The organism is Pseudomonas sp. P65(2024), from assembly GCF_057480955.1.
Genome location: NZ_JBLIYX010000006.1, coordinates 1 through 110,593, shown reverse-complemented (window position 1 = coordinate 110,593; position 110,593 = coordinate 1). Strand labels below are relative to the sequence as shown.

Annotated in this window: 106 protein-coding genes, 1 tRNA gene and 2 pseudogenes (1 of these 109 cut by a window edge); 60 read left to right on the top strand and 49 right to left on the bottom strand. The window is 64.6% G+C overall.

Features of this window, described 5'->3' with window-relative positions; genetic code table 11:
- The 6 genes and pseudogenes from AC25MA_RS11180 to AC25MA_RS11155 form a co-directional block, all read right to left on the bottom strand.
- Nucleotides 1-1,343 carry the 5' portion of an amino acid permease gene (locus tag AC25MA_RS11180; RefSeq protein ID WP_486972026.1) on the bottom strand. 211 nt of this gene lie to the left of the window's left edge, so only the first 1,343 of its 1,554 coding nucleotides appear in the window; the start codon lies at nt 1,341-1,343; the stop codon falls past the left edge of the window.
- A complete protein-coding gene (locus AC25MA_RS11175; protein ID WP_139121060.1) occupies nt 1,340-1,612 on the bottom strand; it encodes a hypothetical protein in 273 nt (90 codons plus the stop codon). Before AC25MA_RS11175 ends, AC25MA_RS11180 begins: the two co-directional genes overlap by 4 nt.
- 215 nt (nt 1,613-1,827) lie before the next feature.
- Nucleotides 1,828-3,597, bottom strand: a complete 1,770-nt coding sequence (locus AC25MA_RS11170) for a phosphoethanolamine transferase CptA (protein WP_486972025.1) — start codon at nt 3,595-3,597, stop codon at nt 1,828-1,830.
- A 1,001-nt stretch (nt 3,598-4,598) separates the two neighbouring features.
- A pseudogene (locus AC25MA_RS11165) lies at nt 4,599-5,108 on the bottom strand (methyl-accepting chemotaxis protein); the annotation flags it as partial.
- A 348-nt stretch (nt 5,109-5,456) separates the two neighbouring features.
- Nucleotides 5,457-6,506, bottom strand: a pseudogene (locus AC25MA_RS11160) (methyl-accepting chemotaxis protein); the annotation flags it as partial.
- Nucleotides 6,507-6,781: 275 nt separating this feature from the next.
- Complete coding sequence (locus AC25MA_RS11155; RefSeq protein WP_028692987.1) at nt 6,782-8,134, bottom strand: APC family permease; 1,353 nt, start codon at nt 8,132-8,134, stop codon at nt 6,782-6,784.
- Nucleotides 8,135-8,563: 429 nt separating this feature from the next.
- Here AC25MA_RS11155 and AC25MA_RS11150 point away from each other — a divergent pair, with 429 nt between their 5' ends.
- Both AC25MA_RS11150 and nadA read left to right on the top strand, forming a co-directional pair.
- On the top strand, nt 8,564-10,075 hold the full coding sequence (locus AC25MA_RS11150) for a YdgA family protein (protein ID WP_028692988.1): 1,512 nt from the start codon (nt 8,564-8,566) through the stop codon (nt 10,073-10,075).
- 235 nt (nt 10,076-10,310) lie between these two features.
- The gene (nadA, locus tag AC25MA_RS11145; protein ID WP_028692989.1) at nt 10,311-11,369 is read left to right on the top strand and encodes a quinolinate synthase NadA; all 1,059 of its coding nucleotides are present in this window, start codon (nt 10,311-10,313) and stop codon (nt 11,367-11,369) included.
- Nucleotides 11,370-11,521: 152 nt separating this feature from the next.
- On the opposite strand, the gene AC25MA_RS11140 is transcribed toward nadA, so the two are convergent.
- Nucleotides 11,522-12,958 carry a M48 family metalloprotease gene (locus AC25MA_RS11140; RefSeq protein ID WP_028692990.1) on the bottom strand — a complete coding sequence of 479 codons (1,437 nt, stop codon included), beginning with the start codon at nt 12,956-12,958 and terminating at the stop codon, nt 11,522-11,524.
- A 107-nt stretch (nt 12,959-13,065) separates the two neighbouring features.
- Here AC25MA_RS11140 and AC25MA_RS11135 point away from each other — a divergent pair, with 107 nt between their 5' ends.
- Both AC25MA_RS11135 and AC25MA_RS11130 read left to right on the top strand, forming a co-directional pair.
- Nucleotides 13,066-13,305, top strand: a complete 240-nt coding sequence (locus AC25MA_RS11135) for a sulfurtransferase TusA family protein (RefSeq protein ID WP_028692991.1) — start codon at nt 13,066-13,068, stop codon at nt 13,303-13,305.
- A gap of 20 nt (nt 13,306-13,325) precedes the next feature.
- Nucleotides 13,326-14,396 (top strand): AI-2E family transporter, encoded by a 1,071-nt coding sequence (locus tag AC25MA_RS11130; protein WP_028692992.1) that lies wholly within the window; start codon nt 13,326-13,328, stop codon nt 14,394-14,396.
- Between the two features lie 30 nt (nt 14,397-14,426).
- Here AC25MA_RS11130 and AC25MA_RS11125 read toward each other — a convergent pair whose 3' ends face one another.
- Complete coding sequence (locus AC25MA_RS11125; RefSeq protein WP_028692993.1) at nt 14,427-14,900, bottom strand: peroxiredoxin; 474 nt, start codon at nt 14,898-14,900, stop codon at nt 14,427-14,429.
- Between the two features lie 10 nt (nt 14,901-14,910).
- Entirely contained in the window at nt 14,911-15,471 is a 561-nt protein-coding gene (locus AC25MA_RS11120; protein ID WP_028692994.1) for a glycine cleavage system transcriptional repressor, read from the bottom strand.
- A 260-nt stretch (nt 15,472-15,731) separates the two neighbouring features.
- On the opposite strand from AC25MA_RS11120, the gene dapA reads away from it, so the two are divergent.
- The 7 genes from dapA to AC25MA_RS11085 all read left to right on the top strand — a co-directional run bounded on the left by dapA (nt 15,732) and on the right by AC25MA_RS11085 (nt 20,394).
- Nucleotides 15,732-16,619 carry a 4-hydroxy-tetrahydrodipicolinate synthase gene (dapA, locus tag AC25MA_RS11115; protein ID WP_028692995.1) on the top strand — a complete coding sequence of 296 codons (888 nt, stop codon included), beginning with the start codon at nt 15,732-15,734 and terminating at the stop codon, nt 16,617-16,619.
- A gap of 17 nt (nt 16,620-16,636) precedes the next feature.
- A complete protein-coding gene (gene bamC, locus AC25MA_RS11110; protein WP_028692996.1) occupies nt 16,637-17,752 on the top strand; it encodes an NlpB/DapX family lipoprotein in 1,116 nt (371 codons plus the stop codon).
- Nucleotides 17,753-18,511 (top strand): MBL fold metallo-hydrolase, encoded by a 759-nt coding sequence (locus AC25MA_RS11105; protein WP_028692997.1) that lies wholly within the window; start codon nt 17,753-17,755, stop codon nt 18,509-18,511.
- A gap of 29 nt (nt 18,512-18,540) precedes the next feature.
- Nucleotides 18,541-19,251: a phosphoribosylaminoimidazolesuccinocarboxamide synthase gene (gene purC, locus AC25MA_RS11100; RefSeq protein WP_004375217.1), complete on the top strand. Its 711-nt coding sequence runs from the start codon at nt 18,541-18,543 to the stop codon at nt 19,249-19,251.
- 91 nt (nt 19,252-19,342) lie between these two features.
- Nucleotides 19,343-19,432: transfer RNA gene (locus AC25MA_RS11095), tRNA-Ser, on the top strand.
- A gap of 228 nt (nt 19,433-19,660) precedes the next feature.
- The gene (locus tag AC25MA_RS11090; RefSeq protein ID WP_069016385.1) at nt 19,661-20,140 is read left to right on the top strand and encodes a hypothetical protein; all 480 of its coding nucleotides are present in this window, start codon (nt 19,661-19,663) and stop codon (nt 20,138-20,140) included.
- An 11-nt stretch (nt 20,141-20,151) separates the two neighbouring features.
- Nucleotides 20,152-20,394 carry a hypothetical protein gene (locus AC25MA_RS11085; RefSeq protein ID WP_028692999.1) on the top strand — a complete coding sequence of 81 codons (243 nt, stop codon included), beginning with the start codon at nt 20,152-20,154 and terminating at the stop codon, nt 20,392-20,394.
- Nucleotides 20,395-20,461: 67 nt separating this feature from the next.
- On the opposite strand, the gene AC25MA_RS11080 is transcribed toward AC25MA_RS11085, so the two are convergent.
- Both AC25MA_RS11080 and AC25MA_RS11075 read right to left on the bottom strand, forming a co-directional pair.
- Nucleotides 20,462-20,752 (bottom strand): DUF3077 domain-containing protein, encoded by a 291-nt coding sequence (locus AC25MA_RS11080; protein WP_186597185.1) that lies wholly within the window; start codon nt 20,750-20,752, stop codon nt 20,462-20,464.
- Between the two features lie 28 nt (nt 20,753-20,780).
- Entirely contained in the window at nt 20,781-21,017 is a 237-nt protein-coding gene (locus AC25MA_RS11075; protein WP_069016387.1) for a hypothetical protein, read from the bottom strand.
- 491 nt (nt 21,018-21,508) lie between these two features.
- Between AC25MA_RS11075 and AC25MA_RS11070 the strand changes: the two genes are divergently transcribed.
- A complete protein-coding gene (locus AC25MA_RS11070; RefSeq protein ID WP_023630554.1) occupies nt 21,509-21,700 on the top strand; it encodes a DUF4223 family protein in 192 nt (63 codons plus the stop codon).
- A 327-nt stretch (nt 21,701-22,027) separates the two neighbouring features.
- Nucleotides 22,028-23,665, top strand: coding sequence for a malate dehydrogenase (quinone) (mqo, locus tag AC25MA_RS11065; RefSeq protein ID WP_062360541.1), 1,638 nt, complete (start codon nt 22,028-22,030; stop codon nt 23,663-23,665).
- A 127-nt stretch (nt 23,666-23,792) separates the two neighbouring features.
- On the opposite strand, the gene AC25MA_RS11060 is transcribed toward mqo, so the two are convergent.
- Entirely contained in the window at nt 23,793-24,128 is a 336-nt protein-coding gene (locus AC25MA_RS11060; protein WP_028693003.1) for an ArsR/SmtB family transcription factor, read from the bottom strand.
- 53 nt (nt 24,129-24,181) lie between these two features.
- Here AC25MA_RS11060 and AC25MA_RS11055 point away from each other — a divergent pair, with 53 nt between their 5' ends.
- A complete protein-coding gene (locus AC25MA_RS11055) occupies nt 24,182-25,273 on the top strand; it encodes an NADH:flavin oxidoreductase/NADH oxidase (protein WP_028693004.1) in 1,092 nt (363 codons plus the stop codon).
- A gap of 102 nt (nt 25,274-25,375) precedes the next feature.
- Here AC25MA_RS11055 and AC25MA_RS11050 read toward each other — a convergent pair whose 3' ends face one another.
- The 5 genes from AC25MA_RS11050 to AC25MA_RS11030 form a co-directional block, all read right to left on the bottom strand.
- Entirely contained in the window at nt 25,376-26,614 is a 1,239-nt protein-coding gene (locus AC25MA_RS11050) for an NAD(P)/FAD-dependent oxidoreductase (RefSeq protein ID WP_028693005.1), read from the bottom strand.
- Nucleotides 26,615-26,617: 3 nt separating this feature from the next.
- On the bottom strand, nt 26,618-28,195 hold the full coding sequence (locus AC25MA_RS11045) for an aldehyde dehydrogenase (NADP(+)) (RefSeq protein ID WP_486972024.1): 1,578 nt from the start codon (nt 28,193-28,195) through the stop codon (nt 26,618-26,620).
- Nucleotides 28,196-28,291: 96 nt separating this feature from the next.
- Nucleotides 28,292-29,239: a dihydrodipicolinate synthase family protein gene (locus AC25MA_RS11040; RefSeq protein ID WP_486972023.1), complete on the bottom strand. Its 948-nt coding sequence runs from the start codon at nt 29,237-29,239 to the stop codon at nt 28,292-28,294.
- 41 nt (nt 29,240-29,280) lie between these two features.
- Nucleotides 29,281-30,207 (bottom strand): 4-hydroxyproline epimerase, encoded by a 927-nt coding sequence (locus AC25MA_RS11035; RefSeq protein ID WP_069016392.1) that lies wholly within the window; start codon nt 30,205-30,207, stop codon nt 29,281-29,283.
- A gap of 23 nt (nt 30,208-30,230) precedes the next feature.
- Entirely contained in the window at nt 30,231-31,847 is a 1,617-nt protein-coding gene (locus tag AC25MA_RS11030) for an APC family permease (protein ID WP_028693009.1), read from the bottom strand.
- A gap of 245 nt (nt 31,848-32,092) precedes the next feature.
- Between AC25MA_RS11030 and AC25MA_RS11025 the strand changes: the two genes are divergently transcribed.
- Entirely contained in the window at nt 32,093-32,872 is a 780-nt protein-coding gene (locus AC25MA_RS11025; protein ID WP_028693010.1) for an AraC family transcriptional regulator, read from the top strand.
- Here the strand turns inward: AC25MA_RS11025 and AC25MA_RS11020 are convergent.
- A complete protein-coding gene (locus tag AC25MA_RS11020) occupies nt 32,860-33,747 on the bottom strand; it encodes a LysR family transcriptional regulator (RefSeq protein ID WP_062574862.1) in 888 nt (295 codons plus the stop codon). The genes AC25MA_RS11025 and AC25MA_RS11020 overlap by 13 nt on opposite strands.
- A 189-nt stretch (nt 33,748-33,936) precedes the next feature.
- Between AC25MA_RS11020 and moaB the strand changes: the two genes are divergently transcribed.
- Complete coding sequence (gene moaB / locus AC25MA_RS11015) at nt 33,937-34,476, top strand: molybdenum cofactor biosynthesis protein B (protein WP_062574861.1); 540 nt, start codon at nt 33,937-33,939, stop codon at nt 34,474-34,476.
- Nucleotides 34,477-34,496: 20 nt separating this feature from the next.
- Here the strand turns inward: moaB and AC25MA_RS11010 are convergent, their stop codons facing one another.
- Nucleotides 34,497-35,396: a bestrophin family protein gene (locus tag AC25MA_RS11010; protein ID WP_486972022.1), complete on the bottom strand. Its 900-nt coding sequence runs from the start codon at nt 35,394-35,396 to the stop codon at nt 34,497-34,499.
- Nucleotides 35,397-35,417: 21 nt separating this feature from the next.
- Nucleotides 35,418-36,422, bottom strand: a complete 1,005-nt coding sequence (moaA, locus tag AC25MA_RS11005) for a GTP 3',8-cyclase MoaA (protein ID WP_486972021.1) — start codon at nt 36,420-36,422, stop codon at nt 35,418-35,420.
- Nucleotides 36,423-36,677: 255 nt separating this feature from the next.
- Between moaA and AC25MA_RS11000 the strand changes: the two genes are divergently transcribed.
- Entirely contained in the window at nt 36,678-39,008 is a 2,331-nt protein-coding gene (locus AC25MA_RS11000; RefSeq protein WP_486972020.1) for an FdhF/YdeP family oxidoreductase, read from the top strand.
- A 120-nt stretch (nt 39,009-39,128) separates the two neighbouring features.
- Here AC25MA_RS11000 and AC25MA_RS10995 read toward each other — a convergent pair whose 3' ends face one another.
- Nucleotides 39,129-39,587, bottom strand: a complete 459-nt coding sequence (locus AC25MA_RS10995; RefSeq protein WP_046856697.1) for an Lrp/AsnC family transcriptional regulator — start codon at nt 39,585-39,587, stop codon at nt 39,129-39,131.
- A 151-nt stretch (nt 39,588-39,738) separates the two neighbouring features.
- On the opposite strand from AC25MA_RS10995, the gene AC25MA_RS10990 reads away from it, so the two are divergent.
- A complete protein-coding gene (locus AC25MA_RS10990) occupies nt 39,739-40,914 on the top strand; it encodes a trans-sulfuration enzyme family protein (protein WP_280060323.1) in 1,176 nt (391 codons plus the stop codon).
- A 52-nt stretch (nt 40,915-40,966) separates the two neighbouring features.
- On the opposite strand, the gene AC25MA_RS10985 is transcribed toward AC25MA_RS10990, so the two are convergent.
- A complete protein-coding gene (locus AC25MA_RS10985) occupies nt 40,967-41,203 on the bottom strand; it encodes a DUF465 domain-containing protein (protein WP_028693018.1) in 237 nt (78 codons plus the stop codon).
- 116 nt (nt 41,204-41,319) lie between these two features.
- Here AC25MA_RS10985 and AC25MA_RS10980 point away from each other — a divergent pair, with 116 nt between their 5' ends.
- The 5 genes from AC25MA_RS10980 to AC25MA_RS10960 all read left to right on the top strand — a co-directional run bounded on the left by AC25MA_RS10980 (nt 41,320) and on the right by AC25MA_RS10960 (nt 46,016).
- Nucleotides 41,320-41,685, top strand: a complete 366-nt coding sequence (locus tag AC25MA_RS10980) for a 5-carboxymethyl-2-hydroxymuconate Delta-isomerase (RefSeq protein ID WP_069016395.1) — start codon at nt 41,320-41,322, stop codon at nt 41,683-41,685.
- A 164-nt stretch (nt 41,686-41,849) separates the two neighbouring features.
- Nucleotides 41,850-43,487: a phosphoethanolamine transferase gene (locus AC25MA_RS10975; protein WP_069016396.1), complete on the top strand. Its 1,638-nt coding sequence runs from the start codon at nt 41,850-41,852 to the stop codon at nt 43,485-43,487.
- A gap of 93 nt (nt 43,488-43,580) precedes the next feature.
- On the top strand, nt 43,581-44,714 hold the full coding sequence (rnd, locus tag AC25MA_RS10970) for a ribonuclease D (RefSeq protein WP_182323158.1): 1,134 nt from the start codon (nt 43,581-43,583) through the stop codon (nt 44,712-44,714).
- Complete coding sequence (locus AC25MA_RS10965) at nt 44,711-45,004, top strand: YcgL domain-containing protein (RefSeq protein ID WP_028693022.1); 294 nt, start codon at nt 44,711-44,713, stop codon at nt 45,002-45,004. Before rnd ends, AC25MA_RS10965 begins: the two co-directional genes overlap by 4 nt.
- Nucleotides 45,005-45,083: 79 nt before the next feature.
- Nucleotides 45,084-46,016: a D-2-hydroxyacid dehydrogenase gene (locus tag AC25MA_RS10960; protein WP_028693023.1), complete on the top strand. Its 933-nt coding sequence runs from the start codon at nt 45,084-45,086 to the stop codon at nt 46,014-46,016.
- 81 nt (nt 46,017-46,097) lie between these two features.
- Here AC25MA_RS10960 and AC25MA_RS10955 read toward each other — a convergent pair whose 3' ends face one another.
- Entirely contained in the window at nt 46,098-46,691 is a 594-nt protein-coding gene (locus tag AC25MA_RS10955) for a nitroreductase family protein (RefSeq protein ID WP_028693024.1), read from the bottom strand.
- A 145-nt stretch (nt 46,692-46,836) separates the two neighbouring features.
- On the opposite strand from AC25MA_RS10955, the gene AC25MA_RS10950 reads away from it, so the two are divergent.
- A complete protein-coding gene (locus tag AC25MA_RS10950) occupies nt 46,837-47,286 on the top strand; it encodes a YcgN family cysteine cluster protein (protein WP_088852719.1) in 450 nt (149 codons plus the stop codon).
- 24 nt (nt 47,287-47,310) lie between these two features.
- On the top strand, nt 47,311-48,519 hold the full coding sequence (locus tag AC25MA_RS10945; protein WP_028693026.1) for a M61 metallopeptidase family protein: 1,209 nt from the start codon (nt 47,311-47,313) through the stop codon (nt 48,517-48,519).
- A gap of 90 nt (nt 48,520-48,609) precedes the next feature.
- On the opposite strand, the gene AC25MA_RS10940 is transcribed toward AC25MA_RS10945, so the two are convergent.
- The 3 genes from AC25MA_RS10940 to AC25MA_RS10930 all read right to left on the bottom strand — a co-directional run bounded on the left by AC25MA_RS10940 (nt 48,610) and on the right by AC25MA_RS10930 (nt 50,938).
- On the bottom strand, nt 48,610-48,933 hold the full coding sequence (locus AC25MA_RS10940) for a YgaP-like transmembrane domain (protein WP_028693027.1): 324 nt from the start codon (nt 48,931-48,933) through the stop codon (nt 48,610-48,612).
- Nucleotides 48,934-50,028: 1,095 nt separating this feature from the next.
- A complete protein-coding gene (locus AC25MA_RS10935; protein WP_028693028.1) occupies nt 50,029-50,499 on the bottom strand; it encodes an RNA methyltransferase in 471 nt (156 codons plus the stop codon).
- Between the two features lie 73 nt (nt 50,500-50,572).
- Nucleotides 50,573-50,938 carry a YajD family HNH nuclease gene (locus tag AC25MA_RS10930; protein WP_023632486.1) on the bottom strand — a complete coding sequence of 122 codons (366 nt, stop codon included), beginning with the start codon at nt 50,936-50,938 and terminating at the stop codon, nt 50,573-50,575.
- A gap of 132 nt (nt 50,939-51,070) precedes the next feature.
- Here AC25MA_RS10930 and AC25MA_RS10925 point away from each other — a divergent pair, with 132 nt between their 5' ends.
- Nucleotides 51,071-51,346, top strand: a complete 276-nt coding sequence (locus AC25MA_RS10925) for a hypothetical protein (RefSeq protein ID WP_028693029.1) — start codon at nt 51,071-51,073, stop codon at nt 51,344-51,346.
- Here the strand turns inward: AC25MA_RS10925 and AC25MA_RS10920 are convergent.
- Together AC25MA_RS10920 and AC25MA_RS10915 are read right to left on the bottom strand one after the other, a co-directional pair.
- The gene (locus tag AC25MA_RS10920) at nt 51,343-51,816 is read right to left on the bottom strand and encodes a cyclic nucleotide-binding domain-containing protein (protein ID WP_028693030.1); all 474 of its coding nucleotides are present in this window, start codon (nt 51,814-51,816) and stop codon (nt 51,343-51,345) included. The genes AC25MA_RS10925 and AC25MA_RS10920 overlap by 4 nt on opposite strands.
- Nucleotides 51,817-51,999: 183 nt before the next feature.
- A complete protein-coding gene (locus tag AC25MA_RS10915; RefSeq protein ID WP_263156139.1) occupies nt 52,000-54,042 on the bottom strand; it encodes a S9 family peptidase in 2,043 nt (680 codons plus the stop codon).
- A 124-nt stretch (nt 54,043-54,166) separates the two neighbouring features.
- Between AC25MA_RS10915 and AC25MA_RS10910 the strand changes: the two genes are divergently transcribed.
- From AC25MA_RS10910 to AC25MA_RS10900, 3 genes are read left to right on the top strand one after another with little or no spacing between them, the layout of a single operon-like run.
- Nucleotides 54,167-54,676, top strand: coding sequence for a hypothetical protein (locus AC25MA_RS10910; RefSeq protein WP_062360569.1), 510 nt, complete (start codon nt 54,167-54,169; stop codon nt 54,674-54,676).
- 15 nt (nt 54,677-54,691) lie between these two features.
- Complete coding sequence (locus AC25MA_RS10905) at nt 54,692-55,465, top strand: class II glutamine amidotransferase (protein ID WP_028693033.1); 774 nt, start codon at nt 54,692-54,694, stop codon at nt 55,463-55,465.
- Nucleotides 55,466-55,474: 9 nt separating this feature from the next.
- A complete protein-coding gene (locus AC25MA_RS10900) occupies nt 55,475-55,996 on the top strand; it encodes a DUF2937 family protein (RefSeq protein WP_028693034.1) in 522 nt (173 codons plus the stop codon).
- Nucleotides 55,997-56,017: 21 nt separating this feature from the next.
- Here AC25MA_RS10900 and AC25MA_RS10895 read toward each other — a convergent pair whose 3' ends face one another.
- A complete protein-coding gene (locus AC25MA_RS10895; RefSeq protein WP_050706836.1) occupies nt 56,018-56,929 on the bottom strand; it encodes a LysR family transcriptional regulator in 912 nt (303 codons plus the stop codon).
- Between the two features lie 129 nt (nt 56,930-57,058).
- On the opposite strand from AC25MA_RS10895, the gene AC25MA_RS10890 reads away from it, so the two are divergent.
- From AC25MA_RS10890 to AC25MA_RS10875, 4 genes are read left to right on the top strand one after another with little or no spacing between them, the layout of a single operon-like run.
- Nucleotides 57,059-58,345, top strand: a complete 1,287-nt coding sequence (locus AC25MA_RS10890; RefSeq protein WP_062360573.1) for an MFS transporter — start codon at nt 57,059-57,061, stop codon at nt 58,343-58,345.
- 10 nt (nt 58,346-58,355) lie between these two features.
- Nucleotides 58,356-59,135, top strand: a complete 780-nt coding sequence (locus AC25MA_RS10885; RefSeq protein WP_213883092.1) for a 5-oxoprolinase subunit PxpA — start codon at nt 58,356-58,358, stop codon at nt 59,133-59,135.
- Nucleotides 59,132-59,827, top strand: coding sequence for a 5-oxoprolinase subunit PxpB (gene pxpB / locus AC25MA_RS10880; protein ID WP_069017004.1), 696 nt, complete (start codon nt 59,132-59,134; stop codon nt 59,825-59,827). The genes AC25MA_RS10885 and pxpB overlap by 4 nt, the downstream gene beginning before the upstream one ends.
- The gene (locus AC25MA_RS10875; protein ID WP_062360577.1) at nt 59,824-60,762 is read left to right on the top strand and encodes a 5-oxoprolinase subunit C family protein; all 939 of its coding nucleotides are present in this window, start codon (nt 59,824-59,826) and stop codon (nt 60,760-60,762) included. Before pxpB ends, AC25MA_RS10875 begins: the two co-directional genes overlap by 4 nt.
- A gap of 37 nt (nt 60,763-60,799) precedes the next feature.
- Here AC25MA_RS10875 and AC25MA_RS10870 read toward each other — a convergent pair whose 3' ends face one another.
- The 3 genes from AC25MA_RS10870 to AC25MA_RS10860 form a co-directional block, all read right to left on the bottom strand.
- Complete coding sequence (locus tag AC25MA_RS10870) at nt 60,800-61,978, bottom strand: vWA domain-containing protein (RefSeq protein ID WP_186597245.1); 1,179 nt, start codon at nt 61,976-61,978, stop codon at nt 60,800-60,802.
- 13 nt (nt 61,979-61,991) lie between these two features.
- Nucleotides 61,992-62,837, bottom strand: coding sequence for an AAA family ATPase (locus AC25MA_RS10865; RefSeq protein WP_011535085.1), 846 nt, complete (start codon nt 62,835-62,837; stop codon nt 61,992-61,994).
- A gap of 145 nt (nt 62,838-62,982) precedes the next feature.
- A complete protein-coding gene (locus tag AC25MA_RS10860; protein ID WP_486972019.1) occupies nt 62,983-64,056 on the bottom strand; it encodes an AsmA family protein in 1,074 nt (357 codons plus the stop codon).
- A 131-nt stretch (nt 64,057-64,187) separates the two neighbouring features.
- Between AC25MA_RS10860 and cysK the strand changes: the two genes are divergently transcribed.
- The 3 genes from cysK to AC25MA_RS10845 all read left to right on the top strand — a co-directional run bounded on the left by cysK (nt 64,188) and on the right by AC25MA_RS10845 (nt 67,623).
- Entirely contained in the window at nt 64,188-65,162 is a 975-nt protein-coding gene (cysK, locus tag AC25MA_RS10855) for a cysteine synthase A (RefSeq protein ID WP_028693042.1), read from the top strand.
- 268 nt (nt 65,163-65,430) lie between these two features.
- Nucleotides 65,431-66,366 carry an aspartyl/asparaginyl beta-hydroxylase domain-containing protein gene (locus tag AC25MA_RS10850; protein ID WP_028693043.1) on the top strand — a complete coding sequence of 312 codons (936 nt, stop codon included), beginning with the start codon at nt 65,431-65,433 and terminating at the stop codon, nt 66,364-66,366.
- A 375-nt stretch (nt 66,367-66,741) separates the two neighbouring features.
- Nucleotides 66,742-67,623, top strand: coding sequence for a DMT family transporter (locus AC25MA_RS10845; RefSeq protein ID WP_062574840.1), 882 nt, complete (start codon nt 66,742-66,744; stop codon nt 67,621-67,623).
- Nucleotides 67,624-67,638: 15 nt separating this feature from the next.
- Here AC25MA_RS10845 and AC25MA_RS10840 read toward each other — a convergent pair whose 3' ends face one another.
- Complete coding sequence (locus AC25MA_RS10840) at nt 67,639-68,538, bottom strand: DMT family transporter (protein ID WP_062360583.1); 900 nt, start codon at nt 68,536-68,538, stop codon at nt 67,639-67,641.
- Between the two features lie 133 nt (nt 68,539-68,671).
- Between AC25MA_RS10840 and aceK the strand changes: the two genes are divergently transcribed.
- Nucleotides 68,672-70,387 (top strand): bifunctional isocitrate dehydrogenase kinase/phosphatase, encoded by a 1,716-nt coding sequence (aceK, locus tag AC25MA_RS10835; RefSeq protein WP_062360585.1) that lies wholly within the window; start codon nt 68,672-68,674, stop codon nt 70,385-70,387.
- Between the two features lie 50 nt (nt 70,388-70,437).
- Here aceK and AC25MA_RS10830 read toward each other — a convergent pair whose 3' ends face one another.
- Nucleotides 70,438-71,298, bottom strand: a complete 861-nt coding sequence (locus tag AC25MA_RS10830; RefSeq protein ID WP_062360587.1) for a DUF6279 family lipoprotein — start codon at nt 71,296-71,298, stop codon at nt 70,438-70,440.
- A gap of 130 nt (nt 71,299-71,428) precedes the next feature.
- Between AC25MA_RS10830 and AC25MA_RS10825 the strand changes: the two genes are divergently transcribed.
- A complete protein-coding gene (locus tag AC25MA_RS10825; protein ID WP_028693048.1) occupies nt 71,429-72,265 on the top strand; it encodes a CvfB family protein in 837 nt (278 codons plus the stop codon).
- On the opposite strand, the gene AC25MA_RS10820 is transcribed toward AC25MA_RS10825, so the two are convergent.
- Nucleotides 72,266-72,646, bottom strand: a complete 381-nt coding sequence (locus AC25MA_RS10820) for a hypothetical protein (protein WP_028693049.1) — start codon at nt 72,644-72,646, stop codon at nt 72,266-72,268. It abuts the gene before it with no gap.
- 212 nt (nt 72,647-72,858) lie between these two features.
- On the opposite strand from AC25MA_RS10820, the gene AC25MA_RS10815 reads away from it, so the two are divergent.
- The 3 genes from AC25MA_RS10815 to def all read left to right on the top strand — a co-directional run bounded on the left by AC25MA_RS10815 (nt 72,859) and on the right by def (nt 74,696).
- A complete protein-coding gene (locus AC25MA_RS10815; protein WP_023629533.1) occupies nt 72,859-73,038 on the top strand; it encodes a CsbD family protein in 180 nt (59 codons plus the stop codon).
- 165 nt (nt 73,039-73,203) lie between these two features.
- Nucleotides 73,204-74,160, top strand: a complete 957-nt coding sequence (locus AC25MA_RS10810; RefSeq protein WP_028693050.1) for a YihY/virulence factor BrkB family protein — start codon at nt 73,204-73,206, stop codon at nt 74,158-74,160.
- Entirely contained in the window at nt 74,160-74,696 is a 537-nt protein-coding gene (gene def / locus AC25MA_RS10805) for a peptide deformylase (RefSeq protein WP_028693051.1), read from the top strand. Before AC25MA_RS10810 ends, def begins: the two co-directional genes overlap by 1 nt.
- Here the strand turns inward: def and AC25MA_RS10800 are convergent.
- Nucleotides 74,651-75,100 (bottom strand): GNAT family N-acetyltransferase, encoded by a 450-nt coding sequence (locus AC25MA_RS10800; RefSeq protein ID WP_028693052.1) that lies wholly within the window; start codon nt 75,098-75,100, stop codon nt 74,651-74,653. The genes def and AC25MA_RS10800 overlap by 46 nt on opposite strands.
- A 261-nt stretch (nt 75,101-75,361) precedes the next feature.
- Between AC25MA_RS10800 and AC25MA_RS10795 the strand changes: the two genes are divergently transcribed.
- Nucleotides 75,362-75,619, top strand: a complete 258-nt coding sequence (locus AC25MA_RS10795) for a DUF2790 domain-containing protein (protein WP_028693053.1) — start codon at nt 75,362-75,364, stop codon at nt 75,617-75,619.
- Between the two features lie 52 nt (nt 75,620-75,671).
- Here the strand turns inward: AC25MA_RS10795 and AC25MA_RS10790 are convergent, their stop codons facing one another.
- Entirely contained in the window at nt 75,672-77,039 is a 1,368-nt protein-coding gene (locus AC25MA_RS10790) for an aminotransferase-like domain-containing protein (protein WP_486972018.1), read from the bottom strand.
- A gap of 75 nt (nt 77,040-77,114) precedes the next feature.
- On the opposite strand from AC25MA_RS10790, the gene AC25MA_RS10785 reads away from it, so the two are divergent.
- The 6 genes from AC25MA_RS10785 (at nt 77,115) to AC25MA_RS10760 (ending at nt 81,457) form a co-directional block, all read left to right on the top strand.
- Nucleotides 77,115-78,074 (top strand): threonine dehydratase, encoded by a 960-nt coding sequence (locus AC25MA_RS10785; RefSeq protein WP_486972017.1) that lies wholly within the window; start codon nt 77,115-77,117, stop codon nt 78,072-78,074.
- Between the two features lie 77 nt (nt 78,075-78,151).
- Nucleotides 78,152-78,793, top strand: a complete 642-nt coding sequence (locus tag AC25MA_RS10780) for a LysE family translocator (RefSeq protein ID WP_028693056.1) — start codon at nt 78,152-78,154, stop codon at nt 78,791-78,793.
- Between the two features lie 24 nt (nt 78,794-78,817).
- Nucleotides 78,818-79,270 carry an aminoglycoside 6'-N-acetyltransferase gene (gene aac(6') / locus AC25MA_RS10775; RefSeq protein WP_486972041.1) on the top strand — a complete coding sequence of 151 codons (453 nt, stop codon included), beginning with the start codon at nt 78,818-78,820 and terminating at the stop codon, nt 79,268-79,270.
- Nucleotides 79,271-79,364: 94 nt separating this feature from the next.
- Nucleotides 79,365-79,790: a YybH family protein gene (locus AC25MA_RS10770; RefSeq protein ID WP_028693058.1), complete on the top strand. Its 426-nt coding sequence runs from the start codon at nt 79,365-79,367 to the stop codon at nt 79,788-79,790.
- A gap of 42 nt (nt 79,791-79,832) precedes the next feature.
- On the top strand, nt 79,833-80,219 hold the full coding sequence (locus AC25MA_RS10765; protein WP_486972016.1) for a YciI family protein: 387 nt from the start codon (nt 79,833-79,835) through the stop codon (nt 80,217-80,219).
- Complete coding sequence (locus AC25MA_RS10760) at nt 80,219-81,457, top strand: RNA polymerase sigma factor (protein ID WP_028693060.1); 1,239 nt, start codon at nt 80,219-80,221, stop codon at nt 81,455-81,457. Before AC25MA_RS10765 ends, AC25MA_RS10760 begins: the two co-directional genes overlap by 1 nt.
- Nucleotides 81,458-81,499: 42 nt before the next feature.
- On the opposite strand, the gene AC25MA_RS10755 is transcribed toward AC25MA_RS10760, so the two are convergent.
- Nucleotides 81,500-81,970, bottom strand: a complete 471-nt coding sequence (locus AC25MA_RS10755; RefSeq protein ID WP_028693061.1) for a MaoC family dehydratase — start codon at nt 81,968-81,970, stop codon at nt 81,500-81,502.
- Between the two features lie 33 nt (nt 81,971-82,003).
- Nucleotides 82,004-82,948, bottom strand: coding sequence for an alpha/beta hydrolase (locus AC25MA_RS10750; RefSeq protein ID WP_028693062.1), 945 nt, complete (start codon nt 82,946-82,948; stop codon nt 82,004-82,006).
- 201 nt (nt 82,949-83,149) lie between these two features.
- Here AC25MA_RS10750 and fadD2 point away from each other — a divergent pair, with 201 nt between their 5' ends.
- Together fadD2 and fadD1 are read left to right on the top strand one after the other, a co-directional pair.
- Nucleotides 83,150-84,838: a long-chain-fatty-acid--CoA ligase FadD2 gene (fadD2, locus tag AC25MA_RS10745; RefSeq protein ID WP_028693063.1), complete on the top strand. Its 1,689-nt coding sequence runs from the start codon at nt 83,150-83,152 to the stop codon at nt 84,836-84,838.
- A gap of 311 nt (nt 84,839-85,149) precedes the next feature.
- Nucleotides 85,150-86,847: a long-chain-fatty-acid--CoA ligase FadD1 gene (gene fadD1 / locus AC25MA_RS10740; RefSeq protein WP_028693064.1), complete on the top strand. Its 1,698-nt coding sequence runs from the start codon at nt 85,150-85,152 to the stop codon at nt 86,845-86,847.
- A gap of 121 nt (nt 86,848-86,968) precedes the next feature.
- On the opposite strand, the gene AC25MA_RS10735 is transcribed toward fadD1, so the two are convergent.
- Nucleotides 86,969-88,276 (bottom strand): NAD(P)/FAD-dependent oxidoreductase, encoded by a 1,308-nt coding sequence (locus AC25MA_RS10735; RefSeq protein ID WP_069016969.1) that lies wholly within the window; start codon nt 88,274-88,276, stop codon nt 86,969-86,971.
- Between the two features lie 29 nt (nt 88,277-88,305).
- Nucleotides 88,306-89,670 carry a glutamine synthetase family protein gene (locus tag AC25MA_RS10730; RefSeq protein ID WP_062360602.1) on the bottom strand — a complete coding sequence of 455 codons (1,365 nt, stop codon included), beginning with the start codon at nt 89,668-89,670 and terminating at the stop codon, nt 88,306-88,308.
- 579 nt (nt 89,671-90,249) lie between these two features.
- Here AC25MA_RS10730 and hrpA point away from each other — a divergent pair.
- Together hrpA and AC25MA_RS10720 are read left to right on the top strand one after the other, a co-directional pair.
- On the top strand, nt 90,250-94,155 hold the full coding sequence (gene hrpA, locus AC25MA_RS10725; protein WP_486972015.1) for an ATP-dependent RNA helicase HrpA: 3,906 nt from the start codon (nt 90,250-90,252) through the stop codon (nt 94,153-94,155).
- Nucleotides 94,156-94,374: 219 nt separating this feature from the next.
- Nucleotides 94,375-95,496, top strand: a complete 1,122-nt coding sequence (locus AC25MA_RS10720) for a beta-ketoacyl-ACP synthase III (protein ID WP_028693068.1) — start codon at nt 94,375-94,377, stop codon at nt 95,494-95,496.
- 125 nt (nt 95,497-95,621) lie between these two features.
- Here AC25MA_RS10720 and AC25MA_RS10715 read toward each other — a convergent pair whose 3' ends face one another.
- Nucleotides 95,622-96,866, bottom strand: coding sequence for a putative porin (locus tag AC25MA_RS10715; protein ID WP_028693069.1), 1,245 nt, complete (start codon nt 96,864-96,866; stop codon nt 95,622-95,624).
- A gap of 239 nt (nt 96,867-97,105) precedes the next feature.
- Between AC25MA_RS10715 and AC25MA_RS10710 the strand changes: the two genes are divergently transcribed.
- Nucleotides 97,106-98,233, top strand: a complete 1,128-nt coding sequence (locus tag AC25MA_RS10710; protein WP_247283447.1) for a GNAT family N-acetyltransferase — start codon at nt 97,106-97,108, stop codon at nt 98,231-98,233.
- Nucleotides 98,234-98,388: 155 nt separating this feature from the next.
- Here AC25MA_RS10710 and AC25MA_RS10705 read toward each other — a convergent pair whose 3' ends face one another.
- From AC25MA_RS10705 to AC25MA_RS10690, 4 genes are read right to left on the bottom strand one after another with little or no spacing between them, the layout of a single operon-like run.
- On the bottom strand, nt 98,389-100,221 hold the full coding sequence (locus AC25MA_RS10705; protein ID WP_028693071.1) for an ABC transporter ATP-binding protein: 1,833 nt from the start codon (nt 100,219-100,221) through the stop codon (nt 98,389-98,391).
- 51 nt (nt 100,222-100,272) lie between these two features.
- Nucleotides 100,273-100,830 (bottom strand): peptidylprolyl isomerase, encoded by a 558-nt coding sequence (locus AC25MA_RS10700; RefSeq protein ID WP_050706800.1) that lies wholly within the window; start codon nt 100,828-100,830, stop codon nt 100,273-100,275.
- Nucleotides 100,824-101,636 carry an alpha/beta fold hydrolase gene (locus tag AC25MA_RS10695; RefSeq protein WP_207852285.1) on the bottom strand — a complete coding sequence of 271 codons (813 nt, stop codon included), beginning with the start codon at nt 101,634-101,636 and terminating at the stop codon, nt 100,824-100,826. The genes AC25MA_RS10700 and AC25MA_RS10695 overlap by 7 nt, the downstream gene beginning before the upstream one ends.
- A gap of 13 nt (nt 101,637-101,649) precedes the next feature.
- Nucleotides 101,650-102,573, bottom strand: coding sequence for a LysR family transcriptional regulator (locus tag AC25MA_RS10690; RefSeq protein WP_028693074.1), 924 nt, complete (start codon nt 102,571-102,573; stop codon nt 101,650-101,652).
- A 50-nt stretch (nt 102,574-102,623) separates the two neighbouring features.
- Here AC25MA_RS10690 and AC25MA_RS10685 point away from each other — a divergent pair, with 50 nt between their 5' ends.
- The 3 genes from AC25MA_RS10685 to AC25MA_RS10675 all read left to right on the top strand — a co-directional run bounded on the left by AC25MA_RS10685 (nt 102,624) and on the right by AC25MA_RS10675 (nt 104,812).
- The gene (locus AC25MA_RS10685) at nt 102,624-102,938 is read left to right on the top strand and encodes a hypothetical protein (protein ID WP_028693075.1); all 315 of its coding nucleotides are present in this window, start codon (nt 102,624-102,626) and stop codon (nt 102,936-102,938) included.
- Nucleotides 102,939-103,048: 110 nt separating this feature from the next.
- Nucleotides 103,049-103,648, top strand: coding sequence for an FMN-dependent NADH-azoreductase (locus tag AC25MA_RS10680; RefSeq protein WP_028693076.1), 600 nt, complete (start codon nt 103,049-103,051; stop codon nt 103,646-103,648).
- A gap of 291 nt (nt 103,649-103,939) precedes the next feature.
- Nucleotides 103,940-104,812, top strand: coding sequence for a carboxylate/amino acid/amine transporter (locus AC25MA_RS10675; protein ID WP_486972014.1), 873 nt, complete (start codon nt 103,940-103,942; stop codon nt 104,810-104,812).
- Between the two features lie 3 nt (nt 104,813-104,815).
- Here the strand turns inward: AC25MA_RS10675 and AC25MA_RS10670 are convergent, their stop codons facing one another.
- Nucleotides 104,816-106,018, bottom strand: coding sequence for an MFS transporter (locus AC25MA_RS10670; protein ID WP_288520791.1), 1,203 nt, complete (start codon nt 106,016-106,018; stop codon nt 104,816-104,818).
- A 165-nt stretch (nt 106,019-106,183) separates the two neighbouring features.
- A complete protein-coding gene (locus tag AC25MA_RS10665; protein WP_062360613.1) occupies nt 106,184-107,485 on the bottom strand; it encodes a mechanosensitive ion channel family protein in 1,302 nt (433 codons plus the stop codon).
- Nucleotides 107,486-107,627: 142 nt separating this feature from the next.
- Between AC25MA_RS10665 and AC25MA_RS10660 the strand changes: the two genes are divergently transcribed.
- From AC25MA_RS10660 to AC25MA_RS10650, 3 genes are all read left to right on the top strand, one after another.
- Nucleotides 107,628-108,953 carry a DEAD/DEAH box helicase gene (locus AC25MA_RS10660; protein ID WP_028693084.1) on the top strand — a complete coding sequence of 442 codons (1,326 nt, stop codon included), beginning with the start codon at nt 107,628-107,630 and terminating at the stop codon, nt 108,951-108,953.
- 158 nt (nt 108,954-109,111) lie between these two features.
- Nucleotides 109,112-109,420 carry a BrnT family toxin gene (locus tag AC25MA_RS10655; RefSeq protein ID WP_486972013.1) on the top strand — a complete coding sequence of 103 codons (309 nt, stop codon included), beginning with the start codon at nt 109,112-109,114 and terminating at the stop codon, nt 109,418-109,420.
- Nucleotides 109,395-109,631, top strand: a complete 237-nt coding sequence (locus AC25MA_RS10650) for a BrnA antitoxin family protein (protein ID WP_069016961.1) — start codon at nt 109,395-109,397, stop codon at nt 109,629-109,631. The genes AC25MA_RS10655 and AC25MA_RS10650 overlap by 26 nt, the downstream gene beginning before the upstream one ends.
- 11 nt (nt 109,632-109,642) lie before the next feature.
- Here AC25MA_RS10650 and AC25MA_RS10645 read toward each other — a convergent pair whose 3' ends face one another.
- Nucleotides 109,643-109,912 carry a hypothetical protein gene (locus AC25MA_RS10645; protein ID WP_028693087.1) on the bottom strand — a complete coding sequence of 90 codons (270 nt, stop codon included), beginning with the start codon at nt 109,910-109,912 and terminating at the stop codon, nt 109,643-109,645.
- A 249-nt stretch (nt 109,913-110,161) separates the two neighbouring features.
- Between AC25MA_RS10645 and AC25MA_RS10640 the strand changes: the two genes are divergently transcribed.
- Nucleotides 110,162-110,593 (top strand): POTRA domain-containing protein (locus tag AC25MA_RS10640; protein ID WP_486972012.1); only part of this gene is annotated, 432 nt, incomplete at its 3' end.

The following is a 110,593-nucleotide window of genomic DNA, read 5'->3' as shown; positions in this document are numbered from 1 at the left end:
ATGAACGCCTGGTAGTTCTGCCCGAGCATCACCACCATGCACAGGCCGAAGGCGAACAGCGGGCCGAACGGGAAGTACTTCGAGACATACGGCAGTTTCGCCAGGTCGTGGCCATGGAACAGGTAGCCGCGGCGGAAACGGTAGTGGCTGATCGCGATGCCCAGCCAGGCGATGAAGCCGAGCATGCCGGAGGTGTTGAGCAGCCACAGGTAGAGCTTGCCAGGGCTGAACAGGAAGCTCAGCAGGCACAGGCCGGCGACTGCGGCGGTGGCCAGCAGCGCCCAGACCGGCGTGCCGCTGCGGGTTACCCGGGCGAAGATGGCCGGCGCCTTGCGCTCCAGCGCCAGGCTGTAGAGCATGCGTGAGGAGGCATACATGCCCGAGTTGCCGGCGGACAGCACCGAGGTCAGGATCACTGCGTTCATCACGGCGGCGGCGGCGAGCATGTCGGCCTTGGCGAAGATCAGGGTGAACGGGCTGATGGTGACGTCCGACAGGCCGTCCTTGAGCAGCCGTGGGTCGGTGTAGGGGATCAGCAGGCTGATCACGACGATGGTGAGCACGTAGAACAGCAGGATGCGCCAGAAGATCTGACGCACGGCCTTGGGAATATTGCGCCCCGGATTTTCCGTTTCGCCGGCGGCGATGCCTACGAATTCGGTGCCCTGGAACGAGAAGCCGACGATCATCGCCACGCCGATCAGCGCTGGCAGGCCGCCGGCAACGGGCGCGTCGCCGATCTGCCAGAGGTGGGCGCCGCCGTCCTGGCCGCCTTCGAGGATGCCCAGCAGCATCAGCACGCCCACGGCGATGAAGATGATGATGGTGATGACCTTGATCAGGGCGAACCAGAACTCCGCCTCGCCGAAAAAGCGCACCGAGGCGACGTTGAGGGCGAACAGCAGCACCAGGAAGGCCGCGCTCCAGATCACCCCGGGGGTGTCCGGGAACCAGTAGAGCATGATGATCTGCACGGCCACCAGGTCCACGGCGATGGTCACGGCCCAGGAGTACCAGTAGTTCCAGCCCAGGGCGAAACCGAAGCTTTCTTCCACGTAGCGCGAGGCATAGGTGGAGAACGAGCCGCTGACCGGCATGCACGCGGCCATTTCACCGAGGCTGGTCATCAGGAAGTAGACCATCAGGCCGATTACCGCGAAGGCCAGCAGCGCGCCGCCGGGGCCTGATTGGGCGATGGTGGCACCGGAGGAGACGAACAGGCCGGTGCCGATGGAGCCGCCGATGGCGATCATGTTCAGGTGGCGGCTGGTGAGGGTGCGTTTGAGGTGTCCGGAAGGCGGGGTTGCGGCAGTTAAGTTTGCATTGTTGTTCGAATGGGTCATGGGCAACCTATTGGATCTGCATTCGGGTGAGTTGTTGTTTTTGTTGTGATCTGACCACTTCCAGTTGCAGGTGACGGGCGCGGGCTGGGCGCCGGTCGGCTGACGGCTTCTCCAATGCCGTGGCAGTTGCGATTGCTTTGATTGAAATCAGTATTGGCGTTGAAAGGCGTTCTCAACAAACGACAATTAGTTGCTACATCATTCCCTTTTGGAATGTTTAATTTCGTCGTTTTGATCCTATGCGAAAGGTGATGTTTGTCCGTATTCATCTGAGTTTCCCATGATTACTGAGGCACGAGTCCGTCATTCTGGAGCGCGATATTGTCATTTTGTAATTCTCAGGAAATGTACGAAACAATATGGCGGAAAATTATTCATCATCGATGCAACAAAAAACCGATACCTGGGGGACCAGATATCGGTTTTCGAAAGGTATCCCTTCAAGTGAAGGGGTGGGGATGAATGGTAGGCCGTGCCCGAGTCGTCAGCCTTCGTCAGGGCGAACCGTGTCGCTGCTGGCGGTCCGCTGCTCCTGTTTCGTTCGGGCGCCGGGCAGTTTGTCGAATTCATGCAGCCCGTTTTTCGCATACGGGTCGCCGATCCAGCGTGGGCTGGCGGTGAACGCTTCGTTGACCAGGCTCTTGGCCGGCTCGTAGCGGTCGTAGCTCAGGCCCGCCAGGTCGGACAGGGTGTGGATCAAGTGTGCGCTGCTGTAAGGGCGGTTGGCCATCGACTGCAGGTCGCGCGGGTGCGCCGCCTGCCAGCTGGGTGAGGTCCAGAGCAGGAAGGGGATGGTGTACATCGGCCGGGTTGGGTCGGCTTCGTTGCGGCCAAGGCGATCATGATTGCCTGAGCTGTAGACATCCTCGCCATGGTCGGAGAGGTACAGCAGGAAGCCGTTCGGTGTGCTGGCCGAATAGCGCTTGATCAGGTCGGACACGACGAAGTCGTTGTAGCGTACGGCGTTGTCATAGAAGTTGTAGGTCTGTAGCTGGTCGGGGGACAGCGCCGCCGGCGCGCCGGTGTGGTCCTTGAAGTGGTCGAAGCCGGCCGGATAGCGGTAGCGGTAATCCATGTGCGTGCCGAGCAGGTGGACGATGATCAGCTTCTTGCCGGCCGGGTCCTGCAGGGCCTTTTCGAAAGGCGCCAGGACCACGCTGTCGTATTGGCTGGCGTTCTGGTTGCGCTGGTTGTTCAGGTAGACCGGCATGTCCGTCTGCTGGGAGAAGGTGGTGAGCATGGTGTTGCGCTTGGTCATCGTCTGCTGGTTGGTGATCCAGAAGGTCTTGTAGCCGGCCTGTTTCATCAAATTGATCAGCGACGGGTCGGTGAGGAAGCGATCAGGATGCTGTTCGTCGCCGAACGTCAGGATTTGCTGCATCACTTCGATGGTGTACGGGCGTGGCGAAACGACGTTGCGGAACACGGTGAGGCCCTTGTCGCTGGCGGCCAGGGCGTCGAGGTTCGGTGTGGTGTCGCGGTTGTAGCCGTACAGGTGCATGTGCTCGCGAGTGGTGGACTCACCCAGTACCAGCACCAGGGTGCGTGGCGCGTCGCCGCTGGCATCCTTGAGGTTCTGCAGTGGCGGCAGGGCGGCGTTCTGCTCCAGCAGGGCCTGCATGTTGTCCAGTTGCTGGCGGTATTGCCGGTAGCCGACCACCAGTTGCCAAGGTACCGCGGCCGCCATGCGCTGTTCGACCTTTTCCTGGGCGTCGGCGAAGCTGCGTTGTTGGGAGACCATCTGCTTGTAGAACGGGTAACCCAGGGTTGCTGTCAGTAACACGGCGACCACCGGCAGGCGGCTGTAAAGCGGCAGGGTGACCGGGCGGATGCGCCGCCACAGCAGCACGGCGATCGCGCTGTAGAGCAGCAGCCCCAGGCATAGCCAGACGCTGAAGTATTGGCTGAAGTATTCCCCGGCCTCGGCGGTGTTGGACTCGAACATCACGAAGATGACGCTTTGCGAGAACTCCTGGCGGTAGATGGCGAAATAGCTCAGGCCGACCAGCGAGCTGGCCCACAACACCAGCCCGATCAGGGCGGCAAGGGGGCGGGTCAGGCGGGGTAGCAGCAGGACCGGTGCCAGCCACAGGCTGCTGAGGAACAGGGCGTCACGGAAGCCGGCGAAGCCGGTGGTGCCGCTGAACAACAGCAGAGCCTGGGTGATGCCGGAGAAGTACCAAAAGAACAGCAGGAGCCAGCCGAGGCCGGGCCAGTCGATGGATTTTCTAGCGGGGGGAGTTGTACGGGACACGTGTGCCTCAGAGCGCGGTTGCCTGCCGGATCGGTTGGCAGGCGACGCTAAAGGGGACCGTGTGAAAAGATCGTCAACAATTCATGAAAGTCCTGGAGAGGCTGACGAGTGAGATACGAGTAACTTGCTCTTGTTGTTCGCTCTTGTTGTTCGCTCTTGTTGTTGCTGTTTGCTGTTTGCTTTTAAGCGCGCGGTAGATCAGGCAACACCAATTGCGACTTCAGGAGGCCGAGTGGAGTTCTTGCGTAGGGAGGTGACGGGCATGGATGCCCGTCAAGCGCTGCGCCCCAGGATGGGGCGTTCAGCGCGGTCCTCCCGGGAGCAAGAACGGAGCGAGGGAACCCCGGAGCGAAGCGTAGGGGCCGGATGAATGGAGCGAGGATTTTTTGGTTCCTTTTTGATCCTTCAAAAAGGGACCCGCCGTAAGGGCGGAAAGGTGACTTTGCGTCACCATCGTAAATGAATGCGCGTATAACTTTTAAAACAAACTATTTAAAAGTCAAAGTCAAAATCAAAATCAAAATCAAAATCAAAATCAAAATCAAAATCAAAATCAAAGTCAAAGTCAAAGTCAAAGTAAAAGTCAAAGTCAAAGTCAAAGTCAAAGACGGTCGGTGTCGGTATTTATTGTTGTAAGCGCATTCATTTGCGATGGTGACGCAGAGTCACCTTTTCGCCCTTACGGCGAGTCACTTTTTGTCAAACGCGACAAAAAGTAACCAAAAAACGCTGCGCTCCGTTCATCCGGCCCCTACGCTTCGCTCCGGGGTTCCCTCACTCCGGCCTTGCTCCCGGGAGGACCGCGCTGCAGGGCCCATCCTGGGCCCCAGCGCTTGACGGGCATCCATGCCCGTCACCTCCCTGCGCAAGGCCTGCGTTCGGCCTCCTGAAGTCGCGAAGGTACGGGCGGCGCCTGGGCTGACGCAGCTGTCGCTAGTGGGGAAGGGGTTAACCTTGCGATCAAGATCAAGATCAAGATCAAGATCAAGATCAAACAACGGCTATACCCGGAACTGCTCCATCAACACCTGCTGCTGGTTGGCCAGACGGTTCAGCGCCTGGCTGATCCGCGCCGACTCGTCGGCCTGTCCGGCCAGCGACTCTGTCACATCACGTATCCCCGCCACGTTGCGGTTGACCTCCTCGGCCACGGCGCTCTGTTCCTCGGCCGCCGAGGCGATCTGCAGGTTCATGTCGGTGATCACCGCCACCGCCTCGCCGATCCGCTGCAGCGCTGGCAGCGTCTGTTCCATCTGCGCGGCGCTGTCCTGGGCCTGACGCTGGCCGGCGTGCATCGCGCCGACCACGTCCTGGGTGCCTTGCTGCAGCCCCTCGATCACCTGGCGGATCTCCTCCACCGAGACCTGCGTACGCTGGGCCAGGTTGCGCACTTCGTCGGCGACCACCGCGAAACCACGTCCTGCCTCGCCGGCGCGGGCGGCCTCGATGGCGGCGTTGAGCGCCAGCAGGTTGGTCTGCTCGGCGATGGCGCGAATCACCTCCAGTACCGAGCCGATCTGCTCGCCACGGCTTTCCAGGGCGCGCGCCTCTTCCATGGCCGCGTCCATGCCGCCGGCCAGTGCGCCAATCGCTTCACGGGTGGCGGACACCCGCGCCAGGCCGTCGCGGGTCGCCTGATCGGCGCCGCGCGCCGCTTGCGCTGCCTGGGCCGCATTGTGGGCGACGTCGTGTGCAGTGGCGCTCATCTCGTTGGCGGCGGTGGCCACCTGCTCGATCTCGCGGTGCTGTTGCTGCATGCCGTCACTGGTCTGGCTGGCGATCAGCGCCGACTGGTCGGCCGTACCACGGGCCTCTTGCAGGGAGCCCTTGAGCTGGGCGATCACCGGCTGGAGCTTGTCGAGGAAACGGTTGAACCAGCCGGTCAGTTGGCCCAGTTCGTCGTCGCGGGCGTAGTCCAGGCGACGGGTCAGGTCGCCTTCGCCACTGGCGATATCCTTCAGGCGGGCAGCCACGGCCAGGATCGGCCGGGTCACGCCGCGGGCAGTCAGCCACACCAGCAGCAGCCCCAGCAAGGCGGCGCCCAGGCCGATCAGCAGGCTGACCAGGTTGGCGCTCTGGTTATGGCTGTCCAGGCGCTGATTGAGGGCGGCAGCGGGGGCTTGCAGCACTTGTTCAGGCAGCTCGAGCAGGACCTGCCATGGCGCCGCGCCGGGGATCGGGGTGAAAGGCCGGGAAATGCGCATGGTGCCGTCGTCCAGGCGCTCGACCGCCTGGCCGGCGCGCAGCGGGCCGAGCAGCGCGGTGGCGCTGGCGCCGAAGGCCTGCTGCAAGGTCTTGCTCAGTTGGCTGGCGTCCTGGCTGTGGCCGGCGAGCAGGCCCGAAGGGCTGACAATACTGGCCTGGCCCTGTCCATCGAACAGCTCCTGGCGACCGGCCAGGCTCAGTTGCTGCAGGTTGTCCAGGCCGATGTCCAGGCCGACCACGCCCACCACCTTGCCGTTTTCCAGCAGCGGCAGGGCGATGCTGGTCATCAGCACCTGGTGGCCGTTGACCTCGTCGAAGTACGGGTCGAGCACGCAGGCCTTGGCGGTCTCCAGCGGGCAGGTCAGCCAGCGGTTGTAGGGCGAGCCGTTGGCACCGATGCTGGTGTCGGCGAGCATCGACTCCGGCATTGCCTCCACCTCGAGGGTACCGGTGCCGGGCTGCGACCAGTACAGGGAGAAGCGGCCGCTGTCGTTGCTGCCGTTGTCGGCCTGGCCGACGAAGCGAGCATCCTGATGATCCAGGGCGTTGGGCTGGAACACGAGATAGAGGCCGATCAGGTCGGCGTTGCCAGCCAGGGCGGCGCGCGCCTCGCGGCTGAGGTCGGCGCGCAGGTCACTGCCGCCACGGGCCTTGAGCGCCTGCACCAGGCGGGCGAAGCCGTTGCCGTACTGGTAGGCGTCCATGAAGTAGCGCTGGATACGCAGGGCCTGGGTCTCGCCGTGGGCCTGCAGGCGCAGGCGGGCGCTGTGGTCGAGCAGCTCGGTGTTGGCCAGGAACACCTGCTCGGCGCTGCGCCGGGCCTGGGTGAGCGAAGTGGCCACCAGCAGGGCGACGATGGCCAGCAGGCACAGACCGGCGAGCAGGGTGATCTTCCACTGGATGGAGAGACGGCGCAGCAACATGGGCTTTTCCTTCTCGGGCAAACAGGACGCCCGCGGTCAGGCGGGCGTCGGCGGGGTCAGTCGGCGATGCAGTTCGGTGGCGCTACCCTGAAGGCCTTGGTCAGCCAGGCCAGGTAGAGCACGCCAAGCAGGGCCCAGACACCGCCGAACAACAGCGAGTGTTCGTTCAGGTCCAGCCACAGCGAGACAATGATGCAGAAGCCTATCGTCGGCGCCACCAGATACTTGAGGTTGTTCGTCAGGCCCTTGTTCTGGCCCTCGCGGATGTAGCAGTGGTTGATCACCGACAGGTTGACGAAGCTGAACGCCACCAGCGCGCCGAAGTTGATCACCGAGGTGGCGGTGACCAGGTCGAAGAAGATTGCCGACAGCGAGATCAGGCCGACCACGGCGATGTTCAGCACTGGGGTCTTGTAGCGCGGGTGCAGGCGGGCGAACACACCGGCCGGGATCACGTTGTCACGACCCATCACGTACAGCAGGCGCGACACGCTGGTCTGCGAGGCCAGGCCCGAGGCGATGGTGTTGATCACCGTGCAGGCGATGAAGATCGACTGGAACAACTTGCCGCCGACGTACAGGGCGATTTCCGGCAGGGCCGCCTCCTGGTCGTGGAAGCGTGCCATGGTCGGGAAGTAGGCCTGGATGAAGTAGGACACGCCGATGAACACCACGCCGCCGATCAGCGCGGTGAGGAAGATCGCCCGTGGGATGGTCTTGCCCGGGTCGCGAGTCTCTTCCGACAGGCAGGTCACCGCGTCGAAGCCCAGGAACGAGAAGCACAGGATGGTCGCACCGGCGGCGAGGGCGGCGAACTGGGTCTGGTCGTCGGCGAACGGCACCAGGCTCCAGGCGGTGCCCAGCCCCTCGCCGTGGCCCAGTCCACGCCAGCACAGGTAGATGAACACGCCGATGATCGCCACCTGCACGGCGACGAACAGCAGGTTGAAGTGCGCCACCAGGTTGACGCTGCGCATGTTGATCAGGCTGATCAGGGTGACGAACCCGGCCACCCATACCCAGGCCGGTACCTCGGGGAACATTGCCGATAGGTAGAGCTTGGCCAGCAGCGCGTTGACCATGGGCAGCAGCAGGTAGTCCAGCAGCGACGACCAGCCCACCAGGAAGCCCACGTGCGGGTTGATGGCGCGTTGGGTGTAGGTATAGGCCGAGCCCGACTGTGGGAAGCGCCGCACCAGGGTGCCGTAGCTCACGGCGGTGAACAGGATACCGGCCAGGGCCAGGAGGTAGGCGCTGGGTACATGTCCGGCGGTGATGCCGGAGACGATGCCGAAGGTGTCGAACACGGTCATCGGGGTGAGGTAGGCCAGGCCGATGATCACCACATGCCAGAGGCGCAGGGACTTGCGGAACTGGGTGTTGCCGGGGGCGCTGTGGTCAGGCTGCATGCGGGCGCTGCTCCTTGATCGAAACAACGGGCACGGCAGATGACGGGCACGACAAGGTCGAGCGGATGGGCTCCATGTTGTTCACCTTTTATGTTGGAGCTGCGGGGTGCGCGAAATAAACAACGATGGTCGTTTGAGTGTCAAGTTAAACATGACAGAGTGCCAAGCGGATGGGAAGTTAATCGGTTTATTTGGCCGTTATGCAGTGCTTTTGGCCGATTGAGCAGATCGTAAGTCGATTTTGATGTTCGTAAAAATTTACAAGCCTTGTTCCGGTGAACTCCGTGCCCGGCTGTGTGGCGACAGACAAAATGCCTCACGCATTACCGCGTGAGCCGGGTGCCAGTGGTATTCTTGCCATCTCCAGCGCGGCCTCGTTTCCGTGGACCGCTCCAACGATCTCCCTATGGACAGCAATCGGTTCTATTCATGAAGAAATCAGTAGGCATCCTTTCCGGTCTGGCCGTGGCCATCGCCGTCGCAACCACCGCTGGCGCCTGGTACACCGGCAAGCAGCTGCCCGCGGAGCTGGAACGCTCCGTCGCCCGCGGCAACGAAGAGCTGAAGAAAGCCCTGGCCGGCAACGGCGGCAGCATGACCATCGAACTGGTCTCGCTGGACCAGCACTTCTTTACCAGTACCGCGCACTACCGCCTGAAGGCCGAGAACGTCCAGCTCGGCGAAGCCGAGGCATTGAACTTCCAGGTGGGCGTGACCGACCAGATCGAGCACGGCCCGTTCCCCTGGTCGCGGGTCAAGGCCTTCAAGCTGATGCCGGTCATGGCCACCAGCAACAGCGCGCTGGACAAGGATGACTTCACCAGCGGCTGGTTCACCGCCGCCGGCGACAAGTCGCCGGTCACCGCCCAGGTCAGCCTCGGTTACGGCGGCAGCGTCGACAGCGACATTCGCCTGGCGCCGGTCACGCTCAAGGAAGACGGCGGCAATGTCCTGGACTTCTCCGGCCTGCAGCTCAAGCTGCGCGGCGACCGTGAAGGCAAGGCGGTGGAGATCCACAGCAGCGCCGAGCACCTCGAGCTGAACTTCGTCGACGAGCAGCAGGCGCCAGTGAAGATCCTGCTCAACGGTTTCAAGGCCGGTGGCAAGCTCAGCGAGACCGCCCATGACATGGTCTATGTCGGCAACTTCGATCTGGCCCTGGCCGACACCCAGGTGACCTTCGGGCCGAAGCAGGAAGTGCTGGTACTCAAGGGCCTGCAGCAGAACAACCTGTACAACGCCGAGGGCGAGGCCAAGGACAAGCTGGCCGGGCGCCTGGAATACAAGGTCGATGAGATCAGCTACGCCGGTCGCAAGGTGGGCAGCGCGGAAATGGTCCTGACCATGAAATCCATCGACATCCCGGCCATGCAGGCGTTGATGGAGTGGTACCAGACCCAGCTGCCGCAGATGCAGCAGGCCGCCGCCGATGGCGAGGCGCCGTCGCTGGAAATGACCCCCGAGGAGCAGGCCAAGGTTCAGGGTGACCTGCAGAAGCTGCTGGTGGCCAAGCCGCAGGTGGCGGTGGAGAAGCTGGCGTTCAAGACCGCCAATGGCGAGAGCCGCTTCAACCTGGCGATGGACTTTGCCAGCCCGAGCTCGTTCGACCTGCCGCCTGATCAGTTGGGCAAGCAGTTGCTGACGCAACTGAAGGCCAAGCTCAGCGTTTCCAAGCCGATGGTCGCCGACCTGGCCACCTTGCAGGCGCTGCTTGAGGGTGAGACCGATGCCCAGGCCATCGCCCAGCAGTCCAGCCAGGCCGGTGAAATGGTCGGCATGATGGCGCTGCAGAGCGGCATGGCCACGGTGCAGGGCAGCGACGTGGTGTCGAGCCTGCAATACGCCGACGGCATGGTCGACTTCAACGGCAAGAAGATGACTGTCGAAGAGTTCGCCATGCTGATCAGCGGCCACCTGGCCGCGCTCCAGCCGCAGGGCTGATCCCTCAGGCAGACCCGCTCCCGTCGTCTTCGTGGGAGCGGGCTTGCCCCGCGATGGGCCCTCCCCGCAAAAACCCCTTTTGCATCCCTCCGATTGCCTGTAGCCTTCGCGTCCGATAAGAATCCGCGCCCGCAGAGGGGCCGAGACGCTGGCCGTCCGGCACCATTAGCCGATCTGCCAGGGCCGGGTGATACACTCGACTGACGCGCTCAAGCGCCCCGCAGGTCCAGCGATCATGACCCAGATTTCCGAACGCCTGTTGGTCCAGGCCCACCTCGATGCCAAGCAGCCCAACCCGCTGACGCCCGCGCAGGAGGCCGAATACCGTGCGGCCATCGCCTCCGAGCTGAAAAAGCAGAATGCCGTGCTGGTGGCCCACTACTATTGCGACCCGGTGATCCAGGCCCTGGCCGAGGAAACCGGCGGCTGTGTGTCCGACTCGCTGGAGATGGCGCGCTTCGGCAAGAACCACCCGGCCGAGACCGTGGTGGTGGCGGGTGTGCGTTTCATGGGCGAAACCGCGAAGATCCTCACCCCGGAAAAACGCGTGCTGATGCCTACCCTGGAGGCGACCTGCTCCCTCGACCTCGGTTGCCCGGTCGAGGCGTTTTCGGCGTTTTGCGACCAGCATCCCGAGCGTACCGTGGTGGTCTATGCCAACACCTCCGCTGCGGTGAAGGCCCGTGCCGACTGGGTGGTGACCTCCAGTTGCGCGTTGGAGATCGTCGAAAGCCTGATGGACAACGGCGAGACCATCATCTGGGGCCCTGACCAGCACCTGGGCCGCTACATCCAGAAGCAGACCGGTGCCGACATGCTGCTGTGGGACGGTGCCTGCATCGTTCACGAAGAGTTCAAGTCGCGCCAGCTGGCCGACATGAAGGCGCTGTACCCGGACGCGGCGATCCTGGTCCATCCGGAGTCCCCGGAAGCGGTGATCGAGCTGGCCGACGCGGTGGGCTCCACCAGCCAGCTGATCAAGGCGGCGCAGACCCTGCCGAACAAGACCTTCATCGTCGCCACCGACCGCGGCATCTTCTACAAGATGCAGCAGCTGTGCCCGGACAAGGAGTTCGTCGAGGCGCCGACCGCCGGCAATGGCGCGGCCTGTCGCAGCTGCGCGCATTGCCCGTGGATGGCGATGAACACCCTGGAGCGCACGTTGGACTGCCTGCGCAAGGGCAGCAACGAGATCTTCGTCGAGCCTGCGCTGATTCCCAAGGCGATCAAGCCGCTGAACCGCATGCTCGATTTCACCCAGGCGGCGCGGTTGAAGTTGTCGGGCAACGCCTGAAGCAAGGTGAGCATCATCCTGTGGGAGCGGCCTTGTGTCGCGAAAGGGCCGCACAGCGGCCACAAGATGTTCAGGTTCACGCAGGAAACACGGGCCGCTTCGCGGCCCTTTCGCGACACAAGACCGCTCCTACAGCGTGATCAGTGCCAGGCCTAGCGCCCCATCATCTCCTTGACCATTCGCTGCTGCTCCATGATCTCGCGCTGGCGCTGGTCGATCTGCGAGGCCAGCGGGAAGTTGCTGCCCGAGCGGCGCTTGGCGTAGTCGAGCTGCTGGATCGCCTGGTCGAAATCGCCGACCAGGGTGAAGTACTCGGCGCGGGCACGGTGCAGGCCGATGGTGTTGCCCGACAACCCGCGCACTTCGGCAACGTCGTACCACACGTCCGGGTCGTCGGGTCGATTCTTGACCAGGTCGTCCAGCACCTTTTCCGCTTCGGCCGGCTTGTTCTGCTTGATCAGCAGGTCGGCGCGCACCTGTTTCAACGGATAGTTGGCTGGGTACAGCGCCTGCATGCGCTGGGCGCGTTGCTGGGCATCGGCCAGGCGGTTGTTGGTGATGTCCAGGTCGATCTGCGCGAGGTTGTAGGTAATGTCGTTGGGCGCCTTGGCCAGCAGCGGCTTGAGGTTCTCCCGCGCTTCGTTGAGCTGGCCACCCTTGATCTGCGCCAGCGCCAGGCCATAGCGCGCGGCGTCCATCTGTGGATTCTCGTCGAGCTGGGCGCGGAAGCGCTTGGCGGCCAGGCCCGGGGTGCCTTCGTAGGTGAGCTGTACCCGCGCACGGATCAGCTGGTAGCGCAGGCTATCCTCGACGCCACCTTTGGGCGCCTGCTCGGCGCGGTTGCGGGTGTCGGCAATACGTGATTCGGTGACCGGGTGAGTCAGCAGGAACTCCGGCGGCTTGGCATCGTAGCGGTACTGGCGGGCCAGGCGTTCGAACATGCTGGGCATGTTGCGCGGATCGTAGCCGGCCTTCTCCAGGTTGAGGATGCCGATGCGGTCGGCCTCCTGCTCGTTTTGCCGTGAGAAGCGCCGCTGCTCCTGGATCGCGGCGGCCTGGGTGCCAGCGATCACGCCGATGCCGGCATCGCCACCACCACCCGCGGCCAGGACGATACCGGCCAGCAGGGCCGCCATCATCGGCAACTGCATGCGCTGCTGGGCCTCGACGCCGCGGGCGAAGTGGCGTTGCGACAAGTGCGCCAGTTCGTGAGCCAGTACCGAGGCGTACTCACCCTCCGATTGCGCATTGAGGAACAATCCGCCGTTGACGCCGACGATACCGCCCGGGGCAGCGAAGGCGTTGAGCTCCTTGCTGTCGATGAGGATGAACTCCAGGCGCCTGTCCTGCAGCTGGCTGGTCTCGGCCAGCTTGTACACGGTGGTCTCGACGTAGTCCTTGAGCTGCGGGTCGTTCAGCTGGTTGACCTGGCCGCGCAACAGGCTCAGCCAGGCGCGGCCGAGCTGGTGTTCCTGTTGCGGCGAGACGATCGCGGAGCTGGCGTCGCCCAGTGACGGCAGGTCGTCGGCGTGGCCGGGAAGGGCCATCAGGCAGGCCAGCGTCAACAGGGTGGGGCGCAGTAGATTCATGCAGAAGCTCGCGTCGGTCAAAAGCCTTACTGTAGCCGGGTCGCGCGATGCCGACCAGTGGCGGTATCCTACCGGACCTTTCTGTCCATACCCCGGAGACGCGCCCGATGAGTGATACCCCGACCAGCGACGCCGAGCTTGACGCCAGCGGGCTGAACTGCCCGTTGCCGCTGCTCAAGGCCAAGATGGAACTCAATCGCCTGGCCAGTGGCGCGGTGCTCAAGGTGATCGCCACCGACGGCGGCTCCCAGCGCGACTTCCGCACTTTCGCCCAACTGGCCGGCCATACGCTGCTGCATGAAACGGCCGAGGCCGGCGTTTACACCTACTGGCTGCGCAAGGCCTGAGTCTTTTCCAAGGATCGTCAATGTTCAAAGTGCTTCGCGACTGGATGCAGCGCTACTTCTCCGACGAGGAGGCTGTGGTGCTGGCGGTCCTGCTGTTCCTGGCCTTCACCGTGGTGCTGACCCTGGGCGGCATGCTCGCGCCGGTGCTGGCGGGCATGGTCCTGGCGTTTCTCATGCAGGGCCTGGTCAATGCCCTGGAGCGCTTGAAGGTGCCGTCCAGGCTGGCGGTCTGGCTGGTGTTCGCCCTGTTCATGGGTGCGCTGGCAGTGTTCATGCTGGTGCTGGTGCCGCTGCTCTGGCATCAGCTGATCACCTTGTTCAACGAGTTGCCGGGGATGCTCGGCAAGTGGCAGTCGTTGTTGCTGCTGTTGCCCGAGCGCTATCCGCACCTGGTGTCGGATGAGCAGGTGCTGCGTGCCATCGAATCGGTGCGCGGCGAGATCGGCAAGTTCGGCCAGTGGGCGCTGACCTTCTCGCTGTCGAGCCTGCCGTTGCTGGTCAATGCGATGATCTACCTGGTGCTGGTGCCGATCCTGGTGTTCTTCTTCCTCAAGGACCGCGAGCTGATCGGGCGCTGGGTCAGCGGCTACCTGCCGCGCGAGCGTACGCTGCTAAACCGGGTGGGCGACGAGATGAACCGGCAGATCGCCAACTACATTCGCGGCAAGGGCATCGAGATCCTGATCTGCGGGATTGCCACCTATATCGCCTTCATCAGCCTTGGCCTCAACTATGCCGCCTTGCTGGCGCTGCTGGTGGGCCTGTCGGTGGTGGTGCCGTATGTCGGCGCGGTGGTGGTAACGGTGCCGGTGACGCTGATCGCGCTGTTCCAGTGGGGTTGGGGCGATCAGTTCATCTACCTGATGGCGGTGTACGCGATCATCCAGGCACTCGATGGCAACGTGCTGGTGCCGCTGCTGTTCTCCGAGGCAGTGAGCCTGCACCCGGTGGCGATCATCTGCGCGGTGCTGCTGTTCGGCGGGCTGTGGGGGTTCTGGGGGATCTTCTTCGCGATCCCGCTGGCGACGCTGTTCAAGGCGGTGCTGGATGCCTGGCCGCGGCAGGACAGGTCTGTGGCGCCGATGCTGTAGGTCTGGGGCTGCTTTGCAGCCCCAACGATCTCAAGCCTTGTTGAGGTTCTGCGCCGCCACCAATACGGCATCCACATGCCCCGGCACCTTCACTGCGCGCCATTCCTGGCGCAGCACACCGTCCTTGTCGATCAGGAAGGTGCTGCGGTCCACGCCCAGATACTCCTTGCCGTACAGCTTCTTCAGCTTGATCACGTCGAACAGCTGGCACAGTGCTTCGTCCTTGTCGCTGATCAGCTCGAAGGGAAACGCCTGCTTGGCCTTGAAGTTCTCGTGCGACTTGATGCCATCGCGCGACACGCCGAACACCACGGTGTTGGCCGCCTGGAACGCCGCGTATTGGTCGCGGAAGCCCTGGCCTTCGGTGGTGCAGCCCGGGGTGCTGTCCTTGGGATAGAAGTACAACACCACCTGCTGGCCCTTCAGGTCGGCAAGGCTGACGGTCTGGCCGCTGGTGGCCTGGACCTGGAAATCGGCGACGGGTTGGTCGAGTGCTACGGCCATGGGAGCTTCCTTACATGGGGTTCTGTGGGCGCCACGGTTCGATCAGCGCGTCCAGGTTCAGGGCGTCGGCGAAGTCGAGGAACTGATCGCGCAGCCAGCTGATCTGGGTGCCGGCCGGCAGGATTACGGTGAACTGGGCGTTGAGCATGCTGCTGCCGGTCTGCGGCGCGAGGTAGGTGTCGCAGGTCATCGCTTCGAGCTCGACGCGGTGGTCGAGGAAGAACTGGCACAGCTCGTTGATGATGTCCGGGCGATAGGCGGCGCTGACGTAGGCCACATAAGGCAGGGCCTGCGGGCGTACTTCCTGGTCGGCGCTGCGCACCACGTCCAGGGTCAGGCCGTGCTTCTTGCCCAGGCCCGGCAGGGTGGCTTCGAGGCGGGCCAGGGCATCCCAGCTGCCGCCGACCTGCAGCACCAGGGCGCTGGTCTCGCCGTGGCGCGACAGACGCGAGGTGACTACCGCGCAGCGGTTGTCGAAGGCCGCGCGGCTGAGAACGTTGGCCAGCTCCATGGGGTTGGGGCCCAAGGCGCTGATGACGAGAAATTGTTCGCGAACGGTGGGGGTGGACATGCAGCATTCCTAAAGCGATGAGCGGTCGGTGCAGGACGGGGGCAAGCCTCCTGCATCAGCAGGGCCCGGGCCGGTTTTGGCGGCTGTGGACGCAGGCCGGTAGCACTGTCGACGGCCCGGCGGGCCGTGCTGCACCGATCAAAGGATCAAGGGTAGCGAAAAGCGGCGCGAAGGGGAATGCTCCGCCCGCCTGCTTCGCTTGTGCAAGGCCGATGGCGCCAGTACCATTACCGCTCTCTTTTTCCGGCAGGAGCAGTTACATGATTGCGGGCAGTATGGTGGCATTGGTCACTCCCATGGATGCACAAGGGCGTCTGGACTGGGACAGCCTCGACAAGCTTGTAGACTTCCACCTGGAAAACGGCACCCACGCGATCGTAGCTGTCGGCACCACCGGCGAGTCCGCCACGCTGGATGTCGAAGAGCACATCCTGGTCATCAAGCACGTGGTCGAGCGGGTCAAGCACAGCAACAAGCGGATCCCGGTAATCGCCGGTACCGGTGCCAACTCCACTGCCGAAGCCGTGCACCTGACCAAGAACGCCAAGAATGCCGGCGCCGACGCCTGCCTGCTGGTGGTCCCGTACTACAACAAGCCGACCCAGGAAGGCCTGTACCAGCACTTCAAGCACATCGCCGAAGCCGTCGACATCCCGCAGATCCTCTACAACGTCCCCGGTCGCACCTCCTGCGACATGCAGGCCGACACCGTGATCCGCCTGTCGAAGGTCAAGAACATCATCGGCATCAAGGAAGCCACCGGCGACCTGGTCCGTGCCAAGGCCATCCTGGACGGCGTCGACAAGGACTTCATCGTCCTGTCCGGCGACGATCCGACCGCCGTCGAGCTGATCCTGATGGGCGGCAAGGGCAACATCTCCGTCACCGCCAACGTCGCCCCGCGCGAAATGGCCGATCTGTGCGAGGCCGCCCTTGAGGGCAATGCCGAGAAGGCCCGCGCGATCAACGAAAAACTCATGCCGCTGCACAAAGACCTGTTCTGCGAAGCCAACCCGATTCCGGTGAAATGGGCGCTGGTGGAAATGGGCCTGATGCAGCAGGGCATCCGCCTGCCACTGACCTGGCTGAGCGAAGGCTGTCACGAAAAAGTCCGTACTGCCTTGCGCCAGTCCGGCGTACTGGTTTAATCGAGGAAGTACACCGCATGAAGCGACTGGCTGGTCTTTCCGCTCTCGCCCTGATCATCTCCAGCACCAGCGGGTGCGGCTGGCTGTGGGGCGAGGATGGCTATTTCCGCGACCGTGGCAGCGACTACCTGCAGGCGCAACCGACCGCGCCGATGCAGCTGCCGCCGGACGCCAGCAACGTCAAGCGCCTGGATCCGCTGCTGCCGATCCCGCGCAACGTGGCCGACGATCGCGCCACCGGCGAGTTCGAGGTACCCCGTCCACAGCCGCTGTCGGCCACCGCCGACATCAGCGATTTCAGCCTGCAGCGCAGCGGCAACAGCCGTTGGGTGCTGGCCCAGCGCTCGCCCGCCGAAGTCTGGCCGGTGACCCGCCAGTTCTTCGAGGACAACGGTTTCCGCATCGCTGAAGAGCGCCCGCAGACCGGTGAATTCAACACCACCTGGCAGCGCTTCGACGAGCTGTCGGCCTCCCTCGGCCAGCGCTTGGCCAGTACCTCCAGCAGCCCGGACAGCGAAGTCCGCGTGCGGGTGCGCATGGAGCCCGGCGTGCAGCGCAACACCTCCGAGGTGTATGTGGTCAGCGTCGAGCGTCCGGCCGGCAGCACTGCCGAGCCTGATTTTCCGTCCGCCTCCAGTAACACCGGCACCGACGCGCTGCTGGTCGACGAAATGCTCGCCAGCATGAACCGCAGCGCCGAGAAGGGCGGTTCGGTCTCGCTGCTGGCCGCGCGCGACTTCGATGCCCCGAGCCAGGTCAGCCTGAGCGAGGACGGCAGCGGCAACCCGGTGCTGTTCCTGGGTTCCGACCTGGACCGCGCCTGGTCTGGCGTCGGCCGCGCCCTGGAGCAGGGCGAGTGGCGTGTCGAGGACATCAACCGCAGCCTGGGCCTGTACTACATCAACCTGTCCGAGAAGCCCGACGACAAGCAGAAGGAGCCTGGCTTCTTCAGCCGCCTGTTCGGCAGCGAGCCGAGCAAGGAAGAGCGTGAAGCCCGTGCCGAGCGCTACCAGGTGCGCCTGAGCAAGGTCGGCGAAAACGTCCAGGTGACCGTCGAGAAGAACATCAACACCGTGGCCCCGGCCGATGTCGCCCGCCGCGTGCTGAGCGCGATCCAGGACCACCTGGGCTAAGTGCGCTTCGCGGTTCTAGGAAGCGGTAGCCAGGGAAACGGCACGCTCGTCGCCAGTGGTGATACCTTCATCCTGGTCGATTGCGGCTTTTCCCTTCGCGAGACCGAGCGGCGCCTGGCGCTGCTCGGGGTGGCGGCCACGCAGTTGAGCGCGGTGCTGGTGACCCACGAACATGCCGACCACGTGCATGGGGTGGGGTTGCTCTCGCGCCGCTACAATGTACCGGTCTACCTCAGCCAGGGCACATTGCGCGGCATGCGCAAGCCGGTCGAGGTCTCCGGTTTTCTCGGTTGTGGCGATGTGCTGCAGATCGGCGATCTGCAGGTCAGCGCGGCACGGGTCGAGCATGATGCCTACGAGCCGCTGCAGTACGTGATCAGCGATGGTCGTCGGCGCTTTGGCATGCTCACCGACCTGGGTAGTTACGACGCGCGGCTGTTGGAGCGCTATCAGGGGCTCGATGCCCTGCTGATCGAGGCCAACCACTGCCGCGACCTGCTGGCCCGTGGGCACTACCCGCACTTTCTCAAGCTGCGGGTCGGCGGCAGCCAGGGACATTTGAACAACCACCAGGCCGCGAGCCTGGTGGCCGAGTTGGGCTGGCAGAACCTGCAGCACCTGGTGCTGGCCCACCTCAGCAGCAAGAACAACCTGCCACATCTGGCCCGCCAGTGCTTCGTCGACGCCCTCGGGTGCGACCCGGACTGGCTCCAGGTGGCGAATCAGGATCATGGGCTCGACTGGCGTCAAATCGCCTAGCCCACCCACTCAAGCAAGCGGAGCCCATCATGGAAAAACGCGACGAACTCTACCGCGGCAAGGCCAAATCGGTTTACAAGACCGACGACGCCGACCGCTTGATCCTGCTGTTCCGTAACGACACCTCGGCGTTCGACGGCAAGCGCATCGAACAACTGGATCGTAAGGGCATGGTGAACAACAAGTTCAATGCCTTCATCATGCAGAAGCTCGAAGAAGCCGGCGTGCCGACCCAGTTCGACAAGCTGCTGGGCGACAACGAGTGCCTGGTGAAGAAGCTCGACATGATCCCGGTCGAGTGCGTGGTGCGCAACTACGCCGCCGGCAGCCTGGTCAAGCGCCTGGGCGTGGAGGAGGGCATCAAGCTGGAGCCGTCCACCTTCGAGCTGTTCCTGAAGAACGACGAAAAGGGCGACCCCTTCATCAACGAATCCCACGTTGTCGCTTTCGGCTGGGGCACCGCCGAGCAGCTGGCCGAGATGAAGAAGCTGTCGCTGAAGGTCAACGAAGTGCTGAGCAAGCTGTTCGACGACGCAGGCCTGCTGCTGGTCGACTTCAAGCTGGAGTTTGGCGTGTTCCACGGCCAGATCGTCCTGGGCGACGAATTCAGCCCGGACGGCTGCCGCCTGTGGGACAAAGAGACCCGCAAGAAGATGGACAAGGACCGCTTCCGTCAGGGCCTGGGCGACGTGATCGAAGCCTACGAAGAAGTTGCCAAACGCCTGGGCGTGCCGCTGTAAGCGGCGCGTTCACGCAAGCGCCTGATACCACGCGAATTTTTTTCAAAAAAGGTTTGCCAGAAACGAAATCGCTGGTATGATGCGCGCCATTGGAGAGATGCCGGAGTGGTCGAACGGGACGGATTCGAAATCCGTTGTACTGGCAACAGTACCTAGGGTTCAAATCCCTATCTCTCCGCCATACATGGAAAAGCCCCGAGATTAATGTCTCGGGGCTTTTTTCATTGCCCGTGTTTTTTATGGCAACTTGCTGATAGCGTGCGTCAGCATCGGGTCCGCGGTCCTGAAAAAAGGAATACCGGCAGCAGGAAAACCGCGGGCCTTCGGCGCTTGCTGGCAACCTGCCATGATTTGCAGCGGCGCTGCTCTCGTAGAGAATCGCGACCTTTGTTTCGTAAGGACGCGTGCAATGAAGTTCGAGGGTACTTTTCAATACATGGGTAATCACGGGATCGTCTTCAACGTCTCGCAGATCACCCTGACCGACAGCGAGCGCGGGCGATTGCGCGAGCTGCATTTTGGCGAAGCGAAGAGTGCCCACTACGAGGTCAACAGCAAGGTCGTCGAGGTGTACGACAAGATGCTGGCCAAAGGGCTGCCGTGCGTGATGAAGATCGGTATCTCCAAGCCGTTGACCCGCCAGCAGGGCGATACCCTCAATGCCCAGCGCACCAAGGTTGCCAACCTTGCCGCCTCGGCGTTCGCCGCCGCCGCCAGCTCTGTAGCCTCTCCTTACGTTGGCGTGCCGGTGGGCGCGGGGGTGCGTGCCTATGCCAATGACGTCTTGCCTACCTACCATGCTGGCGATGTGCTGGTCAGCATCGAGGCGCAGGTCAATGGCGGCATCGGTCCGCAGCACTCCACTTCGACCCTGATCATCAAGACCTGAGGGAGGCGCCTGTGTCCGAAATTACCTATGCGGTCATCGGCCTGTTGCTTTATGGCCTGCTGGATCGGTTTCTCAGGCCCTACCCGCTGCGCAAGTGGCTGGGGGTGGCGCTGGTGGTGATTGGTGTCGTCGGTTGCATCATTGTTAGCCAAGCCCGTTTGTTCGGGTTGGACCTGGGATTGCTGTCGGTCCTTGCCACGGGGTTGGGCGTGGGCCTGTTCGTCAGGCGGCGGCGATTCGAACAGCTTGGTTGATGCGATAAAGGTCTTTACCGATATCTTTGCTGAAAGCCCCGTAGTTCGCGCTACGGGGCTTTTTGCATCAAACAGCGGGGCAGTTCGTCACTGCGTGAGAGACATCTTGCGACAGTGCTTTGGCCATGCCGGTGAGGTAGTGGGCGGCGGCTAACAAAGTAGGCGCGTTCTTCAGATCCTGAGTCAGTGCGATATCGCTCAGGGTGTAGGCGCAGGTTATCAAGTGGGTGGATTGTTCCAGGGCATAGTCCATGGGGTGGCCAGCAACGACCTGGAACAGTGGAGTTTCGTTGTCGACTTCACCGCTTTCGCCAAAGCTGCCGATGCCCACGGTGGTGATGCGCTTGTCTTGAGTCATGCCGGTTCTCCTTGTTCTCAGGGCGCGATCAATGCCTTGCCTGTACACGGCTCAGGGCCATTTCGACCAAGCTGCGTGCGCTGTCGATTTCGTGCACGGCGGTCAGGGCCATGACCTGGCCCGGCGGCTTGGTGTGGATCATGGCGGCGTGCTGGGCGGCGGTGAGGGCGCAGACGAGATACTCGGCGATCTGGACGAGCAGGTCCTCGAGGGTATGAGGGGAGTCGGATGCTTGTAGCGGAGGGTCGGGGACAATTTTTATCATGGTAGTAACCTGAGCAATTTGGGGCGTCCACCACAAGCTGTCAAACCAATGGAGGCAGCTGTACGTAGGTTGACAGACCGAGGCTCAGGTTCCCGGCGCACACGAATGTGCCCCACGCACAACTGCCATAAAGCAGCCATTGCGTTCTGAGCTACGGCCTGTCAAAGCCGGTCGTTGAGTTGGTAACGACGGGTCGAGACTAAGTCGCAGATCGAGCAGCTGCAACGGCTTGAATGGGGAAAAAGTGTGCTTGGGAAATGGACTACAGGGAATCAGGAAAGTCTGATGAAAATCTGTAGGAAGCTGAAAGGAATTACCCGCCTGTAACGTTTTAGCAAATAGTTCAACCCGCTAGTTGCCGTGCCAACAACTTGTTAGTTGACCCCTGTCAACTAGTGCACCTGTACTAACGCCTTTCATTCTCACCGCCCTTTCCCGTATGATCCGCGCGCCATCCGTTTGATGGTGGATCATGGACTTAAAGGATTTTTATGAAAAAGCTGATCAAAGCTACTGTCGCTGTTGCTGTCGTTTCGGGCGTTGCCCTGCTGTCCGGTTGCACTGGCCAAGTCTACAACCAGCCTAAGAACTGCTCGTACGACTACCTGTTCCACCCATCGGTTTCCATCTCCAAGATCATCGGCGGCTGCGGCCCGATCGATAAACTGCCTCAGCAGCAGTAACCTTGGAAATACCCTGATCGGGTCGTTCACGGCCTGATCCAAGACCCCCGACCATGGATGTGGCCGGGGGTTTTTGTTTGGGGGGGCGCGGTGGCTTGTCGCGTGGCAACCTGTCGTCTTGACGCCCCGACCCGCGTTTGTTTGTGCTGGCAATTCGGTTACAATCCGTAAATCGTTTCAGCCTTGTCGGTCAATCCGACCAAAGGCTGGCGCGTCCAATGTCTCTCTGGCTGCTGAACAATGATCACAACAAGCCTGCGCTGAAGAACATGGAATACCTGGGCCAGCCACAGGCCCACCCTCCGTTCTACTGACTGGAATCGATCAATGTTCAAGAAAGCTGGCAAGACCTTGCTGGGTCTGGCAGTCGCGGCGAGCTTCATGCAAGCGCACGCCGAAGACACCAAGAAAGTCGACGTGCTGCTGGTTGGCGGCGGCATCATGAGTTCCACCCTGGCGGTCTGGCTCAACGAGCTGGAGCCGAGCTGGTCGATGGAAATGGTCGAGCGCCTGGACGGCGTCGCCGAAGAAAGCTCCAACGGCTGGAACAACGCCGGTACTGGCCACTCCGCGCTGGCCGAGCTGAATTACACCCCGGAAGACAAAGACGGCAAGGTCAACATCACCAAGGCCATCGAGATCAACGAGTCGTTCCAGATCTCCCGTCAGTTCTGGGCCTGGCAGGTACGCCAGGGCGTGCTGAAGAACCCGCACTCGTTCATCAACACCACCCCGCACATGAGCTTCGTCTGGGGCGATGACAACATCAAGTTCCTGAAGAAGCGCTACGACGCCCTGCAGGCCAGCCCGCTGTTCCGTCCGATGCAGTACTCGGAAGACCACGCGCAGATCGCCAAGTGGGTCCCGCTGATGATGGAAGGCCGTGACCCGAACCAGAAGCTGGCCGTGACCTGGACGCCGATCGGCACCGACGTCAACTTCGGTGAGATCACCCGTCAGTTCGTCGGTCACCTGAAGACCAAGGAAAACTTCGACCTGAAGCTGTCCAGCGAAGTGCAGGACATCACCCGCAACGAAGACGGCTCCTGGCACGTCGAGTACAAGAACCTGAAGGATGGCACCGAGCACGCCACCGACGCCAAGTTCCTGTTCATCGGTGCTGGCGGCGGCGCGCTGAAGCTGCTGCAGAAGTCGGGCATCCCGGAAGCCAAGGAGTACGCAGGCTTCCCGGTGGGCGGCTCGTTCCTGGTGACCGAGAACCCGACCGTTGCCATGCAGCACATGGCCAAGGCCTACGGCATCGCCTCGACTGGCGCGCCACCCATGTCGGTTCCGCACCTGGACACCCGCGTGCTGGACGGCAAGCGCGTGATCCTGTTCGGGCCATTCGCCACCTTCTCGACCAAGTTCCTGAAGAACGGTTCGTACCTGGACCTGCTGAGCAGCACCACCACCCACAACGTCTGGCCGATGGCCCGCGTCGGCATCGATCAGTACCCGCTGGTCGAGTACCTCGCCGGCCAGCTGATGCAGTCCGACGACGACCGTTTCGCCGCCCTGCAGACCTACTTCCCGAACGCCAAGAAGGAAGACTGGAAACTGTGGCAGGCCGGTCAGCGCGTGCAGATCATCAAGCGTGATGCCGACAAGGGCGGCGTGCTGAAGCTGGGCACCGAGGTCGTGGCTTCCGAAGACCGCACCATCGCCGGCCTGCTGGGCGCCTCGCCAGGCGCCTCGACCGCCGCGCCGATCATGCTCAACGTGCTGGAAACCGTGTTCAAGGAGAAGGTCGCCACCCCTGAGTGGCAGGCCAAGATCAAGGAGATCGTCCCGAGCTACGGTACCAAGCTGAACGATTCGGCCGCCGCCACCCAGAAAGAGTGGGACTACACCGCCGAAGTCCTGCAACTGGAGAAGCCGCCGGTGATCGACCAGAGCGTCAAGACCAGCGTGGCGCCAGCCGCACCGGTCGAGAGCAAGCCTGCGAACGACATGGCGCTGTAAGGCCCCTGCTTGCCGGGCTCGCCCGGCAACACCCACCACGAGGATCGCCCCTGGCGGCCTCGTGGTTTTTTTGTGCCTGAGTTTTGCCCGAGCCAGGGCAAGCTAAGCCGCCGCGTTGCCTAGAAGCTCAACGCTGCTCGAGGATACTGCCCAGCAACCCCGGAAAGCGGCTTTCGAGTTCTTCGCTGCGCAGCGAATTCATGTGCGTGGTACCAACGTTGCGAGTGTGCACCAGCCCTGAATCGCGCAAGACGCGAAAGTGATGGGACATGCTCGACTTGGGCCGGCCGCCGTCCAGCTCACCGCAGCTGGCTTCGGCAACACCGGCCAGATGGCGGACGATTTCCATGCGCACAGGGTCGCTCAGGGCGTAGAGCAGGCGCTCCAGTGTCAGGTCTTCGGGATTGGGGTGGGTATAGGCTCGCATGGACGACATGATAACGGGGGTTTCACAAATTGCCATAGTTCGAATATGATCGAACAATCGTATCCAACCCCCGTCCCTGGAGTGACCTCATGGCCGCCTTGTTCGAACCCTACACCCTCAAAGACGTCACCCTGCGCAACCGCATTGCCATTCCGCCGATGTGCCAGTACATGGCTGAGGATGGCCTGATCAATGACTGGCACCAGGTGCATTACGCGGGCCTGGCCCGTGGCGGCGCCGGCCTGGTGGTGGTCGAGGCCACTGCGGTGTCGCCGGAAGGGCGCATCACCCCCGGCTGCGCCGGCATCTGGAACGACGCCCAGGCCCAGGCCTTCGTGCCTGTGGTCAAGGCGATCAAGGCCGCCGGTTCCGTGCCGGGCATCCAGATCGCCCACGCCGGTCGCAAGGCCAGTGCCAACCGCCCCTGGGAAGGTGATGACCATATCGCCGCCGACGATGCCCGTGGTTGGGACACCATTGCCCCGTCTGCCATCGCCTTTGGCGGCCACCTGCCGAAAGTGCCCAAGGCCATGACCCTGGACGATATCGCCCGGGTCAAGCAGGACTTCGTCGATGCCGCGCGCCGTGCCCGCGATGCCGGCTTCGAGTGGATCGAGCTGCACTTCGCCCACGGCTACCTGGGCCAGAGCTTCTTCTCCGAGCACTCCAACCAGCGTACCGACGCCTATGGCGGCAGCTTCGACAACCGCACGCGCTTCCTCCTGGAAACCCTGGCCGCGGTACGTGAGGTGTGGCCGGAGCACCTGCCGCTGACCGCTCGCTTTGGCGTGGTGGAGTACGATGGGCGTGACGAGCAGACCCTGCTGGAGTCCATTGAACTGGCCCGTCGCTTCAAGGCTGGCGGCCTCGATCTGCTGAGCGTCAGCGTCGGCTTCACCATTCCCCAGACCAACATCCCGTGGGGCCCGGCATTCCTGGGGCCGATCGCCGAGCGGGTGCGCCGCGAGGCGAAGCTGCCGGTGACCTCGGCCTGGGGCTTTGGCACGCCGGAGCTGGCCGAGGGCGCGTTGCAGGCCAATCAGCTCGACCTGGTGTCGGTGGGGCGTGCGCACCTGGCTGATCCGCACTGGCCGTATGCCGCCGCCAAGGCCCTGGGCGTGGACAAGGCGGCGTGGACGCTGCCGGCGCCTTATGCGCATTGGCTTGAGCGGTATCGCTGAGTGAGGCTGGGGCCGCTTTGCGGCCCTTTCGCGACCCAAGGCCGCTCCCACAGGGAACGCGCAGGCCTTGCACCGCGAAAGAGGCGCAAGGCCCCGGCAATCTCAGAACCGATCCAACTGGTATGCTTGTTCCACTTCGGCCCCCGCAGCCAACCGCCCCACCCACTCCGCCGTCACCGCCGCCTGGGTCAACCCCAGGTGCTGATGCCCGAACGCTAGCAGCACCTTGCCATCGGCCACTCGGTCGATCACCGGCAGCGAATCCGGCAACGAAGGCCGGAACCCCATCCACGGCGTCGCCCCCTCGGCATCCAGCTCGCGCCGGAACAAGCCTTTGCTCAACCGATGCAGTTGCCACGCCCGCTGCATGCTCGGCGGCGCCTCGAGTCCGGCGAATTCCACCGTGCCGGCCAGGCGCAGGCCGTCGGCCATGGGCGTCATGATGAACTTGCGCTCCAGCGAGGTGACGGCGAACGGCAGGCGCTGGTGCTCCGCCGGCAGCATCAGGTGGTAGCCGCGCTCGGTATCCAGCGGTACCCGCCGACCGGTCAGGGCGGCCGTGAGTCTCGCCGAATGTGCCCCGGCACTGATCAACACCTGGCGGGCCTCGAGGGTGCCCTGGTCGCTGGCGAGGCTGATGCCCTGGCCATGCACCTGGCCGCCATCGACCTCGGCGCGCAGGAAGCGTACGCCACTGGCCCTGGCGGCGCTGAACAGTTCGCAGACCACCTGGTAGGGGTCGAGGAAGTGACCGGTGCGCGGGAAGAACAGGCCACCCAGGATCGACGGACTCAACTGCGGTGCCGCTTCGCTTACCGCCTCAGCCGACCACAGGTCCACGGGCACGGCCTGTGCCTGCAGGCGGGCGCGCAACGCCGCGAGCGCCTGGCGCGATGCGTGGCGTTCGAACACCAGCAGTGAACCGTCCTCCTTGAGCAGGTGGCTGCGCTCGATGGAGGCGAGCAGCCGTTGCCAGGCGCCGAGGCTGCTTTCGTTCAGCGCACGAAGGCCCGCGACGCTGCGCTGGAACGGCGCCGGTCGCAGGTTGAGCAGCAGGCGGGTGAACCAGGGCAGGGCCCGTGGCAGGTACTTCCAGTCCAGGCGCAGCGGGCCCATCGGGTCCAGCAGCATGGCCGGCAGGCGCTTGAGAATCGACAGGTCGGCGATGGGAAACACCTGCTCGGTGGCCAGGTGCCCGGCATTGCCAAAAGACGCACCGTGGCCCGGTGCCTGGCGATCGATCAGCAGCACCCGGTGGCCCTGGCGGGCCAGCTGCAGGGCGCAGGCGACGCCGACAATGCCGGCGCCGACCACGGCGATGTCCGTGTCAGTGGCGGTCATGGTTCAGCCTTCCCGCCGGCCATCGAGCAAGCGGCGCAGGTGCAGCGGGTTGCCCTGTTGCAGCGCAGTGGGCAGCAGAGCATCGGGGAAGTCCTGGTAGCACACCGGGCGCAGGAAACGCAGGATCGCCGCGGTGCCCACCGAGGTGCCGCGGGTGTCGGAGGTGGCCGGGAACGGGCCGCCGTGGACCATCGCGTCGCACACCTCGACGCCGGTCGGCCAACCGTTGATCAGGATCCGCCCGGCCTTGCGTTCGAGGGTAGGTAGCAGTTGGCGGGCGCAGTCGAGGTCGGCGGCGTCCAGGTGCAGGGTGGCGGTCAGTTGCCCTTCCAGATGCTCGGCAACCTGACGGACTTGCTCGTCGCTGTCGCAGGCGACCACCAGCGAGGCGGCGCCGAACACTTCGGCCTGCAGCGCCGGATCGGCGAGAAACGCCTGGGCCGAGGTGACGAACAGGTGCGCTTGGCACTGGTTCGGGCCGTGATGGGGCTGGCCGCTGGCGATCTGGCGGGCATTGCCGTTCTCACCCAGCGCGGCGACGCCATTGGCATAGGCGCTGGCAATGCCCGGGGTGAGCATGGTCTGCGCCGCGGCTTGCCGGACATGCTCGGCGGCGGTGCTGATGAAACGTTCGAGTGCTGGACCCTGGCGGGCGATCAACAGCCCGGGGTTGGTACAGAACTGGCCGGCACCCTGGGTCAGCGAAGCGACGAAGGTTTGGGCCAGAGATTCCGCTCGGTCCTGCAGGGCGGCGTCGAAGAGGAACACCGGGTTGATCGAGCTCATTTCGGCATAGACGGGGATTGGCTCGGGACGTGCCTGGGCGGCCTGGCACAGCGCGAGGCCGCCACTGCGCGAGCCGGTGAAGCCGACGGCCTTGATGCGCGGGTCGCTGACCAGACCGATACCGACCTCGCGGCCGGCGCCGTACAGCAGCGAGAACACGCCTTCGGGCAGCTCGCACTTCGCGACTGCCCGGGCCACGGCCTGGCCGACCAGCTCGCTGGTGCCGGGGTGGGCGCCATGGGCCTTGACCACCACCGGGCAACCGGCGGCCAGTGCCGAGGCGGTGTCGCCGCCGGCCACCGAGAAGGCCAGCGGGAAATTGCTGGCGCCGAACACCGCCACCGGGCCCAGGGCAACCTGTCGTTGGCGCAGGTCGGGACGTGGCAGTGGCTGGCGGTCGGGCAGGGCGTTGTCCACCCGTACATCCAGCCATTCACCGGCCCGCACCACGCGAGCGAAGGTGCGCAGTTGCGCGCAGGTGCGGCCGCGCTCGCCCAGCAGACGCGCCTTGGGCAGGCCGGTCTCGGCGTTGGCGCGGTCGATCAGGGCATCGCCCAGGGCTTCGATCTGCTCGGCGATAGTGTCGAGAAAGTGGGCGCGTTGTTCGGAGGTGGTTTCGCGGTAGGCATCGAATGCCGCCCAGGCCAGGTCGCAGGCCTGGGTTAGCTGTTCGGCGCTGGCGCCGGCGTAGGGTGGGGCGAGCGGGGTGTCGGTGGCCGGGTCGATGGCATGGATCGCGGCCTGGGTGCCTGTGACGGCGCGCTGGCCGATCAGTAGATTGCCGGTGAGGGTCATGGGGCGTCCTGGAGAATCTGGATAAGGTCTGGACCTGTTGGGGGCGCCATGCGCCCCTTTCGCGACACAAGGCCGCTCCCACAGGAGTTGCGGTGATCAGGCGATGTTCTGCTCGGCCGACCAGTTGGCGTACCAGGTGCGGAACAGCGCGTACTGCTGTTCGGCGTAGTGTCGCTGGGCGTCGGTGAGGGCGTCGGTTTCGTTGAAGTGCAGGCGGTACTCGCTGTCGCCGTTGAGCACCATCAGGTGCTTGTAGTACAGCACCAGGTCGCAGCCTTCATCGAACGAGGACAGTACCGCCAGCGCCGACTCCAGCTCCCGAGCCTGGCGCCGGGCCTTGGCATCGCCCTTGGCGGCGCGCTTGCTCAAGCTGACCAGTTGCAGCACTTCACGGGGCAGCGCGTTGCCGATGCCGGTGATGGCGCCGGTGGCGTTGCAGTTGACGAAACCGTGCACCACTTGGGTGTCGACGCCGACCATCAGGGTCACATCATCGTCCTGGGAGGTGATGTGCTCGGCGGCGTAGCGCAGGTCGGCGGCACCGCCGAACTCCTTGAAGCCGATCAGGTTGGGGTACTCGCGACGCAGGGCGAAGAACAGGTCGGCGCGGGTGGCGAAACCGTAGTAGGGGCTGTTGTAGATCACCGCTGGCAGCTTCGGCGCGGCGGCGAGGATCGCCGAGAAGTGGTGTTGCTGGGCGGTCAGCGATGCGCCACGGGACAGCACCCGGGGGATGACCATCAGGCCGGCGGCGCCGACCCTGGCGGCGTGGGATGCGTGGGACACAGCCTCGCGGGTGTTCACCGCACCGGTGCCGACGATGGTCGGGATGCCGGCGGCGACCAGGCGCGCCACGCCCTCCTGGCGTTCGGCCTCGGTCAGCAGCGGCCAGTCGCCCATCGAGCCGCAGTACACCACGGCGCTCATGCCGGCGTCGATCAGTTCGCGGCCCTTGCGCACCAGGGCGTCGAACTCCGGTTTGCGTTCGGCGGTGCAGGGGGTCATCAGGGCGGGCATGGTGCCGGTGAAGATGTTGTTGGTCATGGTTGTCACTCCTGGCGGTATTCAGTGGGAAATGAACGGGGTCAGATGCCCCAGGCGAACGGGTCCTGCTCGTCGATCAGCAGGGTGCTGTCGGCGGTCATGTGGGCGCGACCGGTGATGAACGGGCGAATGCGTTCGCCGTCGCGCTCGTAGCGGCCATGGAACTGGCTGCCGGTGATGCTGGCCTGGACCCAGGTCTGGCCTTCGGCGAGCTTGCCGTCGGCGGCCAGGCACGCCAGCTTGGCGCTGGTGCCGGTGCCGCAGGGCGAGCGGTCGTAGGCCTTGCCGGGGCACATGACGAAGTTGCGGCTGTCGGCGTTGGCGTCGTCGGCGAACAGTTCGACATGGTCGATCGGGGCGCCGTGTTCGCCGGTGATGCCTTGGGCCTCGAGGGTCTTGAGCAGGGTCCAGGCGTAGTCGGTGAGGGTTTCGCGGTTGTCCAGCGCGATGCGCTGGCCGTGGTCGGAAACCAGGAAGAACCAGTTGCCGCCCCAGGCGATGTCGCCGCGCACCAGGCCGTGCCCCGGCACGTCCACGGCAACCTGCCGGCGGTAGCGGTAGGACGGCACGTTGCCGACGGTGACGGATCCATCGTCATGCAGGGTGGCGCTGACCTGGCCGACCGGTGTATCGATCTTGTGCACGCCCGGCTCGATCAGGCCCAGGTGGCGTAGCGAGGCAACCAGGCCGATGGTGCCGTGGCCGCACATGTTCAGGTAGCCGGCGTTGTTGAAGAAGATCACCCCGCAGGTGGCGTCGGCAGAGACCGGCGGGCAGTACAGCGCGCCCACCAGCACATCGTTGCCACGTGGCTCCAGCAGGCAGGCGCGGCGCCAGTGGTCGTGCAGCTCGCGCAGTTCGTCGCGCTGCTCGGCCATGCTGCGGCCGTGCAGGGGCGGGAAACCCTTCATCACCAAGCGGGTCGGTTCGCCGCCGGTATGGGAGTCGATTACATGAACCTGTTTCATCAGCGTGTCCATTCGGTAGTGGGTCAGGAGGCGACGGCGGCGGGGTGCTGGCCGGCATGGGGTTCGCTGCCGGCTTCGCTTTCATCGTCGCCATCGAGCCGCACCAGCCGGGCCGGCACGCCAGTGGCCGCGCCCCAGTAGTAGATGCCCAGGGCAGTGGCAGCGACGATCAGGGTGTCCAGCGGATGGCCGATCACGCCCAGACCGCCGAAGCTGCCCAGCCAGGAAAGGAAAATGGTCACGGCGTAGAAGCCGATCAGCCAGGCCGACGAGCGCACCTGCTGGCCCAGCGACAGGTGTTCGGTGGGCACGAAGCGGCGGCACAGCAGGTACAGCACGAACATCACGATCTGCAGCGCCAGCAGCCAGGACACGGTGTTCCAGCCCGACCAGTAGACGATCAGCGCGGCGATGATGAACGACAGCGGGCCGAGCACGCCCATGCCTTTGACCCGGAACGGCCGGGCCATGTCGGGGGCGCTGCGGCGCAGGGCGGCGACCGAAACCGGGGCCACCGCGTAGCTGAGCACCAGGGCGGCAGAGACCACGTTGATGAGCGCTTCCCAGGACGGGAACGGCAGGGTCCAGAACACCGCCAGGCCGAAGGTCAGCCACAGCGCCGGGCGCGGGATGCCGGATTGCTCGTCGATGCGGGTGAAGTACTTGAAGAAGGTGCCGGTCTGCGCCCAGCCATAAATCACTCGTGGGGTGGCATTCATATAGATGTTGCCGCAGCCGCTGGGCGAGATCACCGCGTCGGCCACCACCAGGTAGGCCAGCCAGCCGACGCCCAGGGCCAGGGCGATGTCACGGTAGGGCAGGGCCAACTCCTTGGTCACTCCGGCCCAGCCGTTGGCAATCATCTCGGTCGGCACGCTGCCGAGGAACGCCAGTTGCAGCAGGGCGTAGATCGCGGTGGACAGCAGCACCGAGAGAATCAGCGCGATGGGGATGGTGCGCTGCGGGTTCTTCACCTCGCTGGCCACCGAGATGATCGGCGTGAGCCCCAGGTAGGCGAAGATGATGCCGCCGGCCGACACCGCCATTTCCACGCCGGACAGGCCGAACGGCGCGAAGCCCTGGACCTCGAAGTTCTCCGGCTTGAAGAAGGTGAACAGCACGCCGATCACCAGCAGCGGCACGATGAACTTGAACACGCTGACCAGGTTGTTGGCCTTGGCGAAGGTCTTCACGCTGCGGTAGTTGAGCAGGAAGAACAGCCCGAGCAGGGCGAACTGCACCAGCCAGCCGAGCACCGTCGGGTCGCTGGAGCCGGTCTTGGTCAAGGCCGGAAACCAGGCCGCGGCATACTGGCGCGAGGCAACCACCTCGATGGCGATCAGGCTGGAGAAGGCGATCAGGGTGATGAAGCCCATCAGGTAGCCCAGCAGCGGGCCATGGGAGTACACCGGGTAGCGCACCACGCCACCGGCCCGCGGCAGGGCGGCGCCGAGCTCGCAGTAGACGATGCCCAGCAGCAGCACGGCGAAGCCGCCGAGGAACCAGGAGAGGATGCCGGCCGGGCCGGCGATGGCCGAGACGTGGCTGGCGGCGAACAGCCAGCCGGAGCCGAAGATGGCGCCCAGGCCGATGAAGGTGAGGTCCAGCAGGGACAGCTGTTTCTTGAATTTGCCTGACATGGTTGCGCCTTTTTGTAGGTTTTGGATAGGCAGGTCTGATGTCACGATGCGGCTTGGTCGGCCGCGCTCTTGTAGGTCGTGGGGCGGCTTGCGTGGGGCATAGAGTGGACCGATCGAGGCCGGCGTTCTTGATGGTTTTCTGCAAGGTGGGTGACGAAATCGGCATAGTCGGGCGCGAGTGCTGGCGCCCGGCGGGGGCTGCTGACTAGGCTTGCAGGGCCGCGAGAGCCACGAGGGATAACCGCATGCCCGAGCAACCATTGACTGCGCTGTACCAGCACCTTGACCAGCATCGCCCTGAATCCCTCGAAGCCTTGCTGGCCGGCGTGGTCTGGCTGCTGCCGATGCTCGACGTCCTTGCCAACGCGGCGATCTTCATCAAGGACGACCAGGCTCGCTATGTCCTGGCCAACCGCACACTGGTCCAGCGCTGTGGCCTGAAGCACCTGGCACCCTTGCTGGGCAAGACCAGCGCCGAGGTGTTCCCGGCGCGCCTGGGCCCCGGCTATACCGAGCAGGACCGCCGGGTGCTGGAGCAGGGCCTGGTGCTGGAAGACCAGCTGGAGCTGCACCTGTACGGCAGCCGCGAACCAGGCTGGTGCCTGACCCACAAGCGTCCGTTGTACGAGCCGGCGGGGAGGATCATCGGCCTGGTGGGCATTTCGGTCGACCTGCAGTCAGCCGCCGACACCCACCCCGCCTACCAGCGTCTGGCGGCGGTGGATGCGCATATCCGCGCGCATTTCCACCAGCCGATCAGCATGGGCGAGCTGACCCGCATCGCCGGGATTTCGGTGGCGCAGCTGGAGCGTTACTGCAAACGGGTGTTCCACCTCACGCCCCGGCAGATGATTCACAAGGCCCGCCTGGAGCATGCACATCAACTGCTGCACAGCGACCTGCCGATCATCGAGGTGGCCCTGCGCTGTGGCTATACCGACCACAGCGCCTTCAGCCGGCAGTTCAGGCAACTGACCGGTTTCACCCCGCGACAGTACCGCCAGGCGACGGCTCAGGAGGGTTGAAACAGGGCGCGGGCCTCGTCGAAACACTGCTCGGCGATGGCCGAGCGCGGCTCGCTGCGGCGCAGCAGCAGGCCGACCGGGCTGTGGATGCTGGCTTCCTGCACCGGGATGATGCGCATGTGCTGGCTGAGGTCTTCCAGGCCGCAGTCCAGTGGCATGATCGCGCAGCACACGCCGATGTTGATCGCCTGGATCAGCTGGAAGGTCGAGTCGCTCTCGAGCACGGCATTGGGCGCAAGGCCCCGGCTGCGCAAGCTCAGGTCGAGGGACTGGCGGTAGTGCATGCCCTTGCTCAGCAGGCCCAGCGGCAGCTCGCCGAGGTCTTCCCAGCGCAGGCTGTCGGCCTCGAACTGGAAGTGCCGGGTGTCGTGCAGCAGGCCCATGGTGGTGGTGCTCAGCTCGATCACTTCGAAGAAGCTGGTGTTGACCTGGTCGAGGTAGCAGATGCCCAGGTCGAGCTGGTTGCGGCTCAGGCCATCGATCACCTGCTCGGAGCTCAGTGACGACAGCTGGAAGTGCAGCTCGGGGTACTTCTCACGCAGTGGCATCAGCAGTTGCATGGGGTTGAAGCTGGCCAGCGGCACGGTGCCCAGGCGCAGGCTGCCGACCACCTGGCCGCGGCAGCTGGCGGCCTCGGCCTGCAGGCCGTCATGGGCGGCGAGCAGGGTGCGGGCCCAGGCCAGGATGCGTTCGCCGGCTTCGGTGAACCCTTCGAAGCGCTGGCCGCGCTTGACCAGCACCAGGTCCAGTTCGTCCTCGAGGTTGCGCAGGCGCATGGACAGGGTCGGCTGGGTGATGTGGCACAGCGCCGCGGCCTGGCCGAAGTGGCGGGTCTGGTCGAGGGCGATGAGAAACTTGAGCTGTTTGATGTCCATGGTGCGGCCTGGGGTTGCGGGGTGGGTAGACCTTAACCAAGAGTGAAGCACCTGGCTAATCCTTGATGAACATTCAGCCGGTCCTGCAGCAGCGATAGAAAGCGTCGATCATCCGGTACGCCCTATCGATTGGACGCTGCCGGGGCTTGTCTCTAACGTGGCCGCTAAGCCAATCCTGGAGCAAAGGCCATGAGCGTGAAACCGGACGCGGTGTTCGTACCGCTGAACATCGCGGTGCTGACCGTCAGTGACACCCGCACCTACGACACCGACACCTCCGGCGAGCTGCTGGCCAGCCGCGCCGTCGGCGTGGGCCACCGCCTGGTGGCGCGGGAGCTGCTCAAGGACGACCTGTACAAGATCCGCGCCCAGGTCGCCACCTGGATCGCCGACGACCAGGTGCAGGTGGTGCTGATCACTGGCGGCACCGGCTTCACCGGGCGCGACAGCACGCCGGAGGCGGTGGACTGCCTGCTGGACAAGCGCATCGACGGGTTTGGCGAGCTGTTCCGCGCCCTGTCGATCCTCGATATCGGCACCTCGACCGTGCAGAGCCGGGCCCTGGCCGGCCTGGCCAACGGCACCCTGGTGTGTTGCCTGCCGGGTTCGACCGGCGCCTGCCGCACGGCCTGGGAAGGCATCCTGGCCGAGCAGTTGGATGCGCGGCACCGGCCGTGCAATTTCGTCGCGCACCTCAAACCAATCGGGGCCTGCGAAAGCCGAGGCTAGTGCTTTCCTGTACCGACTGTTCAGCTCAGCACATGATCCACCGGCACCAACGCCGGTGGCAGCGGCTCATGCCCCAGCGCCGACAGCACGTCGCGCTCGACGGTACGCACTAGCGCATCGGTCGGCAGGTCGTTTTCGTCCCGGCCGAACGGGTCCTCCAGCTCGTTGCCGATCGCATCCAGGCCGAAGAAGGTGTAGCTGACGATGGTGGTGAACAGCGGTGCCAGCCAGCCCAGCGGTTCTGCCAGGGCAAACGGCAGCAGCAGGCAGAAGATGTAGATGGTGCGGTGCAGCAGCAGGGTGTAGGGGAACGGCAGCGGCGTGCCCTTGATCCGTTCGCAGGTGGCCTGCACGTCTGACAGGCCGGCCAGGCGCTGCTCCAGGAGCGTGTAGCGGAACTCGCTGATCGCGCCGTCCTTCGCCAAGCGTGAGCACTGGGCACCGATATCGCGCAGGATGCCGTCGCACACGTTGTGCGCGGTGATCGGCGCGCCCTCGGCCAGCCAGGTGCGCGCCAGGGGCAGCTCGTCTTCGTTGCGCAGCCGGGCATTGAGGGCATGGGCGAAGCCGCACAGGCCACGCAGCATCTGCGCGCGCAGCTGCTGATCCTCGATCGCCACGCTTTCACGCACGAACGAGCGCACCTCGATGATCATCCGTCCCCAGGCCTTGCGGCCCTCCCACCAGCGGTCGTAGCAGGCGTTGTTGCGAAAACTCATGAAGATCGACAGCGACAGCCCCAGCAGGGTGAAGGGCGTGGCGCTGACCGGGTAGAACAGCGCCGGGTAGTGCCGCTCGATCAGCACGATCAGTGCCGCCAGCAAGGTCACCGCCAGGCAGCGCAAGGCGATGCGCTGGACGATCGAGCCCTTGAGGGTGAACAGCACGCGCAGCATGTCGGGGCGTGAGTGGACGATCAAGACGGTTCCAGAGGCGGGCGATCAGCCGCCGGTCATGTTCATGAAGCGCAGGATCTGCACCTCGCCGCCCACTTCGAAGTGGTGGCGGTAGGGCTTGAGCTGCATGGCGTCGCGCAGGGTCTTTTCCAGGCGGGCGCTGTCGCCGGGGTGCTGGCGCAGGACCTGCTTGAGGTCCACCGAGTGCTCGTTACCCAGGCACAGCAGCAGGCGGCCTTCGACGGTCAGGCGCACGCGGTTGCAGGTGGCGCAGAAGTTGTGGCTGTGCGGCGAGATGAAGCCGACCCGGGTGTCGGGCGCTTCGGCCAGGCGCCAGTAGCGCGCCGGGCCCTGGGAGGACTCGGCCGACTCGACCAGGGTGAAGTGCTCGGCCAGGCGGGCGCGCACGTCGTCGCTGGAGCAGAAGGACTCGCCGCGCTCGTGCTCGCTGATGACGCCCAGGGGCATTTCTTCGATGAACGAGATGTCCAGCTCGCGGTCGATGGCGAAGCGCACCAGGTCGACGATTTCGTGGTCGTTGCGGCCCTTGAGCACCACCGCGTTGAGCTTGGTGCGGCGAAAGCCCGCGGCGCGCGCGGCGTCGATGCCCGCGATCACCTGCGTGAGGTCGCCGGTACGGGTCAGGGCGCGGAAGCGCTCGGGGTCAAGGCTGTCGAGGCTGATGTTCAGGCGCGAGACGCCGGCATCGAACAGCGGCAGGGCCAGGCGGCCGAGCTGCGAGCCATTGCTGGTCAGGCACAGTTCGCGCAGGCCGGGCAGGGCGGCGATGCGCGCGCACAGCCCGACGATGCCCTGGCGCACCAGGGGCTCGCCACCGGTCAGGCGGATCTTGCGGGTGCCCAGGGCGACGAAGCGCTCGGCGACCAGGTACAGCTCCTCGAGGCTGAGAATCTGCTGGCGCGGCAGGAACTGCATGTCTTCGGCCATGCAATAGACGCAGCGAAAATCGCAGCGGTCGGTGACCGACATCCGCAGGTAATCGACTTTGCGGTTGAAACCGTCGATCAGGGCCTGGGGGTTCTTTTCCACGTTCACGCTCGACCTGTGCAGTGGCTGGGGGCGGCGAAAGGCCGCAGACAAGGTTCAAGCTATAACCTGCGCCCAGTGACGTCAAATTGCTTTCCCCGACCGCTCGATAAGTCTCCTCTATCACCACCGCAGGCCACGCAGCACAAGGGCTCTGCCGGGTGATCGAGACGGTTTATCACGCTGTCGTTTATTTCGATTGGACGCACTGGGAGCGGCTTCTTAGGCTGGAAAAAACACCGTGCGGAGAAGCGCAGCATGAGCCAGGACGAACACATCAGGGACTACAAGGGGCCGGCCGCCGGCTGGGGCGCGCTCAAGAGCGTGACCAAGAGCTGGCTGGGCAGCGAGAACGCCTTCAAGAACCTGCGGGCCATGCTCAAGACCAACCAGAACGGCGGTTTCGACTGCCCGGGTTGTGCCTGGGGCGAGTCGCCGGAAAGCGACATGGTCAAGTTCTGCGAGAACGGCGCCAAGGCGGTCAACTGGGAGGCCACCGGCCGCTCGGTGGATCCGGCGTTCTTCGCCCGCTACAGCGTCAGCGCCCTGCTCGAGCAGACCGACTACTGGCTCGAATACCAAGGCCGCATCACTCACCCGATGCGCTATGACGCGGCCACCGACCATTACGTCGAAACCAGCTGGGACGAGGCGTTCGCCCTGATCGCCCGGCACCTCAACGGCCTCGAATCGCCGGACCAGGCCGAGTTCTACACCTCGGGCCGGGCCAGCAACGAGGCGGCGTTCCTCTACCAGCTGTTCGTGCGCGCCTATGGCACCAACAACTTCCCCGACTGCTCGAACATGTGCCACGAGGCCAGTGGCGTGGGCATGGCCGAAACCCTCGGCGTGGGCAAGGGCACCGTGGTGTTCCATGACCTGGAGCTGGCCGATGCGATCTTTGTCATCGGCCAGAACCCCGGCACCAACCACCCGCGCATGCTCGAACCGCTGCGCGAGGCGGTCAAGCGCGGCGCCCAGGTGGTTTGCTTCAATCCGCTCAAGGAGCGGGGCCTGGAGCGATTCCAGCATCCGCAGCACCCGTTCGAGATGCTCAGCAACGGCTCCGAACCGACCAACACTGCCTATTTCCGCCCGGCGCTGGGCGGCGACATGGCGGCCATGCGCGGGATCGCCAAGTTCCTCCTGCAGTGGGAGCGCGAGGCGCAGCTCAATGATGAGCCGCCGGTGTTCGACCATGCCTTCATCGCCGAGCACACCAGTGGCGTCGAGGCCTACCTGGCCGTGGTGGACGCCACGCACTGGGAGCATATCGTCGAGCAGTCGGGCTTGAGCAAGGCCGAGATCGAGCTGGCCGCGCGCATGTACCGCAAGGCCGAGCGGGTGATCATGTGCTGGGCCATGGGCGTGACCCAGCACCGCCACTCGGTGCCGACCGTGCAGGAGATCGTCAACCTGCAGCTGCTGCGCGGCAACGTCGGCAAGCCCGGCGCCGGCCTGTCGCCGGTGCGCGGACACAGCAACGTGCAGGGCGACCGCACCATGGGCATCGACGAGAAGCCCAAGGCGGCGCTGCTCGACGCCATCGAGAAACGCTTCCAGTTCAAGGTGCCCCGCGAGCACGGCCATAACGCCGTGCTGGCGATCCAGGCCATGGAAGAGGGGCGGGCCAAGGTGTTCGTCGCCCTGGGCGGCAACTTCGCCCAGGCGACTCCGGACACCCCGCGTACCCACGCGGCGCTGCGCAACTGCGAACTGACCGTGCAGATTTCCACCAAGCTCAACCGATCGCACCTGGTCACCGGGCGCGATGCGTTGATCCTGCCGTGCCTGGGCCGCACCGAGATCGACATCCAGGCCGAAGGGCCGCAGGGCGTCACCGTGGAAGACACCTTCAGCATGGTGCACATCTCCCATGGCCAGCTGAAGCCGCGCTCGCCGCTGCTGCGCTCGGAACCGGCCATCGTCGCCGGGATGGCCAAGGCCACCCTGGGCAACAAACCGATCGACTGGGACTACGCGATTGCCGACTACGGCCGCATCCGCGGCATGATCGCCGATGTCATACCGGGCTTCAGTGAATTCAACGCGCGCCTGCAGCATCCCGGTGGCTTCCACCTGGGCAACAACGCCGCCGAACGCAACTTCCGCACGGCCACTGGCAAGGCGCGCTTCACCTCCAGCCCGCTGCCGGAGCAGCTGGTCAACGCCCAGGTGCTGGCCCGTGGTGACAAGCCCGACCTGATCCTGCAGACCCTGCGTTCCCACGACCAATACAACACCACGCTGTACGGGCTGGATGACCGCTACCGTGGCGTGTTCGGCCTGCGCGAGGTGGTGTTCGTCAATGAGGCGGATATCCGTCGACTGGGCTTCGAGCCGGGCGAGGAGGTGGACCTGGTGTCGCTCTGGGAGGATGGTCGCGAGCGGCGGGTCTCGGGGTTCCGCCTGGTGGCCTATGACGTGCCGCAAGGCCAGGCGGCGGCCTACTATCCAGAGACCAACCCGCTGGTGCCGCTGGAGAGCTATGGCGAGGGGACCTACACGCCGACCTCGAAGTTCGTGGCGATCAAGCTGGAGAAGGCCAGGGCCGGAAACCGGATCGAAGCGACAATCACAAACGACTGATGTTGGTGCCAGCGTGGGAGCGGGCTTGCCCCGCGATATCCCAGTCCATGCCTACTCAAGCGGACCTGCAGACGCCATCGCGGGGCAAGCCCGCTCCCACGCCACCGCCTCCGCCCGCTCCTAGCGCCCCACCGGGTACGCCGTGGTGTACTTCATCTGCTCCATGGCAAAGCTCGAGGTGATGTTCGACAGCCCGTCGGTGCTGGTGATCAACTTCTTGTAGAAGCGGTCGTAGGCGGCAATGTCGCCCACCACCACCCGCAGCATGTAGTCCCAGTCGCCAGACATGCGGTAGACCTCCATCACCTCCTCGAACGCCGTCACCGTGGCGGCGAACTGCGCCAGCCAGGCGCTGTCGTGGCGCTGGGTCTTGAGCTGGACGAACACCGTCAGGCCCAGGCCCAGGCGCTCGGGGTCGAGCAGGGCGACGCGGCCGCGGATGTAGCCTTCCTCTTCCAATCGCTTGACCCGCTTCCAGCACGGCGTGGTGGACAGGTTGACCGCCTCGGCCAGGTCCTTGAGTGACAGCGACGCGTCGCGCTGGAGCAGGGTGAGGATATGCTGGTCGAAACTGTCCATGATGTCGTCAGGTGGGGTGGAGGAAAGTTTTCCAAGGTTAGCCGCATGCTGAGAACGTTGAAACCCTTTCAGGCGCTTCGTCGACAGCAACGTTCCGTTGGCGCCGAGGCCCGGCGGATATGAGATAGTGGCGGTTTTCCATCCTCAGTCAATGGACCCGACCATGTCCGACAAACCGCGCAATTTTGCCACCCGCACCATCCACGCCGGCGAGCAGTCCAGCGTCGCCGACAACGCCATCTTCCCGGCCATCGTCACTTCCAGCTCGTTCATCAAGCGCGGCCTGGACGACAACCCCGAATACGCCTACAGCCGGGTCAGCAACCCGACCCGGCATGCCTACGAGACCTGCGTGGCCGCACTGGAGGAGGGCGTCGGCGCGGTCGCCTGCGCCTCGGGCGTCAGCGCCACCGCCACGGTGCTCGAACTGCTGTCCAAGGACGCCCATGTGGTGGTGATGAACGGTGTCTATGGCGGCACCTTCCGCCTGCTGGAAGACTACCGTGGACGCACCTCGGGCCTGACCACCACCTATGTCGACCTCAACGACGTCGAGGCCGTGGCCGCGGCGATCCGCCCGGACACGCAACTGATCTGGATCGAGTCGCCGACCAACCCGCTGCTACACCTGGTGGACATCAAGGCGGTCTGCGACCTGGCCCGCGCCCGTGGGGTGATGACCTGCATCGACAACACCTTCTGCTCGCCCTGGAACCAGCAGCCGATCACCCTGGGCGTGGACCTGGTGATGCATTCGGCGAGCAAGTACATCGGCGGCCACTCCGACCTGACCGGCGGCGTGGTGGTGGCGGCCAATCACGAGCTGCTGGGCCGTTTGCGCAAGATCAGCATGGCGGTCGGCGCGATCCAGGGGCCGTTCGACTGCTACCTGGCGCTGCGCGGGCTGAAGACCCTCGATGTACGCATGGAGCGCCAGAGCGCCAATGCCCTGCGCGTGGCGCAGTTCCTCGAACAGCATCCGCAGGTCGAGCAGGTCTACTACCCGGGGCTGGAAAGCCATCCGCAGCATGAACTGAGCAAGCGTCAGATGCGCACCGGCGGTGCGGTGGTGGCGTTGCGCATCAAGGGAGATCGGGTCGCGGTCAACCGCCTGGTCGAGGCGCTGTCGATCTTTGTCCTGGCCGATTCGCTGGGCGGGGTGGAGAGCATGATCAACCACTCCTGGAGCATGTCGCACAACTCCCTGAGCCCGGAGCAGAAGGGCGTGATGGGGATCAGCGAGAACCTGGTGCGGTTGTCGATCGGGATCGAGGACTACCGGGATCTGATCGAGGACCTGGATGCTGCGTTGAAGGCGTCCGCGTAACGACCGCCGACGCTATCGCGGGTTTGCCCCGCGATGGCGTCAGTGAGGGGAATCAGGATTTGGGCGGATGGACGATCCGTTCGATCTTGTCCTTGAGCAGCAGGCGTTCCCTGCGCAGCAGGTTGACGGTGTCGTCGTTGGTGGCGTTGCCTTCGGCGGCCACCACTTCCTTGTCCTTGGCGTTGTATTCCTTGTGCAGCTTGTGCAGGTCCTGGTTCTTGTCGATGAGGGCCTGGAACTGGTCGGCGGTCACGTGCAGGTCTGCGAGCAAATCATGCGGAACTGGCATTTCTTCACCTCTCTCAGGGTTGGTAAACGAGCCTGAACCAAGAGGATAGTCGCCTTTGCCGCATTGCGGGACTGGGTTAGGCTGTCGCCCATCCCTGCGTAACCGGAACCTGCGCCATGCCTCACCTGAACCTGGAATACAGCGACAACCTGCGCGAACTCAACGTCGATGTGCTACTGCTGCGACTGAATCACGCCCTGGTCGGCAGCGGCCAGTTCGCCGAAGAGCTGGACATCAAGAGCCGTGCCCAGGCCTTCGCCCAGTATCGGGTCGGTACCGCGCCGAGCGAGCGGGCCTTCGCCCATGTGCGCCTGGCGATCCTCAGCGGACGCACGCCGCAAGTGAAACAGCAGTTGTCCAACAGCCTGCTCGAGGTACTGCGCGAAGCGATCCCCGGCCAGCCCGGTCTGGACATCCAGCTGTGCGTGGAGGTCCTGGACATCGATCGCGAGCCGTACGCCAAGCTTCGCCTGCCTGGCTGAATGGCAGCTGAATGAAAGTTGTTTAACCGATGAAAGATGTCGGCATACTAATTGTTGGCGTCTTTTTCACAAAAAATTGATGCTAGGCTTTCTAGAGTTCGGCCAACTTTCCAACCTGCCCGTCCGGGCGCGTTGGCCGCTGATGAACTCTTATTGCGAACGCCATGCTGAAACTCAAATCCCTGCGGACCGAATGGGTCACGCTGCTGGCCAGCCTGTACCTGTTGATCGGCTTCAACACCTTGCTTTGGCAACACCTGGAGTCCATCGTGCCGCCGGGCATGGTGGGGTTGTGGCTGAGCCTGGCATTCGCCGTGCTGATGCTGTTCGCCTTCAATCTCATACTCACCTTGCTGGCGTTTCGTTATGTACTGAAACCGGTATTGATCGTGTTGTTCCTCAGTGGCGCAAGTGTCGCTTACTTCATGAATCAATATGGTGTACTTATTGATGCCGGCATGTTCCGCAATGTCGCTGAAACCAATGTCGCGGAAGTGCGCGACCTGCTCTCGCTGAAGTTTGCCGTTTATATCCTGCTGCTGGGTGTGCTGCCGTCGCTGCTGGTATGGAAGGCCAGGATCGACTATCGCCCCTGGCACCGCGAGCTGCTGGGCAAGCTGGTGGTCAGCGGTGCCTGCGTCGCAGCCTTGGGTTCGGTAGCGCTGGTCAACTATCAGGGGTTGGCGTCGCTGTTTCGCAATCACCATGAGCTGCGCCTGATGCTCACGCCGAGCAATATCGTCGGGGCTTCCATCGGCTATGTCAGCGAGCAAGTGGGCAGCGCCACCCGGCCGTTCCAGCCATATGGCGAAGATGCCCGTCGCGACAGCGCCTGGCAGCAGCACGCACGCAAGTCACTGACCGTGCTGGTGGTCGGTGAAAGTGCCCGGGCGGATAACTTCGGCCTGCTCGGCTATGCCCGCGACACCACGCCACGGCTGGCCAAGGAGCAGGGCCTGCTGAGTTTCACCGACGTCCATTCCTGCGGCACCGAGACCGCCGTGTCGGTGCCCTGCATGTTCTCCGGCATGCCGCGCAAGGACTACGACGCACGCGTGGCCAAGAACCGCGAAGGGTTGCTCGACATCCTCCAGCGCGCAGGGTTGGCGGTGCAGTGGCGTGATAACCAGTCCGGCTGCAAGGGCACCTGCGACCGGGTGCAATTTATCGATGTGAGCAACCTCAAGGACCCGGCGCTGTGCGCCAGTGGCGAGTGCCATGACGAGATCCTGCTGCAGGGCCTGGCCGAGCTGCTGGACAACCTCGACCAGGACACCGTGCTGGTGCTGCACCAGATGGGCAGCCATGGCCCCGAGTACTTCAAGCGCTACCCCGCGGGCAACGAAGCCTTCACCCCGGTGTGCCGCAGCAACGCCCTGAACCAGTGCAGCCAGCAGGCGATCGTCAACGGCTACGACAACACCGTGGCCTACACCGACAAGGTGCTGGCCACCCTGATCGACACCTTGCGCAGCCGACAGGACAAGGTCGACACCGCGATGATCTATCTTTCAGACCATGGCGAATCGCTGGGCGAGTACAACCTGTTCCTGCACGGCACGCCCTACATGATCGCGCCGGACCAGCAAAAGCACGTGCCGCTGCTGGCCTGGTTCTCCGACAGCTACCGCCAGGATTTCGGCCTGGACACCGAATGCCTGGGCAAGCTGCGTGATGCGCCGCTGTCCCAGGACAACCTGTTCCACTCGATGCTCGGGCTGTTGCAGGTGCGCACCGAGGTCTACCAGCGATCGCTGGACATGTTCGCCAGCTGCCGGCCGTGGCTGGCGGCCAAACGCTGAGCGGTCGACCGCCCGGCACCATGGATGGCGCGAGGTTTCACCCCCAGGGGCCGCGCCGTATATACTGCGCGCCAATGTTAGTGGGAGAGCCTCGTGGCCATCGAAATACACTGGATCCGTGACGACCAGAACCTGGCCGAACACTGCCGAAGCTGGCGCGAACAGCCCTTCGTGGCCCTCGACACCGAATTCATGCGGGTCGACACCTTCTACCCAAAGGCCGGCCTGATCCAGATCGGTGTCGGCCAGTGCGCCTACCTCATCGACCCCCTGCTGATCCGCGACTGGCAGCCGCTGGCCGGGCTGCTCGAGGACAGCGGCGTGGTCAAGGTGCTGCATGCCTGCAGCGAAGACCTGGAAGTGCTGCTGCGCCTGACCGGCAAGCTACCCCAGCCGTTGTTCGACACCCAGCTGGCCGCCGGCTACCTGAACATCGGTTTCTCCATGGGCTATTCGCGCCTGGTGCAAGAGGTGCTGGGGCTCGAGCTGCCCAAGGGCGAGACCCGCTCCGACTGGCTGCAGCGCCCGCTGTCCGACACTCAGGTGAGCTACGCCGCCGAGGACGCCGTGCACCTGGCCGAGCTGTTCGATGCCCTGCGCCCGCGCCTGTCGGATGACAAGTATGCCTGGGTGCTGGAAGACGGCGCCGAACTGGTCGCCGCGCTGCGCCGTGAAGTCGAGCCCGAAACCCTGTACCGCGACGTCAAGCTGGCCTGGAAGCTCGGTCGCCAGCAACTGGCCGTGCTCCGTGAACTGTGCGCCTGGCGCGAACGTGAGGCCCGCAGCCGCGATGTGCCGCGTAACCGCATCCTCAAGGAACACTCGCTGTGGCCCATGGCCAGGAGCCAGCCCGACAGCCCGTCGGCACTGGCGAAAATCGACGAGATGCACCCGCGCACCATCCGCCAGGACGGTGAGCAGCTGATCCAGCTGATCAAGCGTGCCGCCAGCCAGCCGCAGGAGCAATGGCCAGAGCCGCTGCCCGAGCCGCTGCCGATCGAAGCCGCCGGCATCCTCAAGCGCCTGCGCGCCATCGGCCAGGCCGAGGGTGAGCGGCTGGGCATCGCCCCGGAACTGATGCTGCGCAAGAAAGCCCTCGAAGCCCTGCTCAAGAGCGGCTACCCCGACGGTCCCTATCAACTGCCCGATTCGCTGCGCGGCTGGCGTCGCGAACGCATGGGCCAGGCCCTGCTGGACGACCTGGCGGGCGCCGGAGATTCCCGATGAAACGTATCTGCTCGATCTACAAGAGCCCACGCAAGAATGAAATGTACCTCTACGTGCTCAAGGCCGAGGGCCTGGAGCGTGTGCCGGAGGCGCTGCTGCCATTCTTCGGCAAGCCGGTGCATGCTTTCGACCTGGTGCTGACGCCTGAGCGCACACTGGCCCGCGAGGACATCGCCAAGGTGCTGGAGAACCTCGACAAGCAGGGCTACCACCTGCAGATGCCACCGCCGGAAGACGACTACATCGAGCACTTGCCCGAAGAGCTGCTGCGTCGCAACGACCCGGCCTGACCCAGGCGCGCTCGGTTCCCTTTCTACCTGCGGCCCGCCTGGCGGGCCGCTTCCGTTGTTTGCCAAGGTTGTGTGTCACATGCGCGTTCTGATCGCTGAACAGGATCATGCCAACTATGCTCGCCTGCTGGGCGAAGCGGCACCGGACCTGGAAGTCCTGACCAGCGGCGACTCCGCCGAACTGGCACGCCTGGCCCCCGATTGCCCGGTGTGGCTGGGCCAGCCGGACCTGCTGGCCAGTCTGTTGCGCCAGGGCCACAAGCCTCGCTGGATGCAGTCGACCTGGGCCGGGATCACCCCGTTGCTGGCCGACGGCCTGCCACGCGACTACCGCCTGACCCGGGCGGTGGGCATCTTCGGCCAGGTGATGGCCGAGTACATGCTCACCTACATGCTCGGCCATGAGCGCGATGTGCTGTCGCGACTGGTCAGCCAGGTCGAGCGGCGCTGGGATGACCGCCCGGGGCGGACCCTGGAAGGGCGGCGGGTGCTGATCGTCGGTACCGGCGATATCGGCCAGCGGGTGGCCGAGTTCCTCGTGCCGTTCGGTGTCATCCTGCACGGTGTGGCCAGCAGCGCCCGCAAGCAGGCGCCCTTCGTCGAAGTGGCGGGCCTCGACCAGCTGCCGCGCCTGGTCGGCCAGGCCGACTACGTGCTCAACCTGCTGCCCGATACCCCGGCCACCCACGACCTGTACGATGCGGCGCTGTTCAAGTGCTTCCGGCCCAGTGCCTTGTTCATCAATGCCGGGCGTGGCGTGGCGGTAGTTGATGCCGATCTGGTCGAAGCGCTCAAGCAGGGCCATCTGGCTGGCGCGGTGATCGATGTCTGCCGCCAGGAACCATTGCCCCAGCGCCATCCGTTCTGGACCGCCTGGGGACTGCTGCTGACCGGGCACAGCTCGGCGCCGACCTCGCCGGCGGCGATGGTGCGGTTGTTCGTGGAGAATGCGCGGGCCTATGCGGTGGAGCAGGCCCTGCGGGGCGAGGTGGATTTCGCGAGGGGTTACTGAAAGAGGTTTGCCTGATGCGACCTCATCGCGGGGCAAGCCCGTTTCCACGGGCACCTGCCTCGCGATAAGGCGATCACAACCTTAGAGGCTGAACTCACCTTCGGCCGCCAGCTCGCTCAGCGGTCGGCGCGGGCTCGGCACTTCGCGGGCCTGCAGGCCTTCGGCCAGGGTCGCCTTGTCGCCCAGCTTGCCGATCGCCACCATCGCATGCAGTGCGTAGCCCTCGGGGATCTTCAGCTCGCTGCGCGCCAGGTCCTGGTCGAAGCCGGCCATGCCATGGCTGTGCCAGCCGCTGATGCTCGCCTGCAGCGCCAGATGGCCCCAGGCTGAGCCGGTGTCGAAGGTGTGCCACAGCGCAGGCTTTTCTTCATCGGAGCCGGGCGCTGCGAAGGTGGTCTTGGAGATGATCAGCACCAGCGCCGAAGCGTGCTGCGCCCAGCTGCGGTTGAACTCGTTGAGGATGCCCAGGTAGCGTTCCCAGCTCGGCGTGTCGCGGCGGGCGTAAAGGAAGCGCCACGGCTGCGAGTTGTAGGCCGACGGAGCCCAGCGCGCGGCCTCGAGGAAGCTCAGCAAGGTTTCCTGGCTGATCGGCTCGGCGGTGAAGGCGCGGGGCGACCAGCGATTGATGAACTGCTCGTTGATGGCATAGTCGGCGATGCGTGGGGTGGCGCTCATGGGTGCTCCTGCAAGGGCGGGGGAAAATACCGCACGCTACTGCGTCCGGTGAGCACTGACAAGCGGTCTGGCGTTGCCGCCGGACTGCCTCTAGACTGGCGCCGCCGCGCGCCGCGGCTTGACGTTGACTGCAGGAAACCGTGTGATGATCGCCGATACCGCGCCCTTCTGGCGGCGCAAGACCCTCGACCAGCTCGATGACCAGGAATGGGAGTCGCTCTGCGACGGCTGCGGCCTGTGCTGTCTGCAGAAACTCGAGGACGAGGAAGACAACAGCGTCTATTACACGAGTATCGCCTGCAAGCTGCTGGACCTGCAGTCGTGCCAGTGCAGCGACTACCCCAATCGCTTCGAGCACGTCCCCGACTGCATCCAGCTGACCCCCGGCAAGGCCGACCAGTTCAAGTGGCTGCCGCCCACCTGCGGTTACCGCCTGGTCAGCGAGGGACAGGACCTGCCGGCCTGGCACCACCTGGTCAGCGGTGATCGCCAGCAGGTGCATGAGCAGCGCATCTCCCGGTCGGGGCGCATGCTCAGCGAGAACGACGTGGATGAAGACGACTGGGAAGACCATCTGATCTTCCGCGCAGGTTGAGTGTCCGGGAAACAAGGAGTTTTTATGCGTCGCCTGTTGTTGCTGGTTGTCGGCCTGCTGGCCAGTTCGCAGGTCCTGGCGAAGAAGGTCGACCTCGATTACCAGGTGCGCCTGCTGCCGCAGAGCGGCCAGGCCGAGGTGCGCCTGACTCTGGCCGACGGCAGTGCGGTGCGCAGCCTGGACTTCGACCTGGGCAAGCCTGGTGCCTACAGCGACTTTCTCGCCGATGGCCAGTGGCAGGTGCAGAACGGACGTGGCGTCTGGCACCCGGCGGCGGGCAAGACCAGCCTCAGCTACCGCGTGCTGCTCGACCAGCAACCCCGTGGCGGCGCCCATGAGGCGCGCATCACGCCGCACTGGGCGCTGTTCCGTGGTGACCAGCTGGTGCCGCCGGCGCGCCTCGACCAGCAGGATGGCACCGAGCTGGTCTCGCGGCTGACCTTCGACCTGCCGACGGGCTGGAAAAGCGTCGAAACCGCCTGGCCACGTATCGGCCGGCAGAAATTTCGCATCGACGATGTGTCGCGGCTGTTCGACCGGCCCACCGGCTGGATGCTCGCCGGCAACCTGGGCAGTCGTCGGGCGCGCCTGGGCGTCACAGAGGTGACCGTGGCCGCTCCGCAAGGCCAGGGCATGCGGCGCATGGACACGCTGACCCTGCTGACCTTTATCTGGCCGCAGTTGCAGGCGGTGTTCCCGCGCAACCCTCCGAAGCTGCTGCTGGTCGGTGCCCGTGACGAGATGTGGCGCGGCGTGCTGGCCGGCAACAACTCGCTGTATCTGCACAGCACGCGCCCGCTGGTCAGCGAGAACGGCACCAGCCCGGTGCTGCGTGAATTGGTGCAGCTGTTCGCCCAGATCAACGACCGCGACGGCAGCGACTGGCTGGGCGAGAGCCTGGCCGACTATTACGCCACCGAGCTGCTGCGCCGCGCTGGTGGCATGAGCGATGATCGCTACGAGGCGCTGCAGGCCCGTCAGCACAAGCTGGCTGCCAAGGTGAACCACCTCAAGGGCGCCAAGGCCGATGCCGCGCAGGTGGCCCGTGGCGTGCTGCTGCTGCAGGCGCTGGATCGCGAGATCCGCCTGCACCACCACGACAAGCGCTCGCTGGACGACGTCGCCCGTGCGCTGATGCGCCTGTCGAGCGTCAGCACCGAGGAGTTCGTGCAGATCAGCGAGAACGTGCTGGGGCGGCAGTCCGAAGTATTGCAAAGCAAGGTATTGCGCTAAGCGCAGGATCTATCGCGGCAAGCCCGTTCCCACGGCCCCGGACATCATTTTGAACGCGGGCTCGTGGAAGCGGGCTTGCCCGCGATGCTTTCAACCGCCAGTCACCGTCGCGGTACGGGTCGCCGCCTCGGCGCTGGCCTTCAGCGCCTTGAGCTCGGCAGCGCCTCGTTCTATGTCGCGATGCAGGCGCAGGTATTCGGCGCGATGCCGCAACCACCATGCCTTGGTCGAGCAATGCCCGCTCACGCCACGGGCCAGCGCCAAGCCGCCTACGGCAACCTGCAACATCCCCAGCAGGCCACCGTGGCGCAGCCCCTTGCTGATCATCAACGCGCCCCCAGCCAGGGAGCTGACGCGCTCCAGGCCGTGGACATTATGTTTCGGTGCGTCCGTTGTCCAATGGATATCGTGCATTGCCAGGTCTCCTCAGGTGGGTGATATCCAGCAGACTTTGACCAGCGTGCAAGCGTTCAGTGTAATTTCCCGCGTGGTTGACCCGGTCAACTTCGAGGCTATCCTGAGCAAGGTGGGTTTATAACATTTGGGTGTGGGTGCCGTTGGCGAGCATGTTGGTTGTAATTAAAATTTTGATCAGCGTATTTAATCAGTCGTGACATGGTTTGGCTGCCGTGGCTGAACGACTGTGGAGAACTTCTAAGTCTCGATGTTGCTGTTGCTGTTGCTGTTGTTCTTTTGCTTTTGCTTCTAAGCGCGCGGTAGGTCAGGCAACACCAATTGCGACTTCAGGAGGCCGAACGCAGGGCTTGCGGAGGGAGGTGACGGGCATGGATGCCCGTCAAGCGCTGCGCCCCAGGATGGGGCGTTCAGCGCGGTCCTCCCGGGAGCAAGTCCGGAGTGAGGGGACCCCGGAGCGAAGCGTAGGGGCCGGATGAATGGAGCGAGGATTTTTTGGTTCCTTTTTGATCCTTCAAAAAGGGACCCGCCGTAAGGGCGGAAAGGTGACTATGCGTCACCATCGCAAATGAATGCGCATATAACTTTCAAAACTCATGCTCTAAAAGTCAAAGTCAAAGTCAAAGTCAAAGTCAAAGTCAAAGTCGGTCGGCGCTGGTTTTAATGGTTGTAAGTGCATTCGTTTGCGATGTCGACGCATAGTCACCTTTTCGCCCTTACGGCGAGTTCCTTTTTGAAGGATCAAAAAGGAACCAAAAAATCCTCGCTCCATTCATCCGGCCCTGCGCTTCGCTCCGGGTCCCCTCACTCCGGCCTTGCTCCCGGGAGGACCGCGCTGCAGGGCCCATCCTGGGCCCCAGCGCTTGACGGGCATCCATGCCCGTCACCTCCCTCCGCAAGGCCTGCGTTCGGCCTCCTGAAGTCGCAATTTGTGTCGCCTGGGATATCGCGCGCTTAGAAGCAAAAGCAAAAGCAAAAGCAAAAGCAAAAGCACAACGGCAACGGCAACGGCAACGGCCTACGGTAGCGTTTATTTCGCCGCGTAGACGCCAGGCTTGCACGGGAGCCGGATTGGGGGGGCGCAAGGCGTGAGGGCTACTTGAACTTCGGCCCCGAGCGGGTGTTCAAGCCTTTGGCCATGCGGTCGTACAGCACCACATTCACCGTCGCCGCCAGGTTCATGCAGCCTTCTGTCGGGATGTAGATCGTCTCTTCGCACCAGCCGCGCACGTCTTCGCTCAACGAGCCATCCTCTGGCCCGAAGATGTAGATCGCCCGGTCCGGGTGGGTGTACTCAGGCAATGGCCGTGCGCCTTCCACCAGCTCCACGGCCACCGGGGTGCAGCCCAGGGGAATGATGCGCTGCAGGTCGTCGATGCCGATCAGCGGGATGTCGTAGTGCACGCGCTTGGTATCGGTGACGAAGTCGCGGGCGCGCTCATAACGCTTGCCGGTGTAGAACACCGAGTTGACGCCATAGCAGCCCGCGGCGCGCATCACCGAGCCTACGTTTTCCGCGGATTTGGGGTTGAACAGGCCGATGCAGCTATACCGTTTGTTCGCCACGTGTCGAGGCCCTTCGTAAAAAAAGAGCGCGATTATACGGGCTTGCCGGCACACCGGGGGCGCGAATCGACGTTCAGTCCTTCTTCATCAGCGCGGCCAGGCCGGCGAACGGGTTGTGTGTGGCCACGGCGACTTTCGGCGTGCTCAGCGAACCTTCGCTGAAATACTGCTGGTCGGTGTAGCGGGCGTGCTCGTTGTCGTGGCAGTACAGGCACAGCAACTCCCAGTTGGAGCCGTCCTGGGGGTTGTTGTCGTGGTTATGGTCGCGGTGGTGCACGGTCAGTTCCGACAGGCGTTTGCCGGAGAACTCGCGGGTGCAACGGCCGCAGACGTGGGGATACATCTTCAGCGCCTTGTCGCGGTAGCCCATTTCCTTGTCGCGCTTGGCGTCGGCGAGGATGCGGTCGAGACGGGCGGTGGCGTCGGAGGTGGAGCTCATGGTGTTACCTTTTTTCTGATCAGGGCAATGACGGTTATGCCGTTGAGTCTAGCGCGCCTGTGGGCCGGGCGGACAGGCAAAATCGCGCCATTGGGCGTAGCCTGTAGGGAGGTTTCTGACAGGAGGCTGCCGATGTTGCATGCGATCCTCGCCGCGTTGTTGCTTGGCGCTGTATCCACGGCCGACGCCGCGGGCCAGCAACGGCCGCTCACGACGGTTCCCGGGGCGCCCGGGACCGCGACGCCGACCCCTTACCCGCAGATCACCCCGAGCACGCCGCCCAAGGCCGGTGCCAACCGGCCGGGCGCGCCGCTGTTGCCGCCAATGCCGCTGCCGGGGCCACCCAAGGACCAGCCGTTGCCCGGGCTGAGCCAGGACCCGCCGAAACCGCCTGACAAGGGCCGCTAGACTTGCTGCGCCAGGCGCTGGCCATCCTGCATGCGCAGGCGTTTTGACAAGGCCACGGCGAGGGCGCGGATGATCCGTGCGGCGATGCGCGGCGCTTCGTTGAGCATCTTTTCCAGCGCGTCCTTGCCCAGGGTCAGCAGCTGGCAGTCGCTGGCGGCCACGCAGGTGGCCGAGCGGCGTTCGCCGTCGAGCACGGCCATCTCGCCGAAGGCCCGGCCCTTGCGCAGGGTGGCGATCTCCACCTGGGCGCCGTTGCCGTCGGTCTTGCGCACCGAGACCACGCCGCGATGGAGGATGCACATGAAGGTGCCGGCGTCGCCTTCGCTGAACAGGGTCTGGCCCTGGGCCACGGCGGCGAGGCTGAAGTAGCCGGCGGCGGCGAGGAAGTCACCGGGCTGCAGGGTGTCGAACAGGCCGCAGTCCATGAGCATGTCGCGGATTTCGGCGTTCAGGTGCTGGGTGTCGGGCATGTGTTGTTCTTCTTCGAATGTCTGGAAAGCGCCACAAACTGCTGGGTAAGTAGTGAGGCATCGTGGGAGCGGGCTTGACCCGCGATCAGGTTCGACCAGGCGATGACGCTGCCTGGTCTGTCCTCATCGCGGGGCAAGCCCGCTCCCACGTCAGCTTGACGCTATGACAACGAAAATCGCGTTTTACGCCACGCCCAGTTCATTGAAGACGAACGCATACTCCAGCGCCACATCGCGCAGCCCCTGGTAGCGCCCGCTCATGCCGCCGTGGCCCGCGCCCATCTCGGTCTTGAGCAGCAGCAGGTTGTCGTCGGTCTTGCGCGTGCGCAGGCGCGCCACCCACTTGGCCGCCTCCCAGTACTGCACGCGGCTGTCGTTGTAGCCGGCGACCACCAGCAGCGCCGGGTAGGCCTGCGCCTTGACGTTCTCGTAGGGCGCGTAGGCCTTGATCCGCTCGTACACCTCGGGCTCCTCGGGGTTGCCCCATTCGTCGTACTCGGTGACGGTCAGCGGCAGCTCGGGGTCGAGCATGGTGTTGAGCACATCGACGAACGGCACTTCGGCGATGGCGCAACGGAATAGCTCGGGGCGTAGGTTGAGCACCGCGCCCATGAGCAGACCACCGGCACTGCCACCGCTGATCGCCAGGCGTTCGCGGGTGGTCACGCCTTCGGCGATCAGGTGCTCGGCGCAAGCGATGAAGTCGTCGAAGCTGTTGTGCTTGTGCTCCTGCTTGCCGGCCCGGTACCAGGCCTCGCCCAGCTCGCCGCCGCCGCGCACATGGGCGATGGCGAAGGCCACGCCGCGCTCCAGCAGGCTCAGGCGGGCATGGGAGAACCACGGGTCGAGGCTCTCGCCGTAGGCGCCGTAGCCGTAGAGATAGAGCGGCACCGTCTTGCCTTCGTCAGCGCGACGGCGCACCAGGCTGATCGGTACCCGGGTGCCGTCCTTGGCCACCGCCCACAGACGCTGGCTGATGTAGTCGTCGGCGTCGAAGGCGCCGAGCACCGGAGTCTGCTTGAGCACCTGCTGGGCGCCCGTGGCCAGCTCCAGCTGGCGCACCTGGGCCGGGCGGTTGAGGGCTTCATAGCGCAGGCGGATGCGTGTGCTGGCGAATTCCAGGCTGTCCTGCACGTAGAGGCTGTAGGCGGCGTCCGGCAGCTCGACGCGGTAAGCCGGCAGGCCTTGCGGGTGCACTTCGATGATCGGCAGGCCGCCTTCGCGCAGGCTCAGGGACAACGCCGTGGCATTGAGGCTGAGCCCTTCGAGCATGACGTCGTCACGGTGCGGCACCAGCACCTGCCACTGCGCGCGGGGCGGCACGCTGTCGGCCGGCGCGTGGAACAGGGCGAAGTTGATGCCGTCCTGGTTGCTGCGCACGAACCAGCGCCACTGACCGTCGAGCTGGCCGTGGTCGGGGAAGTACTCATGACCTTCGACCCGCGGCGCCAGGCAGGTGAAATCAGCCTGTGGCGTGGCGGCATCGAGCACCCAGGCCTCGCTGGTGGTCTTGCTGTTGAGCAGCAGCACCAGTTGGCGCTCGGAGCTGGCTCGGTAGCAATGCAGGAAGAAGCGCCCGTCGGGCTCCTCGAAGACCGTGGCGGCGTCGGTCTCGCCCAGGGTGTGGCGGCGCAGGCGCCAGGGGCGGTGGGTGTCGTCCAGTTCGGCGAAGAACAACGTCTGGCTGTCGTTGGCCCAGGTCATGCTGCCGTCGCAGTCGTCGAAGGGCAGGGCGGTCAGCGCGCCGTTGGCCAGGTCCTTGACGTACAGGGTGTAGATCTCGTCGCCGCTGGTGTCCAGGCTGTAGGCCAGCAGGCGGTGGTCGGGGCTGACGCTGAAGGCGCCGAGGGAAAGAAAGCCGCCATTGGCCAGGGCGTTGGGATCGAGCAGCAGCTCCTCGCGGCTTTCATCGACGGTGTTGCTGTCGTCGGCCGGGCGCGGGCAGCGGTAATGGCGCGGGTACTCGTCGCCCGCGGTGGTACGGGTGTAGTAGAGGTATGGGCCCCAGGGCGAGGGCAGCGACAGGTCGGTCTCGAGGATGCGGCCCTTGATTTCTTCGAACAGCTGTTCACGCAGCGGCGCCTGGTCGGCGAGGACGGCTTGCTGGTAGGCGTTTTCCGCTTCCAGGTAGGCCAGGACCTCGGGGGTGTCGCGCTGCTGCAGCCAGGCGTAGGGGTCTTGGCCTTCGGCTTGATGGGCGATCGGGGCGGGAAGGGGTAGGGGCATGGGTGATCTCATCGATTGTGGACCCCATCGCGGGGCCGCTGCAGGTCCCTTGCGGGGCGGGGGCAGCCTGCGCCGGGAAAAGTGTTTATCATAGGCGTCTCTTTGCCTGGCTTGCACCCACACCATGACCGAACACGACTATACCCTCGCCTGGGGCCTGTACGCCGTTGCCGCCCTGGGCTGCCTGCTGGTGGGCTTCAAGCTGACCGGCTGGATGTGGCGCTGGTTGCGCGAGCCGCTGCGGGTGATCATCGCCGTATTGCTGTTCTCGCCGACCATCGTCGACCCGGTCAAGGAAAGCTTCGCCCCGGCCATTGCCATCACCGCGCTGGACGTCGCCTTCAAGGTCGGCAACAACGCCTGGCGCGCCGCCTCCGACCTGGCCATGTACGGCATGCTCGCCTTTGCCCTGTACATCGTCTTCGTGCTGATCCGCTGGCCGCTGGAAAAGCGTGCCCGCGAGCGCCGCGCCCAGCGTGAGGCCGCCGCCCAGCGCCAGGCCAAGGAAGAAGACGAGGTCGTGGCCGAAGCGTCCCTGGCCGCCAACCGTCAAGACCGCTACCGCGACGATCCGCCCCCCGCCCCCGTGCGCCGCTCCGGGCCCGGGCAGGGCCGCGTCGAACCCCGACTTTAAGCCAGGAGCCGCAACATGTGCGAACTGCTGGGCATGAGCGCCAACGTCCCCACCGACATCGTCTTCAGCTTCACCGGCCTGATGCAGCGCGGCGGGCGCACCGGCCCGCACCGCGATGGCTGGGGCATCGGTTTCTATGAAGGGCGCGGCCTGCGCCTGTTCCAGGATCCGGCGGCGAGCAGCGAGTCGGAAGTGGCCAACCTGGTGCAGCGTTACCCGATCAAGAGCGAAGTGGTCATCGGCCATATCCGCCAGGCCAACGTCGGCAAGGTCTGCCTGTCCAACACCCACCCATTCGTGCGTGAGCTGTGGGGGCGCAACTGGTGCTTCGCGCACAACGGCCAGCTGGGCGATTTCACCGGCCAGCGCACGTTCTACCGGCCGATCGGCGACACCGACAGCGAAGCGGCCTTCTGCGACCTGCTCAACCGCGTGCGCGAAGCCTTCCCCGAGCCGGTCGAGGTCGAGCAACTGCTGCCAGTGCTGGTCGAAGCCTGCGCCGGGTACCGTGGCCAAGGCGTGTTCAACTGCCTGCTCAGCGACGGCGACTGGCTGTTCTGCTTCTGCTCGACCAAACTGGTGCACATCACCCGCCGCGCACCGTTCGGCGCGGCGCGGCTGAAGGATGTCGACCTGATCGTCGATTTCCACACGCAAACCACCCCCAACGACGTGGTCACGGTGATCGCCACCGAGCCGCTGACCGAGAATGAGACCTGGAACCGCTACGGGCCGGGTGAGTGGGGCTTGTGGCGGCATGGCGAGTGCATTGCCCACGGCCAGAGTTAAGGAAGCTGCATGTTCAGAAGTTACCTGCGTTTGCTGTTGTTCACCTTCGGCCTGCTGGCCGGTCTCCAGGTGCCGGGGTTGGTCAAGGACTACAGCCAGCGCGTCGAGGCGCACCTGCTCGAATCGCGCCAGGCGCTCGACGGCTTCCGCCAGACCGCGCAGCGCTTCTTCAACGGTGACCTGCAGGCGCTGGTGCGGCATTACCGGGGCAGCGACGATCCGGTGTTCAACAGCGATGCCAACAGCATCGAGAGCCTGCTGATCCGCAACCAGTTGCTCGAGCATGAATGGCAAGCCCTGCAGGGCTCGTGGGTGAGCCGCACCTGGCATGTGCTGGTGCAGCCGGAGCCGGCACTGCGCGAGGAGACGCTCAAGGGCTACAGCTATCAGATTCTGCTGGTGCCCGAGGCGATCGGCTGGGGGATCGGCAGCGGGTTCGTGCTGGCGTTTGTGGTCGAGAGCCTGTTGCTGGTGATTGGCTGGGTGATTCTTGGTGGACGGCGCAAGGCGGTGAAGGAAAGCTGGCGCTAGCTTTTCCGGCCCTGCGGCAGCTCAGACCAGCACGATCCGCTGCCCGCCCACATCCCGCGCATAGCGCTCCAGCACCTGCCGGCACACGCCCACCACCTCGTCCACCAGTGCCACGCCGGTCTGCCAGGCCACCACCAGCTCCAGGCTCGGCGGTGGCTGCAAGCCCTCCAGCAACACCAGCTCACCGCGGCTCAGTTCGCCATCCACCAGCGCCGGCGGCAGTGCGCCGATGCCGAAGCCGTCGCGCAGCAGGCGGGTGATGGCCGCCACCGAGTTCACGCAGTTCAGGCGCGGCGCCTCGGCCCCGGCGGCCTGCAACAGGCCGAGCACCTCCTGGTGCGGTCGCGAGTTCTTCGAGAAGGTGACGATGCGCTCGCGGGCCAGTTCCGCCAGCGAGGCGTAGGTGCGGTGGTGCGGGGAGCCTGCGGCGACGATCCAGCCCATCGGGTAGCGCGCCAGGTCGTGGCTGCGGATCGACTGCTCGCGCAGCAGGTCGGTCTGCAGGATCACGTCGAGAAAACCCTTCTGCAGCTGCTCGCGCAGGTTCAGCGCGGTATCGGCCACCAGCTCGATCTCCACCTGCGGGTAGCGCTCGCCCAGCTCCGCCACCAGGGCGCTCATCCAGGTGTGGATGACCGTGTCCATCACCCCCAGGCGGATGCGTCCGGTCTTGGCCCGGTCGCTGTCCAGTGACTGCTTCATGGCCTTGGCGGTGTCGAGCATGCGCTCGGCGTACTCCAGCACCTTGGCGCCTTCCGGCGTCAGGCTGACCCCGCGGGAGTCGCGCAGCAGCAGTTTCACGCCCAGGTCGGCCTCCAGCGCGGCGATGCGGCTGGACACCGAGGCCTGGGTGGTGAACAGCTTCTCGGCGGTGAGGCGGAAGCTCCTGAGCCGGGCGACCCAGACGAAGGTTTCGAGGAAACGGAGGTTCATGATCAGTTTTTCTTGTTCCAGACCGGCGGTTTTTCTCGTTGGACGCAGGCGGCGCGGCCTCTGAACATGAAGCCCAGGCCGCGACGCCCGACGTCGCCCATAGAACAATACCAACAAGCCGAGGCAACCATGAACCCGACCGGCGTGCAGCAGCAGGCCCCCGCCCGAACCTCGAGCGGCCCCTTCGCCTGGTACCGCGACATCGACTCCCAGCAACGACGCACCTTCTGGAGCTGCAAGATCGGCTACGGCCTGGACGGCATGGACACCCAGATGCTGAGTTTCGTCATCCCCACCCTGATCTTGGTGTGGGGCATCAGCACCGCCGAGGCCGGGTTGATCCACACCAGCACCTTGATCGCCTCGGCCCTGGGCGGCTGGATCGCCGGCATTCTGTCCGACCGCATCGGGCGGGTGCGCACCTTGCAACTGACGGTATTGTGGTTCGCCTTTTTCACCTTCCTCTGCGGCTTCGCCCAGAGCTACGAACAACTGCTGATCGCCCGCACCCTGATGGGCTTCGGCTTCGGCGGCGAATGGACCGCCGGCGCGGTGTTGATCGGCGAGGTGATCCGTGCCCAGGACCGCGGCAAGGCGGTGGGCATGGTGCAGTCGGGCTGGGCCATCGGCTGGGGCCTGACGGCGATTCTCTATGCCCTGTTGTTCTCCTGGCTGCCGGCCGAGCAGGCCTGGCGCGCGCTGTTCCTGTTGGGCCTGCTGCCGGCGATCTTCGTGATCTTCGTCCGGCGCCTGGTCAAGGACCCGGAGATCTACCGTCAGGCCAAGGCCGTGGAACAGGCCGAGGCGCCTGCGCAGTTCTACGAGATCTTCGCCCCCGGCATGCTCTGGACCACCCTTCGCGCTTCGCTGCTGACCACCGGCGCCCTGGGCGGCTACTACGCCATCACCTCGTGGCTGCCGACCTTCCTCAAGAACGAGCGCGGCCTGAGCGTGCTGGGCACCGGCGGCTACCTGGCGATGGTCATCGTCGGCTCCTACATCGGCTACGTGGTCAGCGCCTACCTGTGCGACCTGCTGGGGCGCAGGAAGAACTTCATCCTGTTCGCCGTGGGCTCGTTCGTCATCGTCCTGCTCTACACGCAGATGCCGGTCAGCGACGGCGTGATGCTGTGGCTGGGCTTCCCCCTGGGCTTCTTCGCCTCGGGCATCTTCAGTGGCATGGGTTCGTTCCTCACCGAACTGTTCCCGACCCGGATACGCGGATCGGGGCAGGGCTTCTGCTACAACATCGGCAAGGTGGTCGCGGCGATGTTCCCGTTGCTGATCGGCCTGCTTGGCGAGAAAGTGCCGTTGGGCCTGGGGATTGGCGCCTTCGCCGCGGTGTCCTACGGTGTGGTGATTCTGGCGGCCCTGAGCCTGCCGGAAACCCGCGGCAAAGCGCTCCAGGCGCGCTAAGGTAGGCACCATGAACATTGATACGGAGGTCCGCCAGGTGAAACGCCTGCTACTCAATTGCGACATGGGCGAGAGCTTCGGCAACTGGCGCATGGGCCAGGACGCCAAGGTGATGCCATTCATCGACTGCGCCAATATCGCCTGCGGCTACCACGCTGGCGACCCGGGCACCATGCGCCGCACCGTGGCCCTGGCCCTGGAACACCGGGTGGCCATCGGCGCGCACCCGGCCTATCCGGATCTGATGGGCTTCGGCCGCCGTTCCATGGCCTGCAGCAGCGACGAGATCCGTGACCTGCTGCACTACCAGATCGGCGCCCTGGACGGCATCTGCAAGGTGCTCGGCGGTCGGGTGGCCTACGTCAAGCCCCACGGCGCGCTGTACAACGACATGATGGCCAACCCGGACATCCTGCGCACCGTGCTCGAAGCGGTGGGGGCGTTCGACAGCGGCCTGCCGCTGATGCTCATGGCCACCGCCGACGACAGCGCCGCCCAGGCCCTGGGCGATGAAGTCGGCGTGCCACTGTGGTTCGAGGCCTTCGCCGACCGTGGCTACACCGCCAGCGGGCACCTGATGTCGCGGCGCCTGCCGAACGCTGTGCACCACGACCCGGCGCTGGTGGTCGAACAGGCCTTGCGCTTGGCCAAGGGCGAGGCCCTGGTGGCTGACGACGGCAGCGATGTGCGCTTGAACGCCAGCACCCTGTGCGTGCACGGCGACAACGACGGCTCAGTGGCCGCCGTGCGCCAGATCCGCCAGGCCCTGGATGCACTGGAGCAAGCATGACGCCACGTATCGAGGTGGTGGCCATCGACAGCCTGATGGTGCGGCTGTTCGATGCCATCGATGAAGGCAACATGCCGTGGATCCTCGCCGCCAGCCAGCGCTTGCGGGATGCTTTTGGCCAGCAGCTGATCGACCTGGTGCCGTCCTATACCACGCTGATGGTGCAGTTCGACCTGGCGCCGGGCGAGGCGCGCCAGCGCATCCTGCAGGCGCTGGAGGGCCTGCGGCCGGATGCCGGCCAGGCCGGGCGCCGGCACGAAATCGCGGTGTGGTACCACGCCAGCGTCGGCCCCGAGCTGCCGGTGCTGGCCGCGCGCGGCGGGATGAGCGAGGCCGAGGTGATCCGTCTGCATTGTGGCCGCGACTACCCGGTGTTCGCCCTGGGGTTCGCGCCGGGCTTCGGCTTCATGGGCCTGGTCGATGAACGCCTGGCCACGCCGCGCCTGAGCACCCCGCGCAAGCGCGTGGCGGCGGGCAGCGTCGGCATCGCCGAGCGCCAGACTGCCGCCTATCCGGCCGTGTCGCCGGGCGGCTGGAACCTGATCGGTCGCACGCCGGTGCGCCTGTTCGACCGCGAGCGCGAGGGCTACAGCCTGCTGCAGCCTGGTGATCGGGTGCGTTTCGTGGCCGTCGAACGGGCCGAATTCATCAACCTGGGCGGTGACGACAGCCCGCTGGAGGCCCAGGCATGAGCCAATTGAGAATCGAGGCCAGCACCGCGCTGTGCCTGTTGCAGGATGCCGGGCGTTTCGGTGTGCGGCACCTGGGCGTGACCCAGGGCGGCGCGCTGGACTGGGTGGCGATGCGCTGGGCCAACTGGCTGCTGGGCAATGCCCTGGACAGCGCCGTGGTGGAGATTGCGCTTGGCGGCTTCAGTGTGGTTGCCGAGCAGGACTGCGTGCTGGCGCTGGCCGGGGCCGACCTGGATGCGCAGGCCGACGGACAGGCCGTGGCGCCCTGGACCAGTTTCAACCTGGGCAAGGGCCAGCGCCTGACGCTGCGCCAGCCTCGCCAAGGGGTACGTGCTTATCTGGCGGTGCCGGGCGGGTTCGTGGGCGAGTCGGTGCTGGGGAGTTGTTCCACCGTGGTACGGGAAGAACTGGGTGGAGTAGACGGCCAGGGCCGGGCGCTGCTGAAAGGGGAGGTACTGCATGCTGCCGGGGCCATCGCGGGGCAAATCGGGGCGCCGAACCGCCGCTCCCACGTGCCCGAAGCGCTGCGGCCGGAGTATGCCGAGAAACCGGTATTGGATCTGGTGATGGGCGCGCAGATCGGTGACTTTGGCGGCACCAGCTTGTTCGAGGCGTTCAACCGTGACTGGACGCTGGACAGCCGTGCCGACCGCATGGGCATTCGCCTGCTCGGGCCGCAACTGGTCTACCAGGGTGCGCCGATGATCTCCGAGGGGATTCCCCTCGGCGCCGTGCAGGTGCCGCCGGATGGGCAGCCGATCGTGTTGCTCAATGACCGGCAGACCATCGGTGGATATCCGCGGCTGGGGGCGTTGACGCCGTTGGCGCTGGCGCAGCTGGCGCAGTGCATGCCGGGGACCGCGGTGCGGTTTCGGGCGGTGGTGCAGGACGAAGCGTGGCGGGAGCAGCAGGCTTATCTGAGCCGTTGGGGATGAAGGTGCCGGCCCCGCGACAGGGCCGGCCCTGAAAACATTACTTGGACAGGTAACGCATCCCGTCTTCCAACCCCTGCAAGGTCAGCGGAAACATCCTGTCCTCGATCAGGTCCCGCACCAGATGGGTCGAAGCGGTGTACTCCCAGGCGTGCTTCGGATAAGGGTTGATCCAGATGATCTTCTTGAACTTCTCCATGAAGCGTTGCATCCACACATACCCGGCCTCTTCGTTCCAGTGCTCGACGCTGCCGCCGGGCTGGGTGATCTCGTAGGGCGCCATGGCCGCGTCGCCGACGAACACCACCTTGTAGTCGTCGCCGTACTTGTGCAACAGGTCGAAAGTGGAAAAGCGCTCCGAGGTGCGGCGCAGGTTGTTCTTCCACACCGACTCGTAGATGAAGTTGTGGAAGTAGTAGTACTCCAGGTGCTTGAACTCGGTCTTGCAGGCCGAGAACAATTCCTCGCAGACCTTCACGTGGGCGTCCATCGAGCCGCCGATGTCGAACAGCAACAGCAGCTTGACCGTGTTGCGCCGCTCGGGGCGCATCTGGATGTTCAAGAGGCCTGCGTCACGGGCGGTGTGGTCGATGGTGCCGTCGATGTCCAGCTCCTCGGCAGCGCCTTCGCGGGCGAACTTGCGCAAGCGGCGCAGGGCCAGCTTGATGTTGCGCGTGCCCAGCTCGACCTGGTCGTCGAGGTTCTTGTACTCGCGCTGGTCCCACACCTTCACCGCCTTGCCCTGGCGCTTGCCGGCCTCGCCGACGCGGATGCCTTCGGGGTTGAAGCCGCCGGAGCCGAACGGGCTGGTGCCGCCGGTGCCGATCCACTTGTTGCCGCCGGCGTGGCGCTCCTTCTGCTCTTCCAGGCGCTTCTTGAACTCTTCGATCAGTTTGTCCAGGCCGCCCAGGGATTGGATCTGCGCCCGTTCCTCGTCGGTCAGCGAACGCTCGAACTCCTTGCGCAGCCACTCGTCGGGGATCAACGCCTCGATATGCCGGTCGAGGTTTTCCAGGCCCTTGAAGTAGGCGGCAAACGCACGGTCGAACTTGTCGAAATGGCGCTCGTCCTTCACCAGGATGGCCCGGGCCAGGTAGTAGAACGCGTCCATGTCGGCGAACACCACGCCCTTTTGCAGGGCGTGATGCAGGTCGAGCAGCTCGCGCACCGACACCGGTACCTTGGCCGCGCGCATTTCATTGAACAGGTTGAGCAGCATGGCCCGGCTCCTGTCAGCGGTTGCCGCGCCGGCTCATGAAGGCCAGGCGCTCGAGCAGTTGCACATCCTGCTCGTTCTTGACCAGGGCCCCGGCCAGCGGCGGAATGGCTTTGGTCGGGTCGCGTTCACGCAGCACGGCTTCGCCGATGTTGTCGGCCATCAGCAGCTTGAGCCAGTCGACCAGCTCGGAGGTGGAGGGCTTCTTCTTCAGGCCCGGGACCTTGCGCACGTCGAAGAATACATCCAGCGCCTCGCTGACCAGCGACTGGCTGATGTTGGGGTAGTGCACGTCGACGATCTGCTGCAGGGTGGCGCGATCTGGGAAGGCGATGTAGTGGAAGAAGCAGCGGCGCAGGAAGGCGTCGGGCAGTTCCTTCTCGTTGTTGGAGGTGATGATGATGATCGGGCGCTGCTTGGCCTTGATGGTCTCGTCGATCTCGTAGACGTAGAACTCCATCTTGTCGAGCTCTTGCAGCAGGTCGTTGGGGAACTCGATGTCGGCCTTGTCGATCTCGTCGATCAGCAGGATCACCCGCTCGTCGGCCTCGAAGGCCTCCCACAGCTTGCCTTTCTTCAGGTAGTTGCGCACGTCGTGGACCTTGTCCACGCCCAGCTGCGAGTCGCGCAGGCGGCTGACCGCGTCGTACTCGTACAGGCCCTGGTGGGCCTTGGTGGTGGACTTGATGTGCCAGGTGATCAGGCGGGCGCCGAAGGAGGCGGCGAGCTGCTCGGCGAGCATGGTCTTGCCGGTGCCCGGCTCGCCCTTGACCAGCAGCGGGCGCTCCAGGGTGATGGCCGCGTTGACCGCCAGCTTCAGGTCGTCTGTGGCGACGTAGTCGCGGGTGCCTTCGAACTTCATGAACCGATCCTCTGGGTGGCTGGGCTCGCCTCATCGCGGGGCAGCCGACGCATGTTTATTGATGTGCCAGCGACTATAACCCCGCACCCGCCGCGTGCAAACGCAGACTGGGTATTCAGTCCCTGAATGGTCCGTCACTGTCGGCTTAGTCGGATTGGGGCGGGGGTTGTTCGTAACGTGCGTTGAATGCCTGGATGAACCCGTTGCGCAGTATCTGCAGGAACGCCTCGAATGCGCTGATATCCTGCTGGTGCACACTGCCGCTCAGTTCGACGCGGGTGGCGAACTGGTTCTTCGGCTGGTTCTTCAGCACGGTCTCGGTGGCGCCTACCAGCGCCTCCCAGATTGAGCGCAGGAAACCTTTGTCCTTGTCTTGCACATCCTGCCGCCAGTTGAACACGTCGACATCGCGTAGCAGTGGCTTGATGTAGCCATGCAGTCGGCCATTCGCGGCTTCGGCCTCGATCACCACGTCGCCGTGTCCGGCATTGAAGTCGAACTTTCCATAGGCGCTGGCAAAGTCGTTGAGTCGGCGCAGTTCGATGCCCTTGGCGCGCAAGCGGAACTGAAAGTCGTCAAAGTCGCTGAACGGGTCGAAGGTGGCCTTGCTCTCGACCCTGGCGTCGCCCGTCAGCAACGCCGTCCCTTCGAAACTGGCGTCCCGCCGGCCCTTTTCATCGCGCACGTTGGTCAGGTTGCGAATGCTGGCGTCGAGCTGTGTGGCCTTGAGGTCGACCGGCGGTTGGGAGTTGAAGTTGCGAAAGCTCAGGGTGCCCTGTTCGATGCGCACATCGTTGAGCGTGATGGGCAGCAGTTTCTCCAGTTGCTGGCGCCAGTCAGTACCCTGGCCGGTCTGTGAGCTCTGCCTGGTGCCGCCATCGACGAAGTTCAGTTCGGGGTGCAGGAAGGTCACTTCGCCAACCACTGCATGGTCGTACCAGAGCGCATGCCAGCTCACCGACAGGTCGATCAGCGGTGCGTCGAGCAGCGGTACCGGCACCTTGCCGCTGACCTTGGCGATCTTCAGGCCATTGATCTGATAAGCGCCGCGCCACCAGGCCAGATCGACGTCGGTGACCTGGCCACGGTAGTCGCCCATGTCGGCCAGCTTGTCGTTCAGGTAATCGCGAACCAGGTAGGGCAGGGCCAGGTGCAGGGCCACAAGCAACCCAACCAGGCTGGCAATGCCGACCAATGGCCAGCGATAACGTGCTTTCATCGTGGTTCTCCGCACCGGCTTTTGCGGTTGACCGCAGGCCGCTTCGCCGAGTTCGAACGGGCTTTACGCTCCTGCATTGCGGGCTTACCCTCATGGTTTTCCCTGCTTTTTCATGTTCAAGGACACCTGCCATGAGCCGTATCTACGCCGACAACGCCCATTCCATCGGCAACACGCCGCTGGTGCAGATCAACCGCATCGCCCCGCGTGGGGTGACCATCCTGGCCAAGATCGAAGGGCGCAACCCGGGTTACTCGGTGAAGTGCCGGATTGGTGCGAACATGGTCTGGGACGCCGAGAGCAGCGGCAAGCTCAAACCGGGCATGACCATCGTCGAGCCGACCTCGGGCAACACCGGTATCGGCCTGGCGTTCGTCGCCGCCGCCCGCGGCTACAAGCTGCTCCTGACCATGCCGGCGTCCATGAGTCTTGAGCGGCGCAAGGTGCTCAAGGCCCTGGGGGCCGAGCTGGTGCTCACCGAGCCGGCCAAGGGCATGAAGGGCGCCATCGAGAAGGCCAATGAAATTGTCGCCTCCGATCCGGCCCACTACTTCCTGCCTGGTCAGTTCGACAATCCGGCCAACCCGGCCATCCACGAGAAGACCACCGGCCCCGAGATCTGGAACGACACCGACGGCGCGGTGGATGTACTGGTGGCGGGCGTCGGCACCGGTGGCACCATCACCGGCGTGTCACGCTACATCAAGCACACCCAGGGCAAGTCGATCCTGTCGGTGGCGGTGGAGCCGGTGAGCTCGCCGTTGATCAGCCAGACCCTGGCGGGCGAGGAGCTCAAACCCAGTCCGCACAAGATCCAGGGCATCGGCGCTGGTTTCGTGCCGAAGAACCTCGACCTGTCGATTGTCGACCAGGTCGAGACGGTGACCGATGACGAGTCCAAGGCCATGGCCATCCGTCTGATGCAGGAGGAGGGCATCCTCTGTGGTATCTCCTGTGGCGCGGCGATGGCGGCGGCGGTGCGCCTGGCCGAGAAGCCCGAGATGCAGGGCAAGACCATCGTGGTGATCCTGCCGGACTCCGGGGAGCGCTACCTGTCGAGCATGTTGTTCAGCGACATGTTCAGCGAGCAGGAGAACCAGCAGTAAACCCGGGCCTGCTGTGCAAGCCTTTCGCCGGCGAGCCGGCTCCCACATCGCTTGTGTTGCCTTGTGGGAGCCGGCTTGCCGGCGATGGGGCGAGCAGCGGCCCCGGGATATCCGCACCACCGCTGATCCGGCGCAATGTCGGCCGCTTTCGTTTATTGCACAATCCTTAACACTGCGATCCGGCACCGGTTGTTTTTACCCGGCCCGGATGGGTTTATGATGTCCGGCTATCTGGGGATGGCCTGATTTCCCCTCCAAGGAGTGTTGCATGACCTTTTCCTTCGTCGCCAAGGCCGGTGTGCTGCTGGTGTTTTTCGGCAGCGTGCTGTTCGTGCACCTGCGCGGCAAGGCGCGCCTGCCGGTGCTGCGCCAGTTCGTCAACCATTCGGCGCTGTTCGCCCCCTACAACAGCCTGATGTACCTGTTCTCCGGCGTGCCTTCCAAGCCCTACCTGGACCGCCAGCGCTTCCCCGAACTGGATGTGCTCAAGGACAATTGGGAGGTGATCCGCGAAGAAGCCATGCGCCTGTTCGACGAGGGCTACATCCGTGCTGCCGAGAAGGACAACGACGCCGGCTTCGGTTCGTTCTTCAAGAAGGGCTGGAAGCGTTTCTACCTGAAGTGGTACGACAAGCCGCTGCCTTCGGCCGAGGCGCTGTGCCCGAAGACCGTCGAGCTGGTCAGCGGCATCCCCAACGTCAAGGGCGCGATGTTCGCCCTGTTGCCCGGCGGCAGCCACCTGAACCCGCACCGCGACCCGTTCGCCGGCTCCCTGCGCTATCACCTGGGCCTGTCCACGCCGAACTCGGACAACTGCCGCATCTACGTCGACGGCCAGCCCTACGCCTGGCGTGATGGCGAGGACGTTATGTTCGACGAAACATTCGTGCACTGGGTCAAGAACGAGACCGACGTCACCCGGGTGATCCTGTTCTGCGACGTCGAGCGCCCGCTCAACAGCCCGCTGATGACCCGCATCAACCGCAAGGTCAGCGCCTTCCTCGGCCGCGCCACCGCGCCGCAGAACACCGATGACGAGCGCGTCGGCGGGATCAACCAGGCCTACGCCTGGAGCAAGCGCTTCAGCAATGTCATCAGCACCCGGGTCAAGCAGTTCAAGCGCGCCAACCCCAAGGCCTACCGCGTGCTGCGGCCGGTGCTGGCGGTTGTCGTCGCCTACGCGCTTTACCGCTGGCTGTTCTGATTCGCCTGGGCAGGCTCGCTCCTCAACGGAGCGGACTTGCCCCGTGATGATTCCCCCGCTATATTCCGAAACACTCTCTTCCCAGAAGACCTGCTCATGCCCGCCATTCCTGCCACCATCGCTTACGTTCTCGCGCCTGTCGCGGGCGTGGTCGTGCGTGGCAGCCAGCAGCCGGCCATGATCAGTCACTCCCCACCACCTGTCAGTGGCGTCGTAGGCGGCGTAGCTCCGCCTCCTTGCGCAGTCGTGGTGCTGGGCTGACCGGCCGCTGGCCGCTCCCCACCGCACTCGCAACCTACTGAACACGGTCGACTATCTCCGCAAGACGCGATAGGTCCTCCGTACGGTTCATTTGCCCGTATACAGGTGGCATACATGTCTGTTTTCAACAAAGCATCCGTGGCCTCGGCGGCCACTACCAGCCTGTTCGTCCTGCTGTGGAGCAGCGGGGCGATCGTTTCCAAGCTCGGCTTGGCCCAGGCCAGTCCTTTCGCCTTCCTGCTGCTGCGTTCGGCCTTGGCGCTTTTCGGTCTGTTGCTGATCGGTCCTTTACTCGGCTTGCGCTGGCCACGTACTCGGGGCGGCATTGTCCGCGCCCTGGGGACTGGCTGCGTGCTGCTGGGCGCCTACCAGATCTTCTACCTGCTGGCGCTTGATACCCATGTCACCCCCGGCGTCATGGCCACGGTCATGGGCGTGCAGCCGATCCTTACCGTGGTGCTGATGGAGCGCCAGCGTTCCTGGAGCCGGCTGTTCGGCCTGGGCCTGGGGCTTGGCGGCCTGGTGATGGTGGTCTACCAAGGCATCAACCTTGGCGGGGTGTCCCTGGCGGGCATGCTGTTCGCCTTGCTGGCGCTGGCCAGCATGACCTTCGGCTCTATCCTGCAGAAGCGCATCACCGACAACCCGATGGGCACATTGCCGCTGCAGTATCTGGCCGGATTTGCCCTGTGCGCGCTGTTTGCCCCGTTCCAGCCGTTGCATGTCGAGTGGAACGCCAACTTCGTCGGCGCGCTGCTGTGGATGGGGCTGGTGGTTTCGCTGCTGGCCACGCTGCTGCTGTACCGGCTGATCGCCCGTGGCAACCTGGTCAATGTCACCAGCCTGTTCTACCTGGTGCCGGCGGTGACGGCGGTGATGGATTTCGCCATCTTCGGTAACCGCCTGGCGCCGCTCAGCCTGCTGGGAATGGGGTTGATCGTGATCGGGCTGCTGTTCGTGTTCCGCAAGCCGGCGTTGCGTGCGGCTGAAGCCTGAGCCAAAGGGGGGCCGCTATGCGGCCCCTTCGCGACGCAAGGCCGCTCCCACAGGACGCAGCACCAGCCAGAGTGCCGCGCCGATCAGCAGGCCGCCGTACAGGTGCGCCATCGACAGCGGCTCATCCAGCAGCCACGCGCCCCACAGCACGCCGAACACCGGGATCAGGAAGGTCACGGTACTGGCCTTGACCGGCCCGATTTCGTTCAGCAAGCGGAAGTACAGGATGTAGGCGAACGCCGTACACAGCAGCCCCAGGCCCAGCAGCGACAGCCACACCTGCCAGCCGCCCCAGCTGGCCGGCGGTTGGGTCAGCGCGCTCCAGGCGAACAGCGGGCTCAACAGCAGGGTGGCGCCGAGCATGCTGCCCAGGGCTGACAGGCGACTGTCCAGCGTTCCCACCCAGCGTCGTGCCAGGAATCCCGCGAAACCGTAGCAGGTGGTCGCCGCCAGGCACGCCAGGGCGCCTTGCACCAGGGCCATGTTCAGCGCCACCGGTCCGGCGCCGCTGAGAATGCCGACGCCGAACAGGCCGAGGAAGATCCCGCAGAGCTTGGGCAGGGTCATCGCCTCGCGGAAGAACAAGGTGCCGATCAGCACGCCCATCAGCGGCGTGGTGGCGTTGAAGATCGCCGAGTAGCCGGCCGGCAGCACCTGCGCCGCCACCGAGTAGAACGTCGCTGGAATACCGGAATTGATCATGCCCAGCACCAGGCAGGCGCCCAGCTTGCCTTCGAAGTTCCAGCGCACGCGGGCGGCGGCGAGTATGGCCATCAACCCCAGGCAGGCGATCGACACGCGAAAGAAGGCGGTCGGCACGGTGCCAAGCTCCGGGGCGATGATGCGCATGAACAGAAAACTGGCGCCCCAGACGGCGGCAAGGGTCAGCAGGCGGGCAAGGGCGATGGGGCTCACGGGGGGTCTCCGGCGTTGGGGGCAGTGCGCGAGTCTACGTCAGTGGGCAACCGGGATTCTTGTGCTTTCTTGCTGTGTGAGCCGCTTGCGGACGACTAAGCTGTCTAACGCCACCCACCTTGAGATCCCGCGCATGACCCAACCCTGGCCCGCCGCTGACATCGCCCGGATGATCCTCGATGGCTTCGACGACTACCGCGAGCATTTTCGCCGGATAACCCTCGGTGCCCGCGAACGCTTCGAGCAGGCACGCTGGCAGGACATCCAGCGTGCAGCGGCGGCGCGGATCAACCTCTACGAAGAGAAGGTCGCCGAGGTCAACGGCTGGCTGCGCCAGGGCTTCGAAGCCTCCCAGCTGCTGGACGTGGAGCAGTGGCCGTTGGTGAAGAGCGCCTACATCCGCCTGATCGACCCACGGCTGGACGATGAACTGTCCGAGACCTGGTACAACTCGCTGTTCTGCAGCCTGTTCAGCCATGAGCAGATCAGCGACGGCTGCATGTTCATCCACACCACCCGCCCGTCCATGCGTGGCCACGAACGCGCGGCGCAGACCCGCACCTATGCGCTGGACGGTGGATTGAAGGGATTGCTGCGGGCCATCTTCGCCGATTACGGTTTTGACGTGCCCTACGCAGACCTGGAGGGCGACCTGTCGCGGTTGCAGGACCAACTGCGTGAATGCCTGCCCGATTGGGTGTGCAAGGACCCGGCGCTGGCGGCGGAGCTGTTCACGCCGGTGCTCTACCGCAACAAAGGGGCCTACCTGGTCGGGCGCCTGTACACCCCCGACGAACAGTGGCCGCTGGTGATCCCGCTGCTGCACCGTGAAGACCACGGCATCGAGGCCGATACGCTGATCACCGACGAGGCGGAGGTGTCGATCATCTTTTCCTTCACCCGCTCGTACTTCATGGTCGATGTGCCGGTGCCGGCGGAGTTCGTCAACTTTCTCAAGCGCATCCTGCCGGGCAAGCATATCGCCGAGCTGTACACCTCGATCGGCTTCTACAAGCACGGCAAGTCAGAGTTCTACCGCGCACTGATCAACCACCTGGCCAACAGCGACGACCGCTTCATCATGGCGCCGGGGGTGCGCGGGATGGTGATGAGTGTGTTTACCCTGCCGGGCTTCAACACGGTGTTCAAGATCATCAAGGACCGCTTTTCGCCGTCCAAGACCGTCGACCGTGCCACGGTGATCGAGAAGTACCGCCTGGTGAAGAGCGTGGACCGTGTCGGGCGAATGGCCGACACCCAGGAGTTCGCCGATTTTCGCTTCCCCCGCGTCAAGTTCGATCCCGACTGCCTCGCCGAGCTGCTGGAAGTGGCGCCCTCCACCGTGGCGCTGGAAGGGGACACGGTACTGATCCGCCACTGCTGGACCGAACGGCGCATGACCCCGCTCAACCTCTACCTCGAACAGGCCAGCGAAGCCCAGGTGCTGGAGGCGCTGGAAGACTATGGGCTGGCGATCAAGCAGCTGGCGGCGGCGAACATCTTCCCCGGCGACATGCTGCTGAAGAACTTCGGCGTCACCCGCCATGGCCGGGTAGTGTTCTATGACTACGACGAGATCAGCTTCCTTACCGAGGTCAACTTCCGCCACATTCCACCGCCGCGCTACCCCGAAGACGAGATGTCGGGCGAGCCGTGGTACTCGATCGGGCCGCATGACGTGTTCCCCGAGGAGTTTCCGCCGTTCCTGTTCGCCGATATGGGTCAGCGCCGTTTGTTCAGTCGTCTGCACGGCGAGCTGTATGACGCCGACTATTGGAAAGACCTGCAGGAGACGATCCGGGCGGGGAAGGTGATCGATGTGTTCCCGTATCGACGCAAGGGGCGCTGACTGGCGCGCCTACGCGGGAAATGCGTATGGCTCGAGCAGTCCGGCCAGCTTTAACCTTTCAGGCACTTGAGCTCACTGAAATCCGCCCGCACCTTGCTCAGGCGCTGCTGCAGGAACTGTTTCTGCGCAGGGCTGCTCTGCCTCATCAGGTCGATCAGCAGGCTGCGCGCCTGCTGTTCGCTGTTCTCATAGGCCTGGCGGTACTCCGCCGTCCACAGGCTCTCCTTGCGTTGCAGCAGTTGCGCCAGGCGCGCTTCGAAGCCCGGTGTGGCGCGCTGGTCCATTGCCAGCACCAGTTGCTGCTGCCAGTGCGCGCGATTGGCGATCGACTGGCGGTTCTGGTCGCCCAGGGCCTGGGACCAGCTCATTACCCGCAAGCGTTGCTGGGCGCTGAGCTCACCCAGCCAGGGTTCCAGGCGTTTCTGCATGCGCGCGGCGCGCTGTTCGATCTGTTTGGGCAGCGGGGTTTCGTCATAGGTCTTGCGACGCTTGCTGATGTCGGCACGAAACGCCTGGCGCATTTCGGCGACCTGGTCGTCGCTCATCCCGCGCAGCAGTTCGCTGGCTGAGGGGGTGATCGCCGTGGCCACCCGGCCGATGGCCTGGCGGGCTTCGAGGGTGCGTTGTTCCAGGGCCTGGTCGGTGACCGCGTCGTCGGCCACCATCAGCCGCACCCGGTCGAGCCAGTCGAGGTAGCCGGGCAGCTGTGTTTTGCAGTGCCAGGCCAGTTGTTGCTTAAGCCGTTCGTCGAGCAACTGTTTCTGCTCGCGGTTCATGTCCAGGTAATCGCCAAGCGACCAGGGCACCAGGCGGTCGAGGTTGCGGTAGGCCAGGTCGATGCGGCTGCAAGCCACAAGGGCCAGGGCGAAGCCAATGACGAGCAGTAGGGCGTGGATCAGGCGTCGGGGCATGAGCGAATCCTTGCACAGGCTGGCCAGGCGGTGGACGCAAGGTGGGCCCGAGGGTTCCGGCGCATGCGCGCTCGGGCGGACGGGCGGGTCAAGTGTTAGAATAGCCGCCTTGTCTTGAGGATCTTCGGAAATGGCTCTGCTTGGGCGTTACAACAGTTTGCAAATCGTGAAACACGTGGAATTTGGCCTGTACCTGGACGGCGGCGCCGACGGCGAAATCCTCCTGCCAAGGCGCTACTTCCCCAAGGATGCCGAGCTCGAACTGGACGACTGGCTCAACGTGTTCATCTACCTCGACAGCGAGGACCAGCTGATCGCCACCACCGAAAAGCCGAAGATGCAGGTGGGCGAGTTCGCCAGCCTCAAGGTCAAGGACATCAACGGCGCGGGCATCTTCCTCGACTGGGGCCTGTCCAAGGACCTGCTGATGCCCTACTCGGAGGAGTCCCGGCCACTGAAGATCGGTGACTACTGCGTGGTCCACGCCTATCTGGACAAGCGCACCCGGCGCATCACCGCCACCGCCAAGCTAGACCGCTACCTCGACCGCACCCCGGTGGACTACCAGGTCGGCCAGCCGGTGGAGCTGCTGGTGGCCGGCGAGACACCGATGGGCTTCAAGGCGATCATCAACAATCGCCACTGGGGCCTGATCCACAAGAACGAAGTGTTCAAGTTCCTGCGTTCAGGCATGCACGAGAAGGGCTTCATCAAGGAAGTGCGCGCCGACGGCAAGATCGCCCTGAGCCTGCAGCCGGTGGGCCAGGCCCTGGCCGACGGCTTGCCCGAGCAGATCATGCAGCGTCTGGAGGCCAATGGCGGTGTGCTGGCGGTGTGCGACAAGAGCGATCCGGCGCTGATCAGCCAGATGTTCAATGTCAGCAAGGGCAACTTCAAGAAAGCCATCGGCGCACTGTTCAAGCAGGGCCGGATCGTCATCCATGACGATCGCATCGAGCGGGCCTGATCAGGCCTGCACGAAGGTGCTGAAGTCCAGCTGCTCGCCACCCGGGCGGCTGTCGCGCAGCAGCGAGTCGCGGTCGGCGCTCAGGGCCAGGCTGATGGTCGAGCGGCGCTTGCCGGCGTTGCGCACTTCCATCTGCTCCTGGTGAGCGCGCAGGAAGTTGGTCGGCACCTTCAGGTGCTGCAGTTCATCGGTCTCCGGAGTATGCAGCAGCAGGTTGACCCAGTCGGGCTGACCTTTGCGCAGCAGCGCCACAGGCACCTCGAACCACCACAGGTTGCGCTTTTTGTCGAGGATGGCGAACAGGGTATTGTCGCGGTTGAGCACCGGCCGGTTCAGCGCTTCGTTGCGCCGAGCGATGGCGGTGGGTTTGTCGAGTTTCATGCAGGTTCCTGCGGGTTGACGCTAGATTGGCCTGGTATTGTGCGGGTGGGCTCATCGCGGGGCAAGTCGCATCGGCATGCCGCCGCGCCCGCGGGGAACGCTTTGAACCGTTGGGCCGGGTCCAGGCGAACTAATTGAAACTCTTGCCGATGACCTAGGGTCGATCAGGTGTCGACACGATTTTCCGTGTCTTTTCGGCAAGGAGACATCCCATGAGTGGCACCAAGGATAAAGCGAAAGGCCTGGCCAATGAGGCCGTGGGCAACATCAAGCAGGGCGTCGGCAAGGTGACCGACAACGACAAGCTGCGCGCCGAGGGCAAGGCCCAAGAGCTGAAGGGCGAGGCGCAGCAGGCCGTGGGCAAGGTCAAGGATGCCGTGAAGAAGCCTTGATCGCAGTGGTAATGTCGCGGGGCAGTGCGCGCTCATCCGGTGGGAGCGCACTTGCTCCGCGATTGCTTTGTGCGTTCGGCAACGCGCCAGCGAACAGCACGCCCGCCGCCTGGTCTATTAGACTTGGTGCTATGCCACCCCGATCAAGCGGCGAAAGGAGACGCTATGATTTTCCCCGACCTGCGCGGTCTGCCCCTGCACCGCGTGCTGGTGCGCACCGTCAAGGAATTCATTGACGACGAGATGTCCACCTATGCTTCCGCGCTGGCCTACCAGATGCTGTTTTCGCTGTTCCCATTCCTGCTGTTCCTGATCGCCCTGATCGGTTTCCTGCACCTGCCTGACTTCTTCTCCTGGCTGCGCCTGCAGTCCGAGCTGGTGCTGCCGCCCCAGGCCCTGGAGCAGGTCAACCCGGTGATCGACCAGTTGCAGCAGTCCAAGGGCGGATTGCTGTCGGTGGGTATCGTAATCGCCCTGTGGACCGCCTCGGCGGGTGTGCGCCTGATGATGAGCGCGATGAACGCCGCCTACGACGTGCCTGAAGGGCGGCCGGTGTGGAAGCGCATCCCACTGTCGATCATCTACACCGTCGGCATCGCCGGCATGCTCCTGGCGGCCGCCGCGTTGATGGTGCTGGGGCCGCAGGTCATGGAGTGGATCGCCTCCCAGGTGGGGCTGGAGGAGGCGGTGGTGGTCGTCTGGACCATCCTGCGTTGGCCGGCGATCATCATCCTGATGATGGTGGCGGTGGCGCTGATCTACTACGTGATGCCCGATGTGAAGCAGAAATTCCGCTTCATCACCCCAGGCTCGGTGCTGGCGGTGGTGGTGTGGATCGTCGCGTCGCTGGGCTTTGCCTACTACGTGAAGACCTTTGCCGACTACAACGCCATGTATGGCAGTATCGGGGCGATCATCGTGTTGCTGCTGTACTTCTACATCTCCGCCGCCGTACTGCTGCTCGGGGCCGAGATGAACGCGGTGATCGAGCACATGTCCGCCGAGGGCAAGAACCCCGGTGAGAAAGCGTTCGCCGAAGACAATCCGCAACAGAGTATTACCGTGCTTGGGCATGAGCACCCGGTGCCCCCCGAACCCCAGACCCGCGAGCCGAATACCTGATGATCCGCGACATTCTCAAAATGGGTGATGAACGCCTGCTGCGCATCGCCCCGCCCGTGCCGGAGCACATGCTCGGTAGCCCCGAGCTCGAGCAACTGATCGACGACATGTTCGAGACCATGGCCCATGTCGGAGGCGTCGGCCTGGCCGCGCCGCAGATCGGCATCGACCTGCAACTGGTGATCTTCGGCTTCGAGCGCAGCGAGCGCTATCCGGACGCCGAGCCAGTGCCGCGGACCATCTTGCTCAACCCGGTGATCACGCCGCTGGCCACGGAGCTCGAGGATGGCTGGGAGGGCTGTTTGTCGGTGCCGGGCCTGCGTGGCGTGGTGCCGCGCTACAAGCACATCAGCTATTCGGGCATCGACCCGCAGGGCAACCCGATCAACCGCTTTGCCGATGGTTTTCATGCGCGGGTGGTGCAGCATGAGTGCGATCACCTGATCGGCCGGCTATACCCTTCGCGCATTCAGGACTTCAGCAAGTTCGGCTACACCGACGTGCTGTTTCCCGGGCTCGACGTGGCCGACGACTGATCCCGCACCAGCGCCACCAGGGGCTTGCTGCGCTGGTAGCGGGCCAGGCGCGAGGCCAGGGCTTCGGGCAGCGTGGTGGCCGAGGTGAAGGCCAGGCGTTGGTAGAAGGGCGTCAGGTCCGGATGGCAGAACAGCCAAGTCGGGGTGGTGGCAGCGCCCAGCGCGGTTTGCAGCAGCTGTGAAGCGACCTGCTGTCCACGCCATTGCGGGGCGACGAACAGTCCGGTCAGCCAGTAGCCGTCCTCGACAGGGGACAGATTCATCCCGCCAATGATTTCACCGCTGCGTGCCACCCATTGTTCGCCATCACCGGCGGCGCGCATGCGCGAACCATGCTGGCGATAGAATTGCTCCAGCAGGCGGCGTTGGATCGGAGGCAGGCGGGTACAGGTCAGGGGCGGCATGCGTGGCTCGTAGGGCGCTGCAAGAAGCAGGAAAAATGACGGTGCTTTGTCGCAGATTGTTGCAAATCCGGCAAGGGTGAATATCCGACTCCGGGGTTCAACTATTCCGACTGCGGAGTAGACTTTCACTCATCCCCCCGGCAGTACGATAAAGCGGGATCGGTACTTCGTGTCATCTTCGCAGTCGATGACAACTTCTCCGCGCCATTGACGGCATCAGAAGTCACGCGATCAGCTTGATAGCCATCAAGGTCGTTATCCATGAAAGCCTTACTGATTCTTGCATTGGTCGGTATGTCCTCGCTCGCCTTCGCGGACCAGGTCAAGACCGCAGACACCCAACCCGTGGTCGAGCAGTATGACTATTCCACCAACCTCGACATCAAGCGCGTGATCAGCCTGTCGACAATCCCCAACGTCTGTGAAGTGGTGCCCGCCACCATGACCTACGAGGACCATCAAGGACAGGTGCACACCCTTCAGTACCGTGCCTTGGGCGAGGGTTGCCGGCTGAATTGAGCCTGTTGGCCCCGCCAGGGCCCGTGGGAGCGGGCTTGCCCCGCGATGGCGATCAGTTGCAATCGCGGGTCAAGCCCGCCCCCAGAAGCTCCAGCCCCTGCTTCAACTGCGCCCGGCTGTGCGCCGCCGACAGGCTGACCCGCACTGCCCGCACACGCTCCGTGCCCACCGCGAACACGCTGGCCGGCACGATCTCCACCCCTTGCGCTCGACACCGGGCAACCAGCGCCTCGGCCTCTCCAGGCGTGGCCAGCCAGACATGTGGCGAAGGCACGCCATCCACCGGCAATGCATTACCCAGCAACGCCCGCGCCAGGCGCCAACGCTCGGCCAGTTCCTCCCGCTGCCAGGCCAGTCGCCGTGCGGCGGTCCCGTCCGAAATCCACTGGCAAGCGATGTGCAGGTTCAACGGCGAAACCGACCAGTGGGTGGCCTGGGCATAAGGATCGATCTGCTCCAGCAACGCTGGCCGCGCCACGATCCAGCCCAGGCGCAGGCCGGCGGCCACGGTCTTGGACATGCTACTGATCAGCACGCCGCGGCCTTCGAGCAAAGGGTAGAGCGGTGGCCGATCAGTCAAGGCGCCGTACACGTCATCCTCGATCACCAGCAAGTCGTGGCGCTTGGCGACTTCCGCCAGCGCCTGACGCCGGGCCTCGCCCATGCAGGCCCCGGTCGGGTTATGCAGGGTCGGGGTGGTCACCAGCACCCGCGCGCCACTGGCCCGGACGACGCGGTCCAGCTCGTCAGGGCGCAAACCCTGCTCATCCAGCGCGACCCCGTGCACCGGCTGGCGCAACTGACGACAGGCCGCCTTGATGCCCGGGGCGGTCAACGCCTCGACCATCACCGGCTCGCCCGCCTGGCACAGCGACTGCAACACCATTACCAAGGCCTGCTGGGCGCCACCGCAGAGCAACACTTCCTCCGGCCTGAGGTCCAGGCCACGATTGGCCAACCAGCGAGTGCCCTGGATCCGCCCCAGCAGCAGTTGCTCCGGCCCCAGGTAATGGTCGAGCAGGGCGGTTTCACCCTGTTCGAGCAACCTGCGCAGGCTGTACTCGAGGTCAAGATTGTGCGGGTCGGCCACCGGCACGTTGGTCGACAGGTCGATCACCTGATGCTGGCGGTCGGGCTGCTTGAGGCGAAACAGCGTCGCCTCCTTGCTGCTGGCCAGCACATAGGTGCCGCGCCCCACCTCCCCGGACACCAGGTGCCGTGCCGCGGCTTCGCGGTAAGCCTGTTGCGTGGTGCTCGGGTTAAGGCCCAGCGCCCAGGCCAGACGACGCTGGGGCGGCAGGCGTTCACCAGCTTTTAGCTCACCCTGTTCGATGGCGCTGGCAATGGCCTCGACCAGCGCCAGGTAGCGCGGCTGGTCGTTGTCTGGCAGGGCGGGAATCCACACGAAATTGCTACCCATGCAATATATATTTGGACCCATACAATGACCGGCGCTTAGGATCGGATCAAGCCCTACCGATGAAGGAAGATCGCCATGTTCGACTTGCCCGCCCTGCGTGAAGCCGCCGATTTTGTTCACCAGCACGTGCCACCGACCCCGCAGCATGCCTGGCCGCTGCTGGCCGAGCGGTTGGGTTGCCAACTCTGGGTCAAGCACGAGAACCATGCCCCCACCGGTGCCTTCAAGGTGCGTGGCGGGCTGGTCTACGTGCGTTCCCTGCTGGCCGGCGGCGACGTCCCGCGCGGGCTGGTCACCGCCACCCGCGGCAACCATGGCCAGAGCATGGCCCTGGCCGCGCGCCAGGCGGGCTTGCCGCTGGTGATCGTGGTGCCTGAAGGCAACTCGCGAGAGAAGAACGCCGCCATGCGTGCCCTGGGCGCGGAACTGGTGGAGCACGGCGTGGACTTCGACGTTGCCCGTGAAGAGGCGGCGCGCGTGGCCGAGGCGCGCGGCTACGCGATGGTCCCGTCGTTCCACCCGGAACTGGTGCGTGGCGTGGCCACTTATGCGCTGGAGCTGTTCGAGGCGGTGGCTGGCCTGGATTGCGTGTACGTGCCGATCGGCATGGGTTCGGGCATCTGCGGGCTGATCCAGGCGCGCAACCTGCTGGGGCTGGACACCGAGATCGTCGGCGTGGTCTCCAGTGCTGCGGATGCCTATGCCCAGAGCTTCGAGCGGGGGCGCATCGTCACCACCGCCAGCGCCGACACTTTCGCCGACGGCATGGCCTGCCGCGTGCCGCACCCCGACGCCTTCGCCCTGGTGCGCGAGCATGCCGCACGTATCGTGCGGGTGAGCGATGACGAGATCGCCGAGGCCATGCGCCTCTATTACGAGACCACCCACAATACCGCCGAAGGTGCCGGTGCCGCTGCCCTGGCCGCATTGATGCAGGAGCGTGGGCGCCAGGCCGGCAAGCGTGTCGCTGTGGTGCTCAGTGGCGCTAATGTGGATCGCGGGCGCTATGCGCAGGTGTTGGCGGGGCCTGTCTGAGCGAGTGAGCTTTCTTTCTGTACGGCAAGCGCCCCCTCGGGTTCAATGTGCACCCCTGAATATGCCCAGAGTGCGCCATGCCTTTCTCCAACGGTTTTCTGCTCAGTCTTTCCCTTTGCCTGGATATCGGGGTGGCCAATATCGCCATGATCACCCTGGCCATGCAGCGCGGGTTTCTCCAGGGGTTCTGGCTGGGCCTGGGTACCTGCGTCGGCGACCTGGTCTATGCAATTGCTGCTTTGGCCGGGATGACCGTGCTGTTGCAGTTCGAAAGCGTGCGCTGGACCTTGTGGCTGGGCGGCTCGGCGCTGCTGGTGTGGTTTGCCGTGAAGATGTTGCTGGCGGCCTGGCGCGGCGGGCATCTGGAGTCGCGGGGCGAGGTGGTGGTGGAGTCGGGCTGGCGCGAGTTCCTGCGTGGGATCTTCCTGGCCATGTCATCGCCCAGTGCGATCCTCTGGTTCGCGGCGGTGGGTGGGGTGCTGATCTCAAGGTCCGGTGGCGGCAGTCTGCTCGATGCGGGACTGTTCCTCGGGGGCTTCTTCGCCGCCGGGTTGGTCTGGTGCGTGTCGCTCTGCGGCATCGCCAGCCATGGTGGGCGTCTGCTTGGGGATCGGCTGCTGACGTGGTCCTACCTGCTGTCGGCGGCCATTTTCTGTTATTTCGCTGTGTATGTGATTCTCTCCGGTTATCGTGAGTTCATCTTGTCTACACCTGTTTGAGTCATGGAGTTCCCAGAAATGGCAATGATCCAACCCTGCACTGACCCGGGCAGTCCGGCCTGGCTGCACTTGCGCAGCGCCTTGTGGCCCGACAGTGCGGCGACTGACCACCTGGCGGAAATGGTCGATATCGCCGACCGCCCCGCAACCTTCGTGGCCCTGCTGGCGTATGACGAGCAGGGCAGGGCGCAAGGGCTGGCCGAGGCGTCGGTGCGTCATGACTATGTCAATGGCAGCAACACTTCGCCGGTGGCGTACCTTGAAGGCGTCTTTGTCGAACAGGCTTCACGCGGCCAGGGTGTCGCCCGCCAGCTGATCGCGGCTGTCGAACGGTGGGCCGATGGCAAAGGTTGCCGCGAGCTGGCCTCGGACGCCGCGCTGGACAACCTTGGCAGCCAGCGCATGCACGCGGCCCTGGGCTTTGCCGAGACCGAGCGTGTCGTGTACTTCCTCAAGCCAGTCGCGCCCCTCGACTGAAAATTTCCGGGCAGTTGTCGATTTGCCGTTTTCCCGTTCGACCAGTGTTGAAAGCGTCACCACCAACCCTGATGAATCTTCGGAGCAAACACCGATGAACACTGAAGCCGAGCGTGAACTGGAGCAACTGATCGAGCAGTGGATGCAAGCCGTGCGCGAGCGTGACGTGGACCGTATCGTCGCCCCCTACGCCGACGACATTCTTGCCTTCGACGCCATCCAGGCCCTGCAATTCAAAGGCAAGGCCGCCTACCGCGCCCATTGGGAAATGTGCATGGGCATGTGCACCGGGCCGATGGTGTTCGAACTGGCGCAACTGACCGTGCACGCCGACGGCGACCTGGGCCTGGCCCACTGGCTCAACCGCTGTGGCCCGGGCGACGATGAGAGCCAGTGCGGTTTCATGCGCGCCACTGTCGGCTACCGGCGCAGCGCCGGCCAATGGCAGGTCATCCACGAACACTGGTCGGCGCCGTTCGACATGGAAACGCAAAAAGCGCTGTTCGATCTCAAACCCTGAATGCCCTCGACCGCCCATCGCCACCTTGCCCCGGAGACGATCATGAAATACCTGTGCCTGGTCTATTGTGATGAAGCGCTGTTGCACAGCCTGCCCGACAGCCCCGAGGACGCCGAATGCATGGCTTACGCCGAGTCCATCCAGGGCTCCGGGCGGATGATCGCCGCCGAGGCGCTCAAGCCCGTGCAGACGGCCACAACGGTGCGTGTGCGCGCCGGTCGGATGAGCCTGACCGATGGCCCGTTCGCCGAGACCAAGGAGCAGTTGGCCGGTTTCTACCTGGTCGATGCCCGCGACCTCAATGAAGCGTTGAACATCGCCAAGGGCATTCCCGCGGCGCGGGTCGGCAGCGTCGAAGTGCGCCCGGTGCGAGAGCTGCAACCCTTACGTGAATGGAGAACCACAATGAACCAGGTATCGCCGGGCTGATGAACAGCGAAGGGCAAATCCGTGATGAAGTGGCGGCGGTCTACCGCCGCGACTCCCGGCGCATCCTGGCCACCCTGATCCGCCTGCTGGGAGACTTCGACCTGGCCGAGGAGGCCTTGCATGACGCGTTCTTCATTGCCGTCGAACGTTGGCAGCGCGATGGCATCCCGGACAATCCGCGGGCCTGGCTGGTCTCCGCCGGCCGTTTCAAGGCCATCGACGCCTTGCGCCGGCGTGCCCGCTTCGACCGCTCCCAGGCGGACCTGATCATGCTGCTGGAAGGCGAGGCCCAGGATCCGGGCGAGCAGGAACTGCTGGTCGATGATCGGCTGCGCCTGATCTTTACCTGCTGCCACCCGGCCCTGGCCTTCGATGCCCAGGTGCCGCTGACATTGCGTGAGGTCTGCGACCTGACCACCGAGCAGATCGCCCGCGCCTTCCTGCAGAGCCCGGCGACCATCGCCCAGCGCATCGTGCGGGCCAAGGCCAAGATCCGCGATGCGAAGATCCCCTACCAGGTACCGGAGCTGGGCGAATTGCCGGAGCGGCTGGAGAGCGTGCTGCGGGTGATCTACCTGGTGTTCAACGAGGGCTATTCGGCATCTTCGGGCGAGGATGTGACCACGCGTGCGCTGACTGACGAAGCCATCCGCCTGGGCCGGTTGCTGGCGCAATTGCTGCCGGATGCCGAAGTGCTGGGGCTGCTGGCGTTGATGCTGTTGCAGGCCTCGCGGCAGAACGCGCGCAGCGACGCTCACGGCGAGCTGGTGCTGCTTGATGAGCAGGACCGCGGTCTGTGGGACCGGGCACAGATAGAGGAGGGCAGCCAGTTGGTGCGCCAGGCACTGGGCAGTCGGGAGTTCGGCCCCTACAGCGTGCAGGCGGCGATTGCCGCGCTGCATGCCGAAGCGCCCAGCGCCGAGGCCACCGACTGGGACGAGATCGTCGGCCTGTATGATGTGCTGCAGCGCCACTGGCCGTCACCAGTGGTGGAGCTGAACCGGGCCGCAGCCCTGGCCCGGCGTGATGGCGCACAGGTCGGGTTGCGCGCGGTTGAAGCAATTCTCGAGCGGGGCGAATTGGGCGACTACCACCTGGCCCACGCCGCGCGCGCCGAACTGCATCGTCAACTGGGCAATACCGAACAGGCCCGCAAGGCCTGGCAGCAGGCGCTGACGCTTACCCGGCAGGGGCCGGAGCGTCGTCATATCGAGCGACGCTTACGCGAGCTGGGGTAAGCGCTCAGGCCGAGTGCAAGACCTGTAGGAGCCGCTGTACTTTCAGCTGGCAACGAATTCCGGCGGGCTCACCAGCTCGACGGTCTGCTGTTTGCGCGGCGCGAGGATCTCGGCTTCGCCGGCGACCACCAGCTCGTCGTTCTGGTTGTATACGTTGGTGGCGATACGCACCTTGAACTTGGGCAGCTTCTCGAGGATTTCCAGGCGCACGGTCAGTTCGTCACCGATCTTCACCGGCTTCTGGAAGCTCATTTGCTGGCCCAGATAGATGGTGCCAGGGCCAGGCAAGGTGCAGGCCACCGCGGCGCTGATCAGCGCGCCGCTGAACATGCCGTGGGCAATGCGCTCCTTGAACATGCTCTTGGCGGCGAACTCGGCATCCAGATGCACCGGGTTGTGGTCACCGGACATGGCGGCGAACAGCTGGATATCGCGTTCTGCCACGGACTTCTTGTATTCAGCTTTCTGGCCGACTTCGAGGGCTTCGTAAGGCGTGTTGGTGACCTGGGTCATCAGGGGCTTCCTTGTGGGGGGCGAGGCTGCCGATCATTCACTGCGGGCGGGGCGGCCAAGGGCCAGCGCCTGCTCCAGCCAGCCGATGATCTCGGCGGTGACCTCGTCGCGATGGGTTTCGTTGAGCACTTCGTGGCGTGCGCCGGGGTAGATGCGCAACTGTACATGACGGTTGCCGGTCGCGCGCAGGGCGTCGGCCAGGTGGGTGAGACGCTTGCCGGCACTCACCGGATCACATTCGCCGCCCACCACGAAGATCGGCAGGTTCGGATCGATCTGCGCCAGGTTCTTTTTCTGACTGATCTGCGCCAGGCCCTGCAGCAGGTCGAGCCATAGCTGGTTGCTGCAGCGAAAGCCGCACAGCGGGTCGGCGATGTACTTGTCCACCTCCGCGTCATCGCGGCTTAACCAGTCGAAGGCGGTGCGGTTGGGCTTGAATGCCTTGTTGAACGAGCCGAACGACAGCCAGTCGATCAGCGCGCTCTTGCCCAGAGGGCCCTGGCGCCAGGCCTCGAGACGGGCGATCAGGCGCGCCGCGCGGTACAGCGCCACCGGCTGGAAGTTCGAGCCGCTGAGGATCGCGCCCTGCAGGCTGGCACTGTGGTGCAGCAGGTAGGCCTGGGCGATGTAGCTGCCCATGCTGTGGCCGAACAGGAACAGCGGGGTTCCTGGAAACTGCTGGCCGATGTGCTGGGCCAGCAGGCCCAGGTCGTTGAGTACGGCATTCCAGCCATTTTGCCGGGCGAACAGGCCCAGGCTGCCCAGCTCGGCGGTGCGGCCGTGGCCGCGCAGGTCGGGGGCGAGCAGCCCGTAGCCGGCGGCGTTGAGCGCATGGCCCAGGCGCTGGTAGCGCCCGGCGTGCTCGGCCATGCCATGGGCCAGCAACACCACGGCCTTGACCGGTGTGGCCGGCAGCCATTGGTGGACATAAAGGCTGCAATGCTCGCTGGCGGGGAGCCAGAAGGCGTCGTGGGGCATGGCGGGTCCTTGCGCGCGGAGGTTGCCCAACAGTGTATGCGCAAAGCCGTCAATTGCAGGAAGGGCAGAAAAGAGATTCACAATGTTAATGGCGGCACTTGGCGTATTTGCCACCCTCAACAGAGCTGCTAACGTCGGCTGAACACCTTTTTGCCAGCAGGCGATCAGGTCAGGGATGTCCCGTTAGAGGAACAACAATAAATGCAAGCCGACTTCTGGAACGACAAGCGCCCGGCGGGCGTACCTTCCACCATTGACATGAAGGCCTACACATCCGTCGTCGACGTCTTCGAGCGCTGCTGCAAGCGCTTCGCCGACCGTCCGGCGTACAGCAACCTCGGCGTCACCCTGAGCTATGCCGATCTCGAGCGTCATTCGGCGGCCTTCGCCGCCTGGCTGCAGCAGCACACCGAACTGGTGCCGGGCGACCGCATCGCGGTGCAGATGCCCAATGTCCTGCAATACCCCATCGCGGTGTTCGGCGCCATGCGCGCCGGCCTGATCGTGGTCAACACCAACCCGCTGTACACCGAGCGCGAGATGCGCCACCAGTTCAAGGACTCCGGCGCCCGCGCCCTGGTGTACCTGAACATGTTCGGCAAGCGTGTGCAGGAGGTGCTGCCCGACACCGGCATCGAGTACCTGATCGAGGCGAAGATGGGCGACCTGCTGCCGACGGCCAAGGGCTGGCTGGTCAACACCGTGGTCGACAAGCTGAAAAAGATGGTGCCGGCCTACCAGTTGCCCCAGGCCGTGTCGTTCAAGCAGGTGCTGCGCCAGGGGCGCGAGCTCCCTCACAGGCCGGTGGCGCAAACCCTGGAGAACATCGCGGTGCTGCAGTACACCGGCGGCACCACCGGGCTGGCCAAGGGCGCCATGCTCACCCATGGCAACCTGGTGGCCAACATGCTCCAGGTACTGGCCTGCTTCGGTCAGCACGGCCCCGATGGCCAGCCGCTGATCAAGGAAGGGCAGGAAGTGATGATCGCGCCGCTGCCGCTTTACCACATCTATGCCTTCACCGCGAACTGCATGTGCATGATGGTAACCGGCAACCATAACGTGCTGATCACCAACCCCCGGGATATCCCCGGCTTCATCAAGGAGCTGGGCAAGTGGCGATTCTCGGCGCTGGTGGGCTTGAACACGCTGTTCGTCGCGCTGATGGACAACCCCGGTTTCAAGTCGCTGGATTTCTCCGCGCTGAAGATCACCAACTCCGGCGGCACCGCGCTGGTCAAGGCCACCGCGGAGCGCTGGGAGGCCCTCACCGGTTGCCGCATTGTCGAAGGCTACGGCCTGACCGAAACCTCGCCGGCGGCCAGCACCAATCCCTATGGCCAGTTGGCGCGCCTGGGGACCGTGGGGCTCCCGGTGCCTGGCACGGCGTTCAAGGTGATCGACGACGAAGGTCACGAGCAGCCGCTGGGCGAGCGTGGTGAGTTGTGCATCAAGGGACCGCAGGTCATGAAAGGCTACTGGCAGCAGGTTGAGGCCACCAACCAGGTCCTGGATGCCGAAGGCTGGCTGAAGACCGGCGACATCGCCGTCATCGACCCGGACGGTTTCACCCGCATCGTCGACCGCAAGAAGGACATGATCATCGTCTCGGGCTTCAACGTGTATCCCAACGAGATCGAGGACGTAGTGATGGGCCATCCGCAGGTGGCCAGCTGCGCGGTGATCGGCGTGCCGGACGAGCGCACCGGCGAGGCGGTGAAGCTGTTCGTGGTGCCGCGTGCGGGCGGGGTGAGCGTCGATGAACTCAAGGCGTTCTGCAAGACCAACTTCACCGGCTACAAGGTGCCCAAGCACATCGTGCTGCGCGAATCGCTGCCGATGACGCCGGTGGGCAAGATCCTTCGTAGGGAGTTGCGCGACATCGCCTGATGGTAGGCCCGCGATTGTGTCATCTCTGACAGCGTCGTCGCCCAGGCTGACGCAATCGCAAGGCCTATCTAGGGCAGGGCTTTCAGGCGGATTTGCGACATTTTGTATAATTACTCTAAAAATGACCTGTATAGTTCATTGAGTCATTTTAGTGACCCGTTAGCCCATTTCGGCCTCTAGGCGACCCCTTGCAAAGCTGTTACTCTCGGCGCGCTTTCAGAGGATCCGGTTTGCAATGAGCCGGCCTCTCATATCAATAATAAGCGCATCGACGCGTACCGAATTCGCTGTTGCTGAAGGAGCGGGCTTCCATGATCGAACATTTTTGGAAGGATAAGTACCCAGCCGGGGTCACGGCGGACATCAATCCTGACGAATTCCCCAATATCCAGGCGGTACTCAAGCAATCCTGCCAACGCTTTGCCGACAAACCTGCCTTTAGCAACCTGGGCAAGACCATCACCTACGGCGAACTGTATACCCTGTCCGGCGCCTTCGCCGCCTGGTTGCAGCAGCACACCGACCTGAAGCCGGGTGATCGCATCGCGGTCCAGTTGCCCAACGTCCTGCAGTATCCCGTTGCCGTGTTCGGCGCCATGCGTGCCGGCCTGATCGTGGTCAACACCAACCCGCTGTACACCGCGCGGGAGCTGGAGCACCAGTTCAACGATTCCGGGGCCAAGGCCCTGGTGTGCCTGGCCAACATGGCGCACCTGGCGGAAAAGGTGGTGCCCAAGACCCAGGTCAAACATGTCATTGTCACCGAAGTGGCCGACCTGTTGCCACCTCTCAAGCGTTTGCTGATCAACAGCGTCATCAAGTACGTGAAGAAAATGGTGCCGGCCTACCACCTGCCGGGCGCCGTGCGCTTCAACGACGCCCTGGCGCTGGGCAAAGGCGGTGCGGTGACCGAGGCCAACCCGCAGTCCGGCGATGTTGCCGTGCTGCAGTACACCGGCGGTACCACCGGCGTGGCCAAGGGCGCGATGCTCACCCACCGCAACCTGGTCGCCAACATGCTGCAGTGTCGCGCGCTGATGGGTTCGAACCTGCACGAAGGCTGCGAGATCCTCATCACCCCGCTGCCGCTGTACCACATCTACGCCTTCACCTTCCATTGCATGGCCATGATGCTCATCGGCAACCACAACGTGCTGATCAGCAACCCACGCGACCTGCCGGCCATGGTCAAGGAACTGGGCAAGTGGAAGTTCAGCGGTTTCGTTGGCCTCAACACGCTGTTCGTCGCCCTGTGCAACAACGAGACGTTCCGCAACCTCGACTTCTCGGCGCTGAAGATCACCCTGTCCGGCGGCATGGCCCTGCAACAGAGTGTGGCCGAGCGCTGGAAGACGGTGACCGGCTGCGCTATCTGCGAAGGCTACGGCATGACCGAGACCAGCCCGGTGGCGGCGGTCAACCCGACTTCGGCCAACCAGCTGGGGACCATCGGCATCCCGGTGCCGTCCACCCTGTGCAAGATCATCGACGACAACGGCCAGGAGTTGCCCCTGGGCGAGGTGGGCGAGCTGTGCATCAAGGGGCCGCAGGTGATGAAGGGCTACTGGCAGCGTGAAGACGCCACCGCCGAGATCATCGACAGCAACGGCTGGCTGAAGACCGGCGACATCGCCCTGATCCAGCCGGACGGCTACATGCGCATCGTCGACCGCAAGAAGGACATGATCCTGGTGTCCGGCTTCAACGTGTACCCCAACGAGCTTGAAGACGTGCTCGCCGCGCTGCCGGGCGTGCTGCAGTGCGCGGCCATCGGCATCCCGGACGAGAAGTCCGGCGAGGTGATCAAGGTGTTCATCGTGGTCAAGCCGGGCATGACCCTGACCAAGGAGCAGGTGATGGAGCACATGCGCGCCAACGTCACTGGCTACAAGGTGCCCAAGGCCATCGAGTTCCGCGACGCGCTGCCGACCACCAACGTCGGCAAGATCCTGCGCCGCGAGCTGCGCGACGAAGAGCTGAAGAAGCAGGGCCTGAAGAAGATCGCCTGAGCCGCAGCGCGCTTTGGGATTGAAACGTGGGAGCGGGCTTGCCCCGCGATAGCGTCAGCTCAGGTAACGAGTCGAAGCCATCGCGGGTCAAGCCCGCTCCCACGTTTGCGATACAGGAAACTCAGCGCAGCTTTTCCAGCATCTGGTAGTACCACATCCCCGCCGCCAGCAGCGGATTGCCCAGCAAGTCGCCCATCGGCACCTTGATGTGCCGGCAGCCCGCGAACGTATCGAACTTCTCCAGTGTCCCGGTCAATGCCTCGGCCATGATCTCGCCCATGATATGGCTGGTGGCGATGCCGTGCCCGGAATACCCCTGGCAGTACCAGACGTTGTCCGACAGCTTGCCCAGCTGCGGGATGCGGTTGACCACGATGCCCATGGCGCAGCTCCACTGGAACTCGATCGGCACGCCCTTGAGCGCCGGGAAGGTGCGCTCGATGCACGGGCGCAGTTCGCCTTCGATGTCCCGTGAATCACGCCCGGAGTAGTTGGCGCCGCCGCCGAACAGCAGGCGCTTGTCGGCGGTCAGGCGGTAGTAGTCGAGGACGAAACGGCAGTCGTACACCGCCAGGTCCTGCGGGTTGATCTGCTCGGCCAGATCGCCCAGCGGCGCGGTGGTGACGATACCGCCCATGGCCGGGAAGATCTTGCCCTTGAGCTGGCGCTTCTCCAGCTTGTGATACACGTCGCCTGCCAGCATCACCTGGCGTGCCTCGATCCGTCCCTGGGCGGTGACCACCGCCGGGCGCGGGCCGTGGACGATCTCCAGCACCTCGGAGTTCTCGAACACCAGGGCGCCCAGCCCGTGGGCGGCGCGGGCCTCGCCCAGGCACAGGTTGAGCGGGTGCAGGTGCAGGTTGCGGCGGTTCTTCAGCGCGCCGAGGTACAGCGGGCTCTGCAGGTGCTGCTGCATGGCGTCGCGGTCGAGCAACTGCACCAGGTCGCCCATGCCACGACGCCGGGCCTCGGCCTCGAAGGCGCGCAGCTCGTTCATGTGCGACGGTTTCATCGCCGCGTGCAGGTGGCCGTGCTTGAGGTCGCACTGGATGCCGTAGCGCTCGACGCGCTGCTCGATGATCTGGTGGCCGCGCCAGCGCAGCTGCCAGATGAAATCGTCCACCTCGGCGCCCAGCCGGTCGCGCATCTGCGTGCGCATGGCCTCGTCGCCCGACAGGCTGCCGGTGACCTGGCCGCCGTTGCGCCCGCTGGCGCCCCAGCCGATGCGGTTGGTCTCGACGATGGCCACCTTCAGGCCGCGTTCCGCCAGTTCCACCGCGGTGGCCACGCCGGTAAAGCCGCCGCCGATGATCGCCACGTCCACCTGCACCGTGCCCTTGAGCGTGGGGTATTCGGTCGTGTCGTTGAGGGTGGCGCTGTAATAGGACGGCGCGCGCTGGGCCGGGCCGTTGTTCACTGCTGCGTTCATGCTTGTTCCTTCTTGTAATCTCGTGGGCATCAGGCCTGGTGCAGGTACCAGCGCCAGTCCTGCTCGCCGACCTCGGCCATGAACTGGCGGTACTCGGCGCGCTTGACCTTGAGGTAGACGCCGAGGAAGGCCTCGCCCAGCGCCTCTCGGGCCCAGCTCGAATTTTCCAGGGCCTCGAGGACGGTGAGCCAGTCGGTGGGCAGGTGTTCGCCGGCCTGGGCATAGCCGTTGCCCTCGACCGGTGCGCCGGGATCGAGTTGTTCACGGATGCCCTGGTGGGTGGCGGCGAGAATCGCGGCGGCGGCCAGGTAAGGGTTGGCGTCGGCGCCGCAGATGCGGTGCTCGATATGCCGGCTGTTGGCCGGGCCACCGGGTACGCGCAGGCTGACGGTGCGGTTGTCCACGCCCCAGGTCGGTGCCAGCGGTGCATAGCTGTTGGCCTGGAAGCGGCGGAACGAGTTGGCGTTGGGGCAGAACATCAGCAACGATTCGCGCAGGTGACGCAGCATGCCGGCCACCGCCTGGCGCAGCAGCGGGGTGCCCGCCTTGTCCTCGCTGGCGAACAGGTTGTTGCCGGCGGCGTCCGCCAGGCTCAGGTGCATGTGCATGCCGGTGCCGGCCAGCTGGGCGAACGGCTTGGCCATGAAGCAGGCCTGCATGCCGTGGGCGTTGGCGACGCCCTTGACCAGGCGCTTGTAGCGCACGGCCTGGTCCATCGCCTCGAGTGCGTCGCCGTGTTCCAGGGTGATCTCCACCTGGCCGGGCGCGTATTCGGAGATCGCCGTGCGGGCCGGGATGCCCTGGGCCTTGCAGGCGGCATAGAGGTCGGCGAGGAAGGGTTCGATCTGCTCCAGCTCGCGCAGGCCATACACTTGGGTACCGCGCGGACGTCCTCCGTCGCTGTCCAGCGCTGGCTGCGGCCGGCCTTGGGCGTCGCGCTGCTGGTCGAGCAGGTAGAACTCCAGCTCGCAGGCCATCACCGGGTGGAAACCATCGGCCTTGAGCGCGTCGATCACCCGCAGCAGCACATGGCGCGGATCGGCCACGCTGGCCGGCAGGCCTTCGCTGGGGTGCATGCTGACCTGCACGGCGGCGGTCGGCACCCGGCGCCAGGGTAGGCGTACCAGGCTGCCGTCCAGCGGATAGGCACGGCAGTCGATGTCGCCGACGTCCCAGACCAGGCCCGAGTCTTCGACATCGTCGCCGTTTAGGGTCAGGCCGAGGATGGTGCTGGGCAGCGGGCGGCCGCTTTCGAATACTGCCAGCAGCTCCTCGCGGTGCAGCAGCTTGCCGCGTGGCACGCCGTTGGCATCGAGGATGAACAGTTCGATCAGGTCGATATCGGGGTTGTCGGCCAGGAAACGCCTGGCTTGCTCTGCGGGGGCAAAGTGCATGGTGGATTCGCTCTGGGGCACGCAGGACCGCCGCGCAGGTGGGCGGTCAGGCTGAGTCAATCGGCCAAGGGTGGCCGGGTCGGGTCAGGGATGCGTGAGCGAAGTGTCCGGTGGGCGCGCGTGGCGGCAATGCCACAGGGCCCAGAACGCCAGAATGATATGGACCAGCGGATTTTCACCGGCACGGGCCCTGGCCTTCGGCAGCGAAGGGTGGGGCAGCGGGCGGGCGATCATCGGGTCGGGAAGCATCCCTGGATACTCACATGGCCTGTAAGGTTGATTAAAGCAGTGAATGGCGACGTTCATTCCGGTAAGAGCTAAACATTGGCAAGTCTGCCCCCCGCGCTGCAGCAGCTTAGGACGCTTCCCACAGTCTTAGGCTAGTTGGCAGGTGGCTGGTCAGCTTTTTTCGTCGCAATTGCTACCCCGTTGTTGTTCAAGCGCTCCCGCTATTTCGAACGTGATCGCGACTGAACGGCGGGCACAGGCAGCATCGATTTCGCAAATCTGCGACAATCGCGCCTCTTACGCCTGCCGATCATGAAAAAGCAGCACTCGCCTGCATCATTAAAAAGCCCCATGACAGATCACGCCATCGACCAACTGCTGAAGAACCTCGACCACGCCATGATCGCCGACCGCCATCGGTTGCGCCGGCAATTGCACGAGCTGCGCAAGCGCCCCGACGAGGGCAAGCTCGCGCAGTGGGTGGAAAAGGTCCAGGCCTCCTGCGCCCAGGTCACCGCGCGCCAGCAGAGTGTGCCGAGCATTCGCTACGACGACAACCTGCCCATCGCCGCCAAGCGCGACGAGATCAAGAAGGCCCTGGCCGAGCACCAAGTGCTGGTGATCGCCGGCGAGACCGGTTCCGGCAAGACCACCCAGCTGCCGAAGATCTGCCTGGAGCTGGGCCGCGGCAGCCATGGCCTGATCGCCCACACCCAGCCCCGGCGGATCGCCGCGCGCAGCGTGGCGGCGCGGGTCGCGGAGGAGCTGGGCACGCCGTTGGGGGCGCTGGTCGGCTACCAGGTGCGCTTCGAGGACCAGAGCGATTCGAACACCCTGGTCAAGCTGATGACCGACGGTATTCTGCTGGCCGAGACCCAGCACGACCGTTTCCTCGAGCGCTACGACACGATCATCGTCGACGAGGCCCATGAGCGCAGCCTGAACATCGACTTCCTGCTCGGCTACCTCAAGACCCTGCTGCACCGCCGCCCGGACCTGAAGCTGATCATCACCTCGGCGACCATCGACCTGGAGCGCTTCTCCAAGCACTTCGACGGCGCGCCGATCATCGAGGTGTCCGGGCGCACTTACCCGGTGGAAACCTGGTACCGACCGCTGACCAGCGAGCACGACGAGGAGGGCAACCAGGTCGAGGAGGACCTTTCCGTCGACCAGGCGATCCTCGCCAGCCTCGACGAGATCGCCCAGCACGAGCGCAGCCAGGGCAAGGGCCCGGGCGATGTGCTGGTGTTCCTGCCCGGCGAGCGCGAGATTCGCGACGCCGCCGAGATCCTGCGCAAGGCGCAGCTGCGCCACACCGAGATCCTGCCGCTGTATGCGCGGCTGTCGCCGGCCGAGCAGCAGCGGATCTTCCAATCCCACAGCGGCCGGCGCGTGGTGCTGGCGACCAACGTCGCCGAAACCTCGCTGACGGTGCCGGGCATCCGCTACGTGATCGACAGCGGCACCGCGCGCATCAGCCGCTACAGCTACCGCGCCAAGGTCCAGCGCCTGCCCATCGAGGCGGTGTCCCAGGCCAGCGCCAACCAGCGTAAAGGCCGCTGCGGCCGGGTCGAGCCGGGCATCTGCATCCGCCTGTACAGCGAGGACGATTTCAACGGCCGGCCGGCGTTCACCGACCCGGAGATCCTGCGCACCAACCTGGCCGCGGTGATCCTGCAGATGCTGCACCTGCGCCTGGGCGCGATCGACGCCTTCCCGTTCATCGAGCCGCCGGATGGCAAAGCCATCAGCGACGGCTTCAACCTGTTGCAGGAACTGTCGGCGGTCAACCGCGAGAACCAGCTGACGCCGCTGGGCCGCCAGCTGGCGCGCCTGCCGATCGATCCGCGTTTGGGCCGCATGCTGCTCGAAGGCGCCCGCCAGGGCAGCCTGCAGGAAGTGCTGATCGTCGCCAGCGCGCTGTCGGTGCAGGACCCGCGTGAGCGCCCGCCGGAGCGCCAGCAGGCCGCTGACCAGGCCCATGCGCAGTGGAAGGATGTCGATTCCGACTTCGCCGCGCTGGTCAACCTGTGGCGTGCTTTCGAGGAGCAGCGCCAGGCGCTGACCGCCAGCCCGCTGCGCAACTGGTGCCGCAAGAACTTCCTCAACTACCTGCGCCTGCGCGAGTGGCGTGACGCCCATCGCCAGCTGGCGCTGATCTGCCGCGACCTGCAATTGGCGGTGAACAAGGACGCCTGCGACTACCAGCCCCTGCACAAGGCGATTCTCAGCGGCCTGCTCAGCCAGATCGGCCAGAAGACCGAGGAGGGCGACTATCAGGGCGCGCGTCAGCGGCGTTTCTGGGTTCACCCGTCGTCGGGCATCGGCCGCAAGCGACCGCAGTGGGTGATGGCCGCGGAACTGGTGGAGACCACCAAGCTGTATGCGCGCATGGTGGCCAAGATCGAGCCGGACTGGATCGAGCCGCTGGCCAGCCACCTGATCAAGAAGAACCACTTCGAACCGCACTGGGAGAAGAAGCGCGGCCAGGTGGTGGCCTACGAGCAGATTACCCTCTACGGGCTGATCCTGGTCGGCCGTCGACCGGTGCATTTCGGCCCGATCGACCCGGTCATTTCCCGCGAGCTGTTCATCCGCGATGGCCTGGTCGGTGGCGAGATCCAGTCCCGGGCCAAGTGCCTGGCGGCCAACAAGCGCCTGCTCGAGCAGCTCGACGAGCTGGAGGCCAAGGCCCGCCGGCGCGATATTCTGGCCGACGAGGAGACGCTGTACGCCTTCTACGAGGCGCGCCTGCCCGAAGAGATCCACCAGACGGCGACCTTCGACAGCTGGTACCGGATGAACAGCCAGAAGGATCCGAACCTGCTGATCATGCGCGAAGAGGACGTGCTCGCCCGCGAGGCCAGCGAGGTCACCGCCGCGCAGTATCCGGACCACCTGCAGGTGGGCGATCTGCGCCTGTCGCTGAGCTATCACTTCGAACCGAACCACCCGCGTGACGGCGTGACCGTGCGGGTGCCGGCGCCGCTGTTGCCGAACCTGCCGGGCGAACGCCTGGAATGGCTGGTGCCCGGTCTGCTTGAGGCCAAGTGCATCGCCCTGGTGCGCAACCTGCCCAAGGCCCTGCGCAAGAACTTCGTGCCGGTGCCCGACTTCGTCAAGGCGGCCCTGTCGCGTATGGCGTTCGGCCAAGGGGCATTGCCGCAGGCGCTGGGCCAGGAGTTGCTGCGCATGACCGGGGCGCGGGTGTCGGACGAGGCCTGGGCGGAGGCGGCCGGGCTGGTGGAAGGCCATCTGCGCATGAACATCGAAGTGGTCGACGCCCAGGGCAAGTTCCTCGGCGAAGGTCGCGACCTCGCCGAGCTGACCGCCCGCTTCGCCGCCGCCAGCCAGGCGGCGCTGGCCCTGCCGCGCAGCGAGAAGGCCGAGCAGCCGGTACAGGCCAAGGCCTTCGCGCAGGTGGCGCAGACCGCCCAGCAGAAGATCGCCGGGCTGTCGATGACGGTCTATCCGGCGCTGGTCGAGGACAACGGCACGGTGCGCGAGGGGCGCTTCTCGACCCAGGCCGAAGCCGAGTTCCAGCACCGTCGCGCCTTGCAGCGCCTGTTGCTGCAACAGCTGGCGGAGCCGGCCAAGTTCCTGCGCGGCAAGCTGCCGGGGCTGACTGAGCTGGGGCTGCTGTACCGTGAACTGGGCCGGGTCGAGGCGCTGGTCGAGGATATCCTCCTGGCCAGCCTCGACAGCTGTGTGCTGGAAGGCGAAGAACCGCTGCCGCGTGATGGCGCGGGCCTGGCCTCGCTGGCCGAACGCAAGCGCGGCAACTGGACCGAGCACGCCGAACGCCTGGCCCGCCTTACCCTGGAGGTACTGAAGCTGTGGCATGGCCTGCAGAAGCGCTTCAAGGGCAAGATCGACCTGAGCCAGGCGGTGGCGCTCAACGACATCAAGCAGCAGCTGGCCAACCTGGTGTACCCGGGCTTCGTGCGGGAGACACCGGGTGCCTGGTTCAAGGAGCTGCCACGTTATCTCAAGGCGGTGGAACTGCGTATGGAGAAACTGGGTTCTCAGGTGCAGAAGGACCGGGTGTGGAGCGCCGAGCTGGCCAATTGCTGGGCGCAGTACCGGGCCCGCGCCGACAAGCATGCCCAGGAAGGCAAGCGCGATGAGCAGCTGACCCTGTACCGCTGGCTGCTGGAGGAATACCGGGTGTCGTTGTTTGCCCAGCAATTGGGGACGAAGGTGCCGGTTTCCGACAAGCGACTGAGCAAACAGTGGAGTCAGGTGGAAGCCTAAACTCCCCAAGTTGTGGCAAACTTGGTGGAATTTACGGCCGCTGTGCGGCCGATCGCGGCACAAGTCCGCTCCTACAGAAGAACGCCGATGCTGTAGGAGCGGCCTTGTGCCGCAAACGAGGGCGCAGCCCTCGCCTCAAAATTGGTACCAAGGTGCCATTAAGTTGCCCTTATTCCGGCCAGCGCCTTGTGGCGATGGCCCCAGACCAGAGGAACGACCGTGCACAACGTCGTCATCAGCGGCACCGGCCTGTACACCCCGGCCCAAAGCATTTCCAACGAAGAACTGGTGGAATCTTTCAACGCCTGGGCACAGCGTTTCAACCGTGACAACGCCGCCGCCATCGAGCGTGGCGAGGTCGAGGCGGCGCCGCTGTCCGACGCCGCCTTCATCGAGAAGGCCTCGGGTATCAAGAGCCGCTTCGTCATGGACAAGGCCGGTATTCTCGATCCGCAGCGCATGAAGCCGCGTCTGCCCGAGCGCGGCAACGACGAGCAATCGATCCTCTGCGAGATGGGCGTGGCCGCCGCCCGCCAGGCCCTGGAGCGTGCCGGGCGCACCGCCGCCGATGTCGACGGGGTGATCGTCGCCTGTTCCAACCTGCAGCGCCCGTACCCGGCCATCGCCATCGAAGTGCAGCAGGCACTGGGCATCCAGGGCTTCGCCTTTGACATGAACGTGGCCTGCTCGTCGGCCACCTTCGGTATCCAGACCGCCGCCAACAGCGTGCAACTGGGCCAGTCGCGCGCGGTGCTGGTGGTCAACCCGGAGATCTGCACCGGCCACCTGAACTTCCGTGACCGCGACAGCCACTTCATCTTCGGCGACGCCGCCACCGCCGTGCTGGTCGAGCGTGCCGACCTGGCGACCTCCGAACATCAGTTCGACATCGTCAGCACCAAGCTGCTGACGGCGTTCTCCAACAACATCCGCAACAACTTCGGTTTCCTCAACCGCGCCGCGGAAGAGGGCATCGGTGCCCGCGACAAACTGTTCGTGCAGGAAGGCCGCAAGGTGTTCAAGGAAGTCTGCCCGATGGTTGCCGAGCTGATCGGCCAGCACCTGGCCGAGAACGACCTGCAGCCGTCGGACGTCAAGCGCTTCTGGCTGCACCAGGCCAACCTGAGCATGAACCACCTGATCGTCAAGAAGCTGCTGGGGCGTGAAGTGGCCGAGGAAGATGCGCCGGTGATTCTGGATCGCTATGCCAACACCAGTTCGGCGGGTTCGGTGATTGCCTTCCACCTGTATCAGGATGACCTGGCCAAGGGTTCGCTGGGGGTACTGAGTTCGTTCGGTGCTGGCTATTCGATTGGTAGTGTGGTTCTGCGTAAACGCTGATACCTACTTTTACTTCTCTATCGGGGCTGCAAAGCAGCCCCGGCTTTCTGACAGGCAAAAAAAGCGGGAAACGCTGGATGGGGTCAGCATTTCCCGCTTCAGGGTGGAGCAAGGGTGCGTAGCGCTTAGAACTTGGCTTCCAGGTCGACCTGCAGGGTGTCGACGTCGGCGTTGTTGTTCGGCAACTGCGACAGGTCGGTCTTGGCCATCAGGTAGGCCGCGCCCAGGGAGAAGTTCTTGTCGATCTCGTAGCCGACCTTGAACTTGTGACCACGCGAACCTGTGAAGCCTGCGCCGAAGTCGGAGTCGGTGAACAGGCTGACCACGGCGTTGCGCTGCACGTCGCGGTAGTTGTAGTCCAGGCTCCAGGCGCCCACCTTGGTCTTCAAACCGGCCAGCCAGGCCTTGTCCTCGCCGTCGGTGCTGTCGGTGTTCTTGACGAACTGGCCATAGGCCGACAGCGGGATGGCGAAGCCGGTGAAGTCCACCTGGCCGAAGCCTTCGGCCAGGTTGAACTCGGTGGTGGTGTTGCCGAAGCTGCGCAGCACGGCCGACTTCTTGTCGTTGTCGAAACCGTAGAGGCTGCCGCCGACGGTGACCTTGACGCTGTCAGCCAGGTTGAACTTGGTGCCCAATTGGCCGTGGTACAGCTGTGCGTCGTGCTTGAACTGCACGCCGTCGCCGTCGACGTTGTCCTTGAGGGTGTAGTGACCGGCGCTGCCGAACACTTCGGCGCCGCCCAGGTTGGTCTTGTAGGTGACGGCCACGCCTTCCGGGTTGATGTCGCTGTCCCAGATGATGTCGCCCATGCTCACCCACGGCTGCAGCATCTTGCCGCCGATCAGGTGCAGGTTCGGCACGGCGGTCGGGTGCCAGTCGAGGTAGGCCAGGTCCACCCACAGCGATTTCTTGTCGAAGTAGTTGTCCAGGCTCTGGTTGGTCGAGCGGGCGTCCGAGCTGCTGCCGGTGGCCACGCGAATGCCAGCGTCGACCTGCGGGTTGATCTCGCTGTAGAAACCGACGCGGGCACGCACACGCTCGCGGTCCTGGTTGCCACTGCGGCTGTTGGGGTTGTCGACGTTGACGTCTTCGTAGCGCAGGCGCACATCACCCTTGATCTGGGTCTTGGCGGCCCATGCCACTTTCTGCTCGAAGGAGCTCAGGCGCTCGGACTGGGCTTTCTGGTCGGCCTTTTCCTTGGTTTCCTTTGCCAGGTCGCCCTGCAGTTCGGTGTACTGCGCCTGGTTGATCGAGCCGTTGGCGCGGAGTATTTCGAGCAGCTTGGCGTCGACAGCAGCACTGGCCGGAGTACTCAGAGCCAGCATCATGCCGGTGAGGCTCACTCCAGTAAGTGTAGAAACAAGACGCATAAGGTTCTCCCTGTTGGAAAAAGTGGGGAGGCTCAAGCGCCCGCCCCCGAGTTGGCATGTCTTCGGAAAGGGCCTGAATAGACAGGTTCTGGGGTTCCGGAAAACAGGCGCAAGTATTGCGGGGGGGAATGACAGAATAATGTCTGAATAGTGGCACTGTTGTTAAGTAAACAGGCCGTCATTTGTGTGTCACGGCGGCTTTGGCAATACTGGCGCCCTGTCCATAGCGAGTTGCAACCGTGATCAGCCTTCACAGCCTTGCCCACCTGCGCGAACTGCCGGCGACCACTTGGGACGCGCTGGTGCCCGACGGTCAGCCGTTCCTGCGCCACGCCTTTCTCAGTGCCATGGAAGACAGTGGTAGCGTGGTGCCCGACACCGGCTGGGCCGCCGAACACCTGGTGCTGGAGCGCGATGGCGAGGTGCGGGCGCTGCTGCCGGCCTACCGCAAGTGGCATTCGTTCGGCGAGTACGTGTTCGACCATGGCTGGGCCGATGCCTGTGAGCGCGCGGGCATTGCCTACTACCCCAAGCTGCTCGGCGCGGTGCCGTTCAGTCCGGTCGCGGGGCCGCGTCTGCTGGCCGCCGATCCAGCCGATGGCCTGCTGCTGTTGCAGGCGATTCCCGAGTACCTGGGCAAGGGTGGGCTGTCGGGGGCGCACATCAACTTCACCGACAGTGTGCTGGACGCGGCCATTGCCGGCCAGCCGGGCTGGTTGGAGCGCCTGGGTTGCCAGTTCCACTGGCGTAACCGGGGTTACCGGGACTTCCAGGACTTTCTCGACACCCTCAGCTCACGCAAGCGCAAGCAGATGCGCAAGGAGCGTGAACAGGTGGCGGGGCACGGGATCGATTTCGCCTGGTACCGCGGCGATGAACTGAGCGAGGCACAGTGGGACTTCGTCTACCGCTGCTATGCCAACACCTATGCCGTACGGCGACGAGCACCGTACCTGACTCGCGAGTTCTTCAGCCTGGTGGCCGAGCGCATGCCCGAGGCGATTCGCGTGGTGATTGCCCGGCAGCAAGGGCGCGAGGTGGCGATGGCCTTCAGCCTGGTGGGGGGCGACAGCCTGTACGGCCGCTACTGGGGTTGCCTGGACGAATTCGACCGCCTGCATTTCGAGACTTGTTTCTACCAGGGCATGGACTTCGCGATCGGCGAAGGCCTGCAGCGCTTCGATGCCGGGGCCCAGGGCGAGCACAAGCTGATTCGCGGGTTTGAGCCGGTGATCACACGGTCGTGGCATTACCTGCTGCACCCGGGGTTGCGCCGGGCGGTCTCAGACTTTTTGCGTCAGGAGCGCGAAGGAGTACTGGCCTACGCCGAGGAGGCGCGGGGGATGTTGCCGTATCGCCAGGTTTGAAGTGCCTGGCCACACGCTATCCCTGTAGGAGCGGCCTTGTGTCGCGAAAGGGCCGCAAAGCGGCCCCAGGATTTCAGCGTTGATGCAAAGATCGCCGGGGCCGCGTTGCGGCCCTTTCGCGACACGAGGTCGCTCCTACAGGGGCCGCGTCTAACTCAGTCGACGCCGACGAATCCCCCGGTCTGGTGATGCCACAACCGCGCATACAACCCGCGCTGTGCCAGCAGCTCGGCATGGCTGCCGCTTTCGACGATATGCCCCTTGTCCAGCACGATCAGCCGGTCCATGCGGGCGATGGTCGACAGGCGGTGGGCGATAGCGATCACCGTCTTGCCCTGCATCAGCGTCTCCAGGCTCTCCTGGATTGCCGCCTCGACCTCCGAGTCCAGCGCCGAGGTCGCCTCGTCCATGATCAGGATCGGCGCGTTCTTCAGCAATACCCGGGCAATGGCGATGCGTTGGCGCTGGCCGCCGGAGAGCTTGACGCCGCGCTCGCCGACATGGGCGTCGAAGCCGGTGCGGCCCTGGGCATCGGACAGCTGCGGGATGAACTCGTCGGCCCGGGCCCGGCGCACTGCTTCCCAGACTTCCTCGTCACTGGCATCCGGCCGGCCGTACAGCAGGTTGTCGCGGATCGAGCGGTGCAGCAGCGAAGTGTCCTGGGTGATCATGCCGATCTGCGCGCGCAAGCTGGCCTGGTTGACCTCGGCGATGTCCTGGCCGTCGATGAGGATGCGCCCGCTGTCGATGTCGTACAGGCGCAGCAGCAGGTTGACCAGGGTCGACTTGCCGGCGCCGGACGGACCGATCAGGCCGATCTTCTCGCCAGGACGGATGTCCAGGTTCAGCGCGTCGATCACCTTGCCGCCCTTGCCGTAGTGGAAGTCGACATGGTCGAAGCGCACCGCCCCGCGGCTGACCTTGAGTGCCGCGGCGTTGGGCCTGTCGCTGACGGTGACCGGCTGGGCAATGGTCTGCAGGCCGTCCTGGACCATGCCGATGTTCTCGAAGATGCCGTTGACCACCCACATGATCCAGCCGGACATGTTGACGATGCGGATCACCAGGCCTGTGGCCAGGGCGATGGCGCCGACGCTGATCAGCGACTGGCTCCACAGCCACAGGGCAAGGCCGGTGGTGGTAACCACCAGCAGGCCGTTCAGCGAGGTAATGACCACGTCCATGCTGGTGATCACCCGCGAGGCCAGCTGGGTCTTCTCGGTCTGCTCGCTGATCGCCTCGCGGGCGTACTGCTGCTCGTAGTCGGTATGGGCGAACAGCTTGAGCGTGGCGATGTTGGTGTAGCCGTCGACGATGCGCCCCATCAGCTTGGAGCGGGCGTCGGAGGAAATCACCGAGCGCTCCTTCACCCGTGGCACGAAGTAGTACAGCGCACCGATATAGCAGGCGATCCACACCAGCAGCGGCAGCATCAGCCGCCAGTCGGCCTCGGCGAACAGCACCAGCGAACTGATGGCGTAGATCAGCACGTGCCACAGCGCGTCCACCGCCTGCACCGCCGAATCGCGCAGGGAGTTGCCGGTCTGCATGATGCGCTGGGCGATGCGCCCGGCGAAGTCGCTCTGGAAGAAGTTCAGGCTCTGCTTGAGCACGTAGGTGTGGTTTTGCCAGCGGATCAGGCTGGTCATGCCCGGGCTGATGGTCTGGTGCACCAGCAGGTCATGCAGGCCGAAGAACACCGGCCGCAGCAACAGCACCACCACCAGCATCCAGATCAGCTCGCCGCTGTGCTCGCTGAAGAAATTGGCGTTGGGCGTGCCCTGGGCCAGGTCGATGATCCGGCTCAGGTAGCTGAACAGCGCCACTTCGATCAGCGAGGCGATCAGGCCTACGATCAGCAGGGCGAGGAAGCTCGGCCACACCTGGCGCAGGTAGTAGAGATAGAAGGGCCAGACCTTGCCGGGAGGCGCCTCGCTGGGCGCCTCGCGGAAAATGTCGATCAACTGCTCGAAACGACGGTACAGCATGGGTGACGACACTCCTGTTCGACCCGACTCACGTCCCTGTGCGGCGCGGGATCAATCGATGCGTTTGGCCGACTTGATGTAGACCGGATCGGCCGGCACATCGCGCATGCCTTTCTTGACGGTGGTCGGCGAGTTGACGATCTGGTCGACCACCTCCATGCCCTTGGTGACCTTGCCGAACACCGCGTAGCCACGGTCGCGGCCCGGGTTGAGGAAGTCGTTGTCGGCGACGTTGATGAAGAACTGGCTGGTGGCCGAGTTCGGGTCGGAGGTGCGGGCCATGGACAGGGTGCCGCGGGTGTTCTGCAGGCCGTTGCTCGCTTCGTTGCGGATCGGGTCCTGGGTGCTCTTCTGCACCATCTGGTCGGTAAAGCCACCGCCCTGGACCATGAAGCCCGGGATCACGCGGTGGAAGATGGTGTTGTTGTAGAAGCCGCTGTCCACGTACTGGAGGAAGTTCTTGGTACTGATCGGCGCTTTTTCTGCGTTCAGCTCGATCTCGATCTTGCCGAAGCTGGTGACCAGCTCAACGTGCGGGGTCTTGTCGGAGGCCATGACGCTGGTGGCGAAGGCGACCGAGCAGGCGGTGAGCAGAAGTTTTTTCAGCATGGGCTCAAAGATCCTTGAGAGGTGGAAGCGGCTGCGAGGAACTGCAGCACGGTACGGTTGAAGACTTCGGGTTGATCCAGGGGCGTAGCGTGCCGCGAATCGTCGATGACCGCCAGCCTGGCGTTGGGCATCAGGGCGACGTAACGCTCCTTCAGTTGTATCGGTGTGTAATCGTGGTCGGCGGCGATCACCAGGGTGGGACAGCGGATCTGGCCGATGCGTTCCTGCACGCCCCAGTCGACGATGGCGTCGAAGCTTTTCAAATAGGCACGCTTGTCGTTGCGCGCCCAGCGCTCGGCCATCTTGCGCCGCAGTTCGGTCTGCTCCGGCTTGGGAAACAGCCGCGCAGCCAGGCCCTTGCCGACGGTCTCGACGCTGAGCAGGCGTGCCAGGCCCCAGCGCTTGAGCCACCAGATCCAGTCGCTGCGGGTGCGTCGCTTGACCTCGGGGGCGCTGTTGACGATGCACAGGCTGCGCAGCCAGTCGGGGTGGTCGACGGCAAACTGGAAACCGACCATGCCGCCCATGGACAGGCCGACGAAGTGCACCGGGCCGGTGTCCAGATGGCGCAGCAGGGCCAGCAGATCCTCGCTGAAAGTCTTTATCTGGTAGCCCTTGCGTGGCTTGGAGGATTGCCCGTGGCCGCGGATGTCCATGAGGATCACCCGATACTGGCGGCCGAGCTCGGGCACCTGCAGTTCCCAGTCCTGGCTGCTCGAACCCAGCCCGTGCAGCAGCACCAGGGGCTCGCCCTGGCCATGTTCCTGGTAATGCAGCAGGCATCCGTCATGTTCGAAACAGGCCATGGGCGCGGTCCTCTCAGGCTTGCGGGGGGGCTGCGAAGGGCACGTCCAGCGGCGCGGTGTCGAAGTTGCGCAGCAGTTCGATGAGGATCTGCGTGGCCGGGCCCAGGGTCTTTTCCTTGCTGGAGTAAAGGTAGAACAGCGGATGGCGGCTGCCACCCTGATCCAGCGGCAGGGGCTTGAGCACGCCTTCGCGCAGCTCGCGCTCGATCATGTGCCGGGGCAGCCAGGCAAAGCCCAGGCCGCTGCCGACGAAGGTCGCCGCGGTGCCCAGGCTGCCGACCGTCCAGCGCTGCTCGGCGCCGAGCCAGCCGACATCGCGCGGCTGGGCCCGGCCGGAGTCGCGGATCACCACCTGCAACTGGCTTTCCAGATCCTGGAAGGTAATTTCGCGGCCCATGCGGTGCAGGGCGTGCTCGGGGTGGGCGACGGCGATGAACTCCACCGGGCTCAGTTCGGTGCCCAGGTAGCCGCCGATGTTAAAGCTGCTGATGGCAAGGTCGGCGATGCCTTCGTGCAGCACTTCCTCGACCCCGGACAACACTTCTTCGCGCAAGCGTACCCGGCAGCCGCGGCTCTGCGGCATGAAGGCGGCCAGGGCGCGTACCAAGCGGGCGCTGGGGTAGGCGGCATCGACCACCAGGCGCACTTCGGCCTCCCAGCCCTGTTCCATGTGGTGGGCCAGGTCTTCCAGCTGGCTGGCCTGCTTGACCAGTTGCCGCGAACGGCGCAGCAGCACGCTGCCGGCCTCGGTCAGCACCGCCTTGCGCCCATCGATGCGCAGCAGCGGCACGCCCAACTGCTCCTGCATCCGCGCCACGGTATAGCTCACCGACGACTGCGAGCGGTGCAGGGCCTCGGCGGCCTGGGCGAACCCGCCGTGGTCGACCACTGCCTGCAGGGTCCGCCACTGATCCAGGGTAACGCGCGGTGCTTTCATCCAGGGCTCCTGTTGTCCTAAGCTGCGCTCTTCCCAAGGAGAGCGCCCGTATGAAGAAATGTTGTGCGGCTTTGCTGTTGTGCCTACCCCTCGGGGCCATGGCATACCCGATCGACGTGGAAAAGGACCTGACCGGGGTCAAGGTCGATTACACCGTCTACGACACGGCCTATGACATCGGCTCGATCAGCCTCAACAACTATGGGCAGGTGCCGGCGGCGTGCAAGGTCACCTTCCGCAACGGCCCTGAGGCGCCACGGGTGCGTCGGGTCAATGTGCCCGCCGGCAGGAGCGTGGATGTTACCGCCAAGTTCAACCGGCAGATCATCAAGCTGCGCATCGTGCTCGACTGCAAAGCCGAATAAACAGATTAATCGATAGGTTGATCCCACTTTTTACGCTTTTTTATCGATAGGTCAACCACTAATCTCACCTCCATCGAATCGCCACCCTTTACCGCCGATGGAGGCAGCCCATGTCCCGCGTACTGATCATCGAAAGCAGCGCCCGCCAGCAGGATTCCGTTTCCCGTCAACTGACCCTGGACTTCATCCAGCAATGGCAAGCGGCGCATCCGGCCGACGAGATCAAGGTGCGCGACCTGGCGGTGAACCCCGTGCCGCACCTGGACGCCAACCTGCTTGGCGGCTGGATGAAGCCTGAGGAGCAGCGCAGCGCCGCCGAGCGTGAGGCGCTGGCGCGTTCCAACGTGCTGACCGACGAACTGCTGGCCGCCGACGTGCTGGTGATGGCCGCGCCGATGTACAACTTCACCATCCCCAGTACCTTGAAAGCCTGGCTGGACCACGTGCTGCGCGCCGGCATCACCTTCAAGTACACCCCGACCGGGCCGCAGGGCCTGCTCAACGGCAAGCGCGCCATCGTCCTGACCGCCCGCGGCGGCATCCATGCCGGTGCCAGCAGCGACCACCAGGAACCCTACCTGCGCCAGGTGATGGCCTTCATCGGTATCCACGATGTGGACTTCATCCACGCCGAAGGCCTGAACATGAGCGGCGAGTTCCACGAGAAGGGCCTGAACCAGGCCAAGGCAAGACTGGCCGCGGTGGCCTGAGCCGCGACGAATTCCCAACCCTGACACCTTGTTGCTCTTTTGGGTGTGCCTGCCCGGCCAGTACTTGGCCGGGCTTTTTTATGCCGACCTCATGCCTTGCGCTCCCACAAGGGCAAATGCAAACCATGAATGTTCTGCAAGGCAGTTGCTCTCACAGAGAAAACACTGCTTTCAAGGCTTGTGGTAGTGGGCTTGCCAGCGAAGAGGCTTTTACTGCCCCCACAATCCCCATGGTTGAACTGCCCCGGCCCAACCCGCTAAGGTCCCCGCCTTGATCCACGAGGGCCAACCATGGGCTACCTGATAATCGTCGCGCTGATCCAGGCGTACTCCTTCAACCTGATCGGCGAATACCTGGCCGGCCACGTCGACAGTTACTTCGCCGTGCTGGTCCGGGTGCTGCTGGCCGGGTTGGTGTTCCTGCCACTGACCCGCTGGCGCCAGGTCGAGCCGCGTTTCATGCGCTCGATGCTGCTGATCGGCGCGCTGCAGTACGGCATCACCTATGTCTGCCTGTACCTCAGCTTCCGCGTGCTGACGGTGCCGGAAGTACTGTTGTTCACCATCCTTACCCCGCTGCATGTCACCTTGATCGAGGATGCCCTGAACCGGCGCTTCAACCCCTGGGCGCTGCTCGCCGCCCTGGTGGCGGTGGCCGGCGCGGCGGTGATCCGCTTCGACACGGTCACCGGTGAGTTCTTCATCGGTTTCCTGTTGCTGCAACTGGCCAACTTCACCTACGCCGCCGGCCAGGTGCTGTACCGCCACTTGGTGGCCCGCCACCCCAGCGACCTGCCGCACTATCGCCGGTTCGGCTATTTCTACCTGGGCGCGTTGCTGGTGGTGTTGCCGGCCTTCCTACTGTTCGGCAATGCCCAGCACCTGCCGAGCACCGACACCCAGTGGCTGGTGCTGCTGTTCCTGGGCCTGTGTCCGACGGCGCTAGGGCTGTACTGGTGGAACAAGGGCGCTTGCCTGGTCTCTGGCGGCACCCTGGCGGTGATGAACAACCTGCATGTGCCGGTGGGCCTGCTGCTCAACCTGCTGATCTGGAACCAGGACGAACCGCTTGGGCGTCTGGCCATTGGCGGTTCGGTGATCCTGGCATCGGTATGGCTGAGCCGCTTGGGCGGCCAGCGCGCGAGGCTGCCTGGAGCGGCCTGAGGGTCATTGCCGGCGCGGCAGGCCAGTGTGCACGATCAGGCACAAGGGCAGGGTCAGCAGCAGCGTGCCTGCCAGCGCCATCAATCCCTGTTCCACTCCCGTGTGGTCGGATATCGCGCCGATCAGCACCGGCGCCAGCGCGCCGCCGCCGACGGTGCCGGTATAGAAGCAGGCGAACACCCGTTCCCGCTGCTCGCGGCCGGCGAAGTCCGGCACCAGCCCGGTCAGTACCGATGAAGTGCCGTTGAGTGCAACGCCGATCAGAGGCATCACCAGCATCAATGGCAGATAGGGCAACAGCAGCGCTACCAGGATCAGCGCGGCGGTCAGCAGCTCGGTACAGACCACAGTGCGTACCGGCCCCAGCCGGGCGCCCAGGTAGCCGCAGAACAGCTTGCCGAAGGCGCCGCCGATGAACAGCAATGTCAGGGCCAGGCCGATCTGCGCAGTGGTCGCGCCCTTGCCCTGCAGCAGGAATGGCAGGAAGGTCAGAAAACCCATGCGCACGCCACTGTCGAGGGTGCCGGTGGCGATCAGCGCCGCGAGCCCCGACCTTGAGGCAACCTGGTCGTGGGCTGTGGCCTTGTGCGTTGATCGCCCTGCGGGTGGCGCCTGACGCAACAGCCACCACAGCGCCGCTGCCGCCCCCAGGCCGAGCAGGCCAAGCGCGGTGGCGTTGGCTTGCCATGACACATACACCAGCACCAGGCCGACCAGGCCGGGGATCAGCGCCTTGCCGATATCCCCGGCGAAGTTGTACTGGGCCAGGGCCTGTTTCACCTTGCCACTGCCTTCGTAGGCATCGGCGACCAGCGCGCTGGCCAGCGGGTGCTGGGTGCTGGCGCCGAGGCCGGCGAGCATCAGGGCCAGCAGCAGAAGGCTCAGGTCACTGGCCTGGGCGGCCAGCAGGTAGGCCAGCCCGGCCAGCGCCGTGCCGCGGACCAACAGGGCCTCGCGACCCCAGCGCCGGGCGCCTTTGCTGGCCAGCAACTGAAAGCCCGCCATCATGCCGGCGTAGGCGCCGCGCAGCAGTCCGACCTGGGCGTAGCTGAGGCCGAAGGCGAACTGCCAGAGGGGCAGCAACACGTAGATGACATCGGTCAGCCCGTCATGCACGCCATGGGCGAGGCTGGCGGCGGCAAGCGCCTTGCGCCGAGGCGATGGCGGGGCGTCGTGCAGTGAAACGCTGGAAATGTCCTGAGGCATGGCTCGCTCACGAGGGCTGTGGCAGGCGTCTGTCGAGCGTCAGGGATGGGCGTGGCGAGTGGGCCGTCGATCTTCCGTGATGACGTCGTCCTGGATGGCCCTAGGTTAGAGCGTCTTGGGGGCGCAATGCAAAGGGGCGCCCGCTCGGGCGCCCCGATTGGACGGTCAGGCTTCGCTCAATGCATCCAGGCTGCGTGGCTGGGTCTGAGGCAACGGCCTGGTCGCCAATCCCACCCGCATGTCGTTACCGCTCGGTTGCTGGTACAGGCTCAGCCCGAACTCCGGCAGCACCGCCAGCAGGTAGTCGAAGATATCGCCCTGGATGCGCTCGTATTCGGCCCATACCGTTGTGGTGGTGAAGCAGTAGATCTCCAGCGGCACGCCTTCGGCGGTGGTCTGCATCTGGCGGACCATGCAGGTCATGTTCGGGTGTACGTTGGGGTGGTTCTTCAGGTAGGCCAGGGCGAAGGCGCGGAAGGTACCGATGTTGGTCAGCTTGCGGCGGTTGGCCGAAAGCTCCGCCACCGGGCCCAGGGCCTCGTTCCAGTGATGCAGTTCCTGGCGCTTCTGCGCCAGGTAGTCGCCCAGCAGGCGTACCTGGCCCAGGCGCTGTTCTTCGTCCGGGCTGAGGAAGCGCACGCCGGCGGCGTCGATGAACAGGCTGCGCTTGATCCGACGCCCGCCGGACTGCTGCATGCCGCGGTAGTTGCGGAACGACTCGCTCATCAGGCGCCAGGTGGGGATCGAGACGATGGTCTTGTCGAAGTTCTGTACCTTGACCGTGTGCAGGGTGATGTCCACCACGTCGCCATCGGCGCCGGCCTGGGGCATCTCGATCCAGTCGCCGACGTGCAGCATGTCGTTGCTGGTCAGTTGCACGCTGGCGACGAACGACAGCAGGGTGTCCTTGTACACCAACAGCAGCACCGCCGACATGGCGCCCAGGCCCGACAGCAGCAACAGCGGCGAGCGGTCGATCAGGGTGGCGACGATGACGATGGCGGCGAAGATCCACAGCATCATCTTGGCCAGCTGCATGTATCCCTTGATCGAGCGGGTGCGGGCGTGCTCGGTGCGTGCGTAGATGTCCAGCAGCGCGTCGAGCAGGCAGGACAGGGCGCGGGTCATGAACAGCAGGGTCACCGCCAGGGCGACGTTGCCGAGGAAGTGCTGGGTGGTGGCCGACAGCTCCGGCACCAGCTTCAGGCCGAACTGCACCACCAGCGACGGGGTGGTCTGCGCCAGGCGGTGGAACACTTTGTTGTGGCGCAGGTCGTCCAGCCACCTGAGCGCCTGTTGGCGGCCGAGCAGGCGGGTGGAGTGCAGGATCAGGAAGCGGGCGAGGCGGCCGATCAGCAGCGAGACCAGCAGCAGCACGATCAGGCCGAGGGCGGCATGCAGCAGCGGATGTTGGTCGAGCGTGCCCCAGAGGTCGAGGGCGTCGCGCCAGAAGCGTTGGATGTCCATGGGCGTGAAAGCGGTCTGTGTTGCGGTATGAAGGGGTATTAGAGCGTGGATCGGCGCAAAGTTGCCAAAAGAAATTCGGTTCTGGCCACGGAAAACGTTACCCTATGCAACTGAATTTTTCGCACTTGCCCGAGGTTACCCCGTGTTTTCCCAATTCGCCCTGCACGAACGCCTGCTCAAAGCCGTGGCCGAGCTGAAATTTGTCGAGCCGACGCCGGTGCAGGCAGCGGCCATTCCCCTGGCCCTGCAAGGGCGTGACCTGCGGGTGACGGCGCAAACCGGCAGCGGCAAGACCGCCGCCTTCGTGCTGCCGCTGCTCAACCGCCTGGTCGACCGCAGCGGCCCGAGCGTGGAGATCCGTGCGCTGATCCTGCTGCCGACCCGCGAGCTGGCCCAGCAAACCCTCAAGCAAGTGAAACTGTTCTCGCAGTTCACCTACATCAAGTCGGGCCTGGTCACCGGCGGTGAAGACTTCAAGGAACAGGCCGCCATGCTGCGCAAGGTGCCGGATGTGCTGATCGGCACCCCTGGCCGTCTGCTCGAGCAGCTCAATGCTGGCAACCTGGACCTGTCGCACGTGGAGGTGCTGATCCTCGACGAAGCCGACCGCATGCTCGACATGGGCTTCGCCGAAGACATGGAGCGCCTGTGCAAGGAGTGCGAGAATCGCAAGCAGACCCTGCTGTTCTCGGCCACCACGGGCGGTGCGGCCCTTCGCGATATCATCGGTAAAGTGCTCAAGGACCCTGAGCACCTGATGCTCAACAGTGTCTCGCAACTGGCCGAAGGCACCCGCCAGCAGATCATCACCGCCGACCACGACCAGCACAAAGAGCAGATCGTGCAGTGGCTGCTGGCCAACGAGACCTACCAGAAGGCAATCATCTTCACCAACACCCGTGCCCTGGCCGACCGTATCTACGGTCACCTGGTGGCCAAGGAGGTCAAGGCTTTCGTCCTGCACGGCGAGAAGGACCAGAAGGACCGCAAGCTGGCCATCGACCGCTTCAAGGATGGCGGCTCCAAGGTCTTGGTGGCCACTGACGTCGCGGCTCGCGGCCTGGACATCGACGGCCTGGACCTGGTGATCAACTTCGACATGCCTCGCAGCGGTGACGAGTACGTGCACCGTATCGGTCGCACCGGCCGTGCCGGTGGCGAAGGCCTGGCGATCTCGCTGATCACCCACAACGACTGGAACCTGATGTCCAGCATCGAACGCTACCTCAAGCAGCAGTTCGAGCGCCGCGTCATCAAGGAGGTCAAGGGTACCTACAGCGGGCCGAAGAAGGTCAAGGCCTCGGGCAAGGCAGCCGGCAGCAAGAAGAAAAAGGTCGAGAAGAAGGCCGGTGGCGACAAGAAGGGTGCCGCCAAGAAGAGGCCTACCGCCAAGCCCAAGGCCAATGCGCCTCTGGCCAGCTCCGACGGCCTGGCACCACTGAAAAAGCGCAAGCCAGCCGCTGAGTAAATACCACCGGCAATGAGCCCGCCACTGCAACGGTGGCGGGTTGCTTCACCTCCTTCCCCAGGGCGCGTAGCCCATTTCCCAAACCCTGTTCAAGCCCGGGCATTTTGTCGCCTACCCGCCACACTCCTCTGGCATGTGCAGTCAAGGAAGAGTAGCGTATGTACAGCTGTAAATACGATTGTCCCGTACGATTTGAATGGGACGAGGAAAAGAACCTGCTCAAGATCCGCAAGCACGGTATCGACTTCAACGACGTGCCCGAGATGTTCCGCCAGCCGATGCTGGCGTTGCGCGATGAGCGATTCGAGTACCCGGAGGCACGCTGGATCTGCATGGGCTGGATCAATGCCTGGGTCAGCCTGGTCGCCTACACCGAACGGCAGGGTGATGTGATCCGCATCATTTCCGCCAGAAGAGCCACCCGACGTGAGGTAACGCGCTATGTCGAAACCGTCCATAAGCTGTGAGCAAGACCAAGCCCCGGTCGATACCTCGGACATCCCCGAACTCGACGATGACTTCTTCCGCCGCGCCGAGCTGCGAGTGCCGGCCAAGCAAACGGTGACCATCCGCCTGGACGCCGACGTGCTGGCCTGGTTCAAGGAACAGGGCGCCGGCTACCAGACCCGCATCAACCAGTTGCTTCGCCAGTACATGCAGGCCCAGCAGCGACGCTGACACTGGCGCGGTCAGGTTTTCCTTTCCGCTTCTTTAAGTTCCTGGATGCGCTTGTCGATCAACTGGCATTTGTCCGGCAAGTCCTTGCTGGCCGTTCCGAGCTCCATGTGCTGGAGCTCGTCGTTTATCTCCTTGGCCTTGCGCGGGTTCTGTTCGGTCAACTGACTGACCAGCCCTGCCAGTTCTTCTCTTTTTTGCGTGGCCTCTTCCGGTGTGCAGGCCAAGATGGGCTGTGCACAGAGCAGGGTGGCCGCGCAGATAAGGCATGGCAACGGTTTCATCCCTCGACTCCTTGTTACCAGTGGATTCAGTCCGGTGGAGGCGCCGGTCTGCCTGGAAGTTCAGTCGAGGTGATTGCTGGAAGGGTTCCTTGAAGATTTCACGGTTTTTTGGCGATATTAATTTGACGTCATGATAGTGGCTAAATAATATCTCGCGCTCTTTTTCCGTGGTCCAGGGACTGGATGATGTCTATGCGTTTTAACCGGGGGCGAGCTTGCGTGCTTGCCGCCTTGTTGGCCTGCACGGCCATGAGTACGGCCCGTGCTGCCTCGCCTGGCGACCAGGACCTGATCCGCGACCGCCAGGACCGTCTGCTCGAAGAGCAGCAGCGCCGCCTCGAAGAACTGCGCAACCTGCCCGGCAAGGCCGCCGAACCCGGTGAGTCGCAACCGGCGGCCGACAGCCGCTGCTTCACCATCCACACCATCGAACTCAAGGGCGCCGACAGCCTGTCCGCCGCCGACCGCGACCGCCTGCTCAAGCCCTTTATCGACCAGTGCCTGGGCGTCACCCAGCTCAACGCCTTGCTCAAGGCCATCACCGACCATTACCTGGGTCGCGGCCTGGTCACCAGCCGCGCGTACCTGCCGCAGCAGGACCTGTCCTCGGGTCATCTGCAGGTACTGGTGGTGGAAGGGCGCTTGGAAGGGCTGCGCCCGGACCCGGCCAGCGGCCTGAGC

Excerpts from the sequence above, each read along its gene's own strand:
- AC25MA_RS11175 (WP_139121060.1), bottom strand. The coding sequence starts at position 1,612 with ATGAATACGGACAAACATCACCTTTCGCATAGGATCAAAACGACGAAA.
- AC25MA_RS11155 (WP_028692987.1), bottom strand. The coding sequence starts at position 8,134 with ATGCAGCCTGACCACAGCGCCCCCGGCAACACCCAGTTCCGCAAGTCC.
- AC25MA_RS11150 (WP_028692988.1), top strand. The coding sequence starts at position 8,564 with ATGAAGAAATCAGTAGGCATCCTTTCCGGTCTGGCCGTGGCCATCGCC.
- nadA (WP_028692989.1), top strand. The coding sequence starts at position 10,311 with ATGACCCAGATTTCCGAACGCCTGTTGGTCCAGGCCCACCTCGATGCC.
- AC25MA_RS11140 (WP_028692990.1), bottom strand. The coding sequence starts at position 12,958 with ATGAATCTACTGCGCCCCACCCTGTTGACGCTGGCCTGCCTGATGGCC.
- AC25MA_RS11135 (WP_028692991.1), top strand. The coding sequence starts at position 13,066 with ATGAGTGATACCCCGACCAGCGACGCCGAGCTTGACGCCAGCGGGCTG.
- AC25MA_RS11130 (WP_028692992.1), top strand. The coding sequence starts at position 13,326 with ATGTTCAAAGTGCTTCGCGACTGGATGCAGCGCTACTTCTCCGACGAG.
- AC25MA_RS11125 (WP_028692993.1), bottom strand. The coding sequence starts at position 14,900 with ATGGCCGTAGCACTCGACCAACCCGTCGCCGATTTCCAGGTCCAGGCC.
- AC25MA_RS11120 (WP_028692994.1), bottom strand. The coding sequence starts at position 15,471 with ATGTCCACCCCCACCGTTCGCGAACAATTTCTCGTCATCAGCGCCTTG.
- dapA (WP_028692995.1), top strand. The coding sequence starts at position 15,732 with ATGATTGCGGGCAGTATGGTGGCATTGGTCACTCCCATGGATGCACAA.
- bamC (WP_028692996.1), top strand. The coding sequence starts at position 16,637 with ATGAAGCGACTGGCTGGTCTTTCCGCTCTCGCCCTGATCATCTCCAGC.
- purC (WP_004375217.1), top strand. The coding sequence starts at position 18,541 with ATGGAAAAACGCGACGAACTCTACCGCGGCAAGGCCAAATCGGTTTAC.
- AC25MA_RS11090 (WP_069016385.1), top strand. The coding sequence starts at position 19,661 with ATGAAGTTCGAGGGTACTTTTCAATACATGGGTAATCACGGGATCGTC.
- AC25MA_RS11080 (WP_186597185.1), bottom strand. The coding sequence starts at position 20,752 with ATGACTCAAGACAAGCGCATCACCACCGTGGGCATCGGCAGCTTTGGC.
- AC25MA_RS11075 (WP_069016387.1), bottom strand. The coding sequence starts at position 21,017 with ATGATAAAAATTGTCCCCGACCCTCCGCTACAAGCATCCGACTCCCCT.
- AC25MA_RS11070 (WP_023630554.1), top strand. The coding sequence starts at position 21,509 with ATGAAAAAGCTGATCAAAGCTACTGTCGCTGTTGCTGTCGTTTCGGGC.
- mqo (WP_062360541.1), top strand. The coding sequence starts at position 22,028 with ATGTTCAAGAAAGCTGGCAAGACCTTGCTGGGTCTGGCAGTCGCGGCG.
- AC25MA_RS11060 (WP_028693003.1), bottom strand. The coding sequence starts at position 24,128 with ATGGCAATTTGTGAAACCCCCGTTATCATGTCGTCCATGCGAGCCTAT.
- AC25MA_RS11055 (WP_028693004.1), top strand. The coding sequence starts at position 24,182 with ATGGCCGCCTTGTTCGAACCCTACACCCTCAAAGACGTCACCCTGCGC.
- AC25MA_RS11050 (WP_028693005.1), bottom strand. The coding sequence starts at position 26,614 with ATGACCGCCACTGACACGGACATCGCCGTGGTCGGCGCCGGCATTGTC.
- AC25MA_RS11045 (WP_486972024.1), bottom strand. The coding sequence starts at position 28,195 with ATGACCCTCACCGGCAATCTACTGATCGGCCAGCGCGCCGTCACAGGC.
- AC25MA_RS11040 (WP_486972023.1), bottom strand. The coding sequence starts at position 29,239 with ATGACCAACAACATCTTCACCGGCACCATGCCCGCCCTGATGACCCCC.
- AC25MA_RS11035 (WP_069016392.1), bottom strand. The coding sequence starts at position 30,207 with ATGAAACAGGTTCATGTAATCGACTCCCATACCGGCGGCGAACCGACC.
- AC25MA_RS11030 (WP_028693009.1), bottom strand. The coding sequence starts at position 31,847 with ATGTCAGGCAAATTCAAGAAACAGCTGTCCCTGCTGGACCTCACCTTC.
- AC25MA_RS11025 (WP_028693010.1), top strand. The coding sequence starts at position 32,093 with ATGCCCGAGCAACCATTGACTGCGCTGTACCAGCACCTTGACCAGCAT.
- AC25MA_RS11020 (WP_062574862.1), bottom strand. The coding sequence starts at position 33,747 with ATGGACATCAAACAGCTCAAGTTTCTCATCGCCCTCGACCAGACCCGC.
- moaB (WP_062574861.1), top strand. The coding sequence starts at position 33,937 with ATGAGCGTGAAACCGGACGCGGTGTTCGTACCGCTGAACATCGCGGTG.
- AC25MA_RS11000 (WP_486972020.1), top strand. The coding sequence starts at position 36,678 with ATGAGCCAGGACGAACACATCAGGGACTACAAGGGGCCGGCCGCCGGC.
- AC25MA_RS10995 (WP_046856697.1), bottom strand. The coding sequence starts at position 39,587 with ATGGACAGTTTCGACCAGCATATCCTCACCCTGCTCCAGCGCGACGCG.
- AC25MA_RS10990 (WP_280060323.1), top strand. The coding sequence starts at position 39,739 with ATGGACCCGACCATGTCCGACAAACCGCGCAATTTTGCCACCCGCACC.
- AC25MA_RS10985 (WP_028693018.1), bottom strand. The coding sequence starts at position 41,203 with ATGCCAGTTCCGCATGATTTGCTCGCAGACCTGCACGTGACCGCCGAC.
- AC25MA_RS10980 (WP_069016395.1), top strand. The coding sequence starts at position 41,320 with ATGCCTCACCTGAACCTGGAATACAGCGACAACCTGCGCGAACTCAAC.
- AC25MA_RS10975 (WP_069016396.1), top strand. The coding sequence starts at position 41,850 with ATGCTGAAACTCAAATCCCTGCGGACCGAATGGGTCACGCTGCTGGCC.
- AC25MA_RS10965 (WP_028693022.1), top strand. The coding sequence starts at position 44,711 with ATGAAACGTATCTGCTCGATCTACAAGAGCCCACGCAAGAATGAAATG.
- AC25MA_RS10960 (WP_028693023.1), top strand. The coding sequence starts at position 45,084 with ATGCGCGTTCTGATCGCTGAACAGGATCATGCCAACTATGCTCGCCTG.
- AC25MA_RS10955 (WP_028693024.1), bottom strand. The coding sequence starts at position 46,691 with ATGAGCGCCACCCCACGCATCGCCGACTATGCCATCAACGAGCAGTTC.
- AC25MA_RS10950 (WP_088852719.1), top strand. The coding sequence starts at position 46,837 with ATGATCGCCGATACCGCGCCCTTCTGGCGGCGCAAGACCCTCGACCAG.
- AC25MA_RS10945 (WP_028693026.1), top strand. The coding sequence starts at position 47,311 with ATGCGTCGCCTGTTGTTGCTGGTTGTCGGCCTGCTGGCCAGTTCGCAG.
- AC25MA_RS10940 (WP_028693027.1), bottom strand. The coding sequence starts at position 48,933 with ATGCACGATATCCATTGGACAACGGACGCACCGAAACATAATGTCCAC.
- AC25MA_RS10930 (WP_023632486.1), bottom strand. The coding sequence starts at position 50,938 with ATGAGCTCCACCTCCGACGCCACCGCCCGTCTCGACCGCATCCTCGCC.
- AC25MA_RS10925 (WP_028693029.1), top strand. The coding sequence starts at position 51,071 with ATGTTGCATGCGATCCTCGCCGCGTTGTTGCTTGGCGCTGTATCCACG.
- AC25MA_RS10920 (WP_028693030.1), bottom strand. The coding sequence starts at position 51,816 with ATGCCCGACACCCAGCACCTGAACGCCGAAATCCGCGACATGCTCATG.
- AC25MA_RS10915 (WP_263156139.1), bottom strand. The coding sequence starts at position 54,042 with ATGCCCCTACCCCTTCCCGCCCCGATCGCCCATCAAGCCGAAGGCCAA.
- AC25MA_RS10910 (WP_062360569.1), top strand. The coding sequence starts at position 54,167 with ATGACCGAACACGACTATACCCTCGCCTGGGGCCTGTACGCCGTTGCC.
- AC25MA_RS10905 (WP_028693033.1), top strand. The coding sequence starts at position 54,692 with ATGTGCGAACTGCTGGGCATGAGCGCCAACGTCCCCACCGACATCGTC.
- AC25MA_RS10900 (WP_028693034.1), top strand. The coding sequence starts at position 55,475 with ATGTTCAGAAGTTACCTGCGTTTGCTGTTGTTCACCTTCGGCCTGCTG.
- AC25MA_RS10895 (WP_050706836.1), bottom strand. The coding sequence starts at position 56,929 with ATGAACCTCCGTTTCCTCGAAACCTTCGTCTGGGTCGCCCGGCTCAGG.
- AC25MA_RS10890 (WP_062360573.1), top strand. The coding sequence starts at position 57,059 with ATGAACCCGACCGGCGTGCAGCAGCAGGCCCCCGCCCGAACCTCGAGC.
- AC25MA_RS10885 (WP_213883092.1), top strand. The coding sequence starts at position 58,356 with ATGAACATTGATACGGAGGTCCGCCAGGTGAAACGCCTGCTACTCAAT.
- pxpB (WP_069017004.1), top strand. The coding sequence starts at position 59,132 with ATGACGCCACGTATCGAGGTGGTGGCCATCGACAGCCTGATGGTGCGG.
- AC25MA_RS10875 (WP_062360577.1), top strand. The coding sequence starts at position 59,824 with ATGAGCCAATTGAGAATCGAGGCCAGCACCGCGCTGTGCCTGTTGCAG.
- AC25MA_RS10870 (WP_186597245.1), bottom strand. The coding sequence starts at position 61,978 with ATGCTGCTCAACCTGTTCAATGAAATGCGCGCGGCCAAGGTACCGGTG.
- AC25MA_RS10865 (WP_011535085.1), bottom strand. The coding sequence starts at position 62,837 with ATGAAGTTCGAAGGCACCCGCGACTACGTCGCCACAGACGACCTGAAG.
- AC25MA_RS10860 (WP_486972019.1), bottom strand. The coding sequence starts at position 64,056 with ATGAAAGCACGTTATCGCTGGCCATTGGTCGGCATTGCCAGCCTGGTT.
- cysK (WP_028693042.1), top strand. The coding sequence starts at position 64,188 with ATGAGCCGTATCTACGCCGACAACGCCCATTCCATCGGCAACACGCCG.
- AC25MA_RS10850 (WP_028693043.1), top strand. The coding sequence starts at position 65,431 with ATGACCTTTTCCTTCGTCGCCAAGGCCGGTGTGCTGCTGGTGTTTTTC.
- AC25MA_RS10845 (WP_062574840.1), top strand. The coding sequence starts at position 66,742 with ATGTCTGTTTTCAACAAAGCATCCGTGGCCTCGGCGGCCACTACCAGC.
- aceK (WP_062360585.1), top strand. The coding sequence starts at position 68,672 with ATGACCCAACCCTGGCCCGCCGCTGACATCGCCCGGATGATCCTCGAT.
- AC25MA_RS10830 (WP_062360587.1), bottom strand. The coding sequence starts at position 71,298 with ATGCCCCGACGCCTGATCCACGCCCTACTGCTCGTCATTGGCTTCGCC.
- AC25MA_RS10825 (WP_028693048.1), top strand. The coding sequence starts at position 71,429 with ATGGCTCTGCTTGGGCGTTACAACAGTTTGCAAATCGTGAAACACGTG.
- AC25MA_RS10820 (WP_028693049.1), bottom strand. The coding sequence starts at position 72,646 with ATGAAACTCGACAAACCCACCGCCATCGCTCGGCGCAACGAAGCGCTG.
- AC25MA_RS10815 (WP_023629533.1), top strand. The coding sequence starts at position 72,859 with ATGAGTGGCACCAAGGATAAAGCGAAAGGCCTGGCCAATGAGGCCGTG.
- AC25MA_RS10810 (WP_028693050.1), top strand. The coding sequence starts at position 73,204 with ATGATTTTCCCCGACCTGCGCGGTCTGCCCCTGCACCGCGTGCTGGTG.
- def (WP_028693051.1), top strand. The coding sequence starts at position 74,160 with ATGATCCGCGACATTCTCAAAATGGGTGATGAACGCCTGCTGCGCATC.
- AC25MA_RS10800 (WP_028693052.1), bottom strand. The coding sequence starts at position 75,100 with ATGCCGCCCCTGACCTGTACCCGCCTGCCTCCGATCCAACGCCGCCTG.
- AC25MA_RS10795 (WP_028693053.1), top strand. The coding sequence starts at position 75,362 with ATGAAAGCCTTACTGATTCTTGCATTGGTCGGTATGTCCTCGCTCGCC.
- AC25MA_RS10790 (WP_486972018.1), bottom strand. The coding sequence starts at position 77,039 with ATGGGTAGCAATTTCGTGTGGATTCCCGCCCTGCCAGACAACGACCAG.
- AC25MA_RS10785 (WP_486972017.1), top strand. The coding sequence starts at position 77,115 with ATGTTCGACTTGCCCGCCCTGCGTGAAGCCGCCGATTTTGTTCACCAG.
- AC25MA_RS10780 (WP_028693056.1), top strand. The coding sequence starts at position 78,152 with ATGCCTTTCTCCAACGGTTTTCTGCTCAGTCTTTCCCTTTGCCTGGAT.
- AC25MA_RS10770 (WP_028693058.1), top strand. The coding sequence starts at position 79,365 with ATGAACACTGAAGCCGAGCGTGAACTGGAGCAACTGATCGAGCAGTGG.
- AC25MA_RS10765 (WP_486972016.1), top strand. The coding sequence starts at position 79,833 with ATGAAATACCTGTGCCTGGTCTATTGTGATGAAGCGCTGTTGCACAGC.
- AC25MA_RS10760 (WP_028693060.1), top strand. The coding sequence starts at position 80,219 with ATGAACAGCGAAGGGCAAATCCGTGATGAAGTGGCGGCGGTCTACCGC.
- AC25MA_RS10755 (WP_028693061.1), bottom strand. The coding sequence starts at position 81,970 with ATGACCCAGGTCACCAACACGCCTTACGAAGCCCTCGAAGTCGGCCAG.
- AC25MA_RS10750 (WP_028693062.1), bottom strand. The coding sequence starts at position 82,948 with ATGCCCCACGACGCCTTCTGGCTCCCCGCCAGCGAGCATTGCAGCCTT.
- fadD2 (WP_028693063.1), top strand. The coding sequence starts at position 83,150 with ATGCAAGCCGACTTCTGGAACGACAAGCGCCCGGCGGGCGTACCTTCC.
- fadD1 (WP_028693064.1), top strand. The coding sequence starts at position 85,150 with ATGATCGAACATTTTTGGAAGGATAAGTACCCAGCCGGGGTCACGGCG.
- AC25MA_RS10735 (WP_069016969.1), bottom strand. The coding sequence starts at position 88,276 with ATGAACGCAGCAGTGAACAACGGCCCGGCCCAGCGCGCGCCGTCCTAT.
- AC25MA_RS10730 (WP_062360602.1), bottom strand. The coding sequence starts at position 89,670 with ATGCACTTTGCCCCCGCAGAGCAAGCCAGGCGTTTCCTGGCCGACAAC.
- hrpA (WP_486972015.1), top strand. The coding sequence starts at position 90,250 with ATGACAGATCACGCCATCGACCAACTGCTGAAGAACCTCGACCACGCC.
- AC25MA_RS10715 (WP_028693069.1), bottom strand. The coding sequence starts at position 96,866 with ATGCGTCTTGTTTCTACACTTACTGGAGTGAGCCTCACCGGCATGATG.
- AC25MA_RS10705 (WP_028693071.1), bottom strand. The coding sequence starts at position 100,221 with ATGCTGTACCGTCGTTTCGAGCAGTTGATCGACATTTTCCGCGAGGCG.
- AC25MA_RS10700 (WP_050706800.1), bottom strand. The coding sequence starts at position 100,830 with ATGCTGAAAAAACTTCTGCTCACCGCCTGCTCGGTCGCCTTCGCCACC.
- AC25MA_RS10695 (WP_207852285.1), bottom strand. The coding sequence starts at position 101,636 with ATGGCCTGTTTCGAACATGACGGATGCCTGCTGCATTACCAGGAACAT.
- AC25MA_RS10690 (WP_028693074.1), bottom strand. The coding sequence starts at position 102,573 with ATGAAAGCACCGCGCGTTACCCTGGATCAGTGGCGGACCCTGCAGGCA.
- AC25MA_RS10685 (WP_028693075.1), top strand. The coding sequence starts at position 102,624 with ATGAAGAAATGTTGTGCGGCTTTGCTGTTGTGCCTACCCCTCGGGGCC.
- AC25MA_RS10680 (WP_028693076.1), top strand. The coding sequence starts at position 103,049 with ATGTCCCGCGTACTGATCATCGAAAGCAGCGCCCGCCAGCAGGATTCC.
- AC25MA_RS10675 (WP_486972014.1), top strand. The coding sequence starts at position 103,940 with ATGGGCTACCTGATAATCGTCGCGCTGATCCAGGCGTACTCCTTCAAC.
- AC25MA_RS10670 (WP_288520791.1), bottom strand. The coding sequence starts at position 106,018 with ATGCCTCAGGACATTTCCAGCGTTTCACTGCACGACGCCCCGCCATCG.
- AC25MA_RS10665 (WP_062360613.1), bottom strand. The coding sequence starts at position 107,485 with ATGGACATCCAACGCTTCTGGCGCGACGCCCTCGACCTCTGGGGCACG.
- AC25MA_RS10655 (WP_486972013.1), top strand. The coding sequence starts at position 109,112 with ATGTACAGCTGTAAATACGATTGTCCCGTACGATTTGAATGGGACGAG.
- AC25MA_RS10650 (WP_069016961.1), top strand. The coding sequence starts at position 109,395 with ATGTCGAAACCGTCCATAAGCTGTGAGCAAGACCAAGCCCCGGTCGAT.
- AC25MA_RS10645 (WP_028693087.1), bottom strand. The coding sequence starts at position 109,912 with ATGAAACCGTTGCCATGCCTTATCTGCGCGGCCACCCTGCTCTGTGCA.